Origin of the sequence: Hymenobacter perfusus, assembly GCF_003944765.1 — a bacterium.
Classification (GTDB): domain Bacteria; phylum Bacteroidota; class Bacteroidia; order Cytophagales; family Hymenobacteraceae; genus Hymenobacter; species Hymenobacter perfusus.
In genome coordinates, this window is record NZ_RWIU01000002.1 from 225,220 (window position 1) to 340,562 (window position 115,343).

The 115,343-nt window shown below is 60.5% G+C and carries 80 protein-coding genes, 1 tRNA gene and 1 pseudogene (2 of these 82 only partly in view); 42 read left to right on the top strand and 40 right to left on the bottom strand.

Features of this window, described 5'->3' with window-relative positions; genetic code table 11:
- From EI293_RS07170 to EI293_RS07210, 9 genes are all read right to left on the bottom strand, one after another.
- Positions 1-420 carry the start of a heavy metal translocating P-type ATPase gene (locus EI293_RS07170; protein WP_125436472.1) on the bottom strand. Its footprint begins 1,854 nt before the window's first position, so the window shows 420 of its 2,274 coding nt (coding positions 1-420); it begins with the start codon at positions 418-420; its stop codon lies off the left edge, out of view.
- A gap of 252 nt (positions 421-672) precedes the next feature.
- Positions 673-1,839: a mannonate dehydratase gene (gene uxuA / locus EI293_RS07175; RefSeq protein ID WP_125436473.1), complete on the bottom strand. Its 1,167-nt coding sequence runs from the start codon at positions 1,837-1,839 to the stop codon at positions 673-675.
- 160 nt (positions 1,840-1,999) lie between these two features.
- Entirely contained in the window at positions 2,000-2,881 is an 882-nt protein-coding gene (locus EI293_RS07180) for an SDR family oxidoreductase (protein WP_246010567.1), read from the bottom strand.
- Positions 2,882-2,889: 8 nt separating this feature from the next.
- Positions 2,890-5,115 carry a beta-glucosidase BglX gene (bglX, locus tag EI293_RS07185; RefSeq protein ID WP_246010568.1) on the bottom strand — a complete coding sequence of 742 codons (2,226 nt, stop codon included), beginning with the start codon at positions 5,113-5,115 and terminating at the stop codon, positions 2,890-2,892.
- A 245-nt stretch (positions 5,116-5,360) separates the two neighbouring features.
- Positions 5,361-6,434: an endo-1,4-beta-xylanase gene (locus EI293_RS07190; RefSeq protein WP_125436475.1), complete on the bottom strand. Its 1,074-nt coding sequence runs from the start codon at positions 6,432-6,434 to the stop codon at positions 5,361-5,363.
- 44 nt (positions 6,435-6,478) lie between these two features.
- Complete coding sequence (locus EI293_RS07195) at positions 6,479-7,882, bottom strand: agarase (protein WP_125436476.1); 1,404 nt, start codon at positions 7,880-7,882, stop codon at positions 6,479-6,481.
- 137 nt (positions 7,883-8,019) lie between these two features.
- A complete protein-coding gene (locus tag EI293_RS07200; protein ID WP_125436477.1) occupies positions 8,020-9,888 on the bottom strand; it encodes a glycoside hydrolase family 2 protein in 1,869 nt (622 codons plus the stop codon).
- Positions 9,889-10,007: 119 nt separating this feature from the next.
- Entirely contained in the window at positions 10,008-11,528 is a 1,521-nt protein-coding gene (locus tag EI293_RS07205) for a RagB/SusD family nutrient uptake outer membrane protein (RefSeq protein WP_125436478.1), read from the bottom strand.
- A gap of 120 nt (positions 11,529-11,648) precedes the next feature.
- Positions 11,649-14,861 carry a SusC/RagA family TonB-linked outer membrane protein gene (locus EI293_RS07210; protein ID WP_125436479.1) on the bottom strand — a complete coding sequence of 1,071 codons (3,213 nt, stop codon included), beginning with the start codon at positions 14,859-14,861 and terminating at the stop codon, positions 11,649-11,651.
- Between the two features lie 392 nt (positions 14,862-15,253).
- Here EI293_RS07210 and EI293_RS07215 point away from each other — a divergent pair, with 392 nt between their 5' ends.
- Positions 15,254-16,270 (top strand): LacI family DNA-binding transcriptional regulator, encoded by a 1,017-nt coding sequence (locus EI293_RS07215; RefSeq protein WP_125436480.1) that lies wholly within the window; start codon positions 15,254-15,256, stop codon positions 16,268-16,270.
- Positions 16,271-16,275: 5 nt separating this feature from the next.
- On the opposite strand, the gene EI293_RS07220 is transcribed toward EI293_RS07215, so the two are convergent.
- Entirely contained in the window at positions 16,276-16,863 is a 588-nt protein-coding gene (locus tag EI293_RS07220; protein WP_125436481.1) for a hypothetical protein, read from the bottom strand.
- A gap of 262 nt (positions 16,864-17,125) precedes the next feature.
- Here EI293_RS07220 and EI293_RS07225 point away from each other — a divergent pair, with 262 nt between their 5' ends.
- Positions 17,126-18,202, top strand: a complete 1,077-nt coding sequence (locus EI293_RS07225; RefSeq protein ID WP_170170287.1) for a T9SS type A sorting domain-containing protein — start codon at positions 17,126-17,128, stop codon at positions 18,200-18,202.
- Positions 18,203-18,416: 214 nt separating this feature from the next.
- Entirely contained in the window at positions 18,417-19,439 is a 1,023-nt protein-coding gene (thiL, locus tag EI293_RS07230) for a thiamine-phosphate kinase (RefSeq protein ID WP_125436483.1), read from the top strand.
- Positions 19,440-19,608: 169 nt separating this feature from the next.
- On the opposite strand, the gene EI293_RS07235 is transcribed toward thiL, so the two are convergent.
- On the bottom strand, positions 19,609-19,983 hold the full coding sequence (locus EI293_RS07235; protein WP_125436484.1) for a hypothetical protein: 375 nt from the start codon (positions 19,981-19,983) through the stop codon (positions 19,609-19,611).
- A gap of 43 nt (positions 19,984-20,026) precedes the next feature.
- On the opposite strand from EI293_RS07235, the gene EI293_RS07240 reads away from it, so the two are divergent.
- Positions 20,027-20,338 (top strand): hypothetical protein, encoded by a 312-nt coding sequence (locus EI293_RS07240; RefSeq protein ID WP_125436485.1) that lies wholly within the window; start codon positions 20,027-20,029, stop codon positions 20,336-20,338.
- Positions 20,339-20,363: 25 nt separating this feature from the next.
- On the opposite strand, the gene rlmD is transcribed toward EI293_RS07240, so the two are convergent.
- The 4 genes from rlmD to EI293_RS07260 form a co-directional block, all read right to left on the bottom strand.
- On the bottom strand, positions 20,364-21,773 hold the full coding sequence (gene rlmD, locus EI293_RS07245; RefSeq protein WP_394343392.1) for a 23S rRNA (uracil(1939)-C(5))-methyltransferase RlmD: 1,410 nt from the start codon (positions 21,771-21,773) through the stop codon (positions 20,364-20,366).
- Positions 21,774-21,920: 147 nt separating this feature from the next.
- Complete coding sequence (locus EI293_RS07250; protein WP_125436486.1) at positions 21,921-24,251, bottom strand: erythromycin esterase family protein; 2,331 nt, start codon at positions 24,249-24,251, stop codon at positions 21,921-21,923.
- A 75-nt stretch (positions 24,252-24,326) separates the two neighbouring features.
- Entirely contained in the window at positions 24,327-28,934 is a 4,608-nt protein-coding gene (locus tag EI293_RS07255) for a T9SS type B sorting domain-containing protein (RefSeq protein ID WP_125436487.1), read from the bottom strand.
- An 81-nt stretch (positions 28,935-29,015) separates the two neighbouring features.
- Positions 29,016-31,262: a GEVED domain-containing protein gene (locus EI293_RS07260; RefSeq protein ID WP_125436488.1), complete on the bottom strand. Its 2,247-nt coding sequence runs from the start codon at positions 31,260-31,262 to the stop codon at positions 29,016-29,018.
- 213 nt (positions 31,263-31,475) lie between these two features.
- Here EI293_RS07260 and EI293_RS07265 point away from each other — a divergent pair, with 213 nt between their 5' ends.
- The 3 genes from EI293_RS07265 to EI293_RS07275 all read left to right on the top strand — a co-directional run bounded on the left by EI293_RS07265 (position 31,476) and on the right by EI293_RS07275 (position 37,187).
- The gene (locus EI293_RS07265; RefSeq protein WP_125436489.1) at positions 31,476-32,282 is read left to right on the top strand and encodes an SDR family oxidoreductase; all 807 of its coding nucleotides are present in this window, start codon (positions 31,476-31,478) and stop codon (positions 32,280-32,282) included.
- Positions 32,283-32,664: 382 nt separating this feature from the next.
- Entirely contained in the window at positions 32,665-36,219 is a 3,555-nt protein-coding gene (locus EI293_RS22560) for a M36 family metallopeptidase (protein WP_125436490.1), read from the top strand.
- Between the two features lie 215 nt (positions 36,220-36,434).
- Positions 36,435-37,187, top strand: a complete 753-nt coding sequence (locus EI293_RS07275; protein ID WP_125436491.1) for a TerC family protein — start codon at positions 36,435-36,437, stop codon at positions 37,185-37,187.
- A 73-nt stretch (positions 37,188-37,260) separates the two neighbouring features.
- On the opposite strand, the gene pckA is transcribed toward EI293_RS07275, so the two are convergent.
- Positions 37,261-38,871, bottom strand: a complete 1,611-nt coding sequence (pckA, locus tag EI293_RS07280) for a phosphoenolpyruvate carboxykinase (ATP) (RefSeq protein ID WP_125436492.1) — start codon at positions 38,869-38,871, stop codon at positions 37,261-37,263.
- Between the two features lie 302 nt (positions 38,872-39,173).
- Between pckA and EI293_RS07285 the strand changes: the two genes are divergently transcribed.
- Positions 39,174-40,175: an AraC family transcriptional regulator gene (locus EI293_RS07285; RefSeq protein WP_170170288.1), complete on the top strand. Its 1,002-nt coding sequence runs from the start codon at positions 39,174-39,176 to the stop codon at positions 40,173-40,175.
- Here the strand turns inward: EI293_RS07285 and EI293_RS07290 are convergent.
- Positions 40,139-40,741: a hypothetical protein gene (locus EI293_RS07290; protein WP_125436494.1), complete on the bottom strand. Its 603-nt coding sequence runs from the start codon at positions 40,739-40,741 to the stop codon at positions 40,139-40,141. The two genes, EI293_RS07285 and EI293_RS07290, sit on opposite strands and share 37 nt — an antisense overlap.
- A gap of 195 nt (positions 40,742-40,936) precedes the next feature.
- On the opposite strand from EI293_RS07290, the gene EI293_RS07295 reads away from it, so the two are divergent.
- Positions 40,937-41,012: transfer RNA gene (locus EI293_RS07295), tRNA-Lys, on the top strand.
- A 471-nt stretch (positions 41,013-41,483) separates the two neighbouring features.
- Here the strand turns inward: EI293_RS07295 and EI293_RS07300 are convergent.
- Positions 41,484-42,011, bottom strand: coding sequence for a thiol-disulfide oxidoreductase DCC family protein (locus tag EI293_RS07300; protein ID WP_246010569.1), 528 nt, complete (start codon positions 42,009-42,011; stop codon positions 41,484-41,486).
- Positions 42,012-42,710: 699 nt separating this feature from the next.
- On the opposite strand from EI293_RS07300, the gene EI293_RS07305 reads away from it, so the two are divergent.
- The 6 genes from EI293_RS07305 (at position 42,711) to EI293_RS07330 (ending at position 46,385) form a co-directional block, all read left to right on the top strand.
- On the top strand, positions 42,711-43,067 hold the full coding sequence (locus EI293_RS07305) for a hypothetical protein (RefSeq protein WP_125436495.1): 357 nt from the start codon (positions 42,711-42,713) through the stop codon (positions 43,065-43,067).
- Between the two features lie 43 nt (positions 43,068-43,110).
- Positions 43,111-43,446: a hypothetical protein gene (locus EI293_RS07310; RefSeq protein ID WP_125436496.1), complete on the top strand. Its 336-nt coding sequence runs from the start codon at positions 43,111-43,113 to the stop codon at positions 43,444-43,446.
- Between the two features lie 160 nt (positions 43,447-43,606).
- Positions 43,607-43,948, top strand: a complete 342-nt coding sequence (locus EI293_RS07315; protein WP_125436497.1) for a hypothetical protein — start codon at positions 43,607-43,609, stop codon at positions 43,946-43,948.
- Positions 43,949-43,998: 50 nt separating this feature from the next.
- On the top strand, positions 43,999-44,709 hold the full coding sequence (locus EI293_RS07320) for a DUF5819 family protein (protein WP_125436498.1): 711 nt from the start codon (positions 43,999-44,001) through the stop codon (positions 44,707-44,709).
- 27 nt (positions 44,710-44,736) lie between these two features.
- Positions 44,737-45,675, top strand: a complete 939-nt coding sequence (locus tag EI293_RS07325; protein WP_125436499.1) for an HTTM domain-containing protein — start codon at positions 44,737-44,739, stop codon at positions 45,673-45,675.
- A gap of 164 nt (positions 45,676-45,839) precedes the next feature.
- Complete coding sequence (locus tag EI293_RS07330; RefSeq protein ID WP_125436500.1) at positions 45,840-46,385, top strand: hypothetical protein; 546 nt, start codon at positions 45,840-45,842, stop codon at positions 46,383-46,385.
- 488 nt (positions 46,386-46,873) lie between these two features.
- On the opposite strand, the pseudogene EI293_RS22725 reads toward EI293_RS07330, so the two are convergent.
- A pseudogene (locus EI293_RS22725) lies at positions 46,874-47,314 on the bottom strand (hypothetical protein).
- A 216-nt stretch (positions 47,315-47,530) separates the two neighbouring features.
- Here EI293_RS22725 and EI293_RS07340 point away from each other — a divergent pair.
- The 6 genes from EI293_RS07340 (at position 47,531) to EI293_RS07365 (ending at position 60,198) form a co-directional block, all read left to right on the top strand.
- Positions 47,531-50,251, top strand: coding sequence for a substrate-binding domain-containing protein (locus tag EI293_RS07340; protein WP_246010570.1), 2,721 nt, complete (start codon positions 47,531-47,533; stop codon positions 50,249-50,251).
- An 813-nt stretch (positions 50,252-51,064) separates the two neighbouring features.
- Positions 51,065-54,223 carry a SusC/RagA family TonB-linked outer membrane protein gene (locus tag EI293_RS07345; RefSeq protein ID WP_125436503.1) on the top strand — a complete coding sequence of 1,053 codons (3,159 nt, stop codon included), beginning with the start codon at positions 51,065-51,067 and terminating at the stop codon, positions 54,221-54,223.
- Positions 54,224-54,341: 118 nt separating this feature from the next.
- Entirely contained in the window at positions 54,342-56,063 is a 1,722-nt protein-coding gene (locus EI293_RS07350) for a RagB/SusD family nutrient uptake outer membrane protein (RefSeq protein ID WP_125436504.1), read from the top strand.
- 123 nt (positions 56,064-56,186) lie between these two features.
- Positions 56,187-57,518: a sugar porter family MFS transporter gene (locus tag EI293_RS07355; RefSeq protein WP_125436505.1), complete on the top strand. Its 1,332-nt coding sequence runs from the start codon at positions 56,187-56,189 to the stop codon at positions 57,516-57,518.
- Positions 57,519-57,641: 123 nt separating this feature from the next.
- Complete coding sequence (locus EI293_RS07360) at positions 57,642-58,532, top strand: carbohydrate kinase family protein (RefSeq protein WP_170170289.1); 891 nt, start codon at positions 57,642-57,644, stop codon at positions 58,530-58,532.
- Between the two features lie 148 nt (positions 58,533-58,680).
- Positions 58,681-60,198, top strand: a complete 1,518-nt coding sequence (locus EI293_RS07365; RefSeq protein WP_125436506.1) for a glycoside hydrolase family 32 protein — start codon at positions 58,681-58,683, stop codon at positions 60,196-60,198.
- A gap of 40 nt (positions 60,199-60,238) precedes the next feature.
- Here the strand turns inward: EI293_RS07365 and EI293_RS07370 are convergent, their stop codons facing one another.
- Positions 60,239-60,664, bottom strand: coding sequence for a Fur family transcriptional regulator (locus EI293_RS07370; RefSeq protein ID WP_125436507.1), 426 nt, complete (start codon positions 60,662-60,664; stop codon positions 60,239-60,241).
- 898 nt (positions 60,665-61,562) lie between these two features.
- On the opposite strand from EI293_RS07370, the gene EI293_RS07375 reads away from it, so the two are divergent.
- From EI293_RS07375 to EI293_RS07425, 11 genes are all read left to right on the top strand, one after another.
- Positions 61,563-62,966 carry an undecaprenyl-phosphate glucose phosphotransferase gene (locus tag EI293_RS07375; protein WP_246010571.1) on the top strand — a complete coding sequence of 468 codons (1,404 nt, stop codon included), beginning with the start codon at positions 61,563-61,565 and terminating at the stop codon, positions 62,964-62,966.
- Between the two features lie 112 nt (positions 62,967-63,078).
- Positions 63,079-63,864 carry a WecB/TagA/CpsF family glycosyltransferase gene (locus EI293_RS07380; RefSeq protein WP_246010572.1) on the top strand — a complete coding sequence of 262 codons (786 nt, stop codon included), beginning with the start codon at positions 63,079-63,081 and terminating at the stop codon, positions 63,862-63,864.
- Positions 63,865-64,130: 266 nt separating this feature from the next.
- On the top strand, positions 64,131-65,024 hold the full coding sequence (gene rfbF / locus EI293_RS07385) for a glucose-1-phosphate cytidylyltransferase (protein WP_081768429.1): 894 nt from the start codon (positions 64,131-64,133) through the stop codon (positions 65,022-65,024).
- A 114-nt stretch (positions 65,025-65,138) separates the two neighbouring features.
- Positions 65,139-66,233: an NAD-dependent epimerase/dehydratase family protein gene (locus tag EI293_RS07390; RefSeq protein ID WP_125436508.1), complete on the top strand. Its 1,095-nt coding sequence runs from the start codon at positions 65,139-65,141 to the stop codon at positions 66,231-66,233.
- A 57-nt stretch (positions 66,234-66,290) separates the two neighbouring features.
- Complete coding sequence (gene rfbC / locus EI293_RS07395) at positions 66,291-66,842, top strand: dTDP-4-dehydrorhamnose 3,5-epimerase (RefSeq protein WP_125436509.1); 552 nt, start codon at positions 66,291-66,293, stop codon at positions 66,840-66,842.
- A 102-nt stretch (positions 66,843-66,944) separates the two neighbouring features.
- A complete protein-coding gene (locus EI293_RS07400) occupies positions 66,945-68,285 on the top strand; it encodes an NAD(P)H-dependent oxidoreductase (RefSeq protein WP_125436510.1) in 1,341 nt (446 codons plus the stop codon).
- Between the two features lie 60 nt (positions 68,286-68,345).
- Positions 68,346-69,689 carry a class I SAM-dependent methyltransferase gene (locus tag EI293_RS07405; protein WP_125436511.1) on the top strand — a complete coding sequence of 448 codons (1,344 nt, stop codon included), beginning with the start codon at positions 68,346-68,348 and terminating at the stop codon, positions 69,687-69,689.
- A gap of 65 nt (positions 69,690-69,754) precedes the next feature.
- Positions 69,755-70,597, top strand: a complete 843-nt coding sequence (locus EI293_RS07410) for a sugar phosphate nucleotidyltransferase (protein ID WP_125436512.1) — start codon at positions 69,755-69,757, stop codon at positions 70,595-70,597.
- Positions 70,591-71,235 carry a PIG-L deacetylase family protein gene (locus tag EI293_RS07415; RefSeq protein ID WP_125436513.1) on the top strand — a complete coding sequence of 215 codons (645 nt, stop codon included), beginning with the start codon at positions 70,591-70,593 and terminating at the stop codon, positions 71,233-71,235. The genes EI293_RS07410 and EI293_RS07415 overlap by 7 nt, the downstream gene beginning before the upstream one ends.
- Positions 71,236-71,290: 55 nt before the next feature.
- Positions 71,291-72,619 (top strand): DUF4910 domain-containing protein, encoded by a 1,329-nt coding sequence (locus EI293_RS07420; RefSeq protein WP_211339515.1) that lies wholly within the window; start codon positions 71,291-71,293, stop codon positions 72,617-72,619.
- Between the two features lie 65 nt (positions 72,620-72,684).
- A complete protein-coding gene (locus tag EI293_RS07425; RefSeq protein WP_125436514.1) occupies positions 72,685-74,061 on the top strand; it encodes a glutamate-1-semialdehyde 2,1-aminomutase in 1,377 nt (458 codons plus the stop codon).
- A 68-nt stretch (positions 74,062-74,129) separates the two neighbouring features.
- On the opposite strand, the gene EI293_RS07430 is transcribed toward EI293_RS07425, so the two are convergent.
- The 14 genes from EI293_RS07430 to EI293_RS07495 form a co-directional block, all read right to left on the bottom strand.
- Positions 74,130-76,094, bottom strand: coding sequence for a glycosyltransferase family 2 protein (locus EI293_RS07430; RefSeq protein WP_125436515.1), 1,965 nt, complete (start codon positions 76,092-76,094; stop codon positions 74,130-74,132).
- Between the two features lie 52 nt (positions 76,095-76,146).
- A complete protein-coding gene (locus tag EI293_RS07435; RefSeq protein WP_125436516.1) occupies positions 76,147-77,382 on the bottom strand; it encodes a glycosyltransferase family 61 protein in 1,236 nt (411 codons plus the stop codon).
- A gap of 35 nt (positions 77,383-77,417) precedes the next feature.
- Entirely contained in the window at positions 77,418-78,374 is a 957-nt protein-coding gene (locus EI293_RS07440) for a GDP-L-fucose synthase family protein (RefSeq protein WP_125436517.1), read from the bottom strand.
- 131 nt (positions 78,375-78,505) lie between these two features.
- On the bottom strand, positions 78,506-79,618 hold the full coding sequence (gmd, locus tag EI293_RS07445; RefSeq protein ID WP_125436518.1) for a GDP-mannose 4,6-dehydratase: 1,113 nt from the start codon (positions 79,616-79,618) through the stop codon (positions 78,506-78,508).
- A 243-nt stretch (positions 79,619-79,861) separates the two neighbouring features.
- A complete protein-coding gene (locus EI293_RS07450; RefSeq protein ID WP_148103274.1) occupies positions 79,862-83,197 on the bottom strand; it encodes a beta strand repeat-containing protein in 3,336 nt (1,111 codons plus the stop codon).
- Between the two features lie 709 nt (positions 83,198-83,906).
- Positions 83,907-85,178 carry a hypothetical protein gene (locus EI293_RS07455; RefSeq protein ID WP_125436520.1) on the bottom strand — a complete coding sequence of 424 codons (1,272 nt, stop codon included), beginning with the start codon at positions 85,176-85,178 and terminating at the stop codon, positions 83,907-83,909.
- On the bottom strand, positions 85,144-85,983 hold the full coding sequence (locus EI293_RS07460; RefSeq protein ID WP_125436521.1) for a glycosyltransferase family 2 protein: 840 nt from the start codon (positions 85,981-85,983) through the stop codon (positions 85,144-85,146). Before EI293_RS07460 ends, EI293_RS07455 begins: the two co-directional genes overlap by 35 nt.
- 60 nt (positions 85,984-86,043) lie before the next feature.
- Entirely contained in the window at positions 86,044-87,351 is a 1,308-nt protein-coding gene (locus tag EI293_RS07465) for a glycosyltransferase family 4 protein (protein ID WP_125436522.1), read from the bottom strand.
- Positions 87,348-88,376, bottom strand: a complete 1,029-nt coding sequence (locus tag EI293_RS07470; protein ID WP_211339517.1) for a nucleotide-diphospho-sugar transferase — start codon at positions 88,374-88,376, stop codon at positions 87,348-87,350. The genes EI293_RS07465 and EI293_RS07470 overlap by 4 nt, the downstream gene beginning before the upstream one ends.
- Positions 88,360-89,679, bottom strand: coding sequence for an O-antigen ligase family protein (locus EI293_RS07475; protein WP_125436523.1), 1,320 nt, complete (start codon positions 89,677-89,679; stop codon positions 88,360-88,362). The genes EI293_RS07470 and EI293_RS07475 overlap by 17 nt, the downstream gene beginning before the upstream one ends.
- Positions 89,676-90,833, bottom strand: a complete 1,158-nt coding sequence (locus EI293_RS07480; protein WP_125436524.1) for a glycosyltransferase family 4 protein — start codon at positions 90,831-90,833, stop codon at positions 89,676-89,678. Before EI293_RS07480 ends, EI293_RS07475 begins: the two co-directional genes overlap by 4 nt.
- 2 nt (positions 90,834-90,835) lie before the next feature.
- Positions 90,836-92,461 carry a lipopolysaccharide biosynthesis protein gene (locus EI293_RS07485; protein ID WP_125436525.1) on the bottom strand — a complete coding sequence of 542 codons (1,626 nt, stop codon included), beginning with the start codon at positions 92,459-92,461 and terminating at the stop codon, positions 90,836-90,838.
- 111 nt (positions 92,462-92,572) lie between these two features.
- Complete coding sequence (locus tag EI293_RS07490) at positions 92,573-94,966, bottom strand: polysaccharide biosynthesis tyrosine autokinase (protein ID WP_170170290.1); 2,394 nt, start codon at positions 94,964-94,966, stop codon at positions 92,573-92,575.
- Positions 94,967-95,025: 59 nt separating this feature from the next.
- Positions 95,026-95,814 carry a polysaccharide biosynthesis/export family protein gene (locus tag EI293_RS07495; RefSeq protein ID WP_125436527.1) on the bottom strand — a complete coding sequence of 263 codons (789 nt, stop codon included), beginning with the start codon at positions 95,812-95,814 and terminating at the stop codon, positions 95,026-95,028.
- A gap of 270 nt (positions 95,815-96,084) precedes the next feature.
- Here EI293_RS07495 and EI293_RS07500 point away from each other — a divergent pair, with 270 nt between their 5' ends.
- The 4 genes from EI293_RS07500 to EI293_RS07515 all read left to right on the top strand — a co-directional run bounded on the left by EI293_RS07500 (position 96,085) and on the right by EI293_RS07515 (position 101,074).
- Complete coding sequence (locus tag EI293_RS07500) at positions 96,085-96,762, top strand: response regulator transcription factor (protein ID WP_125436528.1); 678 nt, start codon at positions 96,085-96,087, stop codon at positions 96,760-96,762.
- 154 nt (positions 96,763-96,916) lie between these two features.
- Positions 96,917-98,323: a sensor histidine kinase gene (locus tag EI293_RS07505; RefSeq protein ID WP_125436529.1), complete on the top strand. Its 1,407-nt coding sequence runs from the start codon at positions 96,917-96,919 to the stop codon at positions 98,321-98,323.
- 268 nt (positions 98,324-98,591) lie between these two features.
- A complete protein-coding gene (locus EI293_RS07510) occupies positions 98,592-100,199 on the top strand; it encodes a SulP family inorganic anion transporter (protein ID WP_125436530.1) in 1,608 nt (535 codons plus the stop codon).
- 110 nt (positions 100,200-100,309) lie between these two features.
- Positions 100,310-101,074, top strand: coding sequence for a carbonic anhydrase (locus tag EI293_RS07515; RefSeq protein WP_246010573.1), 765 nt, complete (start codon positions 100,310-100,312; stop codon positions 101,072-101,074).
- Positions 101,075-101,611: 537 nt separating this feature from the next.
- Here the strand turns inward: EI293_RS07515 and EI293_RS07520 are convergent.
- On the bottom strand, positions 101,612-102,775 hold the full coding sequence (locus EI293_RS07520; protein WP_125436531.1) for an acyltransferase family protein: 1,164 nt from the start codon (positions 102,773-102,775) through the stop codon (positions 101,612-101,614).
- Positions 102,776-103,477: 702 nt separating this feature from the next.
- Here EI293_RS07520 and EI293_RS07525 point away from each other — a divergent pair.
- The 3 genes from EI293_RS07525 to EI293_RS07535 are packed head-to-tail and all read left to right on the top strand — an operon-like array spanning position 103,478 to position 104,448.
- Entirely contained in the window at positions 103,478-103,651 is a 174-nt protein-coding gene (locus tag EI293_RS07525) for a transposase (RefSeq protein WP_170170291.1), read from the top strand.
- On the top strand, positions 103,639-103,857 hold the full coding sequence (locus EI293_RS07530) for a hypothetical protein (RefSeq protein ID WP_125436533.1): 219 nt from the start codon (positions 103,639-103,641) through the stop codon (positions 103,855-103,857). The genes EI293_RS07525 and EI293_RS07530 overlap by 13 nt, the downstream gene beginning before the upstream one ends.
- A 48-nt stretch (positions 103,858-103,905) precedes the next feature.
- A complete protein-coding gene (locus EI293_RS07535) occupies positions 103,906-104,448 on the top strand; it encodes a DDE-type integrase/transposase/recombinase (protein WP_125436534.1) in 543 nt (180 codons plus the stop codon).
- 425 nt (positions 104,449-104,873) lie between these two features.
- On the opposite strand, the gene EI293_RS22245 is transcribed toward EI293_RS07535, so the two are convergent.
- Positions 104,874-106,178, bottom strand: a complete 1,305-nt coding sequence (locus EI293_RS22245; RefSeq protein WP_211339519.1) for a glycine-rich domain-containing protein — start codon at positions 106,176-106,178, stop codon at positions 104,874-104,876.
- A 171-nt stretch (positions 106,179-106,349) separates the two neighbouring features.
- Between EI293_RS22245 and EI293_RS07550 the strand changes: the two genes are divergently transcribed.
- Entirely contained in the window at positions 106,350-107,294 is a 945-nt protein-coding gene (locus EI293_RS07550; protein WP_125436536.1) for an NAD(P)-dependent alcohol dehydrogenase, read from the top strand.
- A 106-nt stretch (positions 107,295-107,400) separates the two neighbouring features.
- Here EI293_RS07550 and EI293_RS07555 read toward each other — a convergent pair whose 3' ends face one another.
- Positions 107,401-107,823, bottom strand: a complete 423-nt coding sequence (locus tag EI293_RS07555) for an EamA family transporter (protein ID WP_125436537.1) — start codon at positions 107,821-107,823, stop codon at positions 107,401-107,403.
- Positions 107,824-108,015: 192 nt separating this feature from the next.
- On the opposite strand from EI293_RS07555, the gene EI293_RS07560 reads away from it, so the two are divergent.
- Positions 108,016-108,963, top strand: coding sequence for a formylglycine-generating enzyme family protein (locus tag EI293_RS07560; RefSeq protein WP_170170292.1), 948 nt, complete (start codon positions 108,016-108,018; stop codon positions 108,961-108,963).
- Between the two features lie 38 nt (positions 108,964-109,001).
- Here EI293_RS07560 and EI293_RS07565 read toward each other — a convergent pair whose 3' ends face one another.
- Together EI293_RS07565 and EI293_RS07570 are read right to left on the bottom strand one after the other, a co-directional pair.
- Positions 109,002-109,850, bottom strand: coding sequence for a transporter (locus tag EI293_RS07565; RefSeq protein ID WP_125436539.1), 849 nt, complete (start codon positions 109,848-109,850; stop codon positions 109,002-109,004).
- 189 nt (positions 109,851-110,039) lie between these two features.
- On the bottom strand, positions 110,040-112,511 hold the full coding sequence (locus EI293_RS07570) for a M1 family aminopeptidase (RefSeq protein ID WP_125436540.1): 2,472 nt from the start codon (positions 112,509-112,511) through the stop codon (positions 110,040-110,042).
- A 423-nt stretch (positions 112,512-112,934) separates the two neighbouring features.
- Between EI293_RS07570 and EI293_RS07575 the strand changes: the two genes are divergently transcribed.
- Positions 112,935-113,810 carry an alpha/beta hydrolase gene (locus tag EI293_RS07575; protein WP_125436541.1) on the top strand — a complete coding sequence of 292 codons (876 nt, stop codon included), beginning with the start codon at positions 112,935-112,937 and terminating at the stop codon, positions 113,808-113,810.
- Between the two features lie 168 nt (positions 113,811-113,978).
- Here EI293_RS07575 and EI293_RS07580 read toward each other — a convergent pair whose 3' ends face one another.
- Positions 113,979-115,343 carry the end of an efflux RND transporter permease subunit gene (locus EI293_RS07580; RefSeq protein WP_125436542.1) on the bottom strand. The gene runs 1,797 nt beyond the window's last position, so only the last 1,365 of its 3,162 coding nucleotides appear in the window; its start codon lies off the right edge, out of view; its stop codon occupies positions 113,979-113,981.

Genomic DNA, 115,343 nt, shown 5'->3' on the forward strand with positions numbered 1-115,343 from the left:
GAGCAGCAGCAGCAGGTAGTTGAGCACTGGCATATTCACGCGCGCCATCAGGGCCGGCCAGAGCATGAGCATACTCAGCGGCATAATGAGGAGGCTCAGCCCGGCCGCCAGCCAGAATCGGCGCTTCAGCTGCCCATACGCCTGTGCCTTTTGCTGATCAAGTTCCGCCTGACGGTCGGCGGCGCTGGTATCCGGAATTCGCTCGATAACGCCGTAGCCGGCCTGCACCACGGCCTGTTTCAGCGTGGCGGGACTGGTCTGGGCCGGCGAGTAGTCAATGGTTGCTTTTTCGGTGGCAAAATTCACCAGAGCCCGCTGCACGCCGGGCGTTCGGGCCAGCGACTTCTCCACAAAGGAAGCACAGGAGGCACAGGTCATGCCTTCGATATCGAGGGTTTCGGTCTTGGTAGCGGGTTCCATACAAGCAGGTGGCGCAGAGCGTAGCCGGTAAATATGCCGACCTAGGTAACGCACTCACAAAGGAACAAACCAGTAGGGCCGGAGTTGGTACGAAATCTTTCCGGAGAGTTGCATAATTCTTCCCGGGGCTCTTAAAAAGAGCGTATAGAACTCCGCTGGCAGCTTACTTCCAGTTGGCCCTGGGCTTCTTCCTGATTGGGTAGCCCAATCGAAAACACACCTGCCGTGTTGTGTCTGCCAGTGGTGTATCAGCTACGCCAGCCCGCGCGCAATGCCCAGTTCCAGCCCGCGCAGTTCAGCCAGCCCCCGTAGCCGCCCGATGGCCGAGTAGCCGGGATTGGTGCGCTTGTGGAGGTCGTCGAGCATCTGGTGGCCGTGGTCGGGGCGCATGGGCAGGCTGGTGTGGCGCTGGCGCATCAGCAGCACCAATTCCCGCAGCACGGCGTACATATCCACGTCGCCTTCCAGGTGGTTGGCCTCGTAGAAATTGCCAGCCGCGTCGCGCTGGGTGCTGCGCAGATGGAGGAAGTGGATACGTTCGGCAAACTGCTGCACCATGCGGGGCAGGTCGTTGTCGGGGCGCACGCCGAACGAGCCGGTGCAGAAGCACAGGCCGTTGCGCACCGATGGCACGGCGTCGGCCAGGGCCTGCACGTCGGCGGCGGTGCTCACCACGCGGGGCAGCCCGAGGATGGGGTAGGGCGGGTCGTCGGGGTGAATGGCGAGGTTGACGTCTACTTCCTCCGCTACCGGTACGATTTCGCGCAGAAACAGCACCAGATGCTCGCGCAGCCTAGCGGCATCTATGCCGGCGTAGGCGTCGAGGGCCTGCTGAAACTGCTGGAGCGTGAAGCTTGCCTCGGAGCCCGGCAGCCCGGCAATGATGTTGCGCTGCAGCTGCTGCCTCTCGTCGGCGCTCATGCTGGTCAGTCGGGCTTCGGCTTGGGCCAGCTCCTGCGCGGAATATTCGGCGCGGGCGCCGGGCCGTTGGAGCAGCAGCGCATCGAAGGCCACGAAGGCGGCGCGCTCGAAGCGCAGGGCACGGGAGCCGTCCTCCACCTCGTAGGCTAGGTCGGTGCGGGTCCAGTCGAGCACCGGCATGAAGTTGTAGGTGACGGTATGGATGCCGCACTCAGCCAGGTAGCGTAGCGTCTGCTGGTAGTTGCGGATGTAGCGCGAAAAGTCGCCGGTGCGGGTTTTGATGTGCTCATGCACCGGCACGCTTTCCACCACGCTCCAGGTCAGGCCCGCGGCGGCCACTTCCTGCTGGCGCTGCCGGATTTCGGCCACCGGCCATACCTCGCCATTCGGCACATGGTGCAGGGCCGACACCACATCGGTAGCGCCGGCTTGGCGGATATCGGAGAGGCTAACCGGGTCGTTGGGGCCGTACCAGCGCCAGCTTTGGATCAGGGGCATTGTGTGAATTTGGGTAGTGAGATGTCGGGGTTATTTGACCGTCATGCTGAGCTTGCCGAAGCATCTCTGCCTCTGGCTACTCAGTAAGTATGGCAACGCCAGCACGCGAGATGCTTCGGCAGGCTCAGCATGACGTTCTGTTTTGCACTCATGCCACCCGCTACACCCCGCTGTACGCATTGAAGCCGCCGTCTACCATCACCGTTTCGCCGGTGACGAAGCGGGAGGCGTCGCTGAGCAGGTAGATGAGCGTGCCGGTGAGCTCCTCGGGCTGGCCGAAGCGCTGGTAGGGCGTGGCGGCAATGAACTTGCGGGCCCGGTCGGTGGGAGTGCCGTCGGGCTGCACGAGGAGGGCGCGGTTCTGCTCGGTCAGGAACACGCCGGGCGCAATGGCGTTCATGCGCAGGCCGCCGCCGTAGCGCAGGCCCAGCTCCACAGCCATCCACTGGGTGTAGGCCTCCACGGCTTTCTTGGCCATGGTGTAGCCCAGCACCCGCGTGAGCGGCCGCTGCGCAGTCAGGCTTGATACGTTTACAATCGAGCCCTTGCCCTGCTCGGCCATCACGCGGCCAAACACGGTGGTGGGTATCACGGTGCCAAACAGGTTGAGGTCCACGGCGCGACGGGTGTCCTCGATGCTGAGGTCGAACACGTCCTGGTCGGGGGCGATGGTGGCGCCGGGCAGGTTGCCGCCGGCCGCGTTTACCAGCCCATCGATGCGGCCCCAGACCTGCATGATTTCGTCGCAGGCGGCCTGCATCTGGCCTTTGTCGAGCACATCGGCCAGCACCGACAGGGCCTCTCCGCCCACGGCCTCAATGGCGGCTACCCGCTCGGCGGCCCGGCCAGCGTCGCGGCCCAGAATGGCCACGCGGGCCCCGGCTTCGGCCACGGCCAACGACAGGGCCTCGCCCAGTACGCCGGTGGCCCCGGTGATGACGACAACCTTGCCGTGCAGGGAAAACTGGTTGAGCGCAGACATGGGGTGGGCAGTGGATACGGGCGCAGCAGCCGGGGCCGGCGCGGAAGAAACAGGCGTCATAGGATACGTTAGGGAAGGAGCGTGAGCCGGCTTTCGAGGCGGATATCGTCGGAGGCGGAACCGAGCATTACCTGGAACTCGCCGGGCTCGGCGGCCCATTGCAGCTGGCGGTTGTAGAAGGCCAGCTTGTCGGGCGTGAGGGTGAACGTGACGGTTTTGGTTTCGCCGGGGCGGAGGTTGAGTTTCTGGAAATCCTTGAGCTCCTTGAGCGGCCGGGCCACCGAAGCCACCAGGTCGCGCAGATACAGCTGCACCACTTCCTCGCCCGCTACTTTGCCGGTGTTCGTGACGGTGAGCTGCACCTGTGTGCTTTGCCCCGCTGTCAGGCTGGCCTTGTCGATTTTCAGGCCATCATACTTGAACGTGGTGTAGCTCAGGCCGTGGCCGAAGGCGTAGCGCGGCGTGTTGGGCGCGTCGATGTAAGCTGATTTATAGCGGATGTCGCCGGGCTTCATGACGGGGCGGCCGGTGTTGTACTGCTGGTAGTTGAGCGGAATCTGGCCCATGTTGCGCGGAAACGTGCTGGGCAGCTTGCCGCCGGGGTTGTAGTCGCCGAACAGCACGTCGGCCAGGGCCGCGCCGCCCTCCGAGCCCGGAAACCAGCCGTAGAGCACGGCGTCGGCCTGATCGGCAATGGCGTTGAAGATGAGCGGCCGGCCGGCCATCAGGACCACCACAATCGGCTTGCCGGTAGCTTTCAGAGCCTGAAACAGCTCTTCCTGCACGCCGGGCAAATGGATATCGGTGCGGGATTTGGCCTCGCCGCTCATGTCCCAGGTTTCGCCCACGGCCAGCACCACCACGTCGGCGGTTTTAGCGGTTTCGATGGCGGCTGCAAAGCCGGTGCGGGAGCTGCCTTCCACCTCACAGCCCTTGGCGTAGCGGATTTGGGTGTTTTTGCCGGCCCGTTTGGTCAGGCCGTCGTGCAGGGACGTAATCTGGGTGGTGTCGGCCAGCACAATCCAACTGCCGGCCAGGTCGCGCTTGGCCTTGGCCAGCGGCCCAATGACGGCAATGCTGCGCGGCTGTGCCAGCGGCAGCGTGTTGTTGCGGTTTTCCAGCAGCACAATGGACTTGCGAGCTGCGTCGCGGGCGGCCACGCAGTGCTGCGGGTCGTTGAGGACTTTCTTTTCGCGCTTCAGGTCCGAGAATTTGTAGGGGTCGTCGAACAAACCCAGCTCGAACTTCTTGCGCAGAATGCGGCGCACGGCGTCGTCCAGCTGCTTTTCGTCGGACTGGCCAGCTTTCACCAACTGCGCCAGCGTGGTGTGATAGGCGTCGCTTTCCATGTCCATGTCGGAGCCGGCGGCCAGGGCTTTCTGGGCGGCGTCGGCTTTGTCGCGGGCGTAGCCCCAGGGCACCATCTCGGCGATGCTGCCCCAGTCACTCACCACAAAGCCTGGGTAGTTCCACTGACCTTTCAGGATGTCGCGCTGCAGGTAGCTGCTGCCGGTGGCGGGCACGCCGTTCAGGGTGTTGAAGGAGTTCATGAAGGTGGCCACGCCGGCATCGGCGGCGGCCTTGAAAGGCGGCAGGTATACTTCCCAGAGCTGCTGCTCACTCATATCCACCACGTTGTAGTCGCGGCCGGCCAGGGCGGCGCCGTAGGCCGCGAAGTGCTTGGCGCAGGCCATGATGGCATCGGTGCCGCCCAGCTTTTCGCCCTGGAAGCCCAGCACGCGGGCCCGCGCAATCTGGGAGCCGAGGTAGGTGTCTTCGCCGGCGCCTTCCATCACGCGGCCCCAGCGCGGGTCGCGCCCCACGTCCACCATCGGCGCAAACGTCCAGTGGATGCCGGATGCCGACGCCTCGCGAGCCGCCACGTGCGCCGATTCGCGGATGGCGGCCATATCCCAGGAAGCCGCCTCGCCCAGCGGAATCGGGAAAACGGTCTGGTAACCGTGAATCACGTCGAGCGAGAACAGTAGCGGAATCTTCAGCCTAGATTTCAGCGCTTCGGCCTGAATGGCGCGGGTGTCGGCCACGCCTTTCACGTTCAGCATGGAGCCCACTTGCCCGCTGCGGATGCTGTTGAGTAGGTCGGTTTTGCGGTTGCTGGCTGGGCCGGTTACCTCACGGCCGGAGTACTGGTTGAGCTGGCCGACTTTCTCTTCCAGCGTCATCTGCTGCAGCAAACCCGTGATGCGCTGCTCGATGGCGGCGGCATCAAGCGGCTTGGTTTTCTGGGCCGTTGCCGGGAGGGCAACCGTGAGCAGCAGCGTAGCAAGAAGCAAGGATCTGGAATTGGAAGAAATCATTCGGAAGAACTGGAAATCGGTAAGCGAGCAATAGCACCCGGCGGCAGGAGAAGCGTAGCGCGGCTGTCATCCCCCCATTCCACAAACGCAGCATTCCCACACACTGGCTTGCAATTCGGCGACATCCGGCTACACTTTCCTTTGGCCGGGGTGATTAAGAGAACTTTGTGAGATGACGTTTTTTTATGGTTAGCATGACGGACTTCAGTGCTTGAGCTGGCTTACTGCAAACCTTCCACGAGGCCGTCGTAGGCGGGTTTGCGCTGGTAGTTGTCGTCGAAGGGGAGGGGCCATTCGGGGCAACTGCAGTCGTTGCGCTTCCAAGTATCGGCGTCGGCTACATTCCAGGTGGTGATGCCGTAGCGCTGGGCAGCGGGCAGGGCCTTGAATGTTTGGGCCAGGGCCTTGTACTTCACCTTTTGGGCGGCTGCCAGCGCAGGCGTAAACGTGGCGCTGGCCGACCGGCTCGGGTTCATCGAAATGTCCAGCTCGGCTACGTGCACCTGCAGGCCGGTGGCGGCGGCCGTGGTAATGGCCTCGGCAATGCGCGCATCGGTGATGTTGCTGCTGGTGTGCATCTGCAGCCCGATGCCGTGGATGGGCACGCCGCGGCTTTTGAGGCCGTTCACCAGCGCCAGGATGCCGGTGCGGCGGGCGGTGCTGTACTCGTGGCCGTAGTCGTTGTAGAACAGCAGCGCGGCGGGGTCGGCGGCGTGGGCGTACTGAAAGGCGCGGTCAATGTACTGGTCGCCGAGGTGCTGGCGCCACACGTTGGTGGTGCGCAGGTTGCCGTTGTCGTCGATGGCCTCGTTCACCACGTCCCAGGCCTGCACCTTGCCCCGAAAGTGCGTCACCACGGTCTGAATGTGCGTTTTCATCAGGTTTTCCCAAGCTGCCGAGTCACCCTGGAAGCTCGTGACCCAACCGGGCAGCGAGTTGTACCAGAGCAGCGTGTGGCCGTGCACGCGCATGTTGTTCTGCTGCGCGAAGTCCACGAGGTAGTCGGCATCCACCCAGTTGTAGGTAGTAGCCGACGGGTGCAGCGCGCCAAATTTCATGGCGTTTTCGGCCGTGATGCTGTTGTACTCGGTGGCCATCAGCTGGCGGTAGGCGGGGCGGGTTTTCAGCAGGTTGATGCTCACGGCCGCCCCCACCGGAAACGGCGCCACCGACTTCAGGCTAGCCACCGGCGGTACAACAGGCGCGGCCGGAGCCGGCGCAGCGGCCGATTCCTTGTCGCCGCATTGCGTCAAAAAAGCAAGGCCGAAAGCGGTGAGCAGCGGGGCGGATTTCATAGCGGGAGAGTTGGGGACGAAGGTGGGGCAGGGCAGTAGCGCGGCTACTTCGGCTGCCGCTGGTCGAAGTAGTCGGCCAGCGGGTACATCTGCTGGTTCAGCTCGCGCATCTTATCCAACAGCGGCGTGTAGGGGTTCAGGTAGTTGTCCACGATGCCCTTGTTGGCGTTGGTATTGGAGGGCTCAGCGCCCACGATGGTCGGGTCGTTGTCCTGGTACTTGAACCAGTGCCAGCCCACGCAATTCTTCGATTCCAGCAAGCCCAGCGTGAAATTCTGGTAGAACAGGCCCCGGTCGGCCTGGGTGCGCACCACCCAGCCGGCGCCGGCGGTATTGGCCAGGCCGGGCGCGTCCTCGCCCTTCACGTACCACTCCGTCACGATGAACGGCTTGCCGGCCGTCTGCTCCCACTCGCGCACCCAGCGCGGCTCGGGCGTCCAGTTGTTGTAGTAGTTGATGCTGATGGCGTCGAGGTACTGGCCGGCCACGCGCATCAGCTCGGGGTAGTAGCGCTGGGCACCGTGGAAGCGGCAGCCGAGGTACATGTGGTTAGGGTCGTACTTCTTCATGGCCTTGGCCACGATGCTGAAATAGCGGTCGGCGGCGTAGGCCAGAAACTGCTGGCGGTGCTCGTCGGTGATGGTTTCGAGGGTGATGTTGCGCGCGTCGGCCCACTTTTTGGCCGCCTGGTAGCCGGGCTCAGTCTGGGGCAGCTTGAGGTAGCCGTCCAGGTTTTTGCGCAGCAGTGGCATCTCGTTGTCGGAGAAGTAGCCGAACAGGTTTTTGTCGTTGCGGTACTGCGCCAGCTGTTTGGCGTGCTCCTCGGCAAACGCCTCAAAGCCGGGGTCAAATACGAAAATGACGTCGTTGGGGTAGCCTTTGTGGCCGGGCTGCACGTAGGTGCCGCCGCGCTTGTCGCCGTACTTGCTCATGAAATCCAGGTTCACGGTGTAGGCCAGCGGCTTGTCGGCGCGGGCGTTTTCCGCCTGAATCTCCTTGGTCGCCGACCACGCGCCGGTGCCGTTGAAGCCGTTTTCGAGCAGGAATTTGCGGGTGCCCGCCATCCAGCCGGCCGGGTCGCGGAACTTGTCTTTCAGGGCCTTTTGCGTGCGTTCCGAGCGGCCGGGTTGCACGTCGTTGGGGGCGTTGTGCAGGAAGTAGTAGCCGGCGGGGTCGATGGCCCACCAGCGCCCGTTGATCTTCTCCACATGGAAGAAGCCGGTGGCTTTGCTACGCTTGTCAAGACGCCCGCCGTACTTGCTCAGCTTCACGGTGGCGGGCCGGAAACCTGGCAGTTGCGCAATGGAGCGTGTAGCGTAGCTTTTGTAAGCCGAAAAGCCGGCCTTGCCGTCAATAGCGGAGTTGTTGATGGTCTTTTTGGCGTCCACGCGCAGCGTGTACTCGGTGGTGTCGAGCTGCTGGGCGCGAGCGGTGTGGGCGAGGAACAACAGGCCAAGCGCCGCCCAGGTGCCCCAGGGCTGAAGCCCTGGGCTACGTAGCGTTGCAGTCGGCCGCTGACTAGCCCAGGGTTTCAACCCTGGGTTGCCCGGGGCATCCGCGTCGTGTAGATATTCAGCTGGCTTTCTCATTTGCCGTCGTATTTCTGGGCCATCTGGCGGTAGTATTCCTGCAGCACGTAGAAGGCCTTTTTCCTCTGGCCGGTGCTCGAAATCAAGCCTTTGCGGTTGAAGCCGTTCTGGTACACCGGGTGTTGGCGGCGGGTGGCGCGGAAGTCGGCCAGAATCCAGGGCGTCATACCGCGCAAACCGGGAATGGTGCTCAGCATTTTCAGCTGGTTCACGTACAGCGCCTCCTGGTATTCCTCGCTCCAGCGGGTGTTGGCGTCGCCGTGGTAGCCGGCCAGCGCATCGCCGCCAAACTCACTGACCATCACCGGCTTGTTGTACTTGATGTCGAAGGTGTACTTGGTGATTTCGCCGGGCTTGCCGCCCCAGTACCAGCCGGCGTACTCGTTGAAGCTGGTCAGGTCCAGGAACTCACCCAGCGGGTCGTCCACGTGCACCACGTTGTCGGGGGTGCGGTGCAGCTCCAGGGCCGCCGAAATCAGGCGGGTGTCGTCGAGGGCGCGGGCTTTTTTAGCGAGGCTGCTCATAAACTTCAGGCGCGGCTCGCCCAGCGGCGTTTCATTGCCCACGCTCCAGACCACCACGCTGGCGCGGTTTTTCCCCATCGATATCAGGTCGGTGAGCTGCTGCTCGGCGTTCTGGTAGGTGGCGGGGTTTTCCCAGGCAATGGTCCAGTACACCGGCACTTCGGCCCACACCAGCAGCCCCATTTCGTCGGCCAGCTTGAGCATGGTTTCGTTGTGCGGATAGTGGGCCAGGCGCACGTAGTTGCAGCCCAGCTCTTTGGCCCAGGTCAGCAGCATGCGCAAGTCGCCCTCGCCGCGTGCCCGGCCCGGAATCAGCGGGTTTTCGTCGTGGATGCTGATGCCGCGCATGTAGAGGCTGCGGCCGTTGAGCAGAATGTCCTGCCCCCGCGTCTCAATCAGGCGGAAGCCGATGCGGTCCTGCACGACGTCGGAGCTGCTCGTCAAGCTCACCGCGTACAGCCTGGGGCTCTGCGGCGACCAGCGGGCCAGCTTTTTGGCCGGCACGCTGAACGTGGCGCGGCCTTCACCGTCGGTTTTCACAGTCTGTTTGAGGCCAGCCTCGCCGATGTTCAGGGTCACGGCCTGGTTGGCGCGGCCCTCGCCGGCCAGCTGCACGTAGCCGGCCACCGTATTCGCGTCGCCTTTGGCCAGCTGCACTTTATAGTCGCTGATGTAGGTGGCGGGCGTTTCGGCAATGAAGACGTCGCGCGTGATGCCGCCGTAGTTCCACCAGTCGGTGTTGATGGTGGGGACTTCCTCGGGACGGCGGGTGTTGTCGGCCTTCACCACCACAAAGTTGTCGCCGGACGCGCTGAGCTGCTCGGTGATGTCGTACTGGATCGGGGTGAAGCCGCCCTTGTGCATGCCCAGCTTCTTGCCGTTGAGGTAGATGTGCGCCTCGTAGTTGATGGCCCCGAAGTACAGGAAGTACCGCTTGCCGGGCTTGGGCGCCAGCGCGAAGCTTTTCTTGTACCAGATGGTGCCCTCGTAATACAGCAGCTCCGGCCGCTGCGAGTTCCAGTCGCCCGGAATCTGCATGGCCTGCGACTTATCGAAGTCGTACTCAATCAGCTCTTCTTCCTGCTTGCTGCTGGGCTTGGCGTTGTCGTAGTAGCCGCCCTTGCCCGATTTCGACTGGTCGAAGGCCTCGCGGCGGTAGTCGTAGAAGCCGTTTTCGTAGGGGTCGATGATGTAGTTCCAGCTGCCGTTGAGGCTGAGCACGCTACGGCCCGGCGCGTTTTGCAGCAGCGCCGGCTGGGCCTGCAGCGGCTGGCTGCTGAACGTGCCCAGCCACAGCAGCGCGGCGGCCGTGAGCACCTTCATCAGGTTCAGTGAAGTCATAGGGAAAGGGGTTTAGTGACTCAGTGACTTAGCGACTTAGTGAGTTTGATGTGCTATCTGCACAAGCGGTAACAATCGAACATCAAACTCACTAAGTCGCTAAGTCACTGAGTCGCCGCTTAGTTGTAGCCCGGGTTCTGGGTGAGGATAGGGTTAGTCTGGATTTCCTGAATCGGAATCGGAAACAGCAAGTCGTTCTGGTCGATGCGGGTGGTGGAATTGGTGCGGGTGAAAAAGGCGTTCATTACCGGAATGGCGCGGTCGGTGCGCACGAGGTCAAACCAGCGGTGGCCCTCAAAGCTCAGCTCCAGGCGGCGCTCCAGCTCCAGACGACTGCGCAGGGCGGCCTGAGAGGTGCTGGCTGGCAAATCGACGGTGGCGTTGGGGGTGGCCACGGGCAGGTTGCGGGAGCGGCGAATCACGCGGTTCGCGGCATCCAGGGCCTGCGCGGTCGGGCCGGTAGCTTCATTCACGGCCTCGGCGTACAGGAGCAGCACATCAGCGTAGCGCAGCACAATCCAGTCGTTTTCGGCGTCGGTGGAAGTGGTAGGCGTATCAATGTACTTCTTGGTGTAATAGGAACTGGTTGCCGTGGGGTTGATGGGCAGCGTGTAGGAAGTAGCGGCGCGCACGTCGGTGGTGCCACTGGCCGTGAAGGTGGTGACCAGGTCAGGGTCCACGGTGTTGAATTGCTGACCGGTGAAGGAGGCGCCAATCAGGGCCGTGGTTTGGGCCGTGGTGTAGGCGGGCATAAACCACGTGGTAAATGCGCTGCCCAGACCCAAGGCACCTTTGGTGTAGCGCACGGCCAGCAGAATTTCGCTGTTCATCTCATTGCTGGTGGCGAAGATGTTGGCGTACGTGGCCTGCAGCGCGTACGTATTGGCGTCGATAACCTGCCTGAGCTTGGCGGCGGCCTCGGTGTATTTCTTCTGCGTCAGCAGCACCTTGCCCAACAGCCCCTGCGCGGCCCCCTTGGTGGCGCGGCCCAGGTTCACCCCGGTTTGCGCAACGGGTAGGTTGGTTTCGGCGAAGGCCAGGTCTTCCTCAATCTGGGCATACACCTGCGCGGCCGGGGTGCGGCCAAACTCGTAGGCCTCGGCAATGGAGGCAATTTCGCGGGTTACCAGCGGCACGTCGCCCCAGATGCGTACCGCGTTGAAATAGGCCAGTGCCCGGATGAAACGGGCCTCGGCAAAGTAACGGTTGCGGGTGGCGTCGGTGAGCTTAATGTCCCCGGCCCGGCCCAGAATAATGTTGCAGCGAGCAATGGTGCGGTAAGTCATCAGCCACTGACTCTGCACACGCGGATTGTCGCTGACCAGCGTGAAGTCGTTGAACTCGTTGAGTCGCTCCCCTGAAACTACCGTGAAGCTGTTGTCGGAGGGAATTTCGCCGAAGACGAAGATGCCCCGGTTATTAGCCGACGACTTGCCGTACAGATCCTGCAAGGAGGAGTAAGCCGCCGTTACTCCGTTCAAGATGCTGAGCGAGTCGGAATAGCCCGCCGTGGTGGGCAGGCGCGTGGGGTCGTTCAGGTCGATGAAGTCCTTGCTGCACGAGGTGGTACCCAGGGTAGCCAGGCCCAATAGGGCCGCCACACTGGCTCCGGTGAATATGTTTTTGTAGTCGAAAATCATGGTGGGAAGAGGGTGGTTTGTAGGTGCGGGTTTCTGGTTGCTGGCGGCAGACGAACCAAGGCGTCGGGAGCATAAAATCAACAAGCCAAAAACCCTGAACCAAGAGCCAAAAACCAAAAATTAAAAGCCCAGCTGCACGCCCAGCGTGAGGGTCCGGTTCATGGGATAAGACCCCTGATCGACGCCGTAGGTGGGATTGGTGGTGTTGCCGAAATTGTTGGCCTCCGGATTGTACCCGATGTACTTGGTGAACGTGTACAGGTTCTGGATGCTGCTGTAGATGCCGGCACTTTGCAGCCTGGCCTTCTTCGCCCAGTCCGTTGGCAGATTGTAACGCAACGTCACGTTGCGTACGCGCAGGAACGAGGCATCGTGGATGAAGTAGGAGTTGAACTGGGTGCGCAACGAGGCCGCAGTGGTAGCCAGCGGCGTTTTGCCGTCGCCGGGGTTATCGGGACTGCGCCAGCGGTTGGTCAGCTCGGCGCGGGCGTTGGTGCCGCCGGGCGCGTTGAACGTGTACCGGTCGCCGCCGTAGAGCACATCATTTCCCTGGGAGCCCTGCAGGATGACACTCAGCGAAAATGCCTTGTAGCCGAAGTTGTTCTGCAGGCCGTAGGTGAAGTTGGGGAAGGGGTTCCCGATGACGCCAATGTCCTGGGTATTGATGCTGCCGTCGCCGTTGATGTCCTTGAACTTGAAGTCGCCGGGCTTCACTACCGTGTTGCTGGCCGTCCACTTCGGGCTGCTGTCAATGTCGGCCTGGTCGCGGTAGATGCCTTCCTGCTGGTAGCCGTAGAACACGCCCAGCGGCTGGCCCGGAACTACCCGAATGGAGCTGGTGTAGCCAAACACCGCATCGAAGGTAATCTGCTCATTGGCACCGGCTAAGGACAGTACCTCGTTGCGGTTCAGCGTCAGGTTGGCCGAGGAGCTCCAGGTGAAGTTGCCCTCCACAATGTTGGCCGTATTCAGCTGAAACTCCAGGCCCCGGTTGCGCACCTCACCCACGTTGGCCAGGGCCCGCGACGAGAAGCCCAGAATGGCGGGGATGTTTCGGTTCAGCAGCAGGTCGGTGGTGTTGCGCTGGTAGGCGGCGGCCGTCAGGTAAATCCGGTCCCGGAACAGACCCAGGTCAAAGCCCGCATCAAACTGGGTATTGGTTTCCCAGCCCAGATTGCGCAGGGCTACGCCGTTGGGTGAGAAGCCGTACACGCGGGCCCCGTTGCCGGTGCCCAGCACGTAGTTGGCCGCTTCCTGGTAGCTCTGATAGTTGTAGTCGCCGATGTTGTTGTTGCCGGTGACGCCGTAAGAGGCGCGCAGCTTCAGCTCACTGATGGTCGGGAACTGCTTGATGAAGCTCTCCTCCGCCACGCGCCAGGCCAATGCCAGCGAAGGGAACGTGGCGTAGCGGTTGTCGGGGCCGAAGCGGGAGCTACCGTCGCGGCGCAGGGCCGCCGTCAGAATGTAGCGTTCCTTAAACGAGTAGTCGAAGCGGCCAAATATGGAGGTCAGGGCGTTTTCGTTGTTGCTCAGGCCGCTCCCGAACACCTGGCCAGCGGCAGTGGGGTAGTCGATGTTGGTGTTGGTGTAGGTGCCCGTCTGGCCCAGCACCGTGTTGCCCTCGAAGTTGTTGTACTGCGCGGCATAACCAGCCAGCAAGGTCACGTTGTGGTTGGTGCCGAGGGTGCGGTTATAGGTAGCCGTGTTCTCCCACACCCAGTTCATGTTCGTGCCGTTGATGCGGCGCGCGTCAATGTTGTTGAGGATAGGGTTGGAGAGGTTGGCGGCCTGGTTGCCGGCCGTACCCAGCGTGGCCGGTACATAAATACCGCGCCGCGAGTTGATCAGCTCGGCCCCGAAATTGGTACGCAGGTTCAGGCCCTTGATAACCTCAAAATCCAGGAACGAAGAACCCAGCGCGCGCACCACGTTGGAGCGGTCCTGGTACAGATCCAGCGCGGCCAGGGGGCTCAGCAGGTCGCCGGGGTTGGTGATGCCGTTGTTGGTACCGTTGCGCAGGCCGGCGTAGTCGCCGTTTGCCAGGCGGGTGGGTACAATAGGCGGCATAATCAGGGCGGCCGTGATGGTGCCGGTTTCGCCGCTGGGCCCACCGCCCGAGATGTTGCCGCCGTTAAAGCTGCCCGAGGTAGGCACCACATCGGTACGGGTGAAGTTGGGGGCCAGACTCAGTCCCAGCTTCAGCTTGTTGCTTAGTTGAGCATCGTAGTTGGCCCGCAGCGAGAAACGCTCGAAGCCCGAGCCCTTTAAGGTGCCCGTCTGCTTGAAATAGCCGCCCGAAATGTAGAAACGGCCTTTATCGGTGCCGCCCGAGGCCGACAGTTGATACTGCTGCTGTGTGCCAGTGCGGAAGATTTCATCCTGCCAGTCCGTATCGGGCAGGCCGCCCGGCGAATTCAGGTACGTAGTCAGCTCCGGCGAGAGGGTGCGTGCCCCGTTGGTGTAAGACTCCCGCAGGTAGTCCACAAACTCGTCACGGTTCATCAGATCCATCTTCTTGGCCACCTGAATAACGCCGGTATTGGCCGAGAAGTTAAACCGCGTCTTGCCATCGGCGCGGCCACGCTTGGTAGTCACGATGACAATACCGTTACCGCCGCGCGAGCCATAAATAGCTGCTGCCGCCGCATCCTTCAGAATCTGCACCGATTGAATATCACCGGGCGGAATCTGGTAGTAGCTGTCGGGGTTGTTGAGCGGGTAGCCATCCACCACGTATAGCGGGTTGTTGCCGGCCGTAATAGAGCCCAGGCCCCGAATACGAATAACGGCTCCCTGGCCCGGCTCCCCGGAGGGCTCGGTAATCTGAGCGCCGGCCACCAAACCTACCAGCGCCTCCGAGGGCGAAGCCACCGGAATCAGCTCCACATCCTTGGCCTGAATGGAGGAAATGGACGTGGCCAGCAGCTTTTTCTCCTGCACGCCGTAGCCCACCACCACTACCTCGCTCAGCGTTTTGTTATCGGGCTGAAGCGTTACGTTTACCGCGTCGCGGCCACCCACGGCTACTTCCTGGGGTAGGTAACCGATAAAGCTGAACACCAGGGTAGCATCATCGGGAGCCCTGAGGGTAAAGCGGCCATCAGGGTCGGTTTGAGTGCCATTGCTGGTGCCGCGTACCACCACGTTCACGCCCGGCAGCGGGGCGCCCTTCTCATCCAGTACGCGGCCTTTGATGGCAATATCAGCGGAGGCAACAGGGCGGCTGGCTAACGGTGCGGCCCGCAACGGGCCACTTAGGGCCGGGCCGAGCAAGGGCAGCAACACCAGCGGAGCGGCAGTCCAGCGCCGGGGCAGGAGTAAAGAACGGGTCATGCGTGTGGGAGTTGGGGTGTGATAAAGGCGGAACCGAAGAGTGCAGCAGGCGGGCTAAAACTGGGCTGCCTGCCCCGAAAACTATCCGGTCCGGCAAGTAGGCCGTGCGATACTCCACGGGTAGTTTTCGCTCTGCTAAGTACATGACTATTCCCGCCGGTTGAAGCCCATCGAAGCCGGTTTATCTACGTAAACGTTTGCAGAGGTGAGGGTTTGTGCTAACCGGTAAGTGGGTAATTACTCCTGGTTTTCAATAGCAGTAAAACGGTGTTATGCGCATGAATAGGCCGTTTTCGACTGCGCGGGCGTAAGGCGAAAAACCGTAGCTTTAGACCAGCCGAGCCTGCGTTTTTTGCTTTTCCACCTATCTTCGGCTTCGTTACAGCATTTCAATGCCCCCAGTAAATTTAAAGCGACTTGCGCAGGAGCTGAACCTGTCTATTGCCACGGTTTCGCGGGCCTTGCAGGATAGTCATGAAGTGTCGGCGCAGACCAAAGAGCGGGTGAAGGCTCTGGCCGATGCGCTGGGCTACCAGCCCAACGCCTATGCCAGCAGCCTGCGCCGCAACATCAGCAAAACCATCGGCGTCGTCATTCCCGAAGTCAACAACCACTTCTTTTCCCTGGCCATTAATGGCATTGAGGAAGTGGCCCGCCAGAACGGCTACCACGTGCTCATTTACCTCACCCACGATGACTACGAGCGGGAAGTGGACATCACACAGTACCTCACCGGCGGCCGGGTAGATGGGCTGCTGATGTCGGTGGCCAGCGGCAGCCAGGACTTCGGGCATTTGCAGAAGCTGTATGCCAGCAAGCCCGCCATTGTATTCTTCGACCGGGTGTGCGACGCGCTGAACACGGCCAACGTGACTACCAACGACTACGAAAGCGGCTACCTGGCTACCAAACACCTGCTGGAAGCCGGCTGCCGCCACATTGCGCACCTGCTGCTTTCGGGCAACCTGTCTATCGGGCGTATGCGCATGCAGGGCTACCAGGCCGCGTTGCAGGAGCACGGCCTGCCGTTCGATGAAACCCTGGTGCTAACCGGCTACGGGGATGACGAGCAGAACACGGAATTGATTACTGACCTATTGCGCAGCCGCCCCGAAATAGACGGCATCTTTGCCTCCGTCGAGCGGCTGGCCATCAGCAGCTACCAGGCCTGTCACAACCTAGGGCTGGCCATTCCGGAAACCATCAAAATCATCGGTTTTTCCAACCTGGGCGTGGCTTCCCTGTTGGCACCGGCGCTTACCACCATCACGCAGCCGGCGTATGAAATAGGAAAGGAAGCCGCCCGGATTCTGCTGCGCGCCATCGAAAAGAAAAAGCCCATTCTGCCCAGCCAGAGCCTCACGTTGAAGTCGGAGCTGTTTGCCCGGAAGTCTACCGCTCGTGGGTGAACGGGTTATTTCTGGAGCGTGAACAGCGGCAGGGGCTTCAGCTTAGCATATTTGCCGCCCAGCTGCTCCAGCTCGGCGGTATGCACCTGGAGGTAGTTGTTGAAGCGGGTCGCGGCCTGGTCGTAGCGCACCCGAAAACTGATCAGCTCACCATCGGCCGCCTGAATCTGGTCGGTAAGGGTTTTGATGGCCGCCGCCGGTTCCTGCTCATTCGGGAGCAGCGTATACACCGCGCGCAGCAAGGAATCCTGAGCCGCATCATACGCGTCAATCCGCTCCGATTCGGCCATGGTTTGCTGGGTGTAACGACGGCGGGGCAGCCGGTCGTTGGCGTATTGCAGCTGGGCCAGCTGCTGGCGGTTGGTGCCGGGCTGGGTTGTCAGCTCCCGCAGCAGTTGGCGGGTATCGTGCAGCTTGGTATCGTCGGAAGCCACCATGTCGCTCCAGCGGGCTTCCACGCTGTCCTGCAGAATATCCAGCTGCACCTTCACGGCCTGGGCCGAGGCGGGGTCAATAGGTTTGGGGGTGCGGTTGCAACTGATAGTTGTAAGTAAAGTGGCCAGAGCCAGCAGCATAGAAGCGAGGCGCGTCATAGAAACAGAAGGAGTAGAATGGAGTAGCAAGCCAACGAAAATTTTCCGAAAAACAATCAAACAAAGTAAAGTTCTTCGGCTGGAAAGCCGGCTCACAATGCAGGTTTCTGTAAAAGCCAAAAGGTATATAGCAGATTAGCAACCAGTAAAGCGTAGCGGACCAGCGGCGGCAAGCGGTTTTTCCGGGTAGCCTATGACCGGAGGCCGCCGCAATTGCCTTATCTTTGTGGCCGCTTCATCCACACCTTCATCATTCTCGCGCATGAAAAAGAATTACTTACTGACACTGGGCCTGTTTCTGGCCACTGCCACGGCTTCGCTGGCGCAAGGCACCGAGCTATTTTTCTCCGAATACGACGAAGGAGCCCACCAGAGCGGGGTTACCTACGGCGGCACCACGCCCTCTACCGGCAGCGAGCGGGCCATTGAGGTGTTCAACCCGACCACCAACGCCGTAAACCTGAACCCGTACTCCATCCGCCGCTACTCCAACGGCGCTACTGCCGTGTTCCAGGAGGAGGGTCTGAAGCGTACTTCGGGAGCCAACACGCTGAATACCGCCGATGCCTTCGTGTATGCCTGCGGTGAGGTTACCTTGCCCCAGATCCTGAACGTGGTAGACCAGTTGTGCGCGCCGTATGCCACGGCTCCGGCTGCTACCAACTCGGTGCTGGTGCAGGGCGGAGCTGCTTATTTCAGCGGCAACGACGCCATGGCGCTGGTGCGCTGGACGGGCGCTAACGCCGGTCAGGGCACGCCTATCCTGGTGGATATTTTCGGGGTGATTGGTCAGGATCCGGGTACTTCCTGGTCGGCGGAAGACGCGAACAAGGTGGTGGTTACTTCGGCCAACCAGTCGCTGATTCGTCGCGCCACGGTTTCGGCCGGCACTACGGTAAACCCGCAGCCGCAGGGTGGTACGTCTACTGTTCGCACCGGCTACAACATTGCTACTGAGTGGGAATCTTATTCCACGGCCTTCCCCGGCGGTGTGCAGGACCCCGCTGCCCAGAGCTATTCCCGCTTGGGTGAGCACAACGACTACACCGGTCCGTACGGCTCCTACGCCCCGCTGAAAACCCTGGCGAAGTTCAACTCCGCCATCAGCGTATTCCCGAACCCGGCCAGCGGCCAGGCTTTCGTGGAAATCAAAGGCGCTAAAGTAGGTTCCATCGTAGTGATGAATAGCCTGGGCCAGTCCATCACGGCCCAGCCGCGTGGCCTGAGCGAGGAAACCGTGAAACTCGACGTTTCGCGCCTCACCCCCGGTCTGTACTTCGTGCAGTTCATCTCGCAGGATGGCCAGCTGAAAGTGTACAAAGAGCTGATGGTAAAGTAATCTGCTGCCCGGTGCTGGTCTTTCCGGCCGCGCTGCCGCTTGCTGATTGTACAGGTAAAGAGGCTGTTCCTGCGCGGGACAGCCTCTTTATTGCGTTATAGAAAGTCCGGAAACCTGCTTACCCGCCCGGCGTTGTACCTTTGCGCTCCGGATTTGAGCGGGTGCCCGCAGCCTCCGCCGTACCCGCAGAAACATCAGCGTAACCTCTGAGTATATGACCCCTTTGGATAAAGTAGGCGAGTTTGGCTTGATTCGCCGGATTCAGGAAACCGTACACCTGCAGCAGCCCAGCACCATCCTCGGCATCGGCGACGACGCGGCCATCCTCGCGCCCCCGGCCGGGCAGGAGCTGGTTATCAGCACCGATCTGCTGGTGGAGGGCGTGCATTTCGACCTCACGTTCTGCCCCCTCAAGCACCTGGGCTACAAAGCCGTGGCCGTGAACGTGTCGGACGTGGCGGCCATGAATGCCCTGCCCACGCAAATTGTGGTGGCCTTGAGCGTGCCCTCGCGCTTCTCGGTGGAAGCCGTGGAAGAACTCTACGAAGGTATCCGGCTGGCCTGTGAAGCTTACAATGTAGACGTAGTGGGCGGCGACACCACCGGCAGCCGCTCGGGCCTCACCATCGGCATTACGGCCCTGGGTTTGGCTGAAGCCGGCAAAGCCGTGCGCCGCAGCGGCGCTGGCCCCAACGACCTGCTCTGCGTTACGGGCGACCTGGGTGGGGCCTACCTGGGTTTGCAGGTACTGGAGCGCGAAAAGCAAGCCTGGCAGGCCGACCCCGAAACCCAGCCCGAGCTCAACAAATATCCCTACGTGCTGCAACGCCAGCTCCGCCCCGAGGCCCGTATGGATGTGGTACACGAGTTGCGCGACCTGGGCGTGGTGCCCACCAGCATGATTGACATTTCCGACGGGCTGGCCTCCGAGGTGCTGCACCTGTGCGCCGCCAGCGGCACGGGCGCGCGCATTTTCACCGAAAACCTGCCCATCGCCAACCCCACGCTGGAAGTGGCCGAGGAGTTCAACCTCGACCCCATCATGTGCATGCTCAACGGCGGCGAGGACTACGAGCTGCTCTTCACCGTCCCGCTGTCAGACCACGACAAAATCAAGAACCATCCCGACATCACCATTATCGGCCACATGGTGGACAAGAGCGAAGGCGCGAACCTCATCACCAAAGCCGGCCAGCCTATCCCGCTGCGGGCGCAAGGGTTCAACCACTTCGAGTAGGCCCCTGTCATTGCGAGGAGGTACGACGAAGCAATCCGTCCTTTTCTAAATCTCCAACGCTGACCTACGCAAAAGCCCTTACTCGCACGCAGGAGTAAGGGCTTTTCGTTTCTCAAGGTTTGGCAATCCGAAGAGGAAGGATTGCTTCGCCTCCGGCTCGCAATGACAGTTAGTCCTCGGGGTAGGGGATGTAAACGAAGTTGGTGAACTCCTCGTCGAGCACGAACAGGCAGCAGTACTCGTCGGCGTCGCGGTAGGTGCTTTGGAAGGCTTCAATGCCGTCCTCGCCCACGATGCCCTGCTGCACGAACAGCTCCAGGTAGCTGGCGAATACGTGCCACTCCAGGTTCAGCTCGTCGGCGTTGATGAGCAGGCCGCCCAGCGGCACCTCCTGGCGGGCAAACACGAAGATGGGATACTTAGAAATATCCCGCTTACGGATCTGCGAGGAAGCCTCGCTCAGCGTATCGGAAACGGTAGCAAAGTCCTTGGTGATGGTGCCGAGGTATTTGCCGTTCAGTTCAGGGTCGTTGGTGTAGTCCATGTTGTTCGGAATTCTTAGGTCACTGTTTTAATATTGTAACACTATGTATTCAATCTTGCTGCTTTCCGAAGATTATTTCTCGGGTCTAATATTTTTATTCGAAGCGTTAGTAACTGCTGCCCTTTATGGATTAGCCTTGTTCTTTCTGCTTTACAAGCGTCGTACATCAAAATTAAAACCGATTGGGGTTGGCCTTGCATGTGTATTGGCCGTTATCGGGTTACGTGCTTGGCCAGAGCCCAATTTGCGTGGAGGATATAGTACTTCAGAATATGTCCTGGTATTATTTCTATGTATGCCATTGATGGTATCAGGAATCGTTTATTTTTCCTCGCGAAATTTACCTAATGAATAACGATTTTATAAAATATACCCTACTGTTACTTCAACTCCAGCAGCACCACATTCTCCACGTGATGGGTGTGCGGGAACATATCCACGGGCTGCACTTTTACCACTTCGTAGGCTTCATCCAGTAGCTCCAGGTCGCGGGCCTGGGTGCCGGGGTTGCAGCTGACGTACACGATGCGGGAGGCGCGCATTTCCAGCAGGCGGGCCACTACGTCGGGGTGCATGCCGGCGCGGGGCGGGTCGGTGATGACCACGTCGGGGCGGCCGTGCTGCTGGATGAACTCGGCGTTGAGCACGTCCTTCATGTCGCCGGCGTAGAACTCGGTGTTGGTAGTGCCGTTGATTTCGGAATTGATGTAGGCGTCCTTCACGGCCGATTCCACATACTCCACGCCCACGACGTGCCTGGCCTGCCGGGCCACGAAGTTGGCGATGGTGCCGGCCCCGGTGTAGAGGTCATAGACCAGCTCCGAGCCGGTGAGCTGGGCGAAGTCGCGGGTGATTTTGTAGAGGTTGAAAGCGCCCTCGGAGTTGGTCTGGTAGAAGGATTTCGGGCCGACGCGGAAGCGCAGGCCTTCCATTTCCTCGTGAATGTGCGGCTCGCCCTTGTAGCATACCACCTCCAGGTCGTGGAAGGTTTCGTTGCCCTTGTCGTTGAGCACGTAGTTGAGGGAGGTGATTTGCGGGAATCGCTCGTGCAGGAAATCCAGCAGCGGCACCAGCGCGTCGTGGGCGTAGTAGCACTGCAGAATCACCATCAGGTCGCCGGTGTTGGCCGTCCGGATGATGAGGTTGCGCAGGAAGCCCTCCTGGGTCACGAGGTTGTTGAAGGGCAGCTCGTGCTCCAGGGCGTAGTCGCGCACGGCCAGCCGGATCTGGTTGCTGGGGTCGGGCTGCAGCCAGCAGTGGTTGATGTCGAGAATCTTATCGAAGCGGCCGGGGGTGTGGAAGCCCAGCACGCGCCGCTCGTAGTTGTGGCCGCTGGCAATCTGCTCATTCGTCAGCCAGCCGTTGTGGCTGAAGGTGTATTCCAGTTTGTTGCGGTAGTAGGTCTGGTCGGGGGAGGCCTGAATCGGCAGGATTTCGGGCAGGGCCACCTTGCCGATGCGCTGCAACGTATCAGCCACCTGCTGGTGCTTGAACTGGAGCTGGGTTTCGTAGCCCAGGTGCTGCCACTTGCAGCCGCCGCAGGTACCGAAATGCTCGCAGAACGGCTGCACGCGCAGCTCGGAATACTTGTGGAAGTGCGTAGGTACGGCCTCCAGGAAGTTCTTTTTGGCCTTGGTCACGCGCAAATCCACCACGTCGCCGGGGGCCACTTGCGTCACAAAGATGACCAGGTTCTCGCGGCGCACCAGGCACTTGCCCTCGGCCACCATGTCGGTAATTTCGACTTCGCGGAGCAGCTCCGCCGGGATGTTTTTCACTGATTTCCTCACCCGACAAAGGTAATCACTGATTCCACGGATTTTTTCGCGGATTTTGTGGCCGATTGTCCGGGCGTTGGGGCCGGGTCGGGAGCCGTTGGGAACAGGCTTCGGAAGTCGTGTCGAAGCATCCGGAGGTCTTGTCGAAGACCTTAAAAGCTAGGGTAGCATCTGGAGGGCCGTGGTGGTGGGTAGGAACAGGACGGCGTCAAACTCCCGGCGCAGGTCGTGGCGCAGAAACTGCGTTGGCGGCAGCGTGTAGCCTACGTCGCGCAGCAGCAGGTTCTGGTGCAGCCACTGGGTGCCGGCGGTGAGGCCCACGGTGCGCAGGTTTAGGTAAGAGAGAGGAAGCCGGGCGGCCTGGAAATAATACTCGTAGCTGCCCGGCTCGGCAGCTGGCGCTACGGCCGTGCGGAAGCCGGCGCCGCCGTCTGTCGTGCGGAAACTGCCGGCGTTGAAGGCCGTGCCCAGCGCCACGTAGTCGGGGCCGTAGGTGGCCCGCAGCCGCTGGCCGGTGCCGTTGGTGGCGGCCAGTACCGTGTTGTTCGCCAGTACTGCCAGCCGGCCGCCGGGAGCCTGCTGGTGCAGCCAATGAATGTTCTCGGCCAGGGTGTTGGCGCGGTAGGTGGCGGACAGGTCCAGGTCGAGGGTGTGCTGACCGGCAAACTGCTCCAGCAGCACCAGTAACTGACGTTGCAGGGCAGCTTCGGGCAAAAGCAGGCTGCCGCTCAGGCGGTTTTGCTCGTCTAGGGCCGTACGTATCTGCTGCAAAGCCGCCCGCGCTGCCGTGAGCTGCGGAGCGGTTTTGCCGGGTTCGGTGAAGGGGTTCAGGCGAATAGCAGCGGCGGACAGCTGGTGTAGCTGGCGGCCCAGTTCATTTAGTTGGGCCCGTAAGGCGGTAGCGCGTTCGGGTAGCATTTCCCGCAGATAAGCCGTGAGGGCCGTGGGCTGTTGGCATTCCAGCCCCCACACCTGCACTTTGCTGGTGGCCCGCTCATTGTAAGTGCGCAGCCACTGGACCAAGGCTAGGGTTTCGGGGGAGTTATAGGAGCCCAGGTCCTGCACCAGCTGGCGCGGGTTGCCTTGGCCGGTTTGCAGGTAGTCGTTCAGGGCGAGGCAGGCGGCGGCATCGGCTTCCAGGGCCACCGTGCGCAGGGCCTTCTGCTCGATGAGGTAGCGCAGTAGGCGGTGGCGCAGCTGGGCAGTTTCGCGGGAGCCGTAGGTCATTTCGCCCAGGCCGATAACCTGGGCTTTACCCACCAGCTTGCCCAGCGCGGCCAGGTCTTTGGTGTCGCCGGCATCGGGCAGGGTGGTGCGCAGCGGTACGGCGGTTTGCCGGAGCCAGGCCAGTTCCGCCGCCGTGGGTAGGGCCGGGGCGGCGAGGTCACGGGGCGGGGCGTAGGGCTTGCCATCTACTAGCAGCTGCACGTTATCCACCCACACCGGCCCCGCGCCCGCCAGGCGCAGCCCCAGCACCAGCTGCGTGTAATAGGCATTCCAGGTGGTTGGTACTTCCACCCGAAACGGCTGCCACCCGGTGCCGGGTTGGGCGGTAGTGGTCAAGGGCAGCTCTCGCAATGGCTCCCGGGCACCGCGCCGGCCTTCCGGGCCGTTGCTTTCGGCCAGTAGGGTGTAGTACAGCGCGGGTGCCGGTGTAGCTGCCGCGTACCGCAGCTGGCCCTGCACTACCAGCGTTTTGCCACGCAGGGCGGAATCCAGCGGGGCCTGGCCGAGGTAGGCGTAAACCGGGGCGTCAGCACGGCCAGGTTCCAGCCGCCGGCTGTACCGGCCGTGCGCGGGTCCCGCTGAGTCGGGCCGGGTGCGGTAGCGCGGGTCGGGGAGGGCGGCGGGGCGGCGCTCAAAGTCCCAGTCGGGCTGGCGGGCGGCGGCGCTGAGCAGCAGCGGCTCGGTGCCGGGTAGGAGCTGGTCGGGGTAGCGCTGGCCGGGACCCCACTCTATGCGCACGTCATCCAGCCACACGCGCCCCTGGCCCAGAAACCGCAACCCCAGCAGCAGACTGGTGGCTCCGGCCGGGACCGGCAGCTGAATCTGTACGCGCCGCCACTCCGAGTTGGTCGGTAGGTTTGGGGTGGAGAAGTCGTCGTTGCTGGCCAGGTTTTCGCCCGCCGTGGCCGTTTGGGCATGGGCGTAGAGAAAGGCTTTGCCGGTGAAGTTTTGCGTCCGGAGCTGCCCGCTGATGGTAACCGTGTGCCCGCGCAGGGAGTCGACGGGCGAAATGCTGGTGTACACGGCCCCGCCCACGGGCTCCTCGGCTGTACTCAGATCCAGCAGCAGACTACCCCTGCCGCTGGCGGCTTTGGTGAGCGTATCCAGCCGCAACACGCGCGCCGATAGCGCCGGAATCCGGGTATTCCACAGCAGGAGGGGCTGGTGGCGGTTGGCTTCGGGCTCAAAACTGAGGTTGAGCCGGGCCTGGGCGTACCCGAAATCCGGGACTAGAATGAGCAGCAGCAGGTATAGGTAGCGCATAGAACACGGGAAGAAGAGCAAGCAAAAAGGCCGCCCGGCTATTCCGAACGGCCTTTTACCAGGTGCTAGTATCGGCTAGCGCGCAATTTCAAACCATCCCTTATAGCTGGTGCCGTCCTCGAGCTTGAACAGGTAGTAGTACATGCCCGCGCTCTGCTCCTGACCGCCGAAGTCGTTGCGGTAGTTGCGGGTTTCGTAGACCTGCTTGCCCCAGCGGGAGAAGATGGTGAGCGTATTGCGCGGGTACAGGGCCACATTATCAATCACCAGCACGTCGTTTTTACCGTCGCCGTTCGGGGTGATGATGTTGTAGAAGCCCAGCTTGTTCTCGAATGCCACGCAGGCATCATTGGACGAAGAAGTGCGGGCCGTAGCCTCGGTGCTGACAGCCTGCACCCGAAAGCACTGGTTGAAGCCGGCCGTGCTGCTGGGCAGGTCGAGGCTCAGGACGGAAGCCGCCACGGTGGCTACTACCTCCGAGGTGCCGTTATCGGCCACGCGGCTTACGCGGTATTCCTTCACCGAGAAGCCCTGGTAGGCTGACCAGTTCACCGCCACTTTCCCCACGTTGCGGCCGCCGGTGCTCTGGGTGGCGGTGGCTTTGGTGAGGATGGTGGTGTGCTGCTGGCTGCTGAGCACGGTGCCGCAGGCGTTAGTCAGGTTGATCTGGTACTGGTAGGCCTTGCTGTCGGCGTCCACCGAGTTGTCGGTGAAGGTGGTAGCCGTGTTGGTCACGTTGCCCACCGTGGTGTAAGCCCCGGTGCTGCCCGCGTCGCGTCGCAGAATCTGCACGCGGTTGGTGTTGCCCGTGTTGTTGGGAATCTGCAGTGCCAGCGTGATGCTCCGGTCACTGGCAGCGGCATCCACGGAGGCGGTGTTCAGGGCCACGGCGGCGTTGTCGGGGCGAATGGTGAAGGTGGCGGCGCAGCTCTGGCTGGTGGTTTCCGTTACGCTCAGCACAGCATTGGTAGCGCCGGCGGGTACGTCAATAGTCACGGTGCCGGTGCCCTGGCCGCTGGTAATGGTGCCGCCCGTAAGCGTCCACTGATACTGGCCACCCATGAGGGCCGCAGTAGAGAAGCTGAGGCCGGTGCGCGACTCGGGGCAGAAGCTGGCCGGGCCGGTAATAGCCAGCGGCGGTACCACCAGGAAGGTTTTGGTGTAGGGCAGGCCTACGCAGCCATTGGAGTTGGTTTCGCGGATGGTAACGGTGTAAGGCGTGGCGCTGGCGGCCGGTACGGGCAGCGTAAGCGTGTTGCCGGTACCCGTGACGGTGGTGCCGTTGAAGGTAAAGGCGTAAGTGGAGTTGGCCGCGCCGGGCAGGGCAAACGTGAGGTTGCCGGCCCCGGCACACACGCGGCTCGGCCCACTGATAGCCAGGTTAGTGGCGGGCGCGGGCAGCACGTTTACGTAGAGCGTGTCACTGGTGCCCCGGCAGATGCCACCGGCCGGGTTGCTCGATTCCGTGACCACCAGCTTCACCAGGCCGGTACGCGTCCAGTTCACCTGCACGGCGGCCTGGTTGGTGCTTATCTGCGTGCCGCCCACAATCTGCCAGGCATACACTGAACCGTTGGTGTACTGCGTCTGGTAGGTAAACGGGCCGGCGTTGATGCATACCTGCACCGGGCCGGTGGGCCGCTGGGTAGCCAGCTGCTGATTCACGCGCACCGGCAGCGTAATGGTGTCCGATGAGCAGCCGAAGGAGTTCAGCTGGAATGCCTTTACAGCTGCCGCCGCCGTGGCCCCGCCCCAGTTGACGGTAATGCTGGGAGTACCCTGGCCGCTGGCAATAGTACCGCCCGTTACCTGCCACTGGTACGCCGTGTTGCGCGGACTTCGGATGCTGTAGGCCACGCTCTGTACCGTGGGGCACACCGATACGGAGCCCTGGATGCTGTCGGGCAGCGGCCGTGGGTTCACGGTGAGGCGTACCGTGTCGCGCGAAGCGCAGCCCAGGCCGGTAGTAGCCGTCACTACGTAGGTCAGCGTAATTGGCGACTGAGTGGCATTGCGGGCTGTGAAAACCGGCCGGGCAGCAGTGCTGCTGCTCAGGTTGGCGGCCGGGCTCCACTGGTAGGTATAGCCCGCCAGCGCCGAGGTACCGATAGTCACCTTTTTTCCGTCGCACAGCGCCGCATCGGGGCCGGCATTGGCCACGGCGGCCGGGTTCAGGGTGATGGTTACGGTGCTGGTATTCGTGCAGCCTTGGGCCGTGGTGGCCGTAACGGTATAGGTGAATGTTTGAGCCGCGCCGGTTGTATTCGCCAGGCTGAAAACCGGTTGGGCGGCGGTGCTGCTGCTCAGACCGGTTGCCGGGCTCCACTGGTAGGTGTAGCCAGTAATGGCAGCCGAGCCCAGCGTAATGGCTTCCCCCGAGCACACGGCCCGGCTGCTGCCCGCACTGGCTACCGCCGCCGGATTAATGGTGATACGCACCGTATCCCGGCTCACGCAGCCCTGCGCCGTGGTAGCCGTCACCACGTAGCTGACCAGCTGGGGCGCGGTGCTGGTATTGGGGAGGGTGAGAACGGGCTGAGCTGCCGTGCTGCTGCTCAGTCCGGTGGTGGGGCTCCACTGGTAGGTCTGGACGGCAATGGCGGCCGTTCCCAGCGTTACCGCAATGCCGGAGCAGGTGGCCCGGTCGGGGCCGGCATCGGTCACGGCGGCCGGGTTCAGCGTAACGGTTACGGTGCTGGTGTTGGTGCAGCCTTGGGCCGTGGTGGCCGTAACGGTATAGGTGAATGTTTGAGCCGCGCCGGTTGTATTCGTCAGACTAAAAACCGGTTGGGCGGCGGTGCTGCTGCTCAAGCCAATTGCCGGGCTCCATTGGTACGTGTAGCCAGTAATGGCAGCCGAGCCCAGTACCGTTGTTTCCCCGGAGCATACGGCGCGGTTGCTGCCCGCATCGACTGTAGCCAGCGGATTTACGGTTACCGTTACCTGCCGGGTAATCGTGCAGATGCCATCCGTTGTCAGTACGGTGTAGATGGTGGTCTGGGTGGGGGCTACCGTGATGCTGGTTCCCGTAAACGTCTGGCCGGTGCTGCTGGTCCAGGTGTACGTCTGGCCCCCGCTGGCCGTGAGGGTGGCCGAGGAGCCCACGCAGATGCTCACATCGGCACTTACGCTCAGGGTACCGGTGCGTATGTCTACGTTGCGAACTATCGAATCGGTAGGACAGCCCAGGCTGGAAACGCCGCGCAGGGTAAGCGTGCCGGTACTTGCCGTGCCCCACAGCACCTGCACCGTACCGGCAGTAGCCGTGCCCTGAATCATGCCGCCGCGCACCGTCCAGCGGTAGGAGGCGGGAGCCGGTCCGGCGGCCGTGTACGTGCGGGGTTGCGCCCGGTCACAGATGATGGAGTCACCCAGAATGCGGTTGGGGCCGGCGGCGCGGGTAATGGTAATCCGGAAAATCTCCGAAATGCTCTTGCTGCCGCAGGTATTGTCGCTCACGGTAACCACCACATCGTAGGGTGTAGCGCGGGCATTGCCACAGCGGGAGTTCAGCTGAAAGCTGCCCGTCACGCTGCCCGTCCCCGTGATGTTTACGCTGCCCGTGGGGCTGCCCGCCGGTACCACGCCCTGGTTGCCGTTCACGCTAAAATCAAACGGGCCGGTGCCATCCAAAAGCGGGCTATTTACTTTCATTGTCAATGATTTGCCTTCAGGGTCAGTCGAGGTAACGTTGAAGGCAATGGGCCGGCCTTCCTCCACTGTGAAATCCTTGACCACTACCGAAGGCGGCGTAAATACCGGGGCCTGGTTGGGCTGGCACTGCCGGGCTACCAGTTGCACGTCGCGCCGGGTGCTTCCCACCAGTACTTCCCGCCCATTAATGGTACGGTATTCCTTCACGTCCACCGCTACCACAAACTTGCCCTGAATAGGAGCCGCGTAGCGGCTCAGGCCGGTGCTGGCATTCAGCGAAGCGAAACTGCCGGCGCCCGGCCCAAAAGGCTGGGTTACGCTGTATCCGTTGGCGTACGTGACCAGTTGAGGTGGCGGCGTGAAGCCCCCGAATGGTGAGTTGCCCTGGTAAGGGGTGCCAAAGGAATAAATCAGCCGGTCGCCGTCGGCATCGTAGGCATTATTGATGATAATACTGGTGTCCCCGGTGCAGATAACGGCTACGGCGGTATCCGAAAAAACCGGCGACGTATTCGGAATCAGGGGTGGGGCCATGTCCGTGTACAGCGTCATGTTGGTGTTGCCGGGGTTCTGCAGGTTGGTAACATCCACGTTGCGGGCAATGTCGGTGTACACGGCGTAGTAGCCATCAAACGACAGCGGCAGGTTCACGATGGTCACGTACTTGGCCAGCGTCACGCGGGGCGGCTGGCTGCCGGGCAGCGTGCAGCCCCCAGGCGCGGGGGGCGTGATTTCGGCAAAGCTGGTCCGCGGCACCGTCATGGTTAAAATCCGGGCCCCACCCTGCGACTTATTGTAGAAGGCAATGTCCACGCTGGGGCGGCCATCGGGCGCTGCCGAGCCGGCTTCCTTATTCAGGTAAACAAGGACCGTTACCTGATACCGGTACTGGGCATTGGACGGACCATTGGCGTCCAGATACTTGTAGTTCATTTCGCCGCCCAGCAGGTGAGTGGCCGCCGCCGGCCGGATTCCCGCCAACAGGCAGATAAGCACCAGCAAACAGGTACGCAGTAAAGGTGTGCGCATACGCCAGAATCAGGATAAGAAGTAAGGAAAGGGAAGCTGCCTGAGCGGCCGGCCGTGGGGCCGGAAAAAGCGCCGGCCGGGCTAGTCGCGCAGCACGCGGCGAATGGCACTCTGGCCGTGGCTGCCCCGCAGGCGCAGTACATACAGGCCCCGGGGCAGCCCGCTCAGGTCGATGCCGGCATCGGCGGCGGTGCCCAGGCGCAACTGGCCCCGGTACACGCAGGTGCCCAGCATGTTTTCCACCGCCACGGAATAGGTGTCAGCGGCCCGGGCATTGGCGAGGCGCAGGTGCAGGTGTCCATCGGTGGTGGGGTTGGGAAAAACCGTCAGGGCCGGCAGGGATTGGGCCTCCTGCGTGGCCGTAGCGGGTACCACCTGCACGCTGTAGTCCTCAATCTCCGTGTTGGGCTGCGCAGTAGTACCCGTGCAGGCGTAGGCCGAGTTGTTGTTGAGGCGGGCAATGATGCGCATGCGGGTGAAGCCCACTACGCTTTGCAGGGCCGGTACCGGCACCGGAATGGTAGCGGGGTTGGTGCTGATCTGATTGGAAACCAGTTCAGAAGTAGCAAAGAATCCGTCCCGGTTCCAGTCTACCCACACCGTGGTCACGCGCTGAAAATTCGCGTTGGCGGTTACCGTAAGGGTAGAGGATTGGCCCTGGCGCAGCGTCATGATCTGGCCGGCATAGTTGCCGTAGCCGTTGGTATTGGCGCCGGAGGCGTTGCTGAACGTAGTCGCCTGCGGAGTGGTCAGGCTCACGTTGGTTATCCAGAAAGCCGCATTGTCGCCGAGGGCGGTACAGTACTGCACGCAGGGCACCGTTACCACCACGTAGTTGGCGCGCGTAACAGTGGTGGTGCCGAAGGCGTTGGTCGCCCTCAGGCTCACAGTGTACGAGCCGGTGTTGGCGTAGGTGTGGCTGGGGTTCTGCAGGATGCTGGTGGAACCGTCGCCAAACGTCCAGAGCCAGCCGGTAGGCGCGTTCTGGCTGATATCTGTGAACTGGATAGCGGCCTGGCAGGAGCCGGCAGTGTAGTTGGAGGTGAAGTCGGCGGTGGGCGGGCTGGTATTAGCGCGCACCGTCACGGTGTAATCCTCCGCTTGGCCATACTGAACACCGTCGCAGGCCGTGAAGGAGGAGCCTACGTAATCGGAAACGACGCGCAGGCGCAGAGGCTGGTTGAGTACCGCCGTGGCCGGCACCAGAAACGTACCGGTCGGATTGCTCGTGTTCAACGCCTGAAAAATCTGCTCCCCGCTGCCGAAAGTCCCGTCGTTATTCAGGTCCAGCCACACCCGCGTATCCTGCGGGTTGCCGGGGCCGGTCGTCAGGCGCAGCGTATACCGGTTGCCAACGGTTACTTCCACCTTGCCGTTGCAGGTAAAATCCTCGTAGCCCGCCTGCCCATTGGCCGAAATCTGGGTGAGGGTGCCCAGAGTAAACTGCGTGATACCGTAGCCGCAACAGAACGCCGCCGTAGCCGGAGCGCAGGTCGCGGCCACCGGCACCACGTTATCATAGGTGATGTACGAGGCGCGGGTTTTGGTATTGCTGCCCACACTGTTGCTGGTGGTAAGAGTCACGGTGAACGTGCCGGCCGTAGTGTACTGGTAGCTGGGGTTCTGCAACAGGCTGGTGGTGCCGTCGCCGAAGTCCCAGCGCCAGGCAGTGGGCCCGTTCTGACTCTGGTCGGTAAACTGCACGGTGCCCGAGCAGGTACGCGTTTGGTCGGCCACAAAATCCGTTACCGGAGCCTGAGTGCTGGCCGAGGCAATAACCGCGTAGTCTTCCGTCTGGGAGTACTGCGGCGTGGAGCAGGGAGAAGGCAGGGTCGCGTTTACGTAGTCGGCAGCCACGCGCAGCCGCAGCCGCACGCCCGTTATCGTGCCGCTGGGCAGCCGCACCGTGCCGGTATGGGTGCGTTTGGTGTTGCTGCTGAACAAGAGCTCCGACGTGGGGCTGAAGGTGCCGTCATTGTTCAAATCGGCCCACACCCGTACGTTCTCATCGGCGTTGGTATTGGTCCGGATGCTGATGGGAACATCGGCCCCGATAATGAGCGTGGCCGCCCCCAGTGTGCAGGAGTAATCCTTATAGCCGTCCTGGATGCCCGGCGTTGTGTTGTTGATGGTGCCCAGCGTGACGTTCAGAATGCCCATGCCAAACGGAATATTGGCCGTAGGGGCACTGCCGGGCGTACAGGCACTGGCGGCCGGCGGGCAACTCTGGGCCTGTGCCACCGATGAAAACAGGGGTAAAGCCAGGGCTAGTAAACCAGCGGCATAGCGCACCTTGCCACCCAAAATAGTACGTAAGGGTTGCGTCATAGATAAGCACGTAAAAGGCGGGGGAGGGAAAGGTCGAAGGTAACCGCAATCCGGTACAAAATACAATTTTCCCGGCCGCGAATTCAATATAGAAACCAAGGGGGAAGTAGGCTGCCACCAATCGGTAAATTGCGGCTGTACGCCGATAGGCTGCCAAAAATACCCGTAGTTTTGCCCGCCTTCTATGGCGGTTTTCTCACGCCTTCTTCCCTCATGAAAGATAAAGTAGTCCTCATCACGGGCGGCACTTCCGGCATTGGTCGGGCTACCGCCCTGGCCTTCGGGCAGGCCGGGGCCCGCGTGGCCATTACCGGCCGCGACGAAATCAAGCTCCAAAGCACCGCCGAAGAGCTGGCCCGCCTGGGCATCCAGTACCTCACCATACGCGCCGACGTAGGCGTGGAAGCCGACTCGGAGCGGGCCGTACGCGAAACCGTAGCCGCTTTCGGCCGCCTCGATGTGCTCATCAACAATGCCGGCATCAGTATGCGCGCCCTCTTCCGTGACGCCGACCTGGACGTTATCCGGCAGCTGATGCAAACCAACTTCTTCGGAACGGTATACGCCACCAAATTCGCGCTGCCGCACATCACGCAGGCCAAAGGCTCCATTGTGGGCGTCAGCAGCATTGCGGGCTACCGGGGGCTGCCGGGCCGAACCGGATACTCGGCCTCCAAGTTTGCCATGCACGGCTTTCTGGAGGCTCTGCGCACCGAGCTGCTGCCCCAGGGAGTACATGTATTACTGGCCTGCCCCGGCTTCACGGCATCCAACATCCGCAACGTAGCCCTGGCCGCCGATGGCTCCCGGCAGGGCGAGTCGCCGCGGGACGAGCAGAAGATGATGAGTAGCGAGGAAGTGGCGGGCTACCTAGTAGCGGCCGTGCGCGAGCGGCGGCGCGACCTGGTGCTTACCAGCACGGGCAAACTCACCGTCTTCCTCAATAAATGGCTGCCCGGGCTGGCCGATAAGCTGGTGTTGAATCACTTCCGAAAAGAAGAGCCGGATTTCGTACTGTAAACCAGCCGCCGCATATTTCTTTGTAGTAGGTAGCCGGAAGAACTGCCGGGTTTTGCATTCCAGTGCATTACCCGGCAGCTCTTTCTTGCTCGTGCGCAGGAGGTAGTGAGACTAGACCGCCACATGAGAAATGTGAATTCTTCAAAGAAGAAGGTCCTATAGTACATACTTGTCGGCTTACAAAAGCCGGGCTGTGGAGCAGATGCAGAAAAAGTGTTTGTATTCTGCCATAATGATAAAAGGCAGCTTAACTTGCTGGACGTTCCGGTCAATTTGCGTTGCCCTTACGGGCGCAGCGGCCGGTTACCAGAGCTTTAGCTGATCCATGCGGATATGCAGGGCCCACATTTTCTGATCAATTCCACAACCAAACCCCAACTACTTGACACAACTCTACTCCTCCAACTGGCTGGCAGCGGGGCTTTTGGCGTTAGCCTGTGCCTCCCCGGTTCACGCCCAAAACAGCGCGGCTTCGGCCGGTACCGAGCAAGCCTGGCAAAGCCGGCAGCAATGGGCCGGCGGCCCCATTACCGCCGCCGACATGCGGGTGTCCAGTTCCCACACCGATGCGGCCACCGGCCTCACCTACGTGTATGTGCAGCAGCTGCATAAAGGTATTCCGGTGTACAACCGGGTGCTGACCCTGGCCTTCAAAAACCAGCAGCTCAAGCACCACGCCGGGGCATTTGTTCCGAGCCGCCAGTTCACCGGGCTTTTGGCTACGCCGGCTCTGGAAGCGGCTACGGCCGTTAACCGGGCATTGGCTCCGCTGGCTGCTGCCCGCCTGAGCAGCCCCACGGCCACCAGTGCCCGTACCGGCTCCGACCAACGGCAGACGTTTGCCGCCGCTGGGGTAGCCCGCCGCGACATTGTTGCCAGCCTGGTGTGGGTGTATGATAACACTCAGAAGCTGCATCTGGCCTGGAACGTAAACGTAGATCTGCTGGACTCCTCTGACTGGCTCAACATCCGGGTAGATGCGGCCACGGGACAGGTGCTGGATCAGGATAACTGGACGGTGCATGAAACGGTAGCCCGGACGGCTCCGGCAGCAGGCAGCACCAGTGCTGCCCGCCCCGCCGCCTGGCAGCCCATCGGTACGGTAGGAATTGCGGCCGTTACCCCGGCTACTTACTACGTAATACCCTATCCGCAGGAAAGCCCGGGCAGCAGCCGGCTGCAAACTGAGTCGTCGCCGTGGCTGAAAGCAGGGGGCGGCAACAACGCCACCACGCACGGCTGGCACTTCAATGGCAGTACCGACTTCGCCGACACGCGCGGCAACAACGTGTGGGCCTACGATGACAGTCTGAAAACGAATGCTCCCGGCCGGTTTGCGGCCTCTACCGGTGCCTCCGCCAGCTCCCTGGTGTTCGATTACGTCCCTGATTTTGCGTTCAGCCCGCAACTGGGCAAAAACCGCCGGGCAGCTACCGTAAATCTGTTCTATTGGAACAACATCGTGCACGATGTTCTGTACCAGTATGGCTTTACCGAACCCGCCGGCAATTTTCAGACGGATAACATCGGGCGCGGTGGCAGCGGGCAGGACCATGTGCGGGCCGAAGCCCAGGATGGCAACGGCGTCAACAACGCCAACTTCAGCACCCCGCCCGACGGAGCGTCGGGGCGGATGCAGATGTTTTTGTGGAGCGCGCCCGCCAGCCGTAATCTGACGGTAACGGCCCCCGCTCCCGTGGCTGGCAGCTATACCACCGTGGAAAGCGCCTTCAGCACCAGCAACAAGCTGGTCAGCGTAGGCCCCGTAACCGGCGACCTGGTGTTCTACAACGACCCCGGCAACCCGGCTTCTCACCTGGCTTGTACCACTCCCTCCTCTACCACCCTCACCGGCAAAATTGCCCTCATTTACCGGGGCACCTGCAACTACACCGATAAGGTGCTGAACGCGCAGAACGCCGGGGCCCGGGCCGTTATCATGGTGAACAATGCCGGCGCTCCAGTGGCTATGGGCGGCTCCAACAATGCCCTGACCATTCCGGCCGTCATGGTTTCTACCACCGACGGCAACCTGCTGGCCGCCCAGCTGACTGCCGGTGCTACCGTGAGCCTGACCATCGGGCTGCCCGCGCCGCAGCTGGATGGGGATTTTGATAACGGCATTGTGGTGCACGAATACGGCCACGGTGTGTCGAACCGCCTCACCGGCGGGCCGGCCAACGCCAGCTGCCTCGGTAATGCGGAGCAGGGCGGCGAAGGCTGGAGTGATTACCTGGCCCTGATGCTGAATACCAACTGGCAAACTGCCCAGCTGACAGATGGCCCTACGGGTCGGGCCGTGGGTACGTACGCCTCCGGACAAGCACCTACGGGTGGTGGTATCCGTCGGTATCCATATTCTACCAGCCTGAGTGTCAATCCGCTTACCTACAGCAACGTTGCTGCCAGCCCCGAGTCGCACGCTATTGGCGAGGTGTGGTGCGCTGCGCTGTGGGACATGACCTGGGCCCTGATCCAGCAGCAGGGCCGCATCGAGCCGAACCTGTACACCGGTACCAGCACCGGTGGCAATGCCATTGCGCTTCAGTTGGTAATGCAGGGCATGAAGCTGCAGCCCTGCCAGCCAGGTTTCCTCGATTCGCGCGACGCTATTCTGGCCGCCGACTCCCTGCTGTATAACGGCCGGTACCATTGCCTGATCTGGAGCGCGTTTGCCCGCCGGGGTATGGGCGCCAGCGCTGTCCAGGGCCTCTCTACCAGTGCCACCGACCAAACGGCCGCTTTTGACCTGCCCGGCGTACGCCTGAGCAAAAACACCGAGCTGCTGACGGGTAACCAGTTTGCCATCAACATCTCGGCTACCTGCGAGTGCCAGGCCCAGCAGGCTCCATACTCTATCAAGGCGCAGTTGCCGGCTGATTTGAGCTACGTGAGCAGCACCAGTGGCGGTACGCTGGGGAGCAACAATACCGTCACGTTTGCCAACCTGGCCTTCACGCCCGGCCAGACGCGCACGTTCCAGGTTCAGGCCGTAACGGCGGCTGGCAAAGGTTGCAACACGACTACGGTGGTAAACGACAACCGCGAAACCAGCACCGTAGGCGGCTTCACGCCGGCCGTACTGACCGGTAGCAGCCCCTGGGCACCCAGCACCGCCCGGGCGTACAGCGGCACTACTTCCTGGAAGGCCGTTGAGCCCATTACCCCTTCCGATGCCACGCTTACTTCGGCGGCTTTCACGCCGGTAGACTTCTCCCTGCTGTCGTTCTATCATTATTACAACACGGAGCCCTCGTATGATGGCGGCATGGTGGCTATTTCCACTGATAACGGCGCTACCTGGATTGACGCGGCCCCGTACTTCCTCCAGAACGGCTACAATTCCGTGTTCGATGCCTCCACAGCTTCGCCTGATAAACCCTGCTTCTCGGGAATTTCGTCCACGGAAACCGGCGCAGCGGCTTTCATTCGCACTACGCTCAATCTGTCGTCCTTCAGCGGCCAGAGTATTCGGTTGCGTTTCCAGGCCCAGTCGGATGAGGGGACGGCCTATGAAGGCTGGTATATAGATGATATCCAGGTAATAAACGGCTGCGGCGGTATTCAGCAGGTTCAACTGTTTACCAACGCCAACGCGCTGGCGGGCTCGTATCAGAACCCCATTTTCCTTACGCCTGCTGGTCCGCTCAGCACCCAGCAAGCGAAGAATGGCCTGCTGATGTCAGCCGTGCCAACTCCCTTCGGAGCCGAAGGCGTGCGGCTGGTGCTCTCGACGCCCGTTGCCCAGCCCGGCCTCGTGCTGGTGCTTACCGATGCTACCGGCCGGTTGCTGCACCGGCAGCAACTGAATGCTGTAACGGCTGGCACTACCACCATCACCTGGCCCCATACGGCTACTCTGCCGGCCGGCCTATATCTGGTGCAGGCTCAGTTCCCGAACGGACAACGGATGGTGCTGCGCGTGGTGCGGGAGTAAAGGTCCGGCCGTACTTCCGGCAACTACCAAAGAAGGCTCTTCCACCAAGTGGAAGAGCCTTCTTTGGTGTCAGTTTATAGCCTTTTGGCAGCAAGTAGAGCCGAAGTTAAGCGCTTCGGCCCGCCGATAGGGTATATCTTCGGCCGGCTTGGCAGCGTACAAGCCGCGCAGCAGCCGTGGTAGCGTTGAGTTGCCACAGCCCTTTTTTCTCCAGCATGAATCAACACCTCCAACAAATCCTCGATAACCCGCTGGCGGCCCTGGCGGTAGTCGGTAACCTCATCATCATCGAAAGCCTGCTTTCCGTGGATAACGCGGCCGTGCTGGCCACCATGGTAGGCGACCTGCCCAGGGAACAGCGCCAGAAAGCCCTCCGCTATGGCATCATCGGGGCCTACGTGTTCCGGGGCATCTGCATTCTGTTTGCCTCGTACTTGGTGGAAGTCTGGTTTCTCAAGCCCCTGGGCGGTTTGTACCTGCTCTACCTCGTTTTTGACCACTTCCGTGACAAGAATGCTCCTGGGGAGGAAGGCGTGGATAAGCAGCAGAGTTGGGTGTACCGCAATACGCTGGGTCTGTTTGGGCAGTTCTGGGCCACGGTGGCCCTCATTGAGCTGATGGACCTGGCCTTTTCCATCGACAACGTGTTTGCCGTGGTAGCCTTCACCGATAATCTGATCCTGATCTGTACCGGCGTGTTTATCGGCATTCTGGCCATGCGGCTGGTGGCGCAGGCCTTTGTGCTGCTGATGGGCAAATACCCGTTCCTGGAAACGGCTGCCTTCGTGGTGATCGGGCTGCTGGGCCTCAAGCTGCTGCTTTCCCTGTTCGAGCACTACTTCCCGGCGCACCCGTTCAGCCACTTCCTGAGCAGCGAAACCGCCGAAGCCGGCCTGACCATCCTCACGGTAGCCATCTTTGCCGTGCCGCTGCTTATTTCCTGGACGCGGCAGCGTGCCGCCCGCTAATCAGCTGACAAGACGGAAAAAGGCCGGCTTTCCGTAACGGAAAGCCGGCCTTTTTCATACAGTAAGTGCTGTCCTATGCTTCGGCCAGAACCTTGGTTTTAGGAGCCCCGGCGAGGATGTCCTCGTTGGCGAAGTCGGCAAACTTCTGGAAGTTGGCCACAAACTTCCCGGCTAGGTCGGCGGCCGTGCGGTCGTAGGCCTCCTGGTCGGCCCAGGTGTTGCGCGGGTCCAGAATGTCGGTGGGCACGCCGGGTACCGCGGCCGGTACCTGCACGCCGAAGACGGGGTGCTCGGTGAAGGCTACGTCGGTGAGTTGCCCGTTGAGGGCGGCCGTAATCATGGCCCGGGTGTAGGCTAGCTTCATGCGCGAGCCGGTTCCGTAGGAGCCGCCGCTCCAGCCGGTGTTGATGAGCCAGACCTGCGTATCGGGGTGCTCATCCATCTTCTGGCCCAGCATCTCAGCGTACTTGGTGGGGTGCAGCGGCAGGAACACGGCCCCGAAGCAGGCCGAGAACGTGGTCTGCGGCTCGGTAATGCCCATTTCCGTGCCGGCTACTTTGGCCGTGTAGCCGCTCATGAAGTGGTACATGGCGTGGCTCTTATCCAGCTTGCTGATGGGCGGCAGCACCCCAAAGGCATCGGCCGTCAGGAAGAAGATGTTCTTGGGCGCAGCACCCACCGAGGGCTCCACGGCGTTGTCGATGAAGTTGATGGGGTAAGCCGTGCGGGTATTTTCCGTCACCGATTTGTTGGCGTAGTCCACCGTGGTGGTGCCGGGCACGAAGCGCGTGTTCTCCACAATGGCGCCGGGGCGGATGGCGTCCCAGATCTGGGGCTCCTTTTCGCGGCTCAGGTCGATGACCTTGGCGTAGCAGCCGCCCTCGAAGTTGAAGATGCCCTCGTTGGGCGTCCAGCCGTGCTCATCGTCGCCGATGAGACCACGCGCCGGATCGGCCGAGAGGGTGGTTTTGCCCGTGCCGGAGAGGCCAAAGAAGATGGCCGTATCACCGTCCTGGCCCACGTTGGCCGAGCAGTGCATGCTGAGCGTATCGTGCTGGTGGGGCAGCAGGAAGTTAAGCACGCCGAAGATGCCCTTCTTCATCTCGCCGGCGTAGCCGGTACCGCCAATCAGGATGGTTTTGCGGGTGAAATCGAGGATGGCGAAGTTCTTCTGACGGGTACCGTCCACGGCCGGGTCGGCCTCGAAGCCGGGGGCGCAGATGATGGTAAAGTCGGCCGCCCAGCTGGTGTCCGCGCCTTCGGCGGGGCGCAGGAACATGTTGTAGCAGAATAGGTTGTGCCAGGCCAGCTCATTGACGATACGCAGCTTGAGCTGGTAGGCGGGGTGGGCCCCGGCGTAGGCTTCGCGCACGAACAGCTCCTTGTGCTGGAGGTAAGTCATCATCTTGCCCTGCAGCTGCTCAAACTTTTCCTGGGGGAAGGGAATGTTGATGTCGCCCCACCATACGGCGTCCTGGGTGAGGGCGTCCTGCACGATGAAGCGGTCCTTGGGGGAGCGGCCGGTGAAGGTGCCAGTATCGGCCATGAGGGCACCGGTATCGGTGAGGGTGCCTTCGTGGCGGCGCAGCGCGTGCTGCACCAGCTCGGTGGGCGTGAGGTTGAGATGGACCGGGGCAGCGGGCGTCAGCCCCAGGGGCGAAAGGCGGGAGTGGAGGGCTTCCATACGAGTGGGAGGGAAGTGAGGTGGGAGGGAAAATGTGGGAAATAAGGCAGAAATCCGCGTTGCGGCGGCCGGGTGGCTGCCCGCCGCAACGCGGACAAACAAAACATGCTCCGAACTGTACCGCAACCGACGAATAGTGGCTAAGGAGGCGGTAGCAGGAAAAGAGCTACTGGATTGCTACACAAAACTAACGTCGCCGCGCCGGATCGAATGAGATGTTTCGGTATATTACCAGGACAAAACAAACATTTTCAGGCGGCCGTTGCCCGTCGGGCCGCTGCTGGCCTTTCACTATTCCGCGTATGCCCAAGGACATTGCCCACTACAACGGCCTGTATGGCGACGATAAGGCCCAGGTTTCGCACACCTACGTGTACAGCCAGCTGATTGCGCCCCGCCCCCGCACCACCAACTGGGGCCTCAAGCCGCACGTGCACGGCAACCTCTACCAACTATTTTTCCTGGAAGCCGGGCAGGCTTCCCTGGATGCCGGGGCCGACTCGGAGGAGCTGATTACGCCCTGCGTGGTGCTGATTCCGGCCAACACGGTGCACGGCTTCACGTTCAGCCCCCAGGTAAAGGGCCGTTCCCTGACTATTGCCGAGGCGCTGCTGGACACGATTCTGCAGGTGAGCCCCTCCATTCTCATCGAGCTCAACAGCCTATATGTCCTCACCGAGTTTACCGAGGAGGAAAGCTTTGCCGAGCTGCTGGCCCTGGAGCGGCTGATTCACGCCGAAATGCACTCCCAGCTACCGGAGCGCCAGCTGGCCCTCAATGCCTATTTTAAACTGCTGTTCGTGAAGCTGTTCCGTCTGCTCAAGCACCAGCAGAACAAGGCCGACGGCAGCTCCAACCGCAACTTGCACTACTTCCACGAGTTCCAGAAAAGCGTGGCCCGGGCCGCACCCTTCGAGAAGAAAATTTCGGACTACGCCCGCGAGCTGAACATCACGCCCGTGCACCTGAACCGCATCTGTCAGGCGGTGAAAGGCAAATCGGCCCTGGAAATCGTGAATGCCAACACCATCCGGCGCGCCCACAACCATTTGGTGTACACGTCCTCCTCGATTTCGGAAATTGCCTACACCCTGCAGTTTGCCGATTCCGGCTATTTCACGCGCTTCTTCCGCAAGCACACCGGCCTCTCGCCCGTGGCCTACCGTGCCCGCGCCTACCGCGACGAAACCTACCCCGCCGCCGCCCGCCCCGAAGTCCCGGAACCAGACGGCCCAGCAGTCAGTAAAGGGTCGGGGCAGGCTCCCCGTCATTCCACCAGTAGCAAATCGGGACGACGGATATAGGCGTCGCGGCCCTGCCACTGCACCCGGAACCAGATATCCTGCTGGCCCTGCACTTCAAACCGGTCACCGGCCGCCGCCGTGGTCAGCCACGCCGAGCCGGCACTGGGCCCGGTCATGAGCGGGGCGCGGGGCCGGGCGACCAGCCCTACCCGGCCGGGGGCCAGTAGGTTTAGAAACAGCCCGACCAACAGCAAGTATACCGCGTACGTGGCCCACCAGGCCCGATCAGCAGTGCGCCGGCGTAATAGCAGTAAAATGCCAACCACTACGGCCAGCAGCAGCAGCCCCTGCAGCAAACGGTAATAATAGCGTTGGATGGTGATGGCCAGATTTTGCCGCCACGTATCGGGGTAACCAGTGAGGCGATGCTCCTGTGCTACTGCCACCATTTTGCGCCATGTGCTATACTGGGGCTGCCATGCCTGTGCTACACTCAGGTAATAGAGGGCTGCCGGATAATGGCCCAGCCCTTCCTGAACATACGCCATGCGTAATAGCTGCCGAATTGACTGCTCACCGCCCACCTGCTCCCGGGCCTGGCGGTACAGCGGGTAGGATTGCTCCACCTGGCCAGCCTGAAACAGGGAATCGGCTTTTGGGAGTACGGAAGTAACTTTTTGTGCCTGAACGGATTGGAGAAATACCGCCGGAAGTAGGAAAAAAAGGTGTGCTTTTTTCAGCAAAACAGTTGCACGGTTAAATTCGGTCCTCTACTTTTGTGCCACAATCAGCGGGAAACGCCCACTGGTTACAAAGAAACTGATTCTGTAGCTCAGCTGGTAGAGCAATACACTTTTAATGTATGGGTCCTGGGTTCGAATCCCAGCGGGATCACCAAAAACCCTCACTGCGTAGCGTAGTGAGGGTTTTTTATTTACTGGGTCCGAGAGTAGGATTGCTGGTTATGCGTAAGCCACCAATAAACAGCGCAGTTTTTATTTGGATAGGTCCGAGAATAGGATTGCGGCTGATGCATCAACTGGCCTGCAACGGTGCTCCGGCTGGCGACCCGGTAACAAAAGGTAATTATCTGCGAAGCAACAAACAGCCGCGAAGGCGCAGGGGCTTCTGCGCACTATTCAGCACTGCCCGGGTTTTGCGCGGATAGGAACTCAGCAGAGCAGCAGCCCGAAGACATCCTGGGCTTTTTTGAACATGTCAGGCTTCCTGCCCGGCGCACCTTATGGCCTTTACCGTGCATTGGTGCTGCCCCGCCGGTTGGTGCTGCTATGGCAGAAGAAATAATATCTTCCGGCATGGCCATACCGTCTCAGCCTGCCGGGACTGGAATAGCGCAGATGAAAGCAATTAGGATAAAAACCGCCGCCGTAATGCAGGAGAGGGGATTCGGCAGGCGTCCTCGCGCCCCAGAATGCGGTAGCGGTTACGGGCGACCAGCTCATACCCCCAGTCGCGCAGCGGGCGGGGTATGTAACGCAGCAGCGCAGTATAGCGCCAGTTGGAGCGTAGTTGCTGGAGAATAAGCAAAACGGCTTCGGAGCGCTGATACACCTGCCCATCCCGCAGCAGGTAAATAGTAGAGGGGAGGGTGTTCAGGGGAAGTACCCGCCCGTGCTGGGCCAGCAGCTTACGGGCGGGTTCCGCCTGCAATGAGACAAAGGTAAAACGTTCTGCCGGGTCACGGTCAATCACGAAATTGACGAACCCGTCGCACAAATTGCAGACACCATCAAAAAGTATTACATCGTTCATGTTAAATTTTTTAATGTAAAGATTTGGCGTTGCGCTCAGGTTTGCATGCGTAGGGCTTATCAGGTATGCTATTAACTGATAAATACGCGTAATTAAAAATAATAAAACGAATGTCGCTAGCAAACAGGTGTCAATACATCATTGATGCCTGTTTTAGGTGTTTGGTAGTTGATATTAGATTTGATGGATAGTAGAAATAAAATAATATTATCTCTGTTCGCTTGACTGCTATGTAGAATAGTTGTTATTTGGCCTCAGTAGATCACTGCTCGCTTATCCATCAGGCAACTGCTCACACCGGCGGGTCTGATAACCTTTGGCGTATCTCGCGCCCTCTGCTCCCTATTCATGCTGGTACGCCCGGAGATGCTCTCCCTGGGCTAATGATGCCCTGAGTTCAGGAATTACTGTGAGTAAGTCTATGGGTACGCCCGTAGTTTCCAGATTTCTGCACCAGGCAGCTCCGGTTTTCGATCTGGTCCGCGCTCTACTACCCACCTTATTTCTTCCGCACCTGCTGCGCGGCTGTTTAAAAAAAGCAACTGCGTATTACGCGCCACTAGTACATTTTTCACTTCGCATGAAAATGCGAATCGGAAGACTATTGCCTGAATATTATGGCAATAAATAAAAGAAATAAAGTGTTGATTCTGCGGTTAAATACGCAGTAGAAAGAGTCTGTAGCGTTTTCTGGAACAAGTGCTTATTTCCGTGTGAATAAGTGCGCTGAACTGTCATGTCCCTGCCCTGCGAAAACAGATTTCACATAATAACCCTCCTGGTCAATTGTCCATTTTTCAATCCTTAAAGCCCTTCAAGAAGATGAAAAAAGTACGCAATATGAAACGGCCGTTTGCAGTAGCAATACTGAGTCTGACGTTGTTCCAGTTTTCGGCGCAGAGCGCGGTTGCCGTGGGCACTTACAGCAACGCCAGAACCTACGTTTCGGCCAATGAGCAGCAGATGCAGGCCGCTATTGGCTGGGCCGCTATTGCCGCTGGTGTAGCCGTAGTGGGAGCGGCCGTGGGGGCCGTGGTGGGGGCCTATGAAGTAGGCACTATTGTGGGCCATGCCGCCCACGACCTGTTTGGTAAGCAAACGGAAGTTTCCTATGATTTTGAGCGGGCCAATTATGCGGCCAGCGACTTCTCGGAATTCGACCGAACCGCTGCTAACTGATTTTTTCTCACGCACAATCAAGCTTAAAAACAACTTGCTGACCATGAAAAAATTACACAAAACCCCACGTGTTATCGCCACTTGCCTGCTGATGTTGCTGCTGCTCACGGCTTCTCTCCAGAACGCCGTAGCCTTCGGGAGTTACACGCACATAAGTGCTCCAAACGCCACGCAAAGCCAGATGGCACCCGCAGTGTTCCCGGCCGTGGCTGCCGTAGCCTTTGGCGTGGTGGTAGTGGGAGCCTTTGCTTACGGCGTATACACTGGCTACACGGAAGCATCCAGAGGCAAGGAAGCAGAGGTAATCAGTTCCGTTTCCCTGGACATGTACCAGAGTGATGATTTTTCCCGGTTCGACCTGAATCAAGCCGCTATTTAGCCGGCATCCTCCCAACAAACTTTCCTGACCAGGAGGGTTTTGGGCAGGTAGCCAGCAGTATCGCCTTACTGCCGCATTCCTTATTTCTGCGCATAGCATCAACGCATACGTCCCGACCCGGGCTGGCGCACTTGTTCCTCTCTTCTATACGACTTCTTCCATGAAACAGACTTCCTCCCTGTCCCGTCTTGCTGCCAGTGGCCTGCTGACGGTTGCCTTGCTAACCATTTCGGCCCGGAGCACCGTGGCCCTCGGCAGCTACAGCCAGGCCTCAGGCACTGCCCAGGCCCCAACGGCTACTTCCTGGCTTTCCCTGCTGAGTATCGGTACGTTCCAGGCTCACAACGCCTATCCTGGGCCGGGTGATACTACGGCCATGCAATACATAATCGGGCCTCTGCAGGCGGCCACCTTCACCATAGGCGGCACTCAACCCACCATCCCTGATAACTACAGCAGCAACGACTTTACGGAGTTCGACCACGAAGCCGCCGCAAGGTAACTCCAGGCTCCGGCTCTGGTACTTTATCCGTTCATTTCCAGCCCTGCTCTATGAAACTGACTTTCCTGGCCCGCTTGTTTCCCCGGCGTTACTGGTGGTTACTGCACGCGGTACTGGTTACGCTGCTGGTCGGCCACTTCTCGGTGGTGGCATTCAGCATGCTGCCGGCTAACCCGCTCAGTCACCAGTACAAATATCAGTTGCAGGCGTACATGAATCCGTGGTTTTCACAAACCTGGAATCTGTTTGCGCCCAACCCCATTGCCTCCAACCAGCGGCTGCTGTTCCAGTACGAAATTTACCAGAAGGGCCAGGCGCAGCGCACCGGCTGGGTTGATGTGGTTGAGCCGCTCACTACCCTTAAAAAGGGCAGCTACTGGTCGCCGGTGCAGCGAATACTCAAGCACATTTCGGCCTCTACCAACGAGGTAATCGAGGTGCAAAACAAGGCCATCAAATTTGCGGCCCAGCAGGATACGCTGGCCAAGGATACGGTTAAGACCAGGCGGTTTCTGCGGGCCGTTGTGAGCAGCTCGCCGGGGCATCGGGCCATTCTGCAGTATTCGCGGCATACGTTTCGCCGCCTGGCCGCCACCAACCCGGCTTGGGCCAGTCCCGATTCGGTGCGCGTGGTGTACCAGGTGCTCAATCAGGAGTTTCCCCGCTTCTCCAAACGGGAGCTGGATTACTTCGATGAGCGCAACTCTCGCTACTCTCACCTGACCAGTGAGCCTCACCGCCTGTATCTGGTGCGCCACTGATGTTCCGTCACCTAATTCCTTCCTCCCATGCTTCCCACTACTGATTCGCTGCGCAATTCCATCGGGCTGTCGGCATTCCGGTGCCTGTTGGCCGGGCTGGTCATGAAAAACATGATTTTCTACCTCCCCATGGCCGATAATCTGCTGGGAGCCGAAGCCATTGTTGATTACGACACGTATCTGGGCACCATGTACGCGCAGGGCCTGCACTACTTCATCTACCCGTTTCACGCGCCCTACGCGCCGCAGCTGTTTGTCATTCTCACCTTCTGCGTCGCCTTTCTGCTGTTCTTCGGCATTTTTGGCCGGATAACGGCCCTGGTACTCTGGCTGCTGCTGGTGCTGTTCAAGCTGCGCAACGGGTTTATTCTTGATGGTTCCGACAACGTGATTGAGGTGACCCTGCCTTTCCTGATTCTGGCCGACGCGTACCGCTACAACACGCTCAGCTCCACTACGGCCGCCCCCAAAACGGGTACGCTGGCCGAAATGGGACGACTGGTGATGCGCTACGCGTCGCTGGCGTTACTGATTCAGGTCTGCTTCGTGTACTTTTTCACCGCCCTGGCCAAGTTGCAGGGTGATTTGTGGCTCAATGGCACGGCCACTTACTACACAATGCGGGTCGACGAGTTCCGGCAAACCGACTGGAATATTGCCCTGACCCAGAACCACTATTTCGTGGTTCTGAGCACGTATTTCACCATTCTCTGGGAGCTTTCTTTTGCCTTCCTGATCTGGTTCCGCAAAACCCGCTGGGTGGTGATAGTAGGCGGCTTTCTGCTACATGTGGGCATCTGGTACTTCATGCGGATTGACAATTTCTCCTGGATTATGATTGGCTCCTACGCCATGTTCATCACCAACCGTGACTACGTGCGGCTGCTGGCTTATGTGCGGCAACTGGTAGGGCGGCAGAGCCGCTCCCGGGAGCTTGCGCCGGCTGCCGGCCAGCTTACCACCTGAAGCAGGCATGCGGGGAGCGGGCCGTCACCCGCATGCCTGCTTCAGGTGGTGCCGGAGTGGGCCTCGGCCGCTTCTTTTCTGTCCTGTCTGGCTACCTGCTGCACAGTACCTGCCAGCCAATATTGCGCGGCGCGGGCCGCAACCGTTCCTAACCTCCCCATTCGATGAAAAAAAACCTGCTACTCCCTTTGTTTACCTGGACGCTGTTCACCACGCTGGTGTATCTGGTGGTGCTGTACACGGTGCTCTACGGCTGGATTGATAACGAAACCGGCCTTTTTCCGGCCGACAAAATGATTCTGCTCCCGGTGCTGCCCGGTCTGCTTATGCTGCTGATAGAAGGCATTATGCATGCCATTCCCATTTATCAGCACCGTCTGGAAGCGTTCCGAACGGGGGAAAGCCCCGCCCGGTGGTTCTGGCTGGTACCGCTCCTCTCGCTCGGGGTGCTGGTGTTTTGCGCGGGCCTCGACCTGCTTTACTGCCAGCTGGTGGATGCCACTATTCCGCATTCGTACGCCGAGACAGTAGCACAGATTTCGGTTAACAGCGGCAGCGTGCCGAAGGACTCGGTTGTGCGCTCGTTCGCGCAGCTGCCTTTCTTCGCTCAGAATATCTTTCTCAATACCATTACCATTGTGCTGGGTAACTTCTTAGCCTTGCTGGTGGGCCGCAGTATCGCCAAACCATTGGCGGTAAAGCTTACTTAGCCCGCTGCCATTACCGGAGCTAGTTCCTACGTGCCCGATTATGTGCTGACCAAACATAGGATACGGGAAGCAACTTTGGTAAGCAGCGCAAAGAACCTGAGTACAGCCCACCGCCGCATGGCAGCAGGAAGCTGCCAGGTAGCCCCGACCAGTAAGGCAGTGCCGATGGTGGGTAGAATAGTCAATAGAATGAAGGATGTGCTGAGTTGAATACCGCGTAGCTGGTCAAAAAAAGTGGCTTACAGAGAATATAAAACGGCCCAATGTGGCGGGGAATAGTAACCCAAGTTGCGGAGCAGGTTCCGGTCCGGCGGCTTTTTCAGCCGTCGGACCGGTCGTAGGGCGAACGAGGTGGCGTGGCCGAAAAGACGTGCCGTATGCGCTTACGGCGACCGGTCCGGCGGCTGAAAAAAGCCGCCGGACCGGAACCCAGGCCAGTCGTCCTGCATCCTCCACAACTTGGGTTATCTAACCTAAGTTGCGGAAGGTTATAGGACGCACCGGTCCAGTGCCTGTACGAAGACGAATAGTCCAATGCTGAGCGCAAAGCCTGCGGCGGACGTGGTACGAAACTTCTTCGGGAAGCGGGCTGTATGCTGGCTGAAGCAGGTTTCGCTGCCGTGACGGGAATGCTGAATGAGAAACGAGTCGATGACGTAGCGGGCTCCCGTGTGCAGGGCCTGGAGCACCTAGTCGAAGGTGGCGAATAACTTGTTCAGCACGTCTTTGAGCGGGTGCAACCGTTGGAAAGCACCACTCTCGTCCAGCTCACGCTGCCCCCAATGCGCCTGCATATACTGCCGAGCTTGGTCCATGTTGCCGCCAAAGTAAAGTGCCTCAATCAGCGCCGTCGTGGCAACCTACATGTCGGACAGGTGCCGGCGCGGATCCGGTGCGGGTGTCCATGCTGGATGACGGACTAAACACATTTGAAAAACGGTCCTGCGTTTCCAGCGTCTGGAGCCACTTCAGGTTTTGGCAACCAGAAATGGCTCACACCCAAAATGCCTTTTGCGTGCCTGTTGAATGGTCGAGCATTTTCAAATGCGTTTAGTCTGGGGCGGGTTTGCGGACTTGTTGAAATTGAAACGTAGTTTCGAAGGATGGTTACCCGCTTCCTGGTTCGTTTTTGGTTGTGTTGCAGTTTGTACGCCGGCATTGGTGGGCTGGCGGGCTGCACGCAGGCCGCGCCGAAGCGGCAGTACACCATCGGCTTTTCGCAGTGTACCAACGGCGACGCCTGGCGGCAGGCCATGCTGGCTGGCATGCAGAAGGAACTGAGCTTCCACCCCGAGGTGCGCTTCCGCATGAAGGATGCCCGGTACAGCTCGGCTTTGCAGCAGCAGCAGATCCGGGAGTTTCTGCGGGAAGGCATCGACCTGCTCATTGTATCGGCCAACGAAACCGAGCCGGTGACGCCCATTGTGGAGGAGGCCTACAACCGGGGCATTCCGGTGGTGATTCTGGACCGGCGCACCACCTCCAAGCTCTACACCGCCTACGTGGGTGGTAACAACCTGGAGGTGGGCCAGACGGCGGCCCGCTACGCCGCCGGCCTGCTGGGCGGGCGGGGCCAGGTGCTGGAAGTGCTGGGCGCGCCCGGCTCCAGTCCCGCCATCGACCGGCACCGGGGCTTCGCGCAGGCCCTGGCCGAGTATCCGGGGATGCAGCTGGTGGCCCGGGTGAACAGCAACTGGGAGCGGCCCTCGGTGCTGACGCAACTGCCCGCCGTGCTGCGGCAGCACCCCGAAGTTGACCTCATTTTTGCCCACAACGACCGGCTGGCGCTGGGGGCCTACCAGGTGTGTAAGCAGCTGGGCCGGGAGCGGCAGGTGCGCATTGTGGGCGTGGATGGTCTGCCGGGGCCGCACGGCGGTATTCAGCTGGTGCAGGATGGCATCATCAACTCCACGCTGCTGTATTCGCCGGGCGGGGAGGAGGCCATCCGCACGGCCATGCGCATTTTGCAGCACCAGCCCTTCGAGAAGGAAAACCCGCTCAGCACGATGGTTATCGACTCGACCAACGTGCTGACGATGAAGCTGCAGACCGAAAAGCTCAGCAGTCAGCAGCAGGATATCCGGCGGCAGCAGCGGCTGTTGCAGCAGCAGCGGGCCACGTACGCCAGTCAGCAGACGGTATTGTACGTGCTGGCGGCGGCCTTGCTGGGCGCGGCCGGGCTGGGCGTGCTGGTGTGGCGGGCCTTCCGGGCCAACCGGCGCATTACGCGGCGGCTGGCCTTGCAGAACGAGGAAATCAGGGCGCAGCGCAACCAGATTCAGGAGTTTGCCGAGCAGGCCCGGGTGGAAACCGAGGCCAAGCTGCGCTTCTTCACCAACTTCAGCCACGAGCTGCGCACCCCGCTCACCCTCATTCTGGGGCCGGTGGAGGAAATGCTTACCAGCGGCCCGAACCTGCCCGCCGCCCAGCGCCACGACCTGAGCCTGGTGCGTCGCAATGCCCAGCGGCTGCTGCAACTGGTCAATCAGCTCATGGATTTCCGCAAGATTGACGTGGGCAAGATGCCGGTGCGCGCTACCGAGGGCAACCTGGTGGTCTTCGTGCGCGAGATTATGGACGTGTTTGAGCGGCCGGCCCGGCAGCGCGGTATCCGTCTCCGGTTTCTGCCTGCCGAGCCGGCCCTGTTGCTCTGGTTCGATGCCAACGTGCTTGATAAGGTGTTCTTCAACCTGCTCAGCAACTCCCTCAAATTCACGCCCGAAGGTGGCCAGATTACCGTGAGCATGCAGCGCGTGCCCGCTGAAAACGCCGTGCGCGTGAGCGTGGAGGACACCGGCCGGGGCATTTCGGAGCAGGACCGGGCCCACATTTTCGAGTGGTTTTACCAGGGGCAGCAGTCGGTGGCGAAGGGCTCGGGCATGGGGTTGGCGCTGGCTCTGGGCCTCACCCGGCTGCACCAAGGCACGCTTTCGTTTACCAGTCAGCCCGGCCGGGGCAGCACGTTTGTGGTCACGCTGCCGCTGGAACTGCCCCAGGAACTGAAATCGGCGGAAGCCGTAGTGCCACTCAACCTGGGCTTCTCGGTGGAAGAGGACCTGCTGCCCGCCCTGCGCCCCGAGCCCGAGGCGGCCGTGAGCGGGAGTGAAGCCCTGGTTTTGGTCATTGAGGACAATCCCGAAGTCAACGCCTTTCTGGTACAGAAGCTGCGACCCCACTTTCAGGTTAGCGCGGCGTTTGATGGAGCCCGGGGCCTGGAGCTGGCCGCCGACAGCATCCCCGACCTGATTATCTGCGACGTGATGCTGCCCGAGCTGAGCGGCCTGGAAGTGGTGGCCCGCTTGAAAAGCGACTGGCGCACCTCCCACATTCCGGTGGTGCTGCTTACGGCCCGGGGCGCTTCGGAGCAGCAGGTGGAAGGCGTGCAGGCCGGCGCCGATTTGTACCTGACCAAGCCTTTCAACCCCACCTTCCTGCTGGAAAGCGTGCGGACGCTGCTCAGCAACCGCGAGAAGCAGCGGGAGCATTTCCGCCGGGAGCTGTCGGTGCAGACGGCCACCGTGGCCCCGCAGCGCGTGGACCAGAAGTTCCTGGCCGACCTCACCGCCATTGTGGAAGCCAACCTCTCGCGCTCCGAGCTGAACGTGGAGGACGTGGCCCGCAGCCTGGGCATCTCGCGGGTGCAGCTCTACCGCAAGGTGAAGGCCGTGCTGGGCACCGGCGTCACGGATTTCATCCAGGGCATCCGCCTCACCAAGGCCCGCCAGCTGCTGCTCTCCGACGAGCTGACCATTGCCGAAGTGGCCTACCAGCTGGGCTTCTCTTCGCCCTCGTACTTCTCCACCAGCTTCAAGGCCCGCTACCAGGTGTCGCCCTCCGAGTTCCGGGCTTTGCATACCACGGCGTAAGGTAGAGCATTAGGAAATGGTTGCCTGAGCTACTGCATTGGTAAATACCAGACAACCAACGAAAGCACAGGTCAGCTCGAAAATTAGGGTTACTTGAAACACGCGAATTGGCTTTGCCCATCGGGTACCAAATCCTAAACGGGTAGCCAGCAAACTTAAAAGTCCAATAGTACCTGCCGCCAAGCTACCGAGTATCGCAAACCCTACGAAGCGCGAAAAAAAGATGAGTAGCAGTCCTCTTGATGCTACCATTACCTGCATTGTCTCTGTGCTCCCGATAAAGAAAACGGCAGACCAGAATGCAATACCACTACCACTCAAGACAGCCAACAAGATATAGATAGGATGTGGCCAAGACGTAGGCTGATACATTATGAAGGTGTTGGTGGGCGAAGAAGTACATCTGTATACTTTATCAGGCAAGCAGGTCACCTGTTACTTCAGCTAAGGCTTGTCGAAAGATTAACTTTTGCCTTGTTCTTTTTTCAAAAGTGAGGTATCAAAACTGAAAGTCGGGCTGAAATAATTATTCAGGTATTCATATTAAGTAGTTGTATATCAGATTTTTGATCGAATATCTGGCTGTGAATCAATAGCTAAACACTTTGAGCGAATAGGAGAAGGGGAAAGAGCAGGATAGGGTGACATTTGAGCAGCAAGTCAGGCTGGCCGCCGGCCGCTAACAGTCGGTTGGCCGGCTCCGGCCGGTGGGTGAGTACCTACCTACCGGCCACCTGACCGGGGCCGGCCGGCCATTCCCCAGACGGCGCCGACCTGCCCGCAGAATCCCCACCTTCCCAATTCCCACTCCTTATGAAAGACAGGTACCCCCTCCTGCGTCCGGCAGCTGGCCTGACGCTGCTGGCCGCCCTCACGGCCGCACCTGCCCTGCCGGCCACGGCTGCCCCGGCCGAAACCCGTACCGCCACCACCGCCGCCGATGTGAAAGTAGCGGGCCGGGTGCTGGATGAGAACGGGGCCGGCATGCCCGGCGTCACGGTGGTAGCCAAGGGCACGGCCATCGGCACCTCTACTGATAACGACGGCAACTTCACGCTCTCCGTTCCTGATAACGTAACCACGTTGCTGTTTTCCTTCGTGGGGTATAAGTCGCAGGAAGTGGCGGTGAGCGGCGCGGTTATCAGCGTGACGCTGGCCCCTGATGCTGCGGCCCTGGATGAGGTAGTCGTAACCGGCTACCAGACCCAGCGCAAGGCCGACCTGACCGGCGCGGTGGCCGTGGTGAAGACCGAGGAAATCCGGGACATGGCCTCCAACGACGTGACGCGCAACCTGCAGGGCCGCGTACCAGGCGTGCAGATTACCACCGACGGCGCGCCGGGCAGCGCCGCCACCGTACGCATCCGGGGCTTCGGCACGCTGGGCAACAACGACCCGCTGTACGTCATCGACGGTATCCCGACCAAGGAAGGCATCAACCAGATCAACCAGAACGACATCGAGAGCATTCAGGTGCTCAAGGATGCCTCGGCGGCCAGCATCTACGGCTCCCGGGCCGGCAACGGCGTGATTATCATCACCACCAAAAAGGCCAAAAAGGGTGCTACCCGGGTTGATTTCTCCACGTTTTTCAGCGTGCAGACGCCGGGTCCGAACCTGCGGATGCTGAACACGCAGGACTACGGCACGGTGTACGCCCGGGCCGCCATCAACGACGGCAAAGTACCCAGCCTGCCGTACTACAACTTCCAGACCTCGCGCGACGCGGCCGGCAACCTCGTCCTGAACGGGGTGAGCACGCCGGAATTCATTGACGCCGACCGCACCATGCGGGCCGCCGATACCGACTGGGCCAAGGAAACCCAGCAGAACGCCCTCATCCAGAGCTACAACCTGAACGTGAGCAGCGGCAGTGAGCGGGGCGGGGCTTTGTTCTCGCTGAACTACTACGACAACTCCGGCACGCTGAAATACTCCGGCTTCGACCGGATGACGGCCCGCCTGAACTCCGACTACAACTTCCTGGGCGGCAAGCTGAAGGTAGGCGAAAACCTGACCATCGTGAAGTCGCAGCGGGCCGAGTTTGACCTGAACCTGGTGCGCGACCGGACCACCCAGCTGCCCTCCATCGTGCCGGTGCGCACCGTGGACGGCGTGGGCTGGGGTGGCCCCGTGGCCGGCATGAGCGACCGGGACAACCCCCTGCGCCTGCTCACCGACAACCAGCAGAACCGCTCCAACACCGGCCGCGCCTTTGGTAACCTGTTCGCCGACGCCGAAATACTGAAGGGCCTGCACCTGCGCAGCAGCTTCGGCATTGATTACAGCATTTACCGGTTCCGCCAGATCTACAAGACCTACAAGGCCGGCTTCCTCTCCGAGCAGAACAACCGCGTGACCAACAACGAGCGGTTTTGGGGCAACTGGGTGTGGCAGAATACGCTGAACTACGACGTGCTGCTGGGCGGCAAGCACCAACTAGGCGTGCTGGCCGGGGCCGAGCGCATCAGCTACTACGACGAGAGTAGTTACGCCTCGCGTACCAACTTCGCCTCCGAAGACCCCGACTACGCCTACCTCGACGGCGGCGCGGCCAACAAGGACAACGGCGGCGGGGCCACGGCCTACCGGCTCGCCTCGTACTTCGGCAAGATCAACTACAGCTTTGCCGACCGGTACCTGCTCTCGGCCACCCTGCGCCGCGACGGCTCCTCCCGCTTCGGGGCCGATAACCGCTTTGGGGTGTTCCCGGCGCTGTCAGCGGGCTGGCGTTTGAGCGAGGAAACCTTCGTGAAGGACAAGGCTGGGTTCTTTTCCGACCTGAAGCTGCGGGCCGGCTGGGGCCAGACCGGCAATCAGGATATTGCCAACTTCGCGTCCCTGGGCCTGTACCAGTCGTTGCTGGGCACGCTGGACCCCAACTTCGAGTACGACCGGGGCACGGCCTACGACATCTACGGCAACGATACCAGCCTGCCCTCGGGCTACCGCCGCTTCCAGCGCCCCAACCCCGCGCTGAAGTGGGAAACCACCACCCAAACCAACGTGGGCGTGGACTTCGGTTTCCTGGAGAATCGGCTGTCGGGCTCGGTGGATTACTTCGTGAAGAACAGCAAAGACATCCTCGTGAACCTGCCGTTTCTGGCGGTAGTGGGGGAGGGCGGCGACCAGTTCGTGAACGGGGCCTCCATCGAGAACAAAGGCTGGGAATTTTTGCTCGGCTACCAGAACAAACTGGAAAACGGCATCAGCTACACTATTTCGGGCAACCTGGCCAGCTACCGGAACAAGCTCACCTACCTGCCTGCTGAGGTAATCAATGCCTACGGTGGCAACGGCCAGGACGTAACGCGCCTGGGCCACTCCATCAACGCGGTGTTCGGTTACGTGGCCGATGGCCTCTACCAGAACACCACCGAGGTAAACGAAGGCCCCACCCAGATTGGCGCCGCCCCCGGCCGCATCCGCTACAAGGACCTGAACAACGACGGCAAGGTGGACAACTTCGACCAGACCTGGATTACGGAAGGGGTGCCCGACTTCAACTACGGCCTGAACCTGGGCGCGGGCTTCAAGGGCTTTGATGTGCAGGTGTTCTTGCAGGGCGTGCAGGGCTTGGAGGCCTTCAACAACTCCAAGTTCCGCACCGATTTCGCGTCCCTGGCGACGGGTGAGAACTGGGGCCAGCGCCTGCTCGATGCCTGGACGCCCACCAACGCCGGCTCCGGCATTCCGGCCGCCACGCTCCTCAACACCAACAACGAGGGCCGCGCCTCCACTTATTTCATCGAAAACGCTTCGTACCTGAAGCTGCGCAACGTGCAGGTGGGCTACTCGCTGCCGGAAGGCCTCACCAGTAAGCTGAAGCTCCAGGGCGTGCGGGTGTACGTGCAGGGCCAGAACCTGCTGACTTTCAAAAGCGACGAGTTTACCGGCCCCGACCCCGAGGTGACCAACTACCAGTATCCGGTGCCCCGCATTTTCTCCACCGGCCTCAACGTGACTTTTTAAGATAAGAAATTAGAAATGAGAGCTTAGAGCCAAGGATTTTCATTATCAAAAGTCTGTGTCTAGGCCCTGGTATCTCAGTTCTATCCTCTCAGTTCTAAGCTCTACTTCCCACCATCCCATGAAATTCCTCAAACCCACCATGCTGGCCCTGGGCCTGCTGGCTTCGGCCACCGGCTGCAACGATAGTAAGTTCCTGGAAGTGGCCCCCATCGGCGCGCTCAGCGACGAGCAGCTGAACACGCCGGAAAACATTGAAAAACAGGTTATTTCCGCCTATTCCCAGCTCGGCAACGACGTGTACCGCGCCCCCTACACCAGCATGTGGCCCTACGGCAACGTGCGCGGCGGCGACGCCTACAAAGGCGGCAACGGTACGGCCGACGTAGACGCGTTCCACTTCTACGAAACTTTCTCGTTCAACCGCGTGGACGTGGGCAACACCGACGAGCTGTGGTTTCTGATCTACATCGGGGTGTCGCGCTGCAATGACGCGCTGCGCCGGCTGGATGCGGTGGATGCCGCCGCCATGCCCACCAAGGCGGTGCGCCAGGGCGAAATGCGCTTTTTGCGCGGGCACTACTACTTCCTGCTGAAAGAGCTGTTCAAGCGCGTGCCTTACATCGACCAGGCCGTGCCCACCGACAAGTACGGTGAGGTATCGAACGTGGCGCTGACCAATGACGAGCTGTGGACGAAGATTGCCGATGACTTCCGCTTCGCCGCCGCCAACCTGCCCGAAACCCAGCCCGAAATCGGGCGCGCCACCAAGTCGGCGGCCCAGGCCTACCTGGCTAAAACGCTGTTGTACCAGGCCTACGGACAGAGCGAAACCCACGCCGTAACCACCACCGACCAGGCTAAGCTCCAGGAAGTAGTCACCCTGACCAACGCCGTTATCAGCTCGGGTAAATATTCCCTGCACCCGGATTTTGCCACCAACTTCCTGACCACCGGCGACAACGGGGTGGAGTCGGTATTTGCCATCCAGTTTTCGCGCAACGACGGTACGCCTAAGGGCCGGGTGCAGCGCGGCAACGCGCTGGCCTACCCCATGAACCCCGACTACGGCTGCTGCGGCTTCCACCAGCCCAGCCAGAACCTGGTAAACTCCTTCCGGACCGATGCCCAGGGCCTACCGCTGTTTACCACCTTCAACAACGCCGACCTGACCACGCCCCAGGACTTCCAGATCAACACCGTAGATCCGCGCCTCGACCACACGGTGGCCATTCCTTCGCACCCTTATAAATACTCGCCGTCGTTTATTTTCGCTACGTCCTGGCTGCGCGACCAGAACACCTACGGCGTGTACATGTCGATGAAGGAAACGGTGTTGCCCTCCGACCCCAGCTTCCAGAAAACGCCGCCCTTCATGGGTTCTTCCAAGAACTGGACCCTCATTCGCTACGCCGATGTGCTGCTCTGGAAAGCCGAAGCCCTGATTGAGCTGGGCCGGCCGGCGGAGGCGCTGCCCCTCATCAACCAGATCCGGCAGCGGGCCGCCAACAGCACCGCCCGCCTCAAAACCACGGCTGGCACCAATACGTCCAACTACCGCATCGGGCAGTACCAGAGCGGCCAGTGGACGCAGCAATACGCCCGTGAGGCCCTACGCTTCGAGCGGCGCCTGGAGTTTGCCATGGAGGGCTACCGGTTCTTTGATTTGGTGCGCTGGGGCATTGCCGGCCCGTACCTGAACACCTACTTCGATAAGGAGAAAACCAAGCGCCAGTACCTGCAAACCGCCCGCTTCACCGTCGGCCGCGACGAGTACCTGCCAATTCCGCTGAACCAAATCAACTTCAGCAAAGGACTCTATAAGCAAAACCCGGGCTGGTAGTAAGGTGAAGTTGTGAAATGGTGAAGTTGTGAAGTGGCGTGGCCTCATTATGACACAGCAGCACCACCACTCACCATTCCACAAACTCACAAGTTCACCACTTCACAATTTGAATTCTCCGCCGTGAAAAATAACAACGTATTCTTCTGGTCCCTGGTCGTGGCGCTCGGCGGCTTTCTGTTCGGCTTTGATACGGCCGTGATATCCGGGGCCGAGAAAGCCATTCAGCAGCTCTGGGGACTTGATGCCCTGGAGCACGGCTTCACCATTGCCGTGGCCCTGATTGGCACCGTATTCGGGGCCATGTTTGGCGGCATTCCATCGGATAAGCTGGGCCGGCGGCAAACCCTCATCTGGATTGCGGTGTTGTACTTCGTATCGGCGCTGGGGGCGGCGGTTACCTCCAACTGGGTGCTGTTTATGGCGTTCCGGTTTCTGGGCGGGCTGGGGGTAGGGGCCTCGTCGGTGACGGCTCCGCTCTACATTTCGGAAGTAGCCCCGGCCGCCCAGCGCGGCAAAATGGTGGCCATGTTCCAGTTCAACATCGTGTTCGGGATTCTGGCTGCCTACCTCTCCAACTACCTGCTCACGGGCGTGGGGGACAACGACTGGCGCTGGATGCTGGGCGTGCAGGCGGTGCCGGCCCTGGCGTTTTTCCTGCTGCTGTTCCGCGTGCCCGAAAGCCCCCGCTGGCTGATTGGCCGGGGCCGGGTGGAGGAAGGCCGCGCCGTGCTCCGCCGCGTAGACCCCGCCACCGCCGACCAGCTCACCACCGATATCCTGACCACCAACGCCGCCGATGAAGCCGGCGGCACCTCTCTGCTGGCCCCGCAGTACCGCACGCCCGTGCTGCTGGCGGTGCTGTTTGCGGTGTTCAATCAGGTGTCGGGCATCAACGCCATTATCTACTACGCCCCGCGCATTTTCGAAATGACCGGTTTGGGCAAAAGCTCGGCTTTGCTGTCGTCGGCGGGGCTGGGGCTGGTGAACTTCATCTTCACGCTGCTGGGCCGCCAGGTCATCGACCAGTTTGGCCGCCGCAAGCTTATGCTCATTGGCTCCTTTGGGTTGATTGTGACGCTGGCGCTGGTGTCGTGGGCGTTTTACTCGGAGAACTTCCAGGCCTTCGGGGGTATGTTGGTGCCGGGGCTGCTGTTCGTGTACATTGCCTTTTTTGCCTTCTCGCAGGGCGCGGTTATCTGGGTGTTCATCTCCGAAATCTTCCCCAATACGGTGCGGGCTAAAGGCCAAGCGCTGGGGTCCAGCACGCACTGGGTCATGGCCGCCGCTATTGCCTTCGCCTTCCCGCCTTTGGCCGAAAAACTAGGCGGCGGCCACACCTTCGCCTTTTTCTGCGCCATGATGGTGCTGCAGCTCCTGTTTGTGTGGCGCCTAATGCCAGAAACCAAAGGCACCAGCCTGGAGCAGATGGATAAGGCCCTAGTACTGCACTAAACCAGAAGTTAGAAAATAGAAGCAAGAGCCTAGACAGGGCCGATACAAGATTGAAAGTTACTGTCACGCTCCGGTTTTCGTTCTTCTAAGTTCTATCCTCTACGTTCTAAGCTCTTACTTCTCATGTCTGATACCATAGTCTGCTTTGGCGAAATTCTCTGGGACGTGCTGCCTACCGGCAAGCAGCCCGGCGGCGCGCCTTTCAACGTGGCCGTACACCTGCACCAACTGGGCCTGCCGGTGGAGCTCATCAGCCGCGTGGGCGACGACGAACTGGGCCAGGAGCTGACGGCTTTTGTGGCCGGGAAAGGCCTCAGTACTGACTTCGTACAGCAGGGCAAAACCCACCTCACTGGCGTGGTGAAAGCCAACGTAGACGATACCAACGAGGTGACCTACAAAATTGTGCAGCCCGTAGCCTGGGACTATATCCAGTACGAGCCGGCCCTGGAGCAGCTGGTGGCCCAGGCCGATGTATTCGTGTTTGGCTCCCTGGCCGCCCGCCAGGCTGGCACCCGCGAAACCCTGTACCGCCTGCTGGAGCACGCCCGCTTCAAGGTATTCGACGTGAACATGCGGCCCCCACACTACACGAAAGAGGTGGTGAAATACCTGCTCGAAAAGGCCGACCTGGTCAAGATGAACCACCACGAGCTGGCCGAAATCATGGCCTGGTTTACCCCCGAAACCAACCGGGAGGTTGCCATGCAGTGGCTGGCCGAGCGGTTCAATCTGGCCGCCGTGTGCGTCACCTGCGGGGCCGACGGGGCGCTACTCTGGACCAACGGCCGCCTTTACCGCGCCCCCGGCGTACCGGTATCAGTGCGCGACACCATCGGCAGCGGCGACGCGTTTCTGGCGGCGCTGCTCAAGGGCTGGCAGGCGGGCCAGGAGCCCGGCGAGGCGTTGCGTTTCGCCTGCGCCACCGGGGCGCTGGTGGCTACCCACCAGGGTGCCACGCCGGCCTTCACGGAAACCGATGTGCGGCAGTTACTGGCCGGACAGGCGGTTTAGGGCGCTTTTGTTGTTTGTAGGACGTCATTCCGGGCCCCGCGAGGAATCTCGCATGCTGACACTGCCCCAGCCGCCCGCCGATGGTGCGCAAGCTGCTTCGGCTGCGCCCCTGCGCGCTATTGTTTCTGTTCTTTCCCCACCCACTGATATGAAAAAATCCTTCCTGCTCGCGCTGGCGCTGGCCTTCGGAACCCAACTGGCCCCGGCGCAAACCCAGCCGGCCAGACCGGTGCCGCCCGCTACGCCCCAATACCGCCCCAGCTACCACTTCACGCCCGCCGCTCACTGGATGAACGACCCCAACGGCATGGTGTACGTGAACGGCACCTACCACCTGTTTTTCCAGCATTACCCCGAGGGCATGGAGTGGGGCCCGATGCACTGGGGCCACGCCACCAGCCGCGACCTAGTGAGCTGGCAGGAGCAGCCCATTGCTTTGTTTCCGGATAAGCTGGGGATGATTTTCTCGGGTTCGGCTGTGCTCGATGCCAACAATACGGCCGGCTTCGGCAAGAATGCCCTAGTGGCCATCTTCACCTACCACAATCCCGAGGAGGAGAAGAAAAACACCAACAAGCATCAGTACCAGGGTCTGGCTTACAGCCTCGACAAAGGCAAAACCTGGACGAAATACACCGCCAACCCCGTGCTGCCCAACCCCGGCATCCAGGACTTTCGCGACCCGAAAGTGAGCTGGAACCCGGTGGCCAAGCAGTGGGTGATGACGCTGGCTACTAAGGACCGCATCACGTTCTATGGCTCGCCCAACCTGAAAACCTGGACCAAACTCAGCGAGTTTGGCGCGCAGCTGGGGGCCCACGGCGGCGTGTGGGAGTGCCCCGATTTATTCCCGCTCACGCTGAACGGTAAAACCCATTGGGTGCTGCTGGTGAGCATCAACCCCGGCGGCCCCAACGGCGGCTCGGCCACGCAGTATTTTGTAGGGCAGTTTGATGGCAAAACCTTCACGCCCACCACTACCACCCAGAAATGGGTAGACTGGGGCAAGGACAACTACGCCGGCGTAACCTGGGCCAATACCGGTGCCCGCAAAATTTTTCTGGGCTGGATGAGCAACTGGGACTATGCCAACCAGGTACCCACTTCCCCCTGGCGCAGCGCCATGACGGCTCCCCGCGACTTGGCCCTGCGGCAGGTAGGCGCGGAAATATACCTGACGTCTACGCCCTCCCCGGAGCTGGTTAAGCTGGCCCAGCCCGCCCAGAAGCTCACTAACCTGACGGTGAAAAACGAGCTGAGCCTGGCCGGTAAGCTGCCCGCCCCGGGGCCGCAGTTTCAGCTAAAAATGAGCATGAAGCAACTGCGGGATTTTCAGCTGGTATTCGGTAACTCCCAGGGAGAGGAGCTGGTAATCGGTTTCGACAAGGCCAAAAACGAGTATTACCTCGACCGGAGCAACGTGGGCGACAACAGCTTCAGCCCGAAATTTGCCGGCCGGGCTCCCGGGCCGCGCCTGGCAACCGGCCCCGCCGCCGACCTTACGCTGCTCTTCGATGCGGCCTCGGTTGAAATGTTTGCCGATGGCGGCCTGACCACGCTCACCGACATCTTCTTCCCCCGCCACCCTCTGACCACGCTCACTCTACGTACCCCCGACGGCCTCGCGGTGGAGGCGCTGACCTATGCTCGTCTGAAAGGCAAATAACAACCGATAAAACAGCCGCTTCGAGCGGGCAACTGCTTGGTTATTGCGTGCACTCCCGGCACACGCCGGCCAGCAGATAGTCGCGCGAATCAGCGGCGAAACCAGTGGGCAGTGCTACGGCCGGAATAGCTACCTGGTTGAGGCAGTAAATATGCTGGCAGTTGGTGCATTTGAAATGCACATGGTCATCGAAGTGCGCGTGGGCGCTGCACTCTACGGAGCAGGCCGCGTAACGCACGGTGTCGCTGGTATCAATAACACGGTGAATCAGGCCGCTTTCCTCAAAGGTTTTGAGTGTGCGATATAGCGTAATCCGGTCTACCTCACCGCCAATCTGTTGCTCTACCTCGTGGCCTGACAACGCAAATGGGGAGGCCGACAATGCCTGCAGTACCGCCCGGCGCACGGGGGTATGCCGCAGCTTGTGGTGAGTAAGCGTCTGGGAAATACGGTCGGGGCTTGCCATAGGAAGACAAAGATACGCGGAATACGCCGGCCGGATAATGCCTCAATGACGCCTCAAGGGATGTGACTGATCCATAAAAAAGGCCCCGACTCGTCAGCCAGGGCCTTCATATTGCAATAGGTGCAGCTCTTGCCGACAGACACACACCTGTAACCAGTCGGCAAGGCGAAACTACGTAAAACCTCGTTAAAACGTTCGTGCATCGGGTTGAATTATATTAGTAAAACTAAATAATAATTGATTGTCAATGCTTTAGCAAATAAGATGCTTTTGCCAGTTGAGGCGGCCTTAGGCGCGGGTTTCTCAACGGCTTTTACACAGAGTGCCGGGCCGGTATTTTATTGCGCGCCCTTGAAGCCGGTCGTGGCCGTAGCATCGTTGGGCCGGATGAGCAGGGCCTTGCCGTACAGCATCCAGGCCTCATTTTTTTGCCCAGGTTGAAGCAGGTCCAGACCAGTGACACGTTGGCATCGTAATCGAAGGGGTAGAGGTTCCCCACCTTCCCGAAGTAGCGGACGGCCTGGGTATAGCCTCTACCACATTACGGCCGTTACACGCGGCACGGTGCATATCTAGGACGTGACCATCCCTGTCAGCGACGAATACCGGGAGCAGTACGATCAGTTTTTCAGCCGCTGGAAGTAGGTGGCGGTACCTACGCTGGCTATAGCTGCAAAACCCGCTTTCCGCGCCAGGAGGGAATGTTTTTTGCGTGCAAAGGGTTCATATAAAACAGAACCATTTTGATTTATTTTAGAATTTATATTATAAATAGTCATATAAATTATTGTTTAAAACATAAATAATGTTTCCTTTGTATAGACGAAAGTTGCTACGCTCTGATCTGTACCCACCTGTTCTGTCTGAGTTTCCTGCGCACACCACACTCCCCTGCCACATGGAACGTTACCGGCACTACACTGACACTTCCCGCATTATTCTGCCGCTGGCCGATATGCTGCTCATTTTCGGAGCTTTCCGGCTGGCCGGTTTCCAGCAGCTGGGTAACTGGCACTTTGGTGGCTATTATCCCTTCTTCTACGTCATTTTTGCGCTGCTCTGGTGGATTCTCTCGGGGCAGTTTGCCAACATCTACCGCACTGACCGGCTCATTACCTACCCCGAGAAGCTGCTGTACCTCATGCGCACTTTTGTGTTGCATGCGGGGGTAATACTGCTGACCATTCTGCTGCTGGAACTCTACTGGCCGCCTGCCCGGTACCTGTTTGCGGTGTACGCCTTCTCGGTGACGGCCGTGGTGGCGGGGCGATTCCTCATGACGTTTCTGTATCGCACCTACCACCGTCATCTGGCCCGGCCCCACAGTCGCTTCGTGATTCTGGGCAGTGGCCCCAGCGGCCAGGAGCTGTACCGCTTTCTGGAATCGCACGACCCAATTGCCAACCAGTTCATGGGCTTCTTCACCGATACGCCCCACACGCTGCCTACCGAGCTGCGCCCGTTGGTACGTGGCCGCTTGGCCGAGCTGAAGAACTATTGCCTGCACGAGCAGGTGGATGAAATCTACTTCGCCATGCCCCTCGACCGGCGGCAACTCATCGAAGACCTGTCCCGCTTCGCCGACGAACATTTCCTTTCCTTCCGTATCGTACCTGATTTTCGCGGTACCGTCCGCAAAGACGTGAACGTTTATTTCTACGACCATCTGCCTATCCTCACCATCCGGCACGAGCCGCTGGGCATCCGTGCCAACCTGGCCGTGAAGCGGGTGTTTGATATCGTCTTCTCCCTGACGGTTATTCTCCTGATTTTTCCGGTGGTGCTCACGGCGCTGGCCGCCCTGATCAAGCTTGATTCGCCGGGCCCGGTGTTCTTCCGGCAGATGCGCCCCGGTAAGCGCAACCAGTTGTTTCCGTGCTTCAAGCTGCGCACCATGCGTACCAACCACGGCCAGAGCGAGCTGCAGGCCACCAAAGGCGACTCCCGCATCACCCGCGTGGGCCAATACCTGCGCAAATACAACCTCGATGAGTTGCCCCAGTTCTTCAATGTGCTACTGGGCCACATGTCCGTGGTCGGCCCCCGGCCCAACATGATTTCGCAGCTGGAAGAGTACAGCAAGCACATTCGCACCTACCAGATGCGCCACGCCGTGACGCCCGGCATCACGGGTTACGCGCAGGTGAACGGCTTCCGGGGCGAAACCCGGGAGGCCGGAACCATGGAAAAGCGGGTGGAATACGACCTGAAATACGTAGAAAACTGGTCGTTTGGGCTGGATATGAAAATCATCTTCCTCACCGTCTGGAATATGGTGCGCGGCGAGAAAAATGCCTACTAACGGTGAAATGGTGAGGTGGTGAAATGGTGAGTTTTCGTGCTATGTACGTGGTTCACGCCATCAGATCAATCACTTTACCACTTCACAAACTCACCACTTCACTACTTCCCCGATGCTGCCCAAGCTGCCTGTTCTGGATTCGTGGATTTCGACTGGGTCGCCGTCGGAGTTCGTGGCGGCCATTCTGAAGCTGGGCGCGATGCGCACTTCCGCTTACGTCTGCTTCGCCAACGTGCATATGGTGGTGGAAGCTCAGCAGGATGCCGATTTCCGGCAGATCCTGAAAGAGGCCGCGCTGGTAGCCCCCGATGGTAGCCCGGTAGCGGCCGCAGTGCAGTGGCTGAACCCGGGGCATGCGGCCCCGCAGCCCCGGGTAGCGGGTATGGATCTGTTGCCTGCGTTGCTGGAAGCCGCCGCCGCCAGCGGGCAGTCGGTGTACTTTTATGGCACCACGGAAGAAGTATTGCAGGCCATGGTAGCCCGCGCCCGGCGCGAGCTGCCCACCCTGCGCGTTGCGGGTACCTGCTCGCCGCCGTTCCGCCCACTTACGCCCGCTGAGGACGCCGCCGAAGTAGCCGCCATCAATTCCGCTGACCCCGATCTGCTGTTTGTGGCCCTGGGCTGCCCCCGGCAGGAGCGGTGGATGGCTGCCCACCGCGGCCGCATCCGGGCCTGTATGCTGGGCGTGGGCCAGGCGTTTCCGGTCTACGCCGGCCTGGAGAACCGGCTGCCCGCCTGGGCCCGGCGGCTATGGCTGGAGTGGGCTTACCGCCTGTGGCTGGAGCCGCGTCGGTTGTGGCGGCGCTACCTGATTACTAATTCCCGCTTTCTGTATCTGCTGACTCGTCGGGCTGCTGCCCAGCTGGCTGGCCGGCCCACGCCCCGTGCTACCGCTTAGCGGTACTACGCTTCCCCCATCTACCGCCTGCTGTTCAATCGGTCCTCCCATCTGTGATGGGCGGTGGCAGTATGCGTAAATGCCAACAGGATAATTATAATCTTATGTTTAAATATTTTAAAAAATAGTAATAAAAAATATTGACAAGATTATAATAAACTCTATATTTCTGAAACTTTAGCCTAACCAGATAAGAGCGCAAAAGCTGTCTGGGGTGCTTCTCGCTGACTTCTCTTTGATATAGTCTTTCTCCAACTCTGACCCTTATGAAAGCAGTAATTCTGGCAGGTGGCTACGGCACCCGCATCAGCGAGGAAAGCGGCGTACGGCCCAAACCCATGGTAGAAGTAGGCGGTAAGCCCATCCTATGGCACATTATGAAGATTTATGCCCACCACGGCATCCGGGATTTTGTGGTGTGCTGCGGCTACAAAGGCCATATGATCAAGCAGTACTTCTCTGATTATTTTCTGCACAACTCCGATGTGACGTTCCGGATGGACCGTAACGAGATGCAGATTCACCGCAACCACGCCGAGCCCTGGACCGTGACGCTGGTAGATACCGGCCAGGAAACCATGACCGGCGGCCGTTTGCGCCGGGTGCGCGACTACCTGACGCCCGGGGAGCCGTTCTGCCTGACCTACGGCGACGGGGTGGGGGACGTGGATATTCGGGCGGCTGTGCGCTACCACCGGCAGCAGGGCGCGCTGGCCACGCTCACGGCCGTGCGCCAACCCGGCCGCTTTGGCGTCTTCAACCTCGCTGATACCAGCAACATGGTGGGCAGCTTCACCGAAAAGCCCGAGGGCGGCGAAACGCCCTGGATCAACGGGGGATTCTTCGTGCTGGAGCCGGAAGTGCTCGATTACATTGCCGACGACGATACCGTGTGGGAAAAGGCGCCGTTGGAGCGCCTGGCCGCCGAAGGCCACTTGGCCGCGTTCCGGCACACAGGTTTCTGGCAGCCCATGGATACCCTGCGCGATAAAAACATGCTGGAGGAAATGTGGCAGCAGGGCCGCGCCAAGTGGAAAGTGTGGGATAACGCCCCCGAACCTATTGAGCCGGACCCCGTGCTGGCCGAAATCCTGGCCTCCCCGCTGGTGGCCCCGCCCACGGAGCGCGTGGCCGCCCCCACCATCATGCCCGCCGACTAAGCGGTGAACTTGTGAAGTAGTGAAATAAAGAGTTTGCCGTCCTGTCGGATCAAACTGCGCTAAGTCACTACCGAACATCAAACTCACCATTTCACCACTTCACCATTTCACTGTATGCAACGCATTCTTATCACGGGTAATATGGGCTACGTGGGGCCCGGCGTGGTGCGCCACCTGCGCCAGCAATTTCCGCAGGCCGAGCTTATCGGCTACGACATGGGCTACTTTTCGCACTGCCTCACCGGCGCGCAGCGGCTGCCCGAGTCGCGGCTGGACCGCCAGATTTTTGGGGATGTGCGCTACCTGCCGGCTGGTCTGCTCGATGGCATTGATGCCGTGGTGAGCCTGGCCGCCATCAGCAACGACCCCATGGGCCAGACCTACGAGGACGCCACCCTGGACGTAAACTACCGCGCCAACATTGAGCTGGCGCGCCAGGCCAAAGCTGCCGGCGTGAGCAGTTTCATATTCGCCTCTTCGTGCAGCATGTACGGAGCTGGCGGGGACGGTGCCAAAACCGAAAGCTCGCAGCTGAACCCCCTGACGGCATATGCCCGCTCTAAAGTACTGAGCGAAGTGGACCTGCGCCCGCTGGCCGATGAGAACTTTCTGGTGACCTGTCTGCGCTTTGCCACTGCCTGTGGCTGGAGCGACCGGCTGCGGCTGGATCTGGTAGTCAACGACTTTGTGGCCGGAGCCGTAGCGGCCGGCGAAATCAGCATCCTGAGCGACGGTACGCCCTGGCGGCCCCTGATTCATGTACAGGATATGGCCCGCGCCATTGAGTGGGCCATTGGCCGGCCGGCTGAAGTGGGCGGCACCTTTCTGGCCGTCAACACCGGCTCCGACCAGTGGAACTACCAGGTGCGCGACCTGGCCTACGCCGTGGCCGACGCTCTGCCCGGCACCCGCGTGAGCCTCAACGCCGATGCACCGCCGGATAAACGCTCTTACCGCGTCGATTTTAGCTTGTACCAGGAACTTGCCCCTGCCCACCAGCCCCGCCGCACCCTCACCGATGCCATTGCCGAACTGCGTGACGGCTTGCTGCGGATGAACTTCCGGGATGCCGCCTTCCGGTCGTCGGAGCTGATGCGCCTTCGGGTACTCACCAGCCTGCGCGACACGCACGAGCTGGGCGACGACCTGAGCTGGGTCCGCAACGTTAGCGCCCGGCCACTGGTGGTACCGGTGCCCGTTGTGGCCTGAGGCTTTCTTCTTCCTGTCCTGTCACCACCGTTCTACCAACTTTAACCGCCACGATCCATGATTTTCACCGAAACAGAGCTGCCCGGCGCTTTCATCATCGACGTTGACCGGATGGCCGACGAGCGCGGCTTTTTTGCCCGTTCCTGGTGCGAAGACGAGTTTGCCGCCCACGGCATTCTCATGCCGCCCCTGCAGGCCAACGTCTCCTCCAATCCGCACCGGGGCACGCTGCGCGGCATGCACTTTCAACTCTCGCCCCACGAGGAAACCAAGCTGATACGCTGCACGCGCGGCTCCATTCTCGATGTGATTGTGGACCTGCGGGAAGAGTCGCCTACGTACGGGCAGTGGCTGGGTGTGGAGCTGACTGCCGACTCGTTCCGGATGCTGTTTGTGCCCGGTCGCTTCGCCCACGGCTTCCTTACGCTGCAGGACAACACGGATGTGTGCTACCAGGTATCGGCCAAGTATGCGCCCGGCCATGAGCGGGGGTTGCGCTGGAATGACCCGGCCATCGGGATTCAGTGGCCTTTCGAGCCCCTGCTCGTTTCGGAGAAGGACCAGCACCACCCCGATTTCTACTTGCGGGTACCCGAGCCGGTAGAATAGCCGGGAACTGAAAAGTAAGGGCTAGGAATTGGGGCCAGCCCCGGCCGCCGGAGGCGGCCCCAATTTCTTCTCCATACCTCAACTTCATAATTCCAGAAACCCATGCTCATCATTGATACTGCTTTACAACAGCGCCAGCGCGAAGGCCGCCCGATTCGGGTAGCCATGGTGGGCGCGGGCTTCATGGCTCGGGGGGTAGCCCGCCAGATTTGCCGCTATGTGCCCGGGATGGAACTGGTAGCCATTGCCAACCGCACCCCCGAAAAAGCCCGCGCCATTTATGCCGAAGCCGGCGTTACGGATGTGGTGGAAGTAGGCTCCGTGGCCCAGCTAGAGGCCTGCCTGGCGCAGGGCCGCCCCGCCATTACCGATGATGCCCTGCTATTGAGCCGCGCCGCCGGTATCGAGGCTATTATTGAGGTGACCGGGGCCGTGGAGCACGGAGCGCGCGTAGTGCTGGAAGCCATTCGGCACGGCAAGCACATCATCCTGCTCAACGCCGAGCTGGACGGCACGGTGGGACCGATTCTGAAAGTGTACGCCGACCGGGCCGGCGTGGTATACACCGTGGCCGACGGCGACCAGCCGGGCGTAACCCTCAACCTAGCCCGCTTCGTGAAGGGCCTGGGCGTAACGCCGGTACTCTGCGGCAACATCAAAGGCCTGCACGACCCCTACCGCAACCCCACCACCCAGGAAGGTTTTGCCCGCCAGTGGGGCCAGAACCCCAGCATGGTTACCAGCTTCGCCGATGGTAGCAAAATCAGCTTCGAGCAGGCTGTAGTGGCCAACGCGTTGGGCATGCAGGTGGCGCGCCGGGGTATGCTGGGGCCCACCGTGGAAGCCGGTACGCCCATAACCAAGGCCGCCGACTGGTACCCGCACGAGCTGCTGCTGAATGGCGGCCCCGGCATAGTAGACTACGTGGTGGGTGCCGAGCCCGGCCCCGGCATATTTGTGCTGGGTACCATTGATGACCCTGTGCAGCAGCATTACCTCAAGCTGTATAAGTTGGGGCCGGGGCCGCTGTACTGCTTCTACACGCCTTACCACCTGTGCCACTTTGAAACGCCCACTACCGTGGCGCGGGCCGTGCTGTTTCAGGATGCGGCCCTGGCTCCGGCCGGCCCCATGTGCGTGGAAGTAATAACGGCTGCCAAAATCCCGCTCTTCGCCGGGCAGGTGCTCGACGGCATCGGGCACTACCACACGTACGGGCTGGCCGAAAATGCTGACGTGACCCGCCGCGAAAATCTGCTGCCGATTGGGGTGGCCGAGGGCTGTATTCTGCGCCACGATGTGCCCAAGGACCAGGCCCTCACCTACGATGACGTACTGCTCCCGGAAGGCCGGCTGATTGACCAGCTGCGCCGCGAGCAGGAAGAGTATTTCCGGCTGACCGTTGCGCCCTTCGATCAAGCCATTTCCCGGTCGGTCATGTAGCCGGTTCCCGGCCGGTTAAACCGCTTTCATCTCCTTCCCCCTTTCCCTCCATCAAAGGCTATGGAACAGATATCCTCGTTCTCGCCCACTGTAGCATTAGCTGTTGCCGATACCCGGCCTGTTCTGCTGACCAACCCGGATACCCTGCGGTCTGCCCCGGTGGAGCCGCCGGCTAGTCCGTGCCGGTTCTGCGGGGCCCCGCTCGATTTCACGTTTGTGAACCTGGGCACTTCCCCGCTGTGCCAGGACCATGTGCGCCCCCACGCCTTTAACCGGGCCGAAGCCTTTTACCCGTTGCACGCCCGCGTGTGCCGTGACTGCTTTCTGGTGCAGCTGGATGAGTTTGTGACCTCCGAGGAAATCTTCCAGAACGATTACGCCTATTTCTCTTCCTACTCGGCCTCTTGGCTGCGCCATGCCCGCCGCTACACCGATATGGCCACGGAGCGGTTTGGCCTTACCAAGGATAGTCTGGTAGTAGAGGTGGCCTCCAACGACGGGTACCTGCTGCAGTATTTTGTGGAGAAGGAAATTCCGGTGCTGGGTATCGAGCCGGCGGCCAACGTAGCCGGCCACGCTCAGGCGAAAGGCATCAATACGCTGGTGCGCTTTTTCGGGCTTGACACGGCCCGCTACGTGGCCGAGCTGAGCGGGCAGGCCGATTTGCTGTTGGGAAACAACGTGCTGGCCCACGTTCCCAACATCAACGACTTTGTGGCCGGAATGCAGATACTGCTGAAACCGAGCGGCGTTATCACCATGGAGTTTCCGCATTTGCTGCGGCTCATGGAAGGCAACCAGTTCGACACGATTTACCACGAGCATTTCAGCTACCTCTCGTTCTATACCGTGGAGCGCATTTTTGCCCATCATGGCCTCACCCTGTTTGATGTGGAGGAGTTGCCCACGCACGGCGGCTCGCTGCGCATCTTCGCCCGCCACACCGCCGATACGACGCACCCCGTAACTCGCCGGGTACGGGCCCTGCGGGAGCAGGAGTTGGAAGCCGGTATTACGGACCTGACGTATTATGCTGATTTCGAGGAGAAGGCCAAGGAAACGAAGCGCAAACTGCTTGAGTTTCTGATTGAGGCTAAGCGCGAAGGCAAAACGGTGGTGGGCTACGGCGCGCCGGGCAAAGGCAACACGCTGCTCAACTACTGCGGCATCCGCACCGATTTTATGGAATATACCGTGGATGTAAGTCCGCACAAGCAGGGCAACTTCCTGCCCGGCACGCGCATTCCCATCTGCCACCCCGACCTGATCCGCCAGACCCGGCCCGACTACGTGCTGATTCTGCCCTGGAACCTACGGGAGGAAATTATGGAGCAGATGCAGGATATCCGCGAGTGGGGCGGCCGTTTCGTAGTGCCCATTCCGGAGGTGCAGGTGTACCAATAGCCACTCATTGACTACCATCCGGGCCGCTGCCGGGCCGGTTTCTACTCATTTTCTCTCTCCCCACGATGAAAGTAGTTCTATTCTGCGGCGGGCAAGGTATGCGCCTGCGTGAGTTCTCCGAGAACACCCCCAAGCCGATGGTGCCGCTGGGCTACCGGCCCATGCTCTGGCACATTATGCGCTATTACGCGCATTTCGGCCACAAAGACTTTATCCTGTGCCTGGGCTACAAAGCCGATTCGGTGAAGCAATATTTCATGAACTACAACGAGTGCCTGTCCAACGACTTCGTATTCTCTAAGGGCGGGCAGCAGGTAAAGCTGCTCAGCTCCGATATCGACGACTGGAACATCACGTTCGTAGATACGGGCTTGCACAGCAACGTGGGCCAGCGGCTCCGGGCCGTGCAGCCGTTTCTGGAAGGCGAGGAAATGTTTCTGGCCAACTATGCCGACGGCCTGACTGACCTGGACCTGGATCAGCAGGTAGCCGATTTTACGGCTTCCGAAGCCGTGGGCAGCTTCATGGCTTACCAGCCGCCGCATAGCTTCCACGTGGTGGCTTTGAGCGAAGAAAATCAGGTGGAGTACATCAGCCCCATTGCTAAATCGGGACTCTGGATCAACGCGGGCTATTTTGCGTTTCGCTCGGAAGTATTTGACTACCTGGGTGAAGGCGAAGAGCTGGTGGAAGAGCCGTTCCAGCGGCTCATTGGGGAAGGCCGCCTGCAGGCCCACCGACACGCCGGATTCTGGGCCGCCATGGACACGTTCAAAGACAAGCAGCAGCTGGATGAGCTGAGCGCCCGGGGCAACGCACCCTGGGAGGTGTGGCGCACGCCCGCCGAGCCAGTGCAGTATCTGCAGCGGCGCGCCAAACTCCCTACAGCAGCAGCGGCCGCATGCTGAGCCTGAGCCCAACGGCTCCGTTACGGCTGCTGTGCCTGGGCGCGCACTGCGACGATATTGAGATTGGGGCCGGTGGCGCCATTTTGCGGTGGCTCCGGGAGGGCGGCGTGGAGGCCGTGCACTGGGTGGTGTGGGCTGCCACCGATGAGCGGGCCCGCGAGGCCGAAGCCAGCGCCCGGCTGTTTCTGGCCGCTGCCCCGGCCGGCACGGTTTCCATTACGGTACACCGCTTCGCCGACGGCTCTTTGTTGGCAGAGCGGGCCGCTATCAAAAGCGAGTTTGAACGCCTGAAGGGCTTCCAGCCCAACCTGATTCTGACCCATTACCAGCACGATTTGCACCAGGACCACCGCTTGGTGTCGGAACTGACCTGGAATACGTTTCGCAGCCACCTGATTCTGGAGTACGAGATACCCAAATACGACGGCGACCTGGGCAATCCGGCCGCTTTTGTGGAGCTGCCAGCCGCCGTACTCGACGAGAAGCTGCGGTTGCTCCGGGAAGGGTTTCCCAGTCAGGCCGGCAAGCACTGGTACGATGACGAAACGTTTCGGGCGTTGCCCCGGCTGCGCGGTATTCAAAGTGCCACCCGCTACGCGGAGGCATTTTATCTGCGCAAGCTGGTGCTGGGCGGGTGAAAAGCCCGGATCGGTTTTCGCATATCTGCTTGACGTTCTTTTCTGCCTTACCCTCATGCAACCGGCCGCTCCCCTCGTTTCTTTACCTCCCGATGCCGCCCCCACGCCGGGGGCGGCTATGCACGCGCTGCTGGAACGCCTGTTCCCAATTTGCCGCAGCATCACGGGCGAAGGGGTACGCCAGACGCTGAGCATCCTGCGCGAGTATCTGCCCGCCCTGCGCGTACACGAGGTGCCCAGCGGCACCCCGGCCCTCGACTGGACGGTGCCGGCCGAGTGGACCATCCGCGACGCCTGGGTGAAAAACGCGGCCGGAGAGCGGGTCATTGATTTTCAGCAGCACAACCTGCATATTTTGCAGTATAGCACGCCAGTGCACGGCTGGTTTTCGCGGCAGGAGCTGCATGACCACCTGTTCTCCCTCCCTGAGCAGCCCGAGCTGATTCCGTACCGCACGAGCTACTACCAGGCCAATTGGGGTTTCTGCTTGAGCCACCAACACCGCGAAACCCTGCAGGATGATTACTACGAAGTCTGCATCGACAGCACGCTGGATGAGCAGGGCAGCCTGACCTACGGCGAACTGGTGCTGCCGGGAGCCTGCGAGGAAGAAGTGCTGCTTTCCTGCCACTGCTGCCACCCGTCGCTGGCCAATGACAACCTCTCGGGGCTGGTGGTGGCCGTGTTTCTGGCCCGCGAACTGGCCCGACAGCCGCGCCGCTACACCTACCGGTTTGTATTCGGGCCGGGCACTATCGGCTCGATTGTATGGCTGAGCCGCCACCGTGACACTGTGGGCTTGATCCGGCACGGGCTGGTGCTCACGCTGCTGGGCGGCCCCGGCCGCTTCACCTACAAGCAAAGCCGGCGAGGCGCCGCCGAAGTAGACCGGGCCGTGGCCGTGGTGTTGCGCGAGACAGGTGCACCGCATACCGTGCGCCCCTGGCTGCCCTATGGCTACGACGAGCGGCAATATTGCTCTCCGGGCTTTAACCTGCCGGTGGGTTGTCTTTCGCGCACGCCGTTCGGGGAATTTGCCGAGTACCATACCTCTGCCGATAACCTGGAATTTGTGCGCCCCGAGCAGCTGACCGAAAGTCTGGGGCTGGTCATGAACATCTGCACCGCTTTGGAACACAACCGTACCTACCGCAACCTCAGCCCCTACGGCGAGCCGCAACTGGGCCGCCGGGGCCTGTACAAGGGCGTAGGCGGCGGGCAGGAGGGAGCCGACTGGCAAATGGCTCTGCTCTGGCTCCTCAACCTCTCCGACGGTACCCACAACCTGCTCGATGTGGCCGAAAAAGCCGCGTTACCCTTCCCTTTGCTGCACCGCGCCGCGGTAGCTCTGGAAGGTGCCGGACTGCTGCAACCCATTTCCTGATGACTTTCCGGCCGTGCTGCTTATAGCGTGTGCACCTCAACTGCTCGTTGTCAAGAGCCTCTATCATGCCAGATCCTTCCACCTTGGCCCCCGCCGCACCGCTCGCCGGAGCTACTTCTTTTTCGCAGCAGCCCCGCAGCTTCACCCGCTCCAGGCTGCTCAGAAGCCGGTTCAACCGCGTAATACCGGGCGGCGCGCACACTTATGCCAAAGGCGACGACCAGTTTCCCGAGTTCATGGCCCCTTACCTCGTGCGGGGGCAGGGGGCACACGTCTGGGATGTAGATGGCAACCAGTTCGTGGAGTTTGGGGCGGGGTTGCGGTCCGTGACGCTGGGTCATGCATACGAGCCCGTGGTGCAGGCCGCTCAGCGGCAGATGGAGCTGGGTACCAACTTCGGTCGGCCCGCGCTGCTGGAGCTGGAAGCAGCCGAGGAGTTTCTGGCTTTCACGCAGGCCGGCGATATGGTGAAATTCGCTAAAAACGGCTCCGACGTGACCAGCGCCGCCATTAAGCTGGCCCGGGCCTATACGGGCCGCAGTCTGGTGGCGGTCTGCCAGGACCATCCGTTTTTTTCCGTTGATGACTGGTTTATGGGTACCACGCCGCTGCAGGCCGGTATTCCGGAAGCCATCAGCCACCTCAGCCTGAAGTTTCGCTACAACGACCTGGCCAGTCTGGAAACCCTGCTGGCGGCGCACCCAGGCCAGGTGGCCTGCGTGATTATGGAAGTGGAGAAGGACCAAGCGCCGCTGCCCGGCTACCTGGCCGGCGTACAGGCCCTGTGCCGCCGCGAAGGTGTCGTACTCATCTTCGATGAGATTATCACCGGATTCCGCTGGCATAACCAGGGTGCCCAGTACTGCCACGGCATCCGGCCCGATTTATCTACCTTCGGCAAGGCCTTGGGCAACGGGTTCAGCTTGGCCGCCCTGGCAGGCCGCCGTGAGCTGATGGAGCGGGGAGGACTGGAACACGCGCACGAGCGGGTATTCCTGCTTTCCACTACGTATGGAGCCGAAACCCACGCCCTGGCCGCCGCCCGCGCCGTGATGCAGGTATACCGGCAGGAGCCGGTAGTGGAGCGGCTCTATGAACTGGGCGAGCGGCTGGCCCTGGGCTTCAACCAAAGCATTGCAAGCCACGGCCTGGCCCCCTACGTGCAGCTGATGGGCCGGCCCTGCTGCTTATCGTATGCCACGCGGGATGCGGCCGGGCAGCCTTCCCAGGCTATGCGGGCCTTGTTTCTGCAGGAAACTACGCGGCGCGGTATGCTGTGCCCGTCCTTCATCACCAATTATTCCATGACCGACGAAATCATTGACCAGACTGTGGATAGCCTGCACGAAGTGCTGGGCATCTACCGCCGGGCCCTGGATGAAGGCGTGGAAAACTACCTGGAAGGCCGGCCGCTGAAAGTGGTGTACCGGCGTTATAATTAACCGGCCTTTATACAGCTAAAAAAGCCTGTTCCGAAACCGGAACAGGCTTTTTTGTGGAAAGATGACAACTACACGGAGGGCCGGAGCCAGGCGGCCCCATCATAAGCGGGAGGCGTCCAGCGGAAGCGGGCCGCCAGCCCGAGGCCCAGCCGGGCTGGTAGCCACCGCAGCGAAACCGGTAGCTGGCGCAACTCCGGTAGCTCCAGCAGCCGCAATATCCGGCGGGCCCCGGCGGCATCATGGTTCCGGAGGGCGCGGTAAGCTCCGGCCAGCACAAACTGGTGGAAGAAGTTAGCGGCCGCCCGGCGCAGGCGTGGTTCCGGCAAAAGCTGCTGGCCCCGCGCCTTCTGGAAGATGCGTAGCAGCAGCTGCACGTTGCGCTCCTGAAACATGGTGCTCGTGAGGGCTGCTTCATGCACGGTGTAAGCGGCCGTGCAGGTGGGCTCCAGCTGCACTCCGGTGCGGGCAAAAATGCGCAGCCAGAGGTCGGTATCATCGGTGTCCTGTTGGCTGGGGTCAGGGCCGCCGGCTTGCAGGTACGCATCTTTGCTGACCACCAGGGCGGGTACCCGAACCAGGGAAGAATTAGTGAGCAGGGCTTCCACCGCCTGAGCGGGTGCCAGCCAGCGGGAGCGGGCGGGTACCTGGCGCTGCAACTCGTGCCGTTGCGCATTCACAATACTCACCCCGAACAGCACGGCGTGGTGCTGCTCCGGGAGCTGGCGGTGCAATACGTGCAATATAGCCGCCAGGCCCCCGGGCAGCAGATAATCATCATCATGCAGCATGAGAATGTAGCGGCCCCGGGCGCGGCCTACGCAGGCCTGCCAGTTGGTGGAGGCATTGCCACCGGGCGGATTGCGGTAATATTGCCACCGGGCCGTGGGCTGTTCGCTGAGCACATGGGTAGTAACCCGCTCGCTGAAGTCGTTGGCCGTGGAATTGTCGGATACCAGCAACTCTACTTCCGGCGGCAGGATGCCTACCGAGCGCAGGGTCCGGGCCAGTAGTTCGGGCCGATGATACGTAGGGATGCAGATGCTCAGCAGCGGGGGCGCACTCGCATCAGGAAAGGGCGGCGGCGTCCAGCCACGGCGGGCTCGTTCCTGCACCAGCTGCCGACTCACTAATACGTCACGCCAGTTACGCCACAGGTAGCCGACGGCCTTAAGGGAAGCTCGCTCCGCCAGCAGGGAGTAGGCCAGGATGCCCAGCTGGCGGGGCAGGGCCCGCGCTGCCAATCGGGGAATCTGACTGGTGGTGGTGTTTTTCAGCAGCAGCAGCCACTGATTTTTCACGGCATCGGTTTTGATAGCTCCGCTCAGGCGGCGGCGTAGGCGCAGGTTGGCCGGCAGAAACTGGCGCGGATGCAGCGCCCGGCAGGCGGGCTCAAACAGGGTGCGCCACCCGTACAGACGGCCCCGCCAGGCAATATCCCAGTCCTCTTTGTGCGCGAAAAAACGGGAGTCAAAAAATTCGCCCTGCACCCGTAAGTCATTAATGAACCGCCGCCGAAACAGAGGTAGCGCCCCATCGGCCCCATCCACGTAGGCCGCCGTCAGCGGGCCGACTTCGCTCAGGTGCTGGCCGTGCAGCCGCAGGCTGAAGCGGCCATCGGGGAGGGCTGTCATGCCGGCACTATCAATGCGCGGGTCGTCTTCCTGGCTTTGAATCAGGAGGCCGCATACCGTGCCAATCTGCTCATCCTGCCCGATGGCGGCTACGGCACGGGTCAGGTAATTGGGCTCCATTTCCACATCGGGGTTTACCAGCAGCACCAGTTCGGTCGTGGTACGGTCGAGCGAGTAGTTGTGGCCCCCGCAGAAACCCGTGTTGCGAGGCAGCGCGTGCAGCTGCACCCGGGCATCGGTGGCGGCCAGGGCAGCTACCCGGGCACAGGTATCGTCGTGCGAATTGTTGTCGACCACCCAGACCTCGAAATCGGGGTAAGACTGGGCCAGCACGGAGTGCAGGCACGCCTCAATGGAATCGGCACTGTTCCAGGTAACTACGGAAAGCAGAACGGAAGGCATAGGCAGAAGGAAATGACAGGAGATAGGAACAACACTCCGTGCGAAGGAAAAGCTAGGCCGGCAGAGGTTGTGGCTGGCGCTTGATGGCCGTTTTCAGTAAAGTCCGAAGGGCATCCAGGTCCACCAGCAGGTCGTCGCGCTGCGCCCCCGCCCGTGATGTGCTGGCGTTGGGAGTCTCGCACACCAGATAGTGGTGCCCGATGCCCAGGCGGGAAGTGACTTCCAGGTAATCAGCCACCACAAAGCTGGTGGGAAACAACTCAATGAGCTGCGCCCCAACCGGGCTGACTACGATGTTGGCCAGCCCGGCCCCCACCGAGGAAACGATAATGCGGGCCTGGGCAAACAGCGCCGTTTTTTCGTCCTGGGAATACGGTGTCAATACATGGCTTTCAAACCCGAATTCCTGCAATAGGGCTTCTACCGCCGGCTCGTTGAGAATATGACGCCCCGGCGCGTCGCGTCGGCTGATGTAGATATAGGGGCTGAACTGACGGGCTACTACGGGTGCTGGAAGCAGAATGCTGCGCAGGAAGTCGCAGGCCCAGTTGGGAGTATGCGTGAGGTTACCCCGCACGCTGGAGGTTGCCAGCAGAGAGCGGGCGCGCACATGCTGCCGCTCGGTTACATCCAATAGCCGCTCGGGTCCAATGCCCAACGCCCGCATCGTATCCTGCACAAACCGTTTCGATTTGTCATAGACCAGGAAAAAATCCACGGCATCCAGCAGGCCGGCCGCCTGCACTAGGTGCAGGCGGGGCAGCGAGTCAATCAGCCAGTGGTAGTAGTTGCCACTGGCCGCGCCGCCGCCCGAAAGCAGGCTGCACACCGTGCCGGGTACATCCAGCGGCTCCTGAAAATAGAGCTGCTGAAAGATGTTGTTTTCCTGGGGCGGGGTAATGTTCCATTGCTGCCCATTGTACTGAAAAGAGACGTCGCCTACCAGTTTGCCATCGGCGGCTAGTATGGCTACGCTGTTGAAATTGTCGGCGTACACCCGGCCATCCAGCAACTCTACCACAAAGGCCGGCGGCACCTTTTCCTGGCGGTTGGGTTTGCCGTGCAGCCCTTGGTACACGGTAGCGTGCTGGTAGAAATCATCAGGAATAGCCAAGTGAGAAATATAGCCGGGCACTACGCCGAAATAGGCGGCCCCGCTGCCTGGCTGCGCCGCTAGTGTCCGGCTGCTGGCATGCACCCCGGCAGGTCGGTAGTGACTGTGATACGGAACCCACTCGCGGAGTAGCCGGCCCGCTTTGCGCTGGGCCCGCAGAAGAACATCGTGCATAGTAACCGGGGCTGGATTGGTAGAAATCAGGTCATTCAGGCAAATTGGGGTTCGGGGCGCTGGGTGGCCTGCTGCCAGTCGGCCGACTGCAGCACGGCCGTGATGCCCTCGCGCAACCCAATGGAGTGCTGCCAGCCCAGCTTGTGCAGCTTATGCACATCCAGCAGCTTGCGCGGCGTACCGTCGGGCTTGGAGAAGTCGAACAGGATTTCACCCGCGTAGCCCGTGAGTTCGGCCACTAAGTCGGCCAGTTCCTGAATACTAATGTCGCGGCCGGTGCCAATGTTGACGGGTTCGGCCTCGTTATAGTGCAGCAGCAGGTGCAGGCAGGCATCGGCCAGATCATCGACGTGCAGAAACTCGCGGCGCGGCGTGCCGGTGCCCCACACCGGCACCCGGGGCAGGCCTAATGCAACAGCCTCGGAAAACTTGCGTAGCAGGGCCGGCAGCACATGCGAGTTCTGCAGGTCATAGTTGTCGCCGGGGCCGTAGAGGTTGGTGGGCATGGCCGAGATAAAATTGCAGCCGTACTGACTACGGTAGGCTTCGCAGAGCTTGAGGCCGGCAATTTTGGCAATGGCGTAGGGCTCGTTGGTAGGTTCCAGCAGGCCGGTCAGCAGGTATTCCTCCTTGATGGGCTGCGGGGCTAGTTTGGGGTAAATGCAGGAGGAGCCCAGAAACAATAGTTTCTTCACTCCGTGCCGTTGGCTTTCCCGCAGCACGTTGCTCTGAATCATGAGGTTATCGTACAGGAAATCGGCCCGGTACACATTGTTGGCCTGGATGCCGCCCACTTTGGCGGCGGCCAGCAACACGTAATCGGGGTTTTCCAGCGCGAAGAAATCTTCCACGGCGGCCTGGTCGCGCAGGTCCAGCTCCTGAGAGGTGCGGGTAACGAGGTTGTGGTAGCCTGCTGCCTTGAGGCGACGCACCAGGGCCGCGCCCACCATGCCCCGGTGGCCGGCCACGTATAGTTTGGCGTTATGTTCCATGAGGAAAAGTAAGAGTATGTGGGTAGGAGGGTAGGAGGGTAGGAGGGTATGGGGGTAGGGGTATGATAAGGTGTCGGTCAATTACCAGTGCTGACTCCTACCCTCCAACCCTCATACCCACTCACCCTATGCTACTCATCGTGGTACATGATCTGGTGGCCGGCTTCCAGCAGCACGGCGTCGCGGCGGAACAGGCGCAGGTCGGCCTGCACCATGTCCTGCACCAGGGCCGGCAGGTCGTACTGCGGCTCCCAACCCAGCTCGGTTTTGGCCCGCGTGGGGTCGCCGATAAGCAGCTCTACTTCCGTGGGGCGGAAATACGCCTTGTCCACCGCTACCACTTCCTGGCCCACGGCCAGCTGAAAATCGGGGTGGTGGCAAGCCACCACGAAGCCGGTTTCCTGCGCGCCCTGGCCGCTAAAGCCCACCTCAATGCCCAGCTCGGCAAACGCCAGCCGCACAAACTCGCGCACGGTGGTGGTTACGCCGGTGGCCACCACGTAGTCGCGGGGCTGGTCCTGCTGGAGCATGCGCCACATGGCTTCCACGTAGTCCTTGGCGTGGCCCCAGTCGCGCTTGGCGTCCAGGTTACCCAGGTACAGCTTGTCCTGCAGGCCCAGGGCAATGCGGGTGGCGGCGCGGGTGATTTTGCGCGTCACGAAGGTTTCGCCGCGCTGGGGGCTTTCGTGATTGAACAGGATGCCGTTGCAGGCATACATGCCGTAGGCCTCGCGGTAGTTCACCGTAATCCAGAAGCCGTAGAGCTTGGCCACGGCGTAAGGCGAGCGGGGATAGAAGGGCGTGGTTTCGCGCTGGGGCACTTCCTGCACCAACCCGTACAGCTCGGAGGTGCTGGCCTGATAGATGCGCGTTTTGTGGGTGAGACCCAGAATCCGGATGGCTTCCAGCAGGCGCAGCGTGCCGATGCCGTCCACGTCGGCCGTGTACTCGGGCGTATCAAACGACACTTTCACGTGCGACATGGCCCCCAGATTGTAAATCTCGTCGGGCTGTACTTCTTGCACGATGCGGATCAGGTTAGTAGAGTCCGTAAGGTCGCCGTAGTGCAGCTTGAAGCGCACGTTCCGCTCGTGGGGGTCTTGGTACAGATGGTCAATCCGCTCGGTGTTGAACATGGACGAACGGCGCTTGATGCCGTGGACTTCGTAGCCCTTGCTCAAGAGTAATTCGGCGAGGTAGGAGCCATCCTGGCCCGTGATGCCCGTAATGAGTGCGCGCTTCATAGAGGTGAGAATAGAAAGTGAGACAGCAGCATCGGCGCAAACCTGCGCGTAGAACTTTTACGACAAATTATTGTATTATAAATTACATATCCAATACATTTTACTGAAATATTTATTTTTAAACTTGAATAATTGAAATAAGAGCTGCTCATAGCGTTGCTGCCAACGCAAAAAGCCAGACTCCGTCAGGAGTCTGGCTTTTGTTGAGCTTTTTGTTGCTGCTCAGATCTGGCAGCTAACGAACTAGCTTAGGCGAGGGGCCACGCGCTGGCGCGAAGCCGGTGCCAGCGTGGCAACCAGGGCCGGCCGCAGAACTGCCGCTGCCGAAGCATCACCCGAGGCTGGGTTCAGTACGGCCGCCATGGTGGCCGGAGCCGGCTGGAAGGGGTTCAGCGACTGGAAGGCGGTGCTGCCTTTGCTCCATACTTCCACCCCCGAGAGGTTCAGGTCGCCGCCGCTGCCTACCAGCTGAATGGTGCCGTTGGTAACGGTTACCGCGTACGGGCCAATCTTCTTCCAGGAGCCGGCCGTGCCGGTATTGTAGTTGCTCAGGGCCGGCTGACCGTTTACCGTGATGCTCACCGTCTGGGCCGCATTATCTTCCCAGACGTAGGCATATACGTCGTACGAGCCATTCGGGACGCTGGTCATCGTGACGGTCAGGTTGCGGCCGTACACCGAAGAGCGGATCATCTGGGCCCGGGCCGTGGTGGTAGCCGGGTTCAGCGTTACACCCTGGTTGGCGAAGGTAGTGCCATTGGTGGTATAGTTTGCCGCATTGCTGCCCTGCCAGGCGTTACCGTCCAGCGTGGTGGCCGAGCCGTTGAGGTTGATGGCCCGGTAGAACGTGGCCGTTGCAGCCGCATTTACGGTTACGCTAACGGCGGCAGAGGTGGTAGTAGCTCCGGCGTTATCGGTGGCTTTGGCCGCGAGCGAAACGGTGCCGCTGGCAGTGGGCGTCCAGCTCAGCTGGTAGGGGGCCGAGGTGTCTTCGCCCAGCTTGGTGGCGCCGTTGAAGAACTCCACTTTGGCCACCGAGCCATCAGCGTCGGCGGCGGTGGCCGTCAGAGCCAGGGCCGAGTTGACGGTCACGGCGGTGCTGGCGGCGGCCAGGCTCACCGTGGGGGCTTGGTTCTGGGTGGCGGTGTTCGACTTCCAGATTTCAATGCCTGACAGGTTGGGGTGGCCGCCTGAAGTTACCAGCGTGATGTTGCCATCGGTGACGTTGGCCGTGAACGGCCCCAGGCGGCTCCAATTACCGGCCGCGCCGGTGTTATAATTGCTCTGCACCGTCTGGCCTTCTACCACGATGCTGGTGGTTTCCGGCGCGTTATCTTCCCAGATGTAGGCGTACACGCTATACGTGCCGTTGGTCACGTTACTGATGGTAGCGCCCACGGTGCTGCCCCCCACGGCCGAGGTAATCATACCGGCGCGGGTAGCATCGGCTGTTGGGTTCAGAACGGAGGCCGTATTGCTAAAGGCCATACCGGTAATCTGCACGTTGGCAGCGCCGGACGAGGCCTCCCAGGAGCGGCCATCCAGCGTCAGGGCCGGGCCGTTGATGTTGACGGCCCGGAAGAAGGTGGAGTTAGCCGGGCCCGAGAACGTAGGAGCCGGCGCGGTGTTGGCGGCGTTAACGGTTACGCTGACGGCCGCCGAGGTAGTGGCAGCGCCGGCATTATCGGTGGCGCGGGCGGTGAGGGCAACGGTACCGGCGGCAGTGGGCGTCCAGCTCAGCTGATAGGGGGCCGAGGTGTCTTCGCCCAGCTTGGTGGCGCCGTTGAAGAACTCCACTTTGGCCACCGAGCCATCAGCGTCGGCGGCGGTGGCCGTCAGGGCCAGGGCCGAGTTGACGGTCACGGCGGTGCTGGCGGCGGCCAGGCTTACCGTGGGGGCCTGGTTGGCGGCCGTAGTGCCGGCCCGCCAGATTTCAATACCCGACAGATTAGCATCACCACCCGAAGTAGTCAGGGTAATGGTACCATCGGTGACGTTGGCCGTGAACGGCCCCAGGCGGCTCCAGCTGCCGGCCGCGCCACTGTTGTGGTTGCTTTGTACCGTCTGGCCTTCCAGGGTTACGCTGAACGTAGCGGCGTTATTATCTTCCCATACATACGCATACACCAAGTAGGTGCCATTACTCACGCTCACGTTGGCCGACAGCGCGTTGCTGTACACTGATGACCGGATCATGGCCGCGCGGGCAGCGTCGGTAGCGGGGTTCAGGGTAACGCCCTGATTGGCGAACGGCGTACCGTTAGTCTGGAAGCCCGTAGCAGCGCTGCCGGCTTCCCAGCTCTTACCATCAATGGTAGCAGCTTCGCCATTCACGTTGATAGCTCGTACGAAGACGGCGTTGGTGGGGTCAATGGGGGCTGGAGCCGGGGTAGGAGCGGGGGTAGGCGTCGGGGCTGGAGCAGGCGTAGTAGTGCCGCCCGAGTTAGTACCACCCGAGCCCAGCGTAATACCGTTCTGCTGCAGCTTCTGCTGCCACAGCGTCAGCTCATTCTGCTCCGTCTGCAGGGTAATGGGGTTGGGCAGGTGGTTGGTGCCGGTGCAGGTGGCACAGGCTCCCGAGCTCAGGTCGTGGCGGTTAGCGAAGGGCACGTTGTACCCATTCTTCACAAACCCGATGGTATTGTTTACCGTGCGGTTGTTATAGAAAACGTTGCCGGGCTGCTGGTAGGCGTTGAATACCGCAGTAGCCGCGTACGTAGCATTCAGGGGCGTGCCATTCGGCATCAGCGCGCTGGTTACCATGCGGTTATCATGGTAGTAGATGTCGTGGCCGGCGGCAATGTTCATGGCCGCGTTGCAGGTCGAAATGAACTGGTTGTTGTACGCCTCAATGAAGGCGGCCGTAGTAGTCGGCGAAGAGCCATCCCCATCGGTAGTCATGCCCGTACCCGTGAAGGTGTTGCCGTTGGCGGGGTAGGGATAGGCGCCCTGCACGTAGTTATCGTGCACCCGAGCCGGGCTCTGCTGCACGCCACCGGAGTTGTAGAAGTTGATGTTGTCTTCTACTAGGCTGTTGTTGGGCTCATTGACCACCTGGTTCCAGGCAATTTCTATGTTGCCCACGTTGCGCACCTGGTTCAGGCCGCAGAACTGCACGTACTGGCCTCCGCCGTTGCGGTAGCGGCCGTCAATATTCTTGGCCTGGTTGAAGCGTACCGTTAGGGTTTGCGAGGCTGAGCCGTCGCCACCCCACTGGTAAGCGGCAATACCGGACGTATGCTCGAAGTAGTTGTTTTCCACCCGTACTGAGCGGCCGGAGTTGACCTCCAGAAAGCGGCCGTGGCGGCGGTTATCCACGCTCTGCTGCGTGCCGTAGCCTTTGTTGTTGGTAATCACCAGCGTCGAGCCGCCATTTTTGGCGTCAATCAGGTCGCCGGCACCAACCAGGGTGCAGCCGGTAATGGTAACAGGCTGGGTAGTCTGAATGCGGATACATGGGGTGTTCGAGTCAGTGCTGCGAAAGTTGCCCGTGTACGTTCCTCCCTGGGTGATGGTGATAGGAGCCGCGTACGTGATGTTGGTTGGAAACTGACCTTGTGCCTGCATTGAAGAGGGCACCAGATTCAGAAGAGAAAATACTGCCGTCGATAACGACAGGAGGCGAGCACCAGAGCGGTTGCGTTGAGTCATCAGGGAAAAATTTGATCCGAGGCCTTTTTGCATTCTGTGAGCCTTTAAAAGAAAAAAACTATATAGGAATGTTTGTTAAACTACTTCCCAAAAACAATTCGTTCCAAATGGCCGAATGATTTTTATGCTATTGGTGAAACCTGCCTGCGTTGCCTTTCGGTAAAGCGGTTTGCCGGGTCTGAGAAGCAGCATCCGGCACCTGATGCTGCGGGTGGCCACTGTGAAGGCCCTCTGTCCCGACGTATACTCGCTTACCTGAAAAGGTGCTTAAATGCTGTGGCAAACCTGCTTATTCTTCCGCACAATCCCATCTGCAGCCACCAGGGGTTAAGCCTAACCCGCTGAACGTTCGGTTCTCTTTTAGATGCAATCCAAATTCCGCAAACTGGCGTGTATGGACTGTTTCTGAGAAAACCAGCTCAACCTGTAACTTGTTAAAGTGCTAGATTGATACCTGAGGTTCATTGCAAATGTATAAAATAGATTGAATATGTAAGGCTGATTGATGAGAAATGAAATTGTATTATTATTATAAGTAATATACGCTGAAATAAAAAAAAGGCTCGTCACTAGTTGACGAGCCTTTTTTGGGCTTTTGCCCAAGGTCAAAAAATTACACGTATTGGTAGTCAATTAGTTACTGCTGGTTGCTGCGGGTGGCTATGGGTGCTTTCGTTCCTGGGCGTGGCCCTGCCCGAAACCCCCGTGCCAGCAAACTATTCTGCCAATTAGCCAGCTCCCGGGTTTCCTGGGCCCGCGAAACAGGATTGGGCAGGTGTTGTGTGCCGGTGCAGGCCATGCAGGCATTGGTACTCAGGTCGTGACGGTCAGGAAGTGGCGCTTGGCGTCCCCAACTGACGTAGCCAACGGTATTATCGGTTATCCGGTTGGCAAAAAAAACCGTGGTGGGTTTCTTGTAGGCATTGAAAATGGCCATACCGGCGTAGCTGGCCGGCAAATGGCTGCCATCGGGCAGCAGGCTACTCTGTATGATGCGATTATGGTAGTAGTGGTTGTGATGGCCGGCCGCGATATTCATGGCCGCGTTACAAGTGCTTACGATGGAGTTTTCGTACGCTTCGACGTAAGCGGTAGTGGTGAGGGCCGAGGAGGCGTCGCCATCAGTGGTGATGCCGGAGCCGGTAAAATGCGGGGCGGTGGCTGGTACCGGGTAGGCTCCCTGAATGTAGTTGTGATGCACCCGCAACGGGCGGGCGGCCGTACCGGAGGAGTTATGCAGGTTAATGTTATCCTCCACCATGCTTTGGTTGGGCTCATTGATAACCTGATTCCAGCCGATATCGATACCAGCCAGCCCGTGCACCTCATTGAGTTGCAGAAAGCTGACTTTCGCGCCGCTGCCGTTACGGAAGCGGCCGTCGATATTGCGGGCTTGGTTAAAGCGCACCACAATGGTTTGCTGCGGCGTACCATCGCCCTGCCAACGGTACACCAACAGGCCCGCCGTGTGCTCCAGGTAGTTGTTTTCGGCCAGCAGGCTTACGCCGTCGTTGATTTCCAGAAAGCGGCCCCGGGCCCGGTTATCAGTAGCCGGCAGCAGGCCCAGGCCCCGGCAGTTGCGCACCGTGAGGCGGGCCCCGCCGTTGGTGGCGTCAATCAGGCGGCCGGGCCCCCGCAACTCGCAGCCGTCCAGCACCACGGGCTCGGTGGTGGCAATACGGATGCAGGGCTGATCCGGGTCGGTGCTTTCGTAGCGGCCGGAGTAGGTGCCTCCCTGCCGGATAACCAGCACCCCGTTCTGGCCGGAACTCAGCGTACAGCCAGTTCCGCTCAGTAAAATGCCCAGCACACTCAGAAGCTGCAGAAGTGAATAGCCGGGCATGAGCAGGAAGGGAAAAAGCCGTAGCGGCTGGTTAGTGAAGGAAGTAGCCGACCAGCCGGCGGGCATAACCGTTCAGCAGAAAGTAGGGCAGATAAGGCCGGGGACAGTTTTTGAGGCTGAAATGGGTGAAGTTGCGCAGGTTGCCGCCCCCCCGGATGCCGAACAGGTGCTGATAATACCCGCGCAGGCTACGCTGGCGGCGGGTTATTTCCTGGCCGCTTTCCTCGGGGTAGGTGCTGAGGCGGGCGGCATAGTTACAATACACCGGGAAGCCGTGCCGGCGGGCTACGCTGGTATAGTCGAAGTCGGCGAGGTAGTGGGGCAGGCGTTTCTCATCGAACAGGCCGATGGTTTCTAGCACTTGGCGCGGAATCAGCAGGCCCCGGCCCGGTAGGTAGGTAACCGGGTGCAGGCCCCGCCGCTGCTCCGGGGGCAGGGTTTCCAGCAGGTCGCGGCGGGTGTTGGTGCGCCAGTCCAGGGTTTCGCCGCCGTACACGGGCTGGCCGGTGCTGACATCCAGTTCCAGCGCCCCCAGCACGGCCGTGGGGTGTTGGGCGGCTACGGCCTGCATCTGGGCCACAAAGTCGGGGGCCGTCAGCACATCGTTGTTGAGGGTCATGACCTGGGTGGCTCCTTCTGCCAGCGCCCGGCGGATACCCAGGTTCACCCCCGCCGTCCAGAACAGGTTACCGTCGCCTTCTTCCAGGAGTACCTCCGGAAAGTCCTGGCGTAGCATCTGGCCGGTACCGTCGGTAGAGCCATCGTCTACCACCACTACCCGAAACGCCGGGGTAGTCTGCTGCCGCAAGGAATTGAGGCACGCCCGGGTAAAGTCTTTGCGGTTAAAAACCGGGATGACAATGTACAGCATATGAACAAGTAGAAAGTAGACCGGAAGGGGGATGATAGAAACTACGACTGGCCGTCCCAATCAGGCCCGGGCCAGCTGAGGGGAGCCAGCCGCGGCATCCTCGTGTTCAAGGGGCGCTGCCATACGGTGCGCTGCAGGCTGCTGGAGCAAGGGGGTGACCAAGGATTGCAGGCGGGCTGCCCGGGCCGTCCAGGTCTGGGTAAGGGCGAATTCGTAGCCGGCCTGGCCGGCGGCCCGGCGTTCCAGGGGGTGATGGTAGAAGTATGCTACCGCCCGGGCCAGCGCATGGGCAGTAACTACGGGCGTCGTAACCGGCACTTTCAGACCGGCGGCGGCCGGAATAAAGTCGTGGGCACCCTGGTGGTCGAGGGTAATGATGGGCAGGCCGGTGGCCATGGCTTCGAGAAACTGCGAGGCGAACGAGTCGCGCAGGCTACCGAACAGAAAGGCATCGTGGGTGAGAAAGGCCGTGCGTACTTCCGGCCACGAGACGGCCCCGCGCCAGGTCACGCGGCCTTCAAGGCCGTAGCGGGCAATCCAGCCCGGAATCTGTGGGCCGAGCGGGCCGTCCCCGATGATGGTGAGGTGAAAGGGAATCCGCCGGTCTACCCGGCTCAGCGCATCGAGGGCCAGCTGCAAAGCTTTGCGCGGAAACAGCCGGCCCAGCCACAGCAGACGCAGGGTAGGGGAGGCTTCACGCTCCGGAAACACTGCCGGGAAGAAGGACTCCGGTAGACCCGAATCCAGAAACAGCTCTACCCGCCGCGCCCCCAGCCGGCGGGCCAGGTCGGCGGTTTCGGAGTTGGTGGCCAGTACCACGGTGGCGTGGCGGAGCGTCTGGCGCACGTTAGGGTCGAAGGTCATCAGCAGCCAGCCAATAGCGTTACGCAGGGTTTCCGACTTAAACCAATCGGGAATGAAGGCCCGGAAGGCCTCCGGGGCCCGCTGCGCGCCGCCCACCGGCCCAAAGATGAGGGGTTTGCCCAGGCGCCACATCCAGGAGCCCATCTGCAGACTGCCGTAAGTGGCGTGGTGTACGTAGTCGAACTCTACCTCCCGGCTCAGGCGGCGGGCTTCCTTCCAGGCCAGATACTGCCACACCATATAGTGCAGGTACACGCCAAACTGCCAGCGGTGCAGAAACTGCACCCAGGCCGGCACGGCCACAAACAGGAATTGCAGCTGGTTGGGGCCCAGTTCATGACCATGCTCGGCCATAAACGGCTCGATGCCGGAGCGGCCGTCGGGGTTGGTAATGCACCACACGCGGTGGCCGCGCCGGGCAGTCTGCCAGGTCCAGTTGAACCCAAAGCCATCTTCTCCACCATTAACTGGGTTGCAGGCGTAGGCTGAAATCAGAACGTTCATGCGAGTTGGGTATGAGGTCGTGAGGCGGCAGGCAGCGGTAGTGCAGGACGGGCCGGAGTCGGGCGGGCCGGGGCGCGGTGCAGTAGCTGGCGGACGGTGCGGCGGAGCTTAGCGGAAACCCGCCCCCAGAAAAATTCCCGGAACCGCTGCCGGTCCCGGCGCTGGTCGCAGAGTACCTGGGCCGGGTGGCGCAACGGGAAACTCAGCTCCCGGGTCGGCACGTTGGCAAACTCGTCGGTAGCATCCAGCGTGTGGGTGCTGTCGTCGCCAAACCCAATGTTGCCTACCAGATTTACGGCCGGTACCACGCACAGCCCCGAGTTGGCCACAATGGCAAAGTGCCACTGATAGTCCCACACGTCGGGCGGCTCGGGCAAATCCAGCACGCCGGCTATTTTGCTGAGGCGGTAGCGGCTTTCAAGTCCTGAACTGTACAGGCCCCGGAGCTTACCCTGTTCCTGCAGGGGCTGAAACTGATGGAGGTGAAAATCATACAGCTGCCAGGCCCGCCGCCAGGTAGCCCAGCCCCAGCTGTTCACCTGGGTGGAAAAGTAGTACGACTCGGCCTCCACCGGGCGCGCGGCCCGGGCTTCCCGGCTGAAGTTGTTGCCCCCGATGTGCATCACGCGGGTATCGTGGCGGTAGCGGCCGAGCAGGTCCTCGCAAAACCGGAAAAACGAGGGTGCCGGTACGCAGTCATCCTCCAGAATGATGCCTTTCTCTTCCTGCCGGAAAAACCAGTCGATGGCCGAAGCCGGACCCACGCCGCAGTTCAGGTTGGTAGTCCGGAACAGGGTGAATACTTCGCAGGGCCAGTCGATATCGGCCACGATGGCGCGGGCGGCGGCGCAGCGGGCGGGGTCATCGGGGTGCGTGGTACGGGGGCCGTCGGCGGCCAGGTACAGGCGGGGCGGCTGGGCGCGGCGCACGGCTTCGAATACGCGTCGGGTAGTTTCAGGACGGTTGAAAATCAGCAATAGTACTGCCGTTTGCAGAGGAGCAGAAGCATCAGGGGAGGGCGACATACGCGGCAGAAGCTTGAGGTGCAGGGTAAGGAAAGTCAGCAGGGGCGGCAGATTGGGCCGGCCGGATAGCTGGGCGGGCTGTTGTCGGGGCCGTATAAGGCAGGGGAAAAGCGGCGGCCAGCGTGAGGCCCAGCAGGGCATAGAGGTAAGGTGGCCAGTCGTAGGAAAACCCGTAGAGCAGCGTACAGGAGATGAAGCTCACCAACGCCGCCGTAGTGGGGCTGAACGGTACCGGCTGCCGCACGCGGCGCACCAACAGCCCGATGGGCACGGCCACCACCAGCAGCAACCCCAGCAGGCCAAAATAAAACAGCCGGTCGAGGTAGAAGCTGTGGAAGTGGTGGCCGGTCCGGTCGCGCCAGATGGGCGCATCCCCGTCGCCGTAAAACTGAATGGGCAGCTCGAAGCCTTCCAGCCGCATGCCCACCACCGGGTTTTCCTCCACAAACGGCTGGTAGGCTTCAATTTGCTTGAGCCGCCAGCTGCCGGTACCCTGCTTGTCAGCGTTTTCGATGTCCGACACGCTTTCTTCCAGCTTTTTGAGCACCTGTGGGTTATCCAGCACCACGGCTGCACCGCCCAGGCTGCCTACTACCAGAGGCAGCAGTAGAATGGGCAGGAGCCGGTTGGGCGTAAGCTGCATGCCTTCTACCCGGCGAAATGCAATGAGCAGCCCGTTTACCACCAGGGCCAGGGCCGTGGTCAGCCACACGGTGCGGTGTTGCAGAAACACAATCAGGGCCAGAATCACGAAGAACACGCCCAGCCGCAACAGGCCGCCCCGGGTCAGGTACTGATTGAAGTAGTAGAGCGCAGGCAGCAGCAGTAGGAAGGCCGAGGTTACCTGAAATCCCCGTTCATTTTCCAGAAAAGCCGACAGACTCAGAGCTTCCGGATGATAAATGGCCAGGTTCGCGGTAAGCCCCAGCAGCGCCAGGAACATGAGCAGGCTCACGGGTAGCGCATGGCAGCGGTAGTAGGCAAACAGCGCAAAAATGGGCAGCAGGATAGTGAGCTTAGCAAATACGTGCGGGTACACCATGGGCGTGCCCCAGCCGTTGTACGACTCCAGGGCCAGCAGCCCAATGGCGGCTACCGTTGCCGCCAGCCACCGGCGCATTACCGGGCTTAAGTAGCGGAAATACCATACAATGAGCGCCAGCGAAAAGGCCGTCATCAGGTAGCCATACTGACTTAGTACGGGGTCGTCCTCGTCTTTCACCACGAATTCAGTGAAGGCCCGGTCGGTTACTAGTAGCAGCAGCAGGGGCAGAGTATGCAGGAAGCGGAAATTGATTCTCATAGCGCCGGGGCTGGAAGAGGCGCGGTAGCCCGGGTTGAGACAACCGGCGGCCGGTTGTCCTGGCAGGCTTCCTCATACACTTCCCGGGTGCGGCGGGCAGTATATTGCCAGGTAAAATCGAGCAGGCGCAGCTGGCCCAGCCGCACCAGGTCGCGGCGCAGGTGGGCATCCGTCAGCAGGCGGGCGAGTTGCTCGGCCAGGGCGGCGGGCTGGTTGGGCGGGAAGTAAAGGGCAGCTTCGCGGGCAATTTCGGGGAAGCAGGATGCCTCACTCAGCAGCACCGAGCACTGCTGGCCGTAGGCTTCCAGAATGGGCAGGCCAAAGCCTTCATACTCGGAGGGGAACACAAATGCCTGGGCCTGCCGGTAGAGTTGGTTGAGCTGAGCATCCGACACCGGCCCGAACTGGTGGGCTCGGTCGGCCCAGCCGGTGCGGCGCAGCAGCTCCCGCTCCGGGGCCGAGAACGGGCCACCCCCGGCGCAGACCAGGTGCAGGCCCCGGGCCGTGGCCGGCGGTAGCAGAGCCAGGGCTTCTACCAGGCAGCCGAAGTTCTTATACAGCGCCCGGCTGCCCGTAAACAGCACGTAGCGGTCCGGCAGCGCCAGGGCCGGCCCACCCGAGGAATATTCCCGGTCGGCGTAGCCGTGATGTACTACCCGTACCCGTTCGGGAGCCACCGGCAGCAGCCGCAGCACATCGGCCCGGGTGTTTTCCGACACGGTAATGATGCGGCTGGCCCGCTGCACGATGCGCGTGAGCACGGCGGCGTCCCGGTCAGGGTAGTGCTCCGGAAACAGGGCCGGAATCATGTCGTGAATCGTGACCACCAGCGGCTGTTCGGGAGTCAGTAGGTCCAGGAAGTAGTCGTCGTCGGCCAGCGTGGGGTGAAACACGTCGAACGCGCCCCGGCGCAGGGCCTGCCGGGAGGCCCGCTGGTTGAAATACCGAATCACGCGCCAGCGGGCCGGCAGCGAGGAATCGGGCAGAAAGGTGCGGTGCCGGCTGTGCTGGTTGTCGCGCAGGTACAGGTTGTTACTGAGGGCCACGGCCAGTTCCGATTGCCAGTTGGCGTGGCAGAGCAGCTCGTGGTGGTAGCGGGATACGCCTCCGAAGTCCTGGAGGGTAAACGCCTGATGGTCGTAGAGAACACGCATGGTTATACCAGTTCGGTTTCAGGATCGGGCAGCAGGGCGGGATGGGGGCGGCGGGTAACGGGAGCGGAAGGAGCGGCCGGCAGCACCTCACCATCAAGGCGGGCCAGTCGGTTGGTAAAGGCGGTGAGCAGCTGACCCAGGCGGCCAGTGGCGGCCTGTCCGTCGTGCAGGCGGCCGAGCAGGCGACGCAGCACCTGGCGCAGGCGGGCGGGCGGGGCCAGCAGCGTACCGGTGGCCAGCAGCAGCGCCCCGGCCAGCATTTCCAGAAGGAGCAGCACGGCAGCCGGCACTGTGCCGGGGGGCAGCAGCAGGCGCACGCCGGCAATGCCAGCCGCTACGCCCACGCCTGTCAGCAGCCCTGGCCCGTAGGAGCCCAGCACTTCCGGCACCGTCACGGCCAGCACCCGGCGCATCAGCAGCAGGTACAGCACGGTGCGGATAACCTCACCGGCCACCACGGCGGCGGCCACGCCCAGCAGGCCGTAGCGGCTCAGCCCGAAAAACAGGCCCGTGAGCAGCACCGCGTACAGCAGGTTCAGCCAGAGCTTGGGCGTGAGCGTGGCGGTAGCATCGCACACCACCCCGGCAAACATCGTCACCATACTCAGGCTGAAAGCCGCGCACGTTATCTGGAGCACTGGTACGGCCGCTTCCCAGCCCGAGCCCAGCATCACGCGCACAATTTCGGGAGCAGCTACGGCCGCGCCGGCGCAGATGGGAATCACGAGGGCCGCAATGAGCGTGATGCTGCTCAGGTACACGGCCCGCAACCGGGGCCGGTCGGCCTGCACCTGGCTGAAGGAGGGAAATACCACCTTCGAGACGCTGGTCGTCAGCAGGTACACCGGCAGGCCGATCAGCATCCAGCCGCGGCTGTAAATGCCCAGCGCCGCCGCCCCCAGCAGCCGCCCGATAAGCAGCGTATCCAGGGAGCCAGTCACGAATTCCAGGAAGCTGATGGCCGACATGCGGCTGCCGTAAGCCACCAGTGGCCGGTAAGTTTCCCAATCGAACAGCAGGCGTACATCGTGGCGTTCGGCCAGGTAGCTCAGTACCGTCAGTAGCAGGCCCTGGCCCAGCGTGGCGGCCACCAAGCTCCAGACTCCGAAGCCCTGAAAAGCCAGCCCAATGCCTAGGGCGCCGTAGCTGATAACGTAGGAAGCCACCTCAATAAGGGCCAGCGTCCGGAATTTCATGTGGCGGCGCAGCAGGCTCAGGGCGGTGGCGTTGAGGCCCGTCAGGAAAATGCCCCCGGCCAGCACGCGCACCACCGGTACTACCTCGGGCTGCCGAACCACGCCGGCGGCCAGCGGCGCGGCCAGCACCAGCAGGCCGGCAAACAAGGTGCCCAGCGCCACCGACGACGTGAAGGCCGCGCGCACGTCGGCGCGGGTCAGCTCGGCCTTCTGGATGATGGCCTGCTCCATGCCCATTTGGGCGAAGTAAGAGCCGAAGCGCAGAATCACGCCCGCCAGCGCCACCAGCCCGAAGGCCGCCGGCGTCAGGAGCCGCGCCATGGTGGCCGAGTAGCCAATCTGCAGCACGGCCGTGATGATGGTGGCCGCCGTGGTCCATTTCACGCCGTGCACGGCGGCGGCGGTCAGGTTTGGAGAGGAAGAAGATGCCATGAGGCCATCCGGAATAGAAGGTGCCTGGAATAGGTGGAATGCGGTAGAGCGGGGAATTTTGCTCCCCGGCAACGGTGAGCCGGGGAGCCGGGACGAGAAAGGCAGGTTGGCTTAGTAGCCGTAGGTATAAGCCTTTTCCTTATAGCGGTACTCGTAGGTTTTGGTGAAATGCATGTCGTTGATGATCATGTAAATCTGCTTCACCTTCTGCTCCAGGTGCAGCTCGTTAATCTGACTGATCAGGCCCTTGTCGGTATAGTTCTGGCGCACCACGTAGATGTTGGCATCGAGGTGGCGCAGCAGCATAAAGAACTCGGCTACGTAGCCGGTGGGTGGCGTATCTATCAGTACATAATCGTACTCCTCGCGCAGGCGTACCATCAGGTCATCCATGCGCTGGCTTTCCAGCAGCTCGGTAGGGTTCTGGGGAATGGGGCCGCAGCACAGCACGTCCAGATTGCGCACCATGGAGGAGTGGCGGCATTCCTCAAACGTGCTCAAACCCATCAGGTAGCTGCTCAGTCCATGCTCGGCGCACACGTCCTGCAGTCCGAAGTAGCCTGCTACGGTGGGGCGGCGCAGGTCGCATTCCAGCAACAGCACCTTCCGGCCACTCAGGGCTATTTCGGCGGCCAGGTTCACGGTGCAGAAGGTTTTACCCTCGCCCGGCACCGATGACGTGACGCCAATCACCTTCTTATCCAGCCCCGCCGAGAGGTACTGCAGATTCACCCGAATAGAGCGGAACGACTCGGCAATAGGGCCTTTGGGGTCGCGCAACATGTTTTCCTTGTCCTGCTTGGAGCCGTGGGCCACCACGCCCAGCATCGGAATGGTAGTGATGCGCGACAGGTCTTCCTTGCTCTGGATGAGGCGGTTGGCCTTGTGCAGCATCAGCGTAACGCCCAGCGGCAGCAGCAGGCCCGCTACCACCGCAATGAGGGCCACCATGCCGGGCTTAGGGGCGGTAGGTCCGTCGCCGTTCATAGCCGCCACGTCCACCACTTTCTTGTCGGTGGCATTGGTAGCCAGGGCAATGGCGGCTTCGGCCCGCTTCTCAATCAGGAACTGGTAGTTCTTGTCGTTGAAATCGGTTTTGCTTTTCAGGGTGGCCAGCTGCCGCTCGTTTTCGGGCATCTGGCTCATAGTGCCGCGCACCCGGCCCAGCTGGCCGTCCAGGTCGCGGAGGGCAATGTCGGCGGCGCGGGTCATGTTTACCAGCGTCTGGGTCAGGCTTTCCTTGGCTACTTTGATGCGCTCATCTAGGATAGTGACCATCGGGTTTTCCAGGGAGGCATTCACGCCCATGGCCGCCCGCTGGCTGTTCAGGTCGGTAAGCTGCATAATCAGGTTGTTTACCACCGGGTCCTCAATGCCCACGCTGGTAGGAGCCGCCAGCTGGCCGGCACCCTGGTGGGAGCGAAGGTAGCTGAGCATGTTCTGGTAATACTTTCGGTTGGTGCTCACCTTGGCCCGCAGCATTTCCAGCTCGCCCTGCTGCTGAATACCGCTAGCCGACTGCGCCCCGGCATCCACCATGCCCCGGGCCGCCCGGAAGGAGCTGAGCGCGGCCGTGGAGCGCCGCAGCGAGTCGGAGAGGTGGCCGATTTCTTTGTCCAGAAACGCCACCGTTTTCTGGCCCGTGACGTTCTTATCGCGCAAATCGTTTTCCACGTACACCCGCATCAGCGTATCCAGAAACTGAATTTCCTTCTGGGGCACGCTGCCTTTGCTGGCCAGCTCCACAATCCGGGATTCCCGGTCGATGGGGCGCACGGTGAGGTGCTGCTGGTACTCGCCAGTCAGGCTGGCCTGGTCGCGCAGCTGCACAAAGTAGCGTTCCAGCGTAGCCTGGGCCGGGTATCCGGGCTCCGGCTGGAATACGGCTGTAAGCAAAGGAGTCCGGAGCGTATCGCCGGGCCGTACCATCTCATTTATGTGCGGATTCAGTACTTCCCGCACCAACTCGCCGGTAGGCAGGCTGTAGAGCTGGCCTTTGTCGGCATCGGCCTGCACATGGTAGCGGCCGTCGGGCAGCGGGTCCACATAAATGCGGACGCCCGTGAGCTGGGGCGCGTTGGGGTCGGGGATCAGGCGGAAGGGTACCGCGCCGGCCGGCCGTTCCTGCACTTGCACATCTTTCAGGGAGTTCAGCCACGAGGTGGGGGCCGCGTAGTAGCTGGCTTCAAACGGCAGACGCTTGAGAGCCCGCTGTACCATATCGGCGGAGGTAAGCAGCCCGATTTCGTCCTCCATCTTGGAGCCTTTTTCCTTGACTTCCAGAATTTTGAGCAGCTCCTGCGCCTGCTTCGAGCCGGTGCCCTGGTCGCCCAGCAGCATAGTAGAGCGGAAGGCGTACACCGGCTGCTTTACTTTCAGGTAGAAGAAAGCCGCCAGCCCGGCCAGCAGTAACGAAGCGAGGAACAACGGCCAGCGGTTGCGTAACCGGAAGAAAAGCTCGTGCAGATCAAGGTCATCAGCGGGAGTAGAGGGACGTTGTTCCATTCCGATAGTCATTTAATGGTAGGATGAGGGGAGGTTCGGCGGTAATCAGGCCCCTGGTATCAGAGGATTTTCAGGTAGTTGAGCACCAGTACCACCGCCGAAATGCCGGCGAATACCAGGGCTAGGTTGGTGGCGTTGCCTCGGTCGGTGCGGGCCTTCATGGGCTCCACGTACAGCGCATCGTTGGGCAGCAAGTAGAAGTAGGGCGAGGTGAGCAGGGCCGGGTCGGTGAGGTCGAGCAGCACCACCTCCGAGCCCTTCGCCGTCTGCCGGATCAGCTTCACGTTCTGGCGGTTGCCGAACTCGGTCAGGTCGCCGGCCAGGCCCAGCCCCTCCAGCACGGTGCATTGCGCGTTGTACACGAAGTAGCGGCCCGGCACGCGCACCTCGCCCAGCACCGTTACCTTAAAGGAGAGCAGCTTCACCAGCACATTCGCTTTGGTGATATACGTACCCACCTGCTGCTGCACCAGCGCCTGGGCTTCTTCCACCGTGAGGCCCAGCACCTTCAGGCGGCCCACCGTAGGCAGATTAATGGTCCCGGCCTCATCCACGGAGTAGCCAGTGAGGTAGAGGTTGCCCGGGTCGCCGTTGAACACGGCCCGGGTGTCCACGGTATTGAACATGTCGTTCATCTGCTGCTGCACGCTCTGCACCCGAATGCTGAGCACATCACCGGGCTGGATGCGGTACTGCTGGCGGACGTTGTCCACCGTTACTGGGGTGCGGGTGCTGTAGCTGTTGCCCTGCAGATAGGGGAGTTTGCGTTGCGAAACACAGCCGCCCAACCCGGCCAGTAAGGGCAGCAGCAACACCAACAGATAACGGAAGCGGAGAGAGAGGCGCATAGGGGAGAGAAAAGCAGCGAATGGATTCTGCGGAGGAGTTCAGAAAAAGTGTAGGCACACAATTGAATGCCCAAACACTTCTATTGAATATTTCCATAAACGTATTGGATTGAAGCCGTAAAGTCAAGGTTTATTTAAATTATTCGGATATTTTTTTGTATTGATAGAAGTAATGGGCTTATGATGGTCAGGAGGGCGCAAAGTTGTTTTTATCCGGTGTCCGGCTTGGTGGTACTACCTTGCTGCCTTTCATTCGCGTATAGCCTGTCCATGAAAATTCTGTTGGTTGAAGACGAACCCAAAGTGGCCTCCTTTCTGCACCAGGGCCTCACGGAGCAACATCACACCGTAGATCTGGCCGCCGATGGGGTGCTGGGGCTGCGCCTGGCCCAGGCCAATTCCTATGATCTGCTGATTCTGGATACGCTGCTGCCCGGCCTCAGCGGGCTGGAAGTGTGCCGGCAGGTGCGCGCCCACGATACCAGCGTACCCATTCTGATGCTCACGGCCCTGGGCGAAACCGACGATAAAATCCGGGGCCTCGATGCCGGCGCCGACGATTATCTGGTGAAGCCGTTTGCGTTTCAGGAGCTGCTGGCCCGCATCCGGGCCCTCACGCGCCGCCGCCACGACTCCCCCTCCGCCAACTCGGTCCTGCGCCTAGCCGACCTTAGCCTTGACCCCAGCCGGAAGCTGGTGCAGCGCGCCGGCCAGACCATTCAACTCACGGCCCGGGAGTTTGCCCTGCTGGAATACCTGTTGCGCAGCCAGAACCGCGTGGTGTCGCGCGTGGATATTCTGGAGCACGTCTGGGAAACGTCCTTCGATACGGGCTCCAACGTCATCGACGTGTACATCAACTTCCTCCGCAAAAAACTCGATAAAGACTTCACCCCCAAGCTCATTCACACGCTGGTGGGCATGGGGTACGTGATGAAGGAAGAGTAGCTTCCTGCTGCGGAGAGTGTGAGATAATGTGGTTGAATGGGCGAAATGCCGGACAGGATCTGGGCGCAAACGAGCTTAGGCAGTTTCCGGCATCCTGCTACCCTGTACTGCGCACATTCGCCACATTTTTTACCACACTTACTACATTCAATAAATGTCCATCCGTACCCGCCTGACGCTGCAATTTGCCGCTATTCTGGTTGTAACGCTGCTGCTGTTTTCGGCGGTGATTTACTTTTTTACCTACCAGTCGCGGCGGGAGGCGTTCAGTGAAAGTCTGTTTGCCCGGGCCCGCATTGTGGCCCACGTCTACCTCGATGGTACCCGGCGGGAAGACGAGGAAAGCCGGGCTTCCTACCGGCGCTACCTGCGGCAGTTCTACCGCACCCTGCCCGAGGAGGAAGTGCGCGTGTTCGATACCCGCAACCAGGTAGTGTTCGAGGAAGGCCTGGCGGGCCGCGAGGCCGTGCCGCAGGATTTGCTGCGCCTGGTGCGTACTGATGGCCGGGAAGTAGTGCTGGAAGACAGCTACCGCCAGACCGTGGGCCTGCTTTACCGTGACGCCATCCGGGGCGACTTTGTGGTGGTAGCTTCGTCCGTTGATGCCGACACCCGCCAGAAGCTCCAGGACTTGGCCACGGTGCTCACCTTCGGGCTGCTGGCTTCCTTTGTGATTGTGGGTATTGGGGGCTGGTTTTTTGCCGGCCAAGCCCTGAAACCCATGAAACGTATTATTCAGGAGGTGGATAGCATCACGGCCTCCGACCTGCACCGCCGCCTGTCGCAGGCCGATGGGCAGGATGAGGTGTCGTTGCTGGCCCAGCGGTTCAATAGCCTGCTCAACCGCCTCGAAACGGCCTTTGCCGGGCAACGCACCTTCGTGCGCGACGCCTCGCACGAGTTGCGTACCCCGCTGGCGGCCATTATCGGGCAGCTGGAGGTGTCGCTGCTGCAGCAGGAGCGCAGCTCCCAGGAATACCGCCGGGTGCTGCAAAGTACCCTCGATGCGGCCCGGCTGCTCAAGGACCTCACCAATGGCCTGCTCCAGATTGCCCGCGCCTCCGACGACCCCTCGCAGGTCCCGCGAACCTTGTTGCGGCTGGATGAACTGCTGCTGCAGGCGCACGAGGAAGTGCACCGCCGTCACCCCACCTGCCGCATTGATCTGGACTTCAGCGAAACACCCGACGCGCCGCGCCGCGTGCCGTTCGGGGTGCTGGGCAACGAAGCTTTGCTCCTCTCCGCCTTCCTGAATATTCTGGAAAATGCCTGTAAGTTTTCCGTCGGTAGTCTGGCGCCGGTAGTAGCTACGCTCACCACCTCCCGCACCCGCGTGCGTCTGACCGTGCGCGACCGGGGCGTGGGCATGACGGAAGCTGACCGCCAGCAGGTATTCGTGCCCTTTTTCCGGGCCGATGCTGTACGCACCGTGCCGGGCCACGGTATCGGGCTGCCGCTCACCGCCAAAATTATGCAACTACACGAAGGTGAAATCGTGGTGGAAAGTGAGTTGGGCCAGGGTACGGCTGTAACCCTGGATCTGCCAACGGCCATCGTCTGACGGGTTTGTTCACCGTCAATGCGCCGTGTTTGGTAAATTGTAGCTAGTCAATATGTTACGGTTGTCGAAGCTGGCAAACTACATACAAGGTGGATACTGAGTAATAATTGTCTGTATAAATTATTGATAATCAAATATTTGAATTTTTAATTAGTTTTTAATTTGCTTTTAACTAGGTCTTAACGAGCTGGCTGTAGACTTGCATTAATTCGATGGGCCTGGAAAGGCCCGCCGGACTGCTCCGTCCTCTATTGCCTCCCCTCGTCCCATGTTGAAAGTTGCCCGGGTTTCCGAAACACCGAATATGCAGCGGCCCGCCGGTTTACCGTCGTCGCCGTGGCAGTCGCTGAGTAAAGACCTGCCGGCCGGACTGGTGGTTTTTCTGGTGGCACTGCCGCTGTGCCTGGGTATTTCCCTGGCCTCGGGGGCACCGTTGCTGGCCGGCGTTATTGCGGGCATCGTAGGGGGCGTGGTCGTATCATGGCTGAGCGGCTCGCAGTTGAGTGCCAGCGGCCCGGCGGCCGGCCTCACCAGTATCATTCTGGCTTCACTGAGCACGTTAGGCTCCTTTGAAGCGGTATTGGCGGCCGTGGTTATTGCGGGTATTATTCAGGTAATTCTCGGGGTGCTCAAAGCGGGTATTATCGGGCTTTACTTCCCTACGTCCGTTATCCGGGGCATGCTGGCTGCCATTGGCCTCACGCTTATTCTCAAGCAGATTCCGCACCTGTTGGGGGCTGATGCCGACTACTTTGAGGACATGACCTTCCTGCAGTTCGATGGGCAGAATACCTTCTCGGCTATCGAAAATGCACTGCAGGGAATCGGGGCTGGTTCTCTGTTGGTGGGGTTGGTGTCGTTGGGGGTGCTGTTGCTCTGGGAAGAGAAGGTAGTAAAGCGCGTGAAAGCATTACGGCTCATTCCCGGGGCCCTGATTGTGGTACTGCTGGCTATCGGGCTCAATAACCTGCTCGATGTGGCCGCTCCGGTATTGCGCATTCGGCCCCAGCATCTGGTAAATCTGCCCAACATCACCTCCTGGCACGACTTTACGTCCGCCTTTGCCAAACCCGACTGGTCGGCGCTGAAGCATCCGGGCTTCGTGATGGTGGCCTTCACCATTGCCGTGGTGGCGTCGCTGGAGTCTTTGCTGAGTGTGAAGGCAGTGGATAAGCTCGACCCGCACAAGCGCGTCACGCCAACCAACCGGGAGCTAATGGCGCAGGGAGCAGGCAATATCATCAGCGGCTTGCTGGGCGGCTTGCCCATCACGGCCGTTATCGTGCGCAGTTCGGCTAACATCAATGCCGGCGGGCAAACGCGCATGTCCTCCTTTTTTCATGGCCTGCTGCTGCTGGTGAGCCTGTTGTTTCTGGAGTCCATCCTGAATCAGGTGCCCTACTCGGCCCTGGCAGCGGTGCTGCTGGTGGTCGGCTACAAACTCACGAAACCCGCCTTATACGTTACGCAGTGGCGGTTGGGGTGGCAGCAGTTCCTGCCGTTCATCGTTACCATTCTGGCCATTCTGTTTACTGACTTGCTAAAAGGCGTGACGGTTGGTCTGGCCATTGGCATCTTCTACATTCTGAAGGCCAATTATGAGTCGGCGTATTTTCTGAGCAAGCCGGCCTCGCAGCAGGCGGGTCCTGTCCACCTCAAATTGTCGGAGCAGGTATCCTTTCTCAATAAGGCCAGCATCGTGAAGGTGCTGGATGAGCTGCCCAACGACACCAACGTGCTCATTGATGGTTCCGACTCCTCGTTCATTGATTACGACGTGCTGGAAGCCATTGAGAACTTCCGTCTCTCAGCCCCGGAACGCGGGATTCAGCTGGAGCTGCGGGCCATTCCGCAGGTGCAGGTGCTGGGCCACTAGCGTGAACAAGCAAACTGATTAAGGGCTGGGCAGTAACCCCGCTGCCATCACGGACTCATTCTTCATCTGTCACTTCAACAAGTCAACCAACCGTTTCGCTACCCAACCATATGCAAGGCATCGAACCAATTCTGGACAATAACCGCAAGTGGGTTGAAGAAAAGCGGGCCAAGGACCCGGACTTCTTCAACCGGCTGGCCGACGGCCAAAAGCCCAGATACTTGTTCATTGGCTGCTCCGATTCGCGGGTGCCGGCCTCGGCCATCACCGGCACCGGGCCCGGCGAAATGTTTGTGCATCGAAACATTGCCAACCTCGTTATTCACACCGATTACAACTTGCTGTCGGTGCTGCAATACGCGGTGGAAGTGCTGGGCGTGGAGGATATTATGGTGGTAGGCCACTATGGTTGCGGCGGTGTGGCAGCAGCAGCCAGCAACAAGCAATATGGCCTCATCGATGGCTGGCTGACCAACATCCGCGACGTTATCCGGATGCACGAAATGGAATTCCTGCGCATCAAGGACGACGATGCCCGCCTGCGTCGGTTGGTAGAGCTGAACGTGATTGAGCAGGTGCGCAACCTCGCCAAAACCAGTATTATCCAGAATGCCCGCAAAGGAGCCAAGCCACCCCGTCTGCACGGCTTGGTGTACGATATCAAGGAAGGCCTGCTGAAGGATCTGCAGGTAGAGGACAACCTGATTGCGGAACTGGAGCACATCTACGGCACCCATGCCATGCAGCATGCCGCCAAAGTGCTGGAGAAGGAAGTGGAGCAGCCCGGCCTCACCGCCGACAAACCCGAGCTGACGGATGAAGCGGCAAAGGAAACAAAAAAAGCAGGCAAAGAAACCATGCGTCAGACCAGCTAGGTCTGTCGCTCCAGCATCATCGGGCGTAGTCTGAGGGGAGTGCGCTTTCGATGTGTGGAACCACCATTTCCTTTGGAAATGGTGGTTTTTTTGCGTTTTAAGGGGTGATACAGCTGGTAATAAAATGCGGTGCCTAGGTAAAAAGTATGTTCAAAAGTAGATCGTGACTTTTCATTCCTGCTACGCCTGAGCGTTCTAACTACCAGAGAAAATATCAATTCGTGCCTACCTGCGTCGGCCTAATGCAGAGGGCTTCCAGCAAGTGCGCCTGCTTGCCCCAAGTCGACTTTCTAAACAGCTTCAGTACTAGAAGCCGAAGGTTTTTATCAGAATAAACAAGATGATTATCACAGCAGCCGTTGGCAATCAGACTGGGTCTGCAGAAGCTAATTGTTTCAGCAGTGGCTTTGCGTTTCTTCTGAACTTTAGCTGTTGTTTCATGGCTAAATATTTATAGTTCAGACATGTATGAGCGAAAAAGGAATAGATGCTTTCCCTGCGCTAGTGTTATGCTGCGTAAGTCGTCGCCTCTTTCTTTTATGCTAACTGAAGTTCTTCCTTGGTCTGTAAGACAGGGGATTTAGGCATTTTCCTCATTAGAAACTTGTGCATGGGCTCCTCAACAATCCTGAATAAAATGTACGCCAATAGGTTTAGCGCAATAAATTTAACGAACAGATTATCTCCCGTGAATTTGCTGAGTAGGTACTCTAACACACCAACATGGATTAGGTAAAACACATAGGAGCTCTTGCCTAATGTCTGCATGAAATTGGAAGACAGAAACCTGCTTGAGATAGTTGTTTCTCGTACCAACCCATATAGCCATAGCGCAATAGAGGCTGGCATGGCATAGTTGATGGCTATGCTTAAGCCTAATATCAATCCTGACTCCAAAGGAGCAGATTGCCCTACAGGTGGGTGCAACCACGCCATCGTGGCAATACATGCTACGGTCAGCACCAAGCCGATTATTGTGTGGTATCCCTGTGCTAGTTTCAACTCCTTTCCTTTGCTGATACAATAGGCTAAGGCTATGCCAAAGAGAAAATCTCCACAGCGGCCAAAGAAGGTGTTTTCAAAAAAGAAGGAGTACGACCCCATTAACCCGTAGAAATCCAATGGGGCTAACACTTTTACGAGTAAGCCACCCACCGCGAGAAACAGTATTCCAGCACCCAAGAGTGGCCAATAGCGCCTACGAGCTACCAATAAAATGAATGGAGCTAGAAAGTAGAAGGTTTCTTCGATGGTCAAAGTCCATCCCTGGCTTACTCCGGAAAGCAGGAATTGCTTGAAAAATCCCCGCAGGAAAGTAAAATTAAGCGTGGCTACCAACGCTTTGTCCCAGAGGCCATAGGACTGCCATTGCCCTGAATGGTCATAGCTTACATCCAGGCTCATGGCCAAGAATGTTACCGCTGTGATTAAAAAATACATGGGGTAAATGCGGGCTACACGCCCCCAGAGATACTTGACTCCCCAGGCCAGAGATAACTGTAAGTGATTCATGTACCGGCTGGCAATCAGGAATCCACTCAGTACAAAAAAGATTACCACTCCAAACCCGCCTCGCTCAACAAGACGGCCAGCCCAAGTATCGAGGGATAGTGGGTTAAAGTGGTAGAAGAAAACCATGTAAGCTGCAATAGCTCGGATACCCGTTAACGCGGGGTAATAGGGTTTAGAAATAGCATTCACTCGAATAAGCCAATTATTATGTTGCTGACAAAATTACAACTCTAAACCAGAAAAACCCTGAGGTAAACCCGGGTTTTTCTGGTTTGCTGAGCCAACTGGTTTCGTCTTACTCCGCAACCGCAGCCGCAAACTCTGCGTCCGTGAGTAGCTTGTTATAAAATGCCAGCCGTTTCAATGTCCCTTTCATCGGTACGCTGAAATCATTGTTGCAAATACTAGGAGCGGTAGGTCGCCAAAGGTGACTGGTGTACCTGTCCAGCTGATCTTGGTGGCATTGACCCCGTTGAGCTGCATTTTGGCAGTGGCTACACTGTCCAGGTCCAGCTCAAACCCTCCTTTCAGCACGCCACCGGTGAAGGCAACAGAAACCCCAAAAGCGTGCTAACCATATCGGCCCTGGCTGCTGTGCGCATGAAGATGAATATCTAGTTGCTTAGCTTCTCCCAGCACATCGTGAAGGCCCCAACTGCCGATGCATCCTGATCAAACACGCGCTGGTAGTCGTTGCCATTATCTGTCAGGCTACCATTGAAAACAATGGTCAACTTACGTAACGTGGCCAGTGCCAATGCGGCGCTGGTGGTGTAAAGCGACGCACTATTTACCGTCGCTACCCCGCCCGTAAAGTCGGCCACCTTAGCTAAGTCTGGTTGAGGTGGTCTAGGGAAGATGGACAGAAGAAGGACGTATATTTCTTTTGTCATGGCAACCAAAACCAGCGGGGCGTCGCCCGATAAACGACGCAAATACGGCGATGCGTTTAAGGCCGAGGCCCAGCGCTTGGCCGGCGAGAGCCGCAGCACGCAGGCGGCCGCCTGGCAGTTGGGCATCAGCCCCAAGCTGCTCTACCGCTGGCGCAGCTCGTGGCCGAGGTAGGCAGCGAAGAAGTGGCCCGCGACCCGGAGGTGCGCGCCCTGCGTGCCCACCTGAAGCGGGCCGAGCAGGAGCTTGATATTTTAAAAAAAGCCTTGGTCGCCGACCCGGTGAGTACCTACCAGCATATCGCCCAGCGCCAGGCCCACGTGTCCGTGCGCCAGCTCTGCCAGGTACTGCACGTGGCCCCGGCCGTGTATTACGCTTGACGGCGTGCAGGCCAGCAGCCCTTTGCCGAGCCGACCTGGCAAGTCGCGGTGCGCGAAGCGTTTGCGCATCACATCCAGCGCTACGGTACGCGCCGGCTGCGGGCCGAAGTGCAGGCCCAAGGGCATACGGTCGGCCGCTGGCGTATCCGCCGGGTGCTCCAAGCCCACGGCCTGCGCGCGCAGCAGCCCCGCTCGTTTGTGCCCCGCACCACCGATTCCGACGCCTCTGTACGGGATGCGCCCAACCGTCTGCTGAACCTGCTAGCCCCCACCGCCCCCAACCGGGTGTGGGTGGGCGACATCACATACTTACCGCGCCAAGGCGGCGGCTGGCTCTACCTGGTCGTCTGGCTCGACCGCTGCTCGCGCAAAATCGTGGGCTGGGACGTGCGCGACACGATGCCCGAAGACTTGGTCAGCGAAGCGCTGCGCCTTGGTTGTGCGCCGCCCGCCGGCCGGGCTCATCGTGCACTCCGACCAAGGCAGCCAGTACACGGCCACCCGCTTCCTGACGGAGGCAGCGCGCTTGCTGGAACAAGGAGTGGTAAGCTCTTACCGCGAGTTGGCCGACAAGCTGGAGTAAAATCCTAACATCTTCCGTCAGGTGGAAATCGGCCGCTATCATTTTAGTGTCAAAATGATTTGTCAGCTGCGCGCTCATTTCCCTGGGGGCGATGTGGAATGGGTGCTGTATGGTCAGGCTTTCACCGGCCGCTCGGAGCCAACAGCCGCACACAAGCGCGAGCGGCGGCCTATTGAGCACTAACCTGCTTGAATCTGGTCCAAAAGTATGCCCATGTGAATAGATATTTGATGTAATGAATTGATAATTAATAATATGATGTACTTGGATGGTGGTTCGAGGAGAGTGCGCTTTCGATACAAAAAAACCGCCATTTCCTTTGGGAATGGTAGTTTTTTGCATGTATTAGGGGTGATACAGCTGGTAATAAAATGCGGTATCTGGGTAAAAAGTGTGCTCCCAAAATGTGGGTCAGACGTTGCCGGCCTGCTGCCTAGTCACCACCGCAACCTCCACCACAGCCTGAGTCGCCGCCGCAACCGGAGTCACTGCCGCAGCCCGAGCCGCCGTGGCTGTCGCAGTCGGCCGCATCGGCGCAGCTGTCGAAGTGGTGGCCGTAGTCATCCCAGGATGTGTATGTGCCACCGCCATCGGTATCGGCACCGGTCTGTTCGCGCTGCACGCGGTGCAGCTCCTGGTCGAGGGCATGGCCTATCGGGGAGCGGAACGTAGGCAGCAGAAACAGCAGCCCCCCGAGGGCACCGGCCAGTTGCAGGGCCGCTGCCGCATCGTGGCGGGTGAGTTGATTCAGGCGGCTGTCGTGCTGGTCTAGCTCCTGATGCACCTGCTGGCGCAGGTGTGCTCCGGCCGGCGTCAGCAGCGGTAAATCCAGCCACCGCCGCCACCACACGGCTTGGTAAAGCGGCAGCAACGGTTCGGCCCGCCGGATGATGCCTGCAAACCAACTGCCGGTGAGGGCGCGCTCATAGGCCATCTTTATGAAATGGCGCAGTTGCAATTGCCCGAAGCCCTGCGTCAGGAACGGCCGGAGCAGCAGCGCCTCATAGGGCCGGGGCTGGTAAGCTGCCAAGGCCGGTCCCGGTTGCACGTACCGCACCACCGTAGCCGGGTCGCGTGGGTTGGGTTGCGAAGCACGCTCTTCCAGCCGCAGCACCTGCTGGCGCAGCAAATCCAGAAATGTGAGCCGCAGCAGCTGCCGCAGCGGCGGGGTGGTATCGGCCAGCAGTACCAAGAGCTCGGTCGGGCGGGCTTGGGGAAAAGCGAAGGTTATTGCTTCGGGCGCCATAAAAAGGAAAGCTTGGGAAACAGCCAGTGCGTGCGCAAATCGACGCGGCAGAAGCGGGCAGGCCGAAATCGGATGGCCGGCGCCGGCCACACGGCGGTGGGCGGCTCCTGCCCGCACACTGCCGCGTACCGCGTGAGGGTGCGGGTATACCAGTTCATCAAATTTGGTCTGTTCCTGCGTGCCGCCGCGCGTGGGGCCGTGATGAATGGGCCGCGCCAGCGTGTACTGGCAGAAATCAATCCAGTAGGAGCGGGTATAGAGCAGGTGCAGGTGCCAAACCTGGTCCACTGCATCGGAGGGCGTGAGCGGATGGTCCGTCACGCACAGCAGAAACATGAAACGCTTGTATTCCGCCACGGCCCGGAGCGCAAAAGGCAGTGACCAGCCGTTTTCATGGGCCAGCCGGTCGGTAAACGACAGGGCCGCCGCCGGATCATCCAGCTCGAAGCGGCTGATTTTCTCCCACAACTCGGGGTGGAGCGTCGGCGTCACGGAGGGCGCAGCTAAGAATGGGGGAAATACCTGCGCCAACATACGCAAAACGCCCAAAAAAAGGTTGTCTGCCAGCCCTGCACGGCTAAGTTTCGTACAGCAGGGGAAAACCGGAAGCAGTCGGCCCCGCGCCGACTGCTTCCCGTAGTCATTGCCCTATTTCCTTGCTCCATGAACGCCATCTATTTCGAAGAATACGGCTCCGCCGACGTGCTCCGCTACGGCGAGCAGCCCAAACCCACTCCCAAAGCCGACCAGATTCTGGTGCGCGTGCGGGCCAGCAGCATCAACCCCATCGACTGGAAGGTGCGCCAGGGTGACATGAAGCTGATAACGGGCCTGAAATTCCCCAAGATTCCGGGGCGCGACGTGGCCGGCGAAGTTGTATCTGTGGGAGCCAACGTAACGCGCTTTAAGGCTGGTGACCGGGTGTACGGCATGCCCAACGACAGCGTAGGCGGGGCCAACGCCGAGTGCGCACTGCTGGCTGAATCGGTGGCTGCATTTATTCCCGCCAACCTCACGTTTGAAGAAGCGGGGGCCGTGCCGCTGGCCGCTCTCACGGCATTTCAGGCCCTGTACCAGCATGGACAGCTGCTATCCGGCGACCGGGTGCTGATTAACGGAGCCTCGGGAGGCGTGGGTACGTTTGCGGTGCAGATAGCCAAAGCTCTGGGGGCCGGCGAGGTGACCGGCGTGTGCGGCCCCGATAACGCCGAGCTGGTACGCAGCCTGGGCGCCGACCGGGTGCTGGACCACCACGAGCACGACTTCGCCAAGGACCTCAGCCACTACGACCTGATTTTTGATGCCGTGGGCAAAAGCAGCTACACCGCCAGCCAGCACGCGCTGCGCCGCAACGGCCGTTACGTAACCACCACCCCCGACCCTGCTGCCGTTATTACCGATAAGCTGGCCACAGCCTTTTCCTCCAAGTCGTCGCACGTCTTTTTTGCCAAGGAGCGGGGCGCAGATCTGGCCCTGATTTCGGCTTGGTTGCAGGCGGGCACCGTGCGGGTTGTCATCGACAAAACCTTCCCGCTGGCCGAAACCGCCGAAGCCCACCGCTACAGCGAAACCGGCCGCGCCGTGGGCAAAATTGTGCTGACGGTGTGAGCCTAACCGCGCCGCTTGAGCGCATGCACTAAAGCCTGGATGCGTAACGGGGTGATGTAGTAGCTAGTAGCTGTCACATCACCCCGTTACGCGTCTAGTTGCTTTCTTACTCCTTAGTGAAGGCAATCAGTAATGCCCCACCGGCCATCATGGTAGCGCCCAGGATGACCTGCCAGGTTATCTTTTCCTTCAGAAAGAAGAAGGCCAGCAGGATGGAAAACACCAGCGAGATTTTGTCGAAGGAAGCTGTGCGTGAGGCTTGTCCCAGCTTCAGGGCCTGAAAGGAAAACAGGGACGAAGCGCAGGTAATAATGCCGGCCGCAATCAGAAACAGCCAGGTGCGGCCCTCAATCTGCTGCACCTGGCCCAGATGGCCCTGCCACGCCACCACGCTCCAGGCCACCGTCACAATCAGCACCGATTGGATGGCAAAGGCCACGCTTGACTCCACGTTTTTGACACCTACTTTGGAAAGCGTCACTACCACGGCCGCCGACAAAGCCGCCAGCAACGAAAAAACTACCCACATATAGCACAAGGGAAAACTGCGTTACCGGCTGTACGCAGTCCTGCCCGGTTTAGCTGAGAAACAGGTGGTGAGGTGGCTGAAAACTCCCGGTCTGCTGCGAAAGCCGGAGTTCGGATGGTATCTTGTGCCGACATGCTTGGCGGCCATAGCCTTATCTGACTACTGCTGATGAAGAACTCATTTTCTGCCCGTTTGCTACTTTCCGTCCTGTTATCGGTGCCGGTAGTCACCTGGGCGCAAACCACCCGCTCCGCTGCCGGTACGCCACCGTTGCCCGAACCGCCCGGCACCGCCCGCGTAGCCGAAAACCTGTTCATGGATGAGGCGGAAGTAGCCAATCTGCACTGGCTGGAATATTTGCACTTTATCCGTCGCGACTCGGCCTTAGCCTTTTACCGGACGCAGCTGCCGGATTCCACCGGCTGGCAGCCCGTGCCCGATCCTGAGCAGGTGGCTCTGCCTCAAGCTTATTTTCGGGCCCCGGCGTACCGCTTTCATCCCGCCACCGGCATTACGTACGAGCAGGCGCGGGCTTACTGCCATTGGCGCAGTGTGATGGTAAACAAAGGCTACTTCCAGGGAGCCGAGTTCCGGAAGCAGCACCCCGAGCTGCGCGACTACGACGTGACGGTGGAATACCGCCTGCCCACGGAGGCCGAGTGGACGCAGGCAGCAGCCGGTAATCTGCCGCCTGGTCCGCGCCCGTTTGAGCTGGTGCAAACCCGCTCCATCCGCAAACCCCGGCCCCAGAAACTGGCGGAGTACGAAGACCTGGTAGCTTGCCTTGATGCGCAGCATCTGGCGCACCCGGCCACCGAAACGGCGTATGAGTTGCCTTACAACCTGCGGGAAAATTACTACTTGGCAGGGAGCAACCAGGTTTTCTACTGCGCGCCAGTTAAGGAGAAATTTCCTTTACAGTCTACCACTATTGGTCCACCCAACGGCTTCGGGCTGCAAAATATCATCGGCAACGTGGCCGAAATGACCGCCACCAAAGGTGTGGCCAAAGGCGGCTCGTTCAAAACTTCTGTTACGGAGCTAAAGCTGGATTCGCGGCAGGCGTACCAAGGCCCGCAAAACTGGCTAGGCTTCCGCTGCATTGCTACTGTGCGCATGACGCGCAAAGCCGGCAGGTAGAGGTGCCGACAGGGTGATGGCCAGTTCGAGAATGGCTGTTATTTACCCAGCCGTACTGCCAAGCCTGCGCCTACGGTAAGGCCGCCGGCATCAGTGCTGAGGCCGTGGCCGGCCGTTACGTCGAGGCGTAAGCCGGGCGCAGGGCGGTAGTACAGGCCTGAGGTGAGGCCCGGCCGCCAGCCCTGCTGGCGCTGCCAGGTAGCATAAGTTTCGGCCAGAAAGCCGAAATGCGTGGATGGTCCGAGCGGGCCGTTGAGGGCCAGTGTCGTCAGGTACTGGCCCTGTTTGGTGCCTTCGGCCTTGAAGCCGCGCTGCCGGAAACCGAAATTGCCTTCCAGCCCGAACCGCTGCCCCAACTGCTGTGACACCAGCAGCCGGCCGCCGGGCTCAAACTGCTTCTCCCCGAAGCTGCCGTCGCCGTTGCGCAGGTTCATATCGAAGAGCACGACCACCTGCGAGCGGGCATTTTGTGTGCTGGAGGCCAGGAATTTGGCTCCCACGTTGAGCGGCGCAAACCCGTTCGGGCCGGTATAAGGAGTGGGCGCGCCGTCGGTGAGGCGGGCGGCAGGCGGAGCCAGCAGGTACTGCTGAGTGGCGCGTAGCTCAATGTGGTTGAAGAACCCCACGCGCAACGTACTGCCCCAGGCCGTGCGGCCGGGGTAGCCGACGCTGCCACCCGCTTCGGCGCGGGTCAGGCCGGTTTCCAGTTGAAACTGGCCGGGGTAGAGCATGTTGGTGGTGATGGTCTGCCCGGGCCGGTCAGGGCGGAGCAGGCGCACGAAGGGCGACTCGCCGTTGGCGGCATTGGGGTCGGTGGTCTGGGCCAGGGTGCGGGCCGGGCCGGCCAGAAGCAGGGCCCCGGCGGTCAGCAGAGTGGTCGTACGCATGCCTACCCGACGCCGCCCAGCGCATAAAAGTTCGATTTTTAGAAGATGCAGCAACCCAAGCGGGTGATTTGCGTTGCCGATCAATCAATGATATTCAGTACGGTAAGGGCCATTATCAGTTCAGAAACACGCATAAAAAAAGGCCGAAAGAGGTTCCGGCCTTTTTGATAAAATCAAGAAACAGTGAGTTTATTCCGCCTTCTTGATGGTGTCCATTGCAGCCTGTACGGTAGCCTGTTGGTCGGCGGACTTGCTCTGTTTTACCTTTTCCAGCATCTGCAGAATGGGCTCGTCCACGCCGTACTTTTTGTACTGCACGGCCAGCTTCTGCAGGCGCTCTGTGCCTTCGTTTAGCACGGTGGCATCGGAAAGGCGGGTCATGTAGCCCACTAGGCTTTCCAGCAGTTGAAACTTGTCCTGCGGGCCGGCCGCATCGAAGCGGTTGCGCACGTAGGGCCAGGTGCTGGCGTCGCCTTGTTCGGCGTACACGCCAGCAATGGCGTTGGCTACGGCTCCCGTTGCGTTGGGCTCCAGCGTTTTGGCCCGGGCCAGGGCGGCCTTGGGCTGCACGGCGGCCAGACCTTCCAGGGCCGCGCCCTGCACTACGTACGACTGGCTCTCCAGCGACTTAGTGAAGATTTTTTCGTCCTTCTTGTCCTTCAGCCGGCCGAGGGCGCCCAGCAGGGCAGCCTGTACGTTGGTGTTTTTTTCCTGAGCCAGCTGCTTGCGGATAGCCGGCGCGGCAACTTTCTGCACAGCCTTCTCATCGAGCTTCAGCCCAGCCAAAGCAGCCATGCGCAGGCCGGTATACTTGTCGCTCAGGGCCGTGAGCAGCACTTGGCGGGCGGCGGCATCGGTGGGGGGCAGGGCGGCAGCGGCGGCTACGGCCTCGCGCCGGTCCACGTAACGCGGACCGTTCTTGAACTGGTAGGCGAAGTCAGCAAACGGCTTGTTGTCGGTTTTCTGCCAGAGCAGCACCTTTTCGGCATCCACGTTTACCAGCGTAGGCTTGCTGGCGGCCGGGAAGCGGAAGGTTTCGGTGGCCTGGGTCATGACTACCTGGTGGCGCTGCGGTTTGCCGTTCACGTACACATCAACCGCCATGGGCAGCCGGAAAACCTGGCCGGGCTGGGTTTGCTTGATAGTCACGGCCTGCTCCTTGCGTGCGGCATCGTAAGCGTAGTCGATGCTGACCACGGGGTGACCCGTGCCATAGTACCACTGGTTAAAGAACCAGTTCAGATCCTGGCCCGATACGGCCTCCAGGGCCAGGCGCAGCTGGTGGGCTTCGCCGGTGCCGAACTTGTTATCGGTCAGGTACTTTTTGAGGCCGCCGAAGAACACGTCGTCGCCGAGGTGGCTACGCAGCATGTTCAGAATCTGGCCGCCCTTCTGGTAGCTCACCAGGTCGAACATGTCCTCCTTATCGGCGTAGTGGAAGCGCACGAGGTGCTTCTGGGCATCTTTGGGGCTGCGCAGGTAGTTGCGCATGTTCATGTAGGCGTGGGCGTCGCCGGCATCCTGGCCGTACTTGTGCTCGGCCCAGAGAGCTTCCGAGAAGTCGGCAAACGACTCATTCACCGTCAGGTTGCTCCAGCTTTCGGCCGTTACCAAATCACCGAACCACTGGTGGAACAGCTCGTGGGCAATGACCGATTCGCCGTTGGCGTACTCGGCATCCAGCAGCTCACGGGCATCCTTCTGCAAAAACTCCCCGTGCAGCGTGGCTGAGGTGTTTTCCATGGCCCCGCTCACGTAGTCGCGCACCACCACCTGGGCGTATTTGTTCCAGGCGTACTCCACGCCGAGGCGCTCCGAGAAAAACTCCAGCATTTCGGGCGTATTGCCGAAAATCTGCTTGGCGAAGGGCGCGTATTTAGGCTCCAGGTAGTAGCTCACTTCCTTGCCGCGCCAAGTTTCCTTGGCAATCTTGAAGTCGCCCACGGCCATCATGAACAGGTAGGGCGCGTGGGGCAGCTCCTGTTTCCAGGTATCGGTGCGGGTGCCGTCGGAGTTGTTTTTCTGGCTGGTGAGGGCACCGTTGCTGAGCGTGACGTAGCGCGCGGGCACCGTCATGCTGATTTCGGCGGTGGTTTTCTGGTTGGTGCGGTCGATGGTCGGGAACCAGGCCGAGGAGCTTTCCGTCTCGCCCTGCGTCCAGATCTGGCGGGGCTTGCCGGCCTCGGTGCTGTCGGGGTTGATGAAGTACAGGCCCTTGGCATCGGTAATAGCGGCGCTGCCCTTGGCTTTCAGCTCCTCGGGTTTGGCCACGTACTCCAGGTACACGGTGTACTGCTGGCCGGGGGCATACAGGCGGTCCAGGTCAATGTCGAGCTGCTCGTTGTTGTAGCGGTACTTTAGAGTTTTGGTATCGGAGCCGTTCACCATCGTCACCGATTTGATGTCCATGCCTTTGGCATCGAGCCGCAGCGAATCGGTGGCGTAGGCGAAAGGCTGCAGCGTCACCCACTCCTTGCCGATGAGCTGACGTTTGGCGTAATCAAAGCGCACATCCAGCTTGGTGTGTACCAAAGCATTGATTTTGCGGGCCGACTCGCGGTACTGTTGCAGAACGGTAGAATCGGGGCGGGTGGGGGGGTGCTGGCCCAGGGCTGGCGCGGCGGCCAGCAACCCCAGGCTCACGAGGAGAGCGTTGGTCATAGCGGAAAAAGGAAAAAAGAGAGTTGAGAGTGCTAGTTGCGAACTTTTTGGCACAGGTACGGAGCAGGTGGGATACTGGCCAGTGCCGGGCAGATCGGTGGATCAAATGTATATATCGGTACTATGTAAAACAAGGTACTTGATAATATATTTATTCAAGATAGTATATGTTTTGATTTGAGCTTGCCTTCTAGACTTCCCGCTTCAAGCGTTAAGTCATAGATTTTCACCGTAATCCGCAATCTGGGCTACTGAGTTTGTTTTGTTTCGGTAGGTTGCACGTCAGCTGTTCAGTTGCTGCGTCCAACGATTCAGGGCACGACCCGTTCTCTGTTTCGGCCGTTGTGTGGGGGACAGCACCCTGACCAGCCGCTCCTCCTTACCACTACGCGTTTCATAATTCCGTCAAACCTGTTCGTTCCTATGAAAAACTGCTTCCGTCTGCTACTCATTCTGCTGCTGCTGGGCCCCGCCGCCCGCGCCGCCACCGTCGATACCGTGGCTATTCCCAGCGCGGCTATGCAGCGCACCTACAAGGCCGCGGTGGCGGTGCCGGCCTCCTACGCCAAAAACAAGAAGGCCCGCTACCCCGTGCTGTACCTGCTGCACGGGGCCTACGGGCACTTCGCCGACTGGAGCAGCAAAACCCCCGACAAAACCCTCATTCACCGCCTCGCCGACCAGTACAACCTCATTATCGTGATGCCCGAGGGCGAGACATTCAGCTTCTACCTCGATTCGCCGGTGAACCCCGGCAGCCAGTTTGAAACCTACATCACCAAGGACGTTATCGAGGCCATCGACCAGCGGTACCGCACCGTGGCGCGCAAGGAAGGCCGGGTTATTTCGGGCCTGTCGATGGGTGGGCACGGGGCGCTGTACCTCTCGGGGCGTCACCCGGAGCTGTTTGCCGCTGCCGGTAGCATGAGCGGCGCCCTGGACATGAGCATCACCAACCGCAAGCTCAACCCCCAGGAAGCCCAGCAGCGCCAAAGCCTGTTCAACCCCATCCTCGGCCCCGAGACGCCCGCGCCCAGCCCGTATAGCGCCAACTCGGTCGTCAACATGGCCGACAAGCTGTATACCAACGGCCTACCCCTCATCATCGACTGCGGCGTGGATGATTTTCTCATCGAAATCAACCGCGAAGTGCACCGCCGCCTCGTGTACAACCACACCCCCCATGACTACACCGAGCGGCCCGGCGCCCACACCTGGGAGTACTGGCAGAACGCGCTGCCCTACCATCTGGTCTTCTTCCAGAAAATGCTGGATGCGGGTGGGGTAACGGTGAAGTAGGTTATATAGAACGAGGTAGAGACGCGACACTTCGCGTCTCGTCGTTGAACGACTTGGGAACTGACGGATTAAACAACGTCAGCAACGATGAGACGCAAAATATTGCGTCTCTACACCGTTCTATATAAGCAAAAGGCCCGGTCAGTGACCGGGCCTTTTACTTTGTGCCTAATGCGCTAATACGGCCTGTTGCCGCTCGGGGTGCAGTTGCGGGTCGTCGGCGTAGTGGGTGTGCTCGGCGCGGTAGGCGCGTTCGAAAATCAGGGGGAAGATGAACAGGGTGAGGATGGTGCCGGTGATGAGGCCGCCGATTACCACAATGGCCAGAGGCTTGGAGGTTTCGGAGCCGATGCCGGTGCTCATGGCGGCGGGCATGAGGCCGATGGTGGCCATCAGGGCCGTCATCACCACGGGGCGGACGCGGCTGGTGACGCCCTCGTGGATGCTGCGGTCCAGACTCATTTTGCGTACCATATTCTGCTTGAACACCGATATCAGAATCACGCCGTTCTGGATGCAGATGCCGAACAGGGCAATGAACCCGATGCCGGCCGAAATGCTGAAGTTGGTGTGCGTAATCAGCAACGCCGCAATGCCGCCGATGATGGCAAACGGCACGTTCAGTAGCACCAGTCCGGCATCTTTCAGGTTGCCGAACAAAATGAACAGGATGAAGAAAATCAGGCCCAATGAAACCGGCACCACCTGCGTGAGGCGCTGGGTGGCGCGGCGCTGGTTTTCGAAGTCGCCGGTCCATTTCATGGTGTAGCCTTTGGGCAGGCTTACCACGGCATTTACCTTTTTCTGGGCTTCCTCGATGGTGCTGCCCATGTCGCGGCCCCGGATGCTGAACTTCACGGCGGCGAAGCGCTGGTTATCGTCGCGGTAGATGAGGGAGGGGCCGTTGACGTCGCCGATGGTGGCAATTTCGGAGAGGGGAATGGTGGTGCCGTTCTGGGTGGGGACCATGAGGGCGGCAATTTCCTGGGGTGTCTGGCGGAACTGCTCCTGGTAGCGCACCCGGATGGGGAATTTCCGCTCGCCCTCGTACATCTGCGAGGCCTGCTTGCCGCCCACGGCCATTTCCAGCACCGCGTTGGCGTCGGCTTTGCTTACGCCGTACTGGGCCATGCGTTGCTCATCCAAATCAACGTGCAGCTCCGGCTGACCGATGTTGCGCAGCACGCCCAAATCATCAATGCCTTTGATATTTTGGAGGACACCGTACACCTGGCGGCCTTTTTCCTCCATCAGCTTGAGGTCGGTGCCGTAGATTTTGACGGCAATAGAGCCTTTCACGCCCGAGGCGGCTTCCTCCACGTTGTCGGTGATAGGCTGAGAAAAGTTGAAATCCACACCGGGGAAGCGGTTGAGCTTTTCCTTCATGCCGGCAATCAGGGCTTCGCGCTTGTCTTTGTGCTTCATTTCGGCCTCCACTTCGGGGGTGTGCTTGAGCTGCACCAGAAACTCGTTGTTGTAGAAGCCAGTGGGGTCGGTGCCGTCGTTGGGGCGGCCGGTCTGGCTCACCACGTC

Bases quoted from the DNA above. Each gene is read 5' to 3' on its own strand.
- uxuA (WP_125436473.1), bottom strand. From the start codon at position 1,839: ATGCCCCTGATCCAAAGCTGGCGCTGGTACGGCCCCAACGACCCGGTT.
- EI293_RS07180 (WP_246010567.1), bottom strand. From the start codon at position 2,881: ATGACGCCTGTTTCTTCCGCGCCGGCCCCGGCTGCTGCGCCCGTATCC.
- EI293_RS07190 (WP_125436475.1), bottom strand. From the start codon at position 6,434: ATGAAATCCGCCCCGCTGCTCACCGCTTTCGGCCTTGCTTTTTTGACG.
- EI293_RS07200 (WP_125436477.1), bottom strand. From the start codon at position 9,888: ATGACTTCACTGAACCTGATGAAGGTGCTCACGGCCGCCGCGCTGCTG.
- EI293_RS07205 (WP_125436478.1), bottom strand. From the start codon at position 11,528: ATGATTTTCGACTACAAAAACATATTCACCGGAGCCAGTGTGGCGGCC.
- EI293_RS07210 (WP_125436479.1), bottom strand. From the start codon at position 14,861: ATGACCCGTTCTTTACTCCTGCCCCGGCGCTGGACTGCCGCTCCGCTG.
- EI293_RS07215 (WP_125436480.1), top strand. From the start codon at position 15,254: ATGCCCCCAGTAAATTTAAAGCGACTTGCGCAGGAGCTGAACCTGTCT.
- EI293_RS07220 (WP_125436481.1), bottom strand. From the start codon at position 16,863: ATGACGCGCCTCGCTTCTATGCTGCTGGCTCTGGCCACTTTACTTACA.
- EI293_RS07225 (WP_170170287.1), top strand. From the start codon at position 17,126: ATGAAAAAGAATTACTTACTGACACTGGGCCTGTTTCTGGCCACTGCC.
- thiL (WP_125436483.1), top strand. From the start codon at position 18,417: ATGACCCCTTTGGATAAAGTAGGCGAGTTTGGCTTGATTCGCCGGATT.
- EI293_RS07235 (WP_125436484.1), bottom strand. From the start codon at position 19,983: ATGGACTACACCAACGACCCTGAACTGAACGGCAAATACCTCGGCACC.
- EI293_RS07240 (WP_125436485.1), top strand. From the start codon at position 20,027: ATGTATTCAATCTTGCTGCTTTCCGAAGATTATTTCTCGGGTCTAATA.
- EI293_RS07250 (WP_125436486.1), bottom strand. From the start codon at position 24,251: ATGCGCTACCTATACCTGCTGCTGCTCATTCTAGTCCCGGATTTCGGG.
- EI293_RS07255 (WP_125436487.1), bottom strand. From the start codon at position 28,934: ATGCGCACACCTTTACTGCGTACCTGTTTGCTGGTGCTTATCTGCCTG.
- EI293_RS07260 (WP_125436488.1), bottom strand. From the start codon at position 31,262: ATGACGCAACCCTTACGTACTATTTTGGGTGGCAAGGTGCGCTATGCC.
- EI293_RS07265 (WP_125436489.1), top strand. From the start codon at position 31,476: ATGAAAGATAAAGTAGTCCTCATCACGGGCGGCACTTCCGGCATTGGT.
- EI293_RS07275 (WP_125436491.1), top strand. From the start codon at position 36,435: ATGAATCAACACCTCCAACAAATCCTCGATAACCCGCTGGCGGCCCTG.
- pckA (WP_125436492.1), bottom strand. From the start codon at position 38,871: ATGGAAGCCCTCCACTCCCGCCTTTCGCCCCTGGGGCTGACGCCCGCT.
- EI293_RS07285 (WP_170170288.1), top strand. From the start codon at position 39,174: ATGCCCAAGGACATTGCCCACTACAACGGCCTGTATGGCGACGATAAG.
- EI293_RS07305 (WP_125436495.1), top strand. From the start codon at position 42,711: ATGAAAAAAGTACGCAATATGAAACGGCCGTTTGCAGTAGCAATACTG.
- EI293_RS07310 (WP_125436496.1), top strand. From the start codon at position 43,111: ATGAAAAAATTACACAAAACCCCACGTGTTATCGCCACTTGCCTGCTG.
- EI293_RS07315 (WP_125436497.1), top strand. From the start codon at position 43,607: ATGAAACAGACTTCCTCCCTGTCCCGTCTTGCTGCCAGTGGCCTGCTG.
- EI293_RS07320 (WP_125436498.1), top strand. From the start codon at position 43,999: ATGAAACTGACTTTCCTGGCCCGCTTGTTTCCCCGGCGTTACTGGTGG.
- EI293_RS07325 (WP_125436499.1), top strand. From the start codon at position 44,737: ATGCTTCCCACTACTGATTCGCTGCGCAATTCCATCGGGCTGTCGGCA.
- EI293_RS07330 (WP_125436500.1), top strand. From the start codon at position 45,840: ATGAAAAAAAACCTGCTACTCCCTTTGTTTACCTGGACGCTGTTCACC.
- EI293_RS07345 (WP_125436503.1), top strand. From the start codon at position 51,065: ATGAAAGACAGGTACCCCCTCCTGCGTCCGGCAGCTGGCCTGACGCTG.
- EI293_RS07350 (WP_125436504.1), top strand. From the start codon at position 54,342: ATGAAATTCCTCAAACCCACCATGCTGGCCCTGGGCCTGCTGGCTTCG.
- EI293_RS07360 (WP_170170289.1), top strand. From the start codon at position 57,642: ATGTCTGATACCATAGTCTGCTTTGGCGAAATTCTCTGGGACGTGCTG.
- EI293_RS07365 (WP_125436506.1), top strand. From the start codon at position 58,681: ATGAAAAAATCCTTCCTGCTCGCGCTGGCGCTGGCCTTCGGAACCCAA.
- EI293_RS07370 (WP_125436507.1), bottom strand. From the start codon at position 60,664: ATGGCAAGCCCCGACCGTATTTCCCAGACGCTTACTCACCACAAGCTG.
- EI293_RS07375 (WP_246010571.1), top strand. From the start codon at position 61,563: ATGGAACGTTACCGGCACTACACTGACACTTCCCGCATTATTCTGCCG.
- EI293_RS07380 (WP_246010572.1), top strand. From the start codon at position 63,079: ATGCTGCCCAAGCTGCCTGTTCTGGATTCGTGGATTTCGACTGGGTCG.
- rfbF (WP_081768429.1), top strand. From the start codon at position 64,131: ATGAAAGCAGTAATTCTGGCAGGTGGCTACGGCACCCGCATCAGCGAG.
- EI293_RS07390 (WP_125436508.1), top strand. From the start codon at position 65,139: ATGCAACGCATTCTTATCACGGGTAATATGGGCTACGTGGGGCCCGGC.
- rfbC (WP_125436509.1), top strand. From the start codon at position 66,291: ATGATTTTCACCGAAACAGAGCTGCCCGGCGCTTTCATCATCGACGTT.
- EI293_RS07400 (WP_125436510.1), top strand. From the start codon at position 66,945: ATGCTCATCATTGATACTGCTTTACAACAGCGCCAGCGCGAAGGCCGC.
- EI293_RS07405 (WP_125436511.1), top strand. From the start codon at position 68,346: ATGGAACAGATATCCTCGTTCTCGCCCACTGTAGCATTAGCTGTTGCC.
- EI293_RS07410 (WP_125436512.1), top strand. From the start codon at position 69,755: ATGAAAGTAGTTCTATTCTGCGGCGGGCAAGGTATGCGCCTGCGTGAG.
- EI293_RS07415 (WP_125436513.1), top strand. From the start codon at position 70,591: ATGCTGAGCCTGAGCCCAACGGCTCCGTTACGGCTGCTGTGCCTGGGC.
- EI293_RS07420 (WP_211339515.1), top strand. From the start codon at position 71,291: ATGCAACCGGCCGCTCCCCTCGTTTCTTTACCTCCCGATGCCGCCCCC.
- EI293_RS07425 (WP_125436514.1), top strand. From the start codon at position 72,685: ATGCCAGATCCTTCCACCTTGGCCCCCGCCGCACCGCTCGCCGGAGCT.
- EI293_RS07430 (WP_125436515.1), bottom strand. From the start codon at position 76,094: ATGCCTTCCGTTCTGCTTTCCGTAGTTACCTGGAACAGTGCCGATTCC.
- EI293_RS07435 (WP_125436516.1), bottom strand. From the start codon at position 77,382: ATGCACGATGTTCTTCTGCGGGCCCAGCGCAAAGCGGGCCGGCTACTC.
- EI293_RS07440 (WP_125436517.1), bottom strand. From the start codon at position 78,374: ATGGAACATAACGCCAAACTATACGTGGCCGGCCACCGGGGCATGGTG.
- gmd (WP_125436518.1), bottom strand. From the start codon at position 79,618: ATGAAGCGCGCACTCATTACGGGCATCACGGGCCAGGATGGCTCCTAC.
- EI293_RS07455 (WP_125436520.1), bottom strand. From the start codon at position 85,178: ATGCCCGCCGGCTGGTCGGCTACTTCCTTCACTAACCAGCCGCTACGG.
- EI293_RS07460 (WP_125436521.1), bottom strand. From the start codon at position 85,983: ATGCTGTACATTGTCATCCCGGTTTTTAACCGCAAAGACTTTACCCGG.
- EI293_RS07465 (WP_125436522.1), bottom strand. From the start codon at position 87,351: ATGAACGTTCTGATTTCAGCCTACGCCTGCAACCCAGTTAATGGTGGA.
- EI293_RS07470 (WP_211339517.1), bottom strand. From the start codon at position 88,376: ATGTCGCCCTCCCCTGATGCTTCTGCTCCTCTGCAAACGGCAGTACTA.
- EI293_RS07475 (WP_125436523.1), bottom strand. From the start codon at position 89,679: ATGAGAATCAATTTCCGCTTCCTGCATACTCTGCCCCTGCTGCTGCTA.
- EI293_RS07480 (WP_125436524.1), bottom strand. From the start codon at position 90,833: ATGCGTGTTCTCTACGACCATCAGGCGTTTACCCTCCAGGACTTCGGA.
- EI293_RS07485 (WP_125436525.1), bottom strand. From the start codon at position 92,461: ATGGCATCTTCTTCCTCTCCAAACCTGACCGCCGCCGCCGTGCACGGC.
- EI293_RS07490 (WP_170170290.1), bottom strand. From the start codon at position 94,966: ATGGAACAACGTCCCTCTACTCCCGCTGATGACCTTGATCTGCACGAG.
- EI293_RS07495 (WP_125436527.1), bottom strand. From the start codon at position 95,814: ATGCGCCTCTCTCTCCGCTTCCGTTATCTGTTGGTGTTGCTGCTGCCC.
- EI293_RS07500 (WP_125436528.1), top strand. From the start codon at position 96,085: ATGAAAATTCTGTTGGTTGAAGACGAACCCAAAGTGGCCTCCTTTCTG.
- EI293_RS07505 (WP_125436529.1), top strand. From the start codon at position 96,917: ATGTCCATCCGTACCCGCCTGACGCTGCAATTTGCCGCTATTCTGGTT.
- EI293_RS07510 (WP_125436530.1), top strand. From the start codon at position 98,592: ATGTTGAAAGTTGCCCGGGTTTCCGAAACACCGAATATGCAGCGGCCC.
- EI293_RS07515 (WP_246010573.1), top strand. From the start codon at position 100,310: ATGCAAGGCATCGAACCAATTCTGGACAATAACCGCAAGTGGGTTGAA.
- EI293_RS07525 (WP_170170291.1), top strand. From the start codon at position 103,478: ATGGCAACCAAAACCAGCGGGGCGTCGCCCGATAAACGACGCAAATAC.
- EI293_RS07550 (WP_125436536.1), top strand. From the start codon at position 106,350: ATGAACGCCATCTATTTCGAAGAATACGGCTCCGCCGACGTGCTCCGC.
- EI293_RS07555 (WP_125436537.1), bottom strand. From the start codon at position 107,823: ATGTGGGTAGTTTTTTCGTTGCTGGCGGCTTTGTCGGCGGCCGTGGTA.
- EI293_RS07565 (WP_125436539.1), bottom strand. From the start codon at position 109,850: ATGCGTACGACCACTCTGCTGACCGCCGGGGCCCTGCTTCTGGCCGGC.
- EI293_RS07570 (WP_125436540.1), bottom strand. From the start codon at position 112,511: ATGACCAACGCTCTCCTCGTGAGCCTGGGGTTGCTGGCCGCCGCGCCA.
- EI293_RS07575 (WP_125436541.1), top strand. From the start codon at position 112,935: ATGAAAAACTGCTTCCGTCTGCTACTCATTCTGCTGCTGCTGGGCCCC.